This window comes from Celeribacter halophilus, assembly GCF_018860305.1.
Classification (GTDB): domain Bacteria; phylum Pseudomonadota; class Alphaproteobacteria; order Rhodobacterales; family Rhodobacteraceae; genus Celeribacter; species Celeribacter halophilus_A.
Genome location: NZ_JAHKPE010000019.1, coordinates 52721 through 168063, shown reverse-complemented (window position 1 = coordinate 168063; position 115343 = coordinate 52721). Strand labels below are relative to the sequence as shown.

Sequence of the window (115343 nt, the reverse complement as noted above, 5' to 3'; positions counted from 1 at the left end):
GTAAGTCCGCTCAAGAACGCCAGCGCCAGTTCCAGTTTGTGTAGTCCCTGATCCAACCGGCTCAGCCGGCTGTCATCTGTCAGGACCGTGGCCGTTCCCGCCATCCTTTATCCCCTTATGTCCGAAAATCCGAAAAGACCCGCCCCGCAACACGCAGGACGGGCCATCACTCAAGCGCGTCTCTTATTTCGAGGCGGCGACTGTTTCGATGACAAGATCATAGAGCTCCTGCGCGGGCAGGCCGCGCTTGGTGTTCTCCGTGATCCAGGCTGTCGCAGCAGGTGCCGCTGCGGCCGCTTTGAAAGCTTCAAGGTCTTCATCCGAGAAGGTCACCTGTTCGATGCCCTTTTCCTCGATCAGCGGACCCCATTTGGCCATGGTCTGCTCGTTATAGTAGTCGATGTAATAGTCGAGCGCCTCGTCCACGGAGCTGTCCAGAGCTTCACGCTCTTCATCGGTCAGCATCTCGTAAGCGTCGATATTGACCACGACCGGACAGTTCACCGCGCCGGGGTTGAGGTTGGTGGTCCACCATGTCGCGATATCCGCCGTGCCGAAGGACATATGCGCATGAGGGGCAAAAGCTGCCGCGCGGATCACGCCGCTGTCCATCGCCTGACGCACTTCCGTGGCGGACATGGAGGTTGGCACAGCGCCGGAAGCCGACATGGCCGCACCGATCCCGCCGGTGGCGCGCACGGTCAGACCTTTGAAGTCTTCGATTGAATGCGGCGCATCGCCCACACCCGCAAGATTATACTGCGGCAGCGGGGTCGGCATCAGCAGTCTGGCGTTCCAGCGTGCCAGATCCTTGACCGTGGCGGGATGGTTGTACACCGCCATCGCCACGTCGCGTTCCAGTTCGAGATTGTCTACGCCCAGAAACGGAAGCTCCAGCACGGTGATCGAGGGGTTCTTGTCGGGGTGATAGCCCGCACAGAACTGCGCCATCTCGAATGCGCCGATGGAAATACCGTCAAGGTTCTCGGTGTTTTTCGACAGACCGCCATAGGAAATGTTCATGGTGAATTCACCATTGGTCTTTTCCGCGACCAACTCGGCGAGCTTTTCGACATTCTCGGTGAAAGCGCGGCGTTTGCCCCACAGCGACACATTCCATTCCGTCGCAATCGCCTCACCTGCAAACCCGACACAAAGCGCGGCCACAGCCGCACGTCCCAAAAACTTGTTCATGATGTCCTCCCAAGACATAAATTACCGTCTGTCAGGGAGTATGCGGCGATCTTCACAATTCCGCTATGAGGGAATCTGCGCGCACTGACTGCCATGCCCTGCGGATTTCCGCAGCCTACAACAGGGCATCCTTGTCGAGCCCCAGCTTCACGATCTTCTCATTGAGCGTGCGTCGCCCGATCCCCAGAGCCTCGGCCACCGCATCCATGCGCCCGCTTTGCGCACGCAAGGCCCGCGCGATGAGTTCCCGCTCGAACGCCGCAACCGCTTCGCGCAGCGTATCGGGCACCTGCGTGGCATGATCCGCCTTCAACGCCGCCGCGACAGAGGCCTGACCGCGCCGCGCCATGAGGACAAACCGCTCCGCCACGTTGCGCAACTCGCGCACATTGCCGGGCCAGTCATGGCCCATCAGCGCGGCCATATCTTCCGCCCCCATATCCGGCAGGCTCACCTCGTAGACGCGGGCAAACTCCCCGGTGAAACGGGTGAACAGCATCAGGATATCATCCCGCCGCGCGCGCAAGGTCGGCAGGTCCAGTCGTATGGTGTTCAGCCGGTGCAGCACATCGCGCCGGAGTTGTCCCGCCTCCACGGCGGCCTCGGGATCCTCGTTGGTGGCAGAGATCACCCGAAATGTCAGCTTGCGCGGCTGGCTGGCCCCGACAGGCGTGATCTCGCGCTGTTCCAACACCCGCAAGAGCATGGCCTGCACAGGCAAGGGACAGGCGCAAACCTCGTCGAGAAACAAAGTGCCCCCATCCGCCGCCGCAAGCCGCCCCTGCGCCGCACCTTCCGCGCCGAACATCTCGCGCTCGAAGCCTTCAGCACTCAGGGTCGCACAATTGAGCGCAACAAAGGGGCCATCCGCGTCAGGGCCGAGATCATGCAACGCGCGGGCGATCACATCCTTTCCTGTGCCGGTCTCCCCGACCAACAGCACAGAGGCCGGACTCTCAGAAACCGTCAGCACCTCTTCACGCACGGCGCGCGTTGCCGCCGACTGCCCCAGAAATTGCTTGTCCAGCCCCGAGAGATCGCGAAGCCGTGCCTTGAGCCGCTCGGTGCGCTGGTGCAGCCGGTGCTGCCCGCCCGCATGGGACAGAATCGTCAGAAGGCGGCGCGGTTCATAGGGCTTTTCGACAAAAGAATAGGCCCCGTCCTGCATCGCCTGCACCGCCGTCGCAATATCGCCATGGGCCGAAATCAACACCAGCGGCGGCGAGCCCGGCGGCAATGCGGCCAGAAGGTCCAGCCCCGACATGCTCGGCATCCGCACATCAGACAGGATCACATCGGGCAACATCTCCGGCAGTTTCGCCACCACCTGATCGGCGCGAGGCAAGGCTTCGACCTCGTGCCCTGCAGCTTTGAGAAGGTCCATCAGGGAACTGCGCATGGCCTTGTCGTCATCGACCACCAAGACCCGCAATGCGGCCTCTTTCATATCTCGTCCTCCCCGTCATCCCCGACCAGCGGCAATTCGACCCGAAACACAGCGCCGCCCGCCCCGTCCTTTGTCTCATCTGCATTCTGCGCCACGAGCCGTCCGCCGTGTTCGCGCACAATACTGGCCGAAATCGCAAGGCCAAGCCCCATGCCCTCGCCAGAGGCGCGGCGGGTGACAAAAGGCTCCTGAAGCTCGTCCAGCGTGGCCGCTCCCAGCCCGTGGCCGGTGTCGCGCACCTCGAACCACCCGATCGCGGCGCCCTCGTCCCCCTGCCCCGTGCCCACCGACACGTCAAGCTGCGCAGCGCTCTCCTCCTCCATCGCATCAATCGCGTTGCGTAGGAGGTTGGTCATGACCTGCTCGATCCTCAGCTTGGACCCTTGCACCACAACCGGCGGATCGGCGCGACGTCGCGACAAGGTCACATGGGCGCGCTCCAGATTGGGCGCAACCAGCGCCAGCGCCTCGTCCATCGCCACATCCAGATCGACAGGCTCCAGCCCGCGCTGTCCGGGGCGGGCAAAAAAGCGCAATTGCCGTGTCAGCCCTTCCATCCGCTCGGTCAGACCCGACAGATGCGCGAGCAATGTCGGGTCAGACCGACCACTGATCTCCGCCGCCGCGATGTGGTTTTTCAGCGCCGCAATGGGCTGGCCCAGTTCATGTGTCACCGAGGCCGACAGCTCCCCAAGAGCGGCCAGCCGGGACGCCCGTTCCAGTTCCTTTTGCGTGCGTTGCAGCCTCCGCTCCGCCGCGCGGCGCTCTTCGATCTCGACGGCAAGGCGCTCGTTGGCCAGACGCAATTCCGCCTCTTCGGCTTCTGAGCGCCTGAGTGCGGCACCGATCCGCTCCGTGCGTTTGAGTTGGTAGAGGATCACCGCCACAGCCGCCACGCCAAGCGCAAGCGCCGTGACCAGCCAACTCAAGGTCACGATCCGTTCACGGCTGGCGAAATAATGCAGGCTCCAGCCATGCGGCAGATCGGAGCTTTCCATATGCACCACGTCCACGCCTCCGATCCGCGCGGAACGCTCGCCGCGCAGCTCCCAGTCCAGAGGCCGCAAATCCGCCCCGCTGAACTGACGGTCGCGTTCGATCCGTGCGCGTTCGGCATCTGTCAACACCCGCAAGAGCCGGTAGCGCCAGGCCTCATCCGAGGCCAACAGCACCACACCCTCATCATTGGCCAGCAGCACCTGTTCACCGCCGTCACGCCACGCGGCCTCCAGATCGGTCAGGTCAAGCTTGATCGCAATCACCCCGATCACACGCCCCGCCGCATCGCGCACGGGTTCGGAGATGAAATAACCCGGCAAGCCCGTCGTCGTGCCGATCCCGTAGAAGCGCCCCTGCCGCCCTTCAAGCGCATCGCGCACATAGGGACGAAAAGCATAGTTATGCCCGACGAAACTCAAGGACGTGCCCGCATTCGAGGCGGAGATGGTCTCCCCCTGTGTGGTCATAAGATAGATTGCATCCACCCCGGATTGGGCGGCAAAGCCCCGCAAACGGATGTTCAACGCACCGCGATCTCCGCCCTCGGCGGTTGCCTGCACGAAAGGGTCGCGGGCCAGCACATAGGGAAGATGCGAAAACCGCTCCAACTCGGCAATCACCGTGGAGCGATAGAGCGACAGACGCCCCGCCGCTTTGGTTTGTTCCTGTGTGGAGAAATAAACGCTCGCTCCCTGAAACAGCAAGATCAGCGCAACCAAAGCAATACAGGCCGCAACAAGCCCTTTTCTTCGCACCATGCCCCTTCGCCGCCTCCTCTGTCACAGCTTGCCTGCCTCCCTTATCCAACTGACAGGCCCCCGCAGTTCACAGAGATCATAAAGCCTTTCTCTCAAAACGATAGGCAAACCCGTCAGTGGCACGATTGGCAAAAACATTCGCACGCACACATCGCAAGACTGGCCAGACAAGAGAACCTTGGAGGCCGAGACACAAAAAAACGCCCCCGCAAAAGCAGGGGCGCTCGTGATCCAGCGGAGCAATGCCGGATCAGGACAGATCGAAGCGGTCGGCGTTCATCACCTTGACCCAAGCTGCGACAAAGTCATTCACGAATTTCTCCGCGTTGTCGTCTTGCGCATAGACCTCGGAATAGGCCCGCAGGATCGAGTTCGAGCCGAAGACCAGATCAACACGGGTCGCTGTGTAGCTTGTCTCGCCGGTTTTGCGGTCAACGATGTCGTAAAGACCGTTTTCCTTCGGCAGCCACTTGTAACCCATATCGGTCAGGGTCGTGAAGAAATCGGTGGTCAAAGCGCCTTCGCGCCGGGTGAAGACCCCGTGTTTCGCCCCGCCATAGTTGGTGCCCAGAACACGCATCCCGCCAACCAGAACAGTCATCTCGGGCGCGGTCAGCCCCATGAGCTGTGTCCGGTCGAGCATCAACTCTTCGGTCGAGACCACATAGTCCTTTTTGACCCAGTTGCGGTAGCCGTCATGGATCGGTTCCAAGACCTCGAAACCTTCCACATCGGTCATTTCCTGCGTCGCATCACCACGGCCCGGCGCGAAGGGCACTTCGACGTCAAAGCCAGCGGCTTTTGCGGCCAGTTCCACGCCGACATTGCCGGCCAGAACAATAGTGTCCGCCACGCTGGCACCGGCTTCTGCTGCCAGAGGTTCCAGCACGGAAAGCACTTTCGCCAGACGTTCCGGCTCGTTGCCGACCCAGTCCTTTTGCGGAGCCAGACGAATGCGAGCCCCATTGGCACCGCCGCGACGGTCGGAACCGCGGAAGGTCCGCGCACTGTCCCATGCGGTCGACACCATCTCGGAGATCGAAAGGCCGGAGGCCGCGATCTTGCGTTTGAGCGCACCAATGTCATAGTTGGTGGTGCCTTCGGGGATCGGATCCTGCCAGATCAGATCTTCTTCCGGCACATCCGGCCCGAGATAGACCGATTTCGGGCCCATGTCGCGGTGGGTCAGTTTGAACCATGCACGGGCAAAGGCATCGGTGAAGGCGTCAAAGTCCTCTTTGAACCGCAGCGAGATTTCGCGATAGGTCGGGTCCATTTTCAGCGCCATATCGGCATCCGTCATCATCGGGTTGTGACGGATCGACGGATCTTCGACATCAGCGGGTTTGTCCGCCTCTGCGATCTCGACCGGTTCCCATTGCCATGCACCGGCAGGGGATTTACGCAATTCCCACTCATGGTTGAACAGCATCTCGAAGAAACCATTGTCCCATTTCGTCGGGTTGGTTGTCCATGCGCCTTCCAGACCACTGACCATTGTGTCACGCCCGATGCCGCGGCCCTTGGTGTTCATCCAGCCGAGGCCCTGAAATTCGGGGCCAGCGGTTTCGGGATCCGGGCTGAGGTCTTCGACATCGCCGTTCCCGTGACATTTGCCGACCGTGTGGCCGCCTGCCGTCAGAGCAACGGTTTCTTCGTCATTCATCCCCATACGGGCAAAGGTTTCCCGCATATGCTGCGCGGTTGCGAGCGGATCGGGCTTGCCGTTCACACCTTCAGGGTTCACATAGATCAGCCCCATCTGAACAGCCGCCAGCGGGTTTTCCAGCGTATGCGCGTCTTTCACATCGCCATAGCGGGTGTCGGACGGCGCGAGCCATTCTTTTTCCTCGCCCCAGTAGATGTCTTTTTCGGGGTGCCAGATATCTTCGCGGCCAAAGGCGAAACCATAGACCGGCAAGCCGGCTTGCTCATAGGCAATCGTTCCGGCCAGCATCAGAAGATCGGCCCAGCTGATCTTGTTGCCGTATTTCTTTTTGATCGGCCAGAGCAAGCGACGGCCCTTGTCGGTGTTGACGTTATCCGGCCAGGAGTTCAGCGGCGCAAAGCGCTGGTTGCCCGTGTTGCCGCCGCCGCGACCATCTGTGTTCCGGTAGGAACCTGCGGTGTGCCACGAGACCCGCCCCATCATGCCGATGTAGCTCCCCCAGTCAGCGGGCCACCAGTCCTGACTGTCATTGATCAAAGCGCGCAGGTCGTTTTTCAAAGCTTCGAAGTCGAGCTTTTTGACTTCTTCGCGATAGTTGAAATCCTTGCCGAGCGGATTCGTCTTGGTGTCGTGCTGGTGCAGGATGTCGAGGTTGAGCGCATTCGGCCACCACTCCATGACATCCTTGCCCATCTCGGTGTTGCTGCCATGCATGACTGGGCATTTGCCCGACATTTTCAGATCATTACCGTCCATCTGTTCCTCCGGTATGCTACGTGTTTCGTGGCGGGGGCGCGGCGGCGATCTATATGGCTTATGGCCTGTATCGCGCTGCTCCCGTTCCGTCTCGTAAAGAGGTAACAGGTTTGGTCGATAAACAATAATTGTATTACTTATGGATTGCTATAATATTTTCTAATCAGAAATCTTCCAGAAACATCCGTCCGTTCATGGCGCACAGGGCGCACTATACGCACCGTTTCCCGTCTCGGAAGGCAGACACTCCGGCACAGGCACATCCAGCCCCGCCCGTTCAAGATACCCAGCGACGGCCGTGAGGGCGATATCGCCCTGCACAAACATCCGGATTTCAGCCAAGGGATCGTCCAGCCTGCCCACCAACGCGCGCAAACGCTCCACTTCGTCGCGATCTCCGATCATGGATGCAGCGGCCAGCAAAAGGATATTGCGCGAGGGGCCGACCTGATCGGCATAGCCCTTGCGGGCCATATCCACCATGCGCGCGTTCTTGTGCACGATACCGGACACGAGAACCGGCAGATACATATAGGCCGAGGCATTGGCGCTCAGATCAATGGCCCTCAACGCCGCATCGCGGGCATCATACAGCCGGTCTGCGGACAAATACGCATAGGAGAGCACCCCATAGGCGGTCGGATTGGCCGGATTCAACTCCACCGCCTGACGCAAGGCACGAATGGCGAGATCGGTTTTGCCCTCAACATTGTAAACCGCGCCCAGAAGGATGAACACAACATCTGAACCGGGGAAACGATCCGCCAAACCTTCCGCATATTCTGTAAGTTTCTCGGGTGAGGACTGCATCGCTTCGGGCAAACCTGACGTATCCATGAACTGAAAGTCAGGGACCAAATGCAACATCAAAGTCCCGAAGGAGGTAGAGCCGACCGCGTCGGTCTCCAGTATATCCGAAAAAGGCGCGAAACACCGATAAGCCGTTTGGAACTTTTCGGGGCTATAATCGTTCAGAAACGCATCGGTCTGTAGAACACAGGAAAAGACGTTGTCCGGTGCCGAAGCCGCTCCCGCATCCGGACGGCCAAGCGCGCTGATCACACCGCCCTGCGCCGCGAGATAGCTGCTGATCCGATGGGACACAGCGCGCAGGCTTGCATAAACCCCCTGCGCGTCTACAGGATCGGACATTCGGGTTTGAAACAACTCCTCGCCGGTCTCGACATCAACCAGCGCAACGGACAAATCAAGATGCCCCGCGAGGCTCAGGATCGAACCGCGCAAGACATAATCGGCCCCTTCAAGCTCGCTGTTGAGGTCGGCGTTCAAGACCCGCACATTCACGCGACCAAAGCGTTCGAGGTCTCCGGCCAGTTGCCGCTGCACGTCTTTTTCATAGGCGTCGTTCTCGGCCTGATCCGTCAGATTGTCGAAAGGCGCGACGGCAACGACCGGATAGCCCGGCTCGGCGCCCGCCGTTTCAATTACCTTTGACGGAACGACCTCATGCCAAATGCCATGCCCGAGAACGCCCGTCGCAAAGGCAACAATCAGGAACAGGACAAAGCGCAGGCCAAACACCTTGCGCATCTTCGGCCTATCGGGGGTATGCGTAACGGAAGGCGGTTGTGCAGGACCGTCTGCGCCCGCCCCATCAGCCCGCGCGACCTTGTCAACCGCCGCATCTTCCGCCTGTTGCGCAGGGGGCGATGGTTGCGCAGGGGCCGATGGCTGCTCGACACGAAGCACAGACAGGGCGTAGCTGCCCCGTGGAATGTTCAGGCGATCAACGCGGTCGTCATGTTGCGCATAATAGCCATTGATGGCCTCCCGAAGCCGCCGCATCCGGACCCGCACAATCGGGTCAGTCGAGGGATCGAACTCATCCCCCCTTCCGAGCAGCCCGTGTGCAATGCCGTATTCGGTGATCTCGTCACCCCGTCCGGCCAAACACTCTTTCGCCAGATATTCGAGCAATGCACGGTTCGCCTTTGAACGTGCGAAAGCCTCACTTTCGAGAATGAGCGTAACTTCCCGCTGTAAAACTTCCTGTTTTTGCCCGTTCGGCAACATGCAGTCCCCCCAGACCAATCTGTTGTCATGACAGAACGGTAACATGTTTCAGATAGGTGAAAAGAAAAAATTCCCTTTAAAACTTCACAAAACCCGAAAATTCGGCGTCTCAGATGCTGTCTGCCTGCCGTGTGTTACATCTTGTTACGCAAGCGCTTTGAATCAAATGCGCCCTCATGCAACCTTCTGAAACCATTTGTTTCTGAAATTGCTGTCACGCTTCCGCAATAAGGGGCTCTCCAGTTATGAATTACCGAGAGTTGTGTTCCATGCGACCTGCCCCTTTGCACCATATGTCCCGCGTTCTGAGCGCCTTTCGCATACCTTTTGTCAGGACCTCAGGCAAAGAAGCGTGTGCAAACCGGAGCCTCCGTGCCGCAAACGACACCAAGCCATATACACGGTTTTCCTCCGAGGTCGGCCAGAACGAACAGCGCAGCAATCTGCCATGCCACAACCTGATCCTCCTCAGCCGCGTGGCGAAAGCGGACAGTCTCATGGCCGACACGAAGACATCACTCAATCCGCGCATTGCCCGCTCTCTGGAAGAAGTCAGCGCACATTTTGATGCGGAACGGTTCAAGCTGGTCGTCGTCGAATGTAACCCCGAACATTGCGATCTGGTTAAAAGTGCCATCGAGATTCAACGCCTTATCCCGCAAGGCGACACAACGGCGCTTATCATCTTCAAACGCGCGTCTCAGGAATGTCTCGACATGCTGCGCTACACGCCCAGCGCCGCCGCCTTTTCCTTTCTGTCCGTGCACCCCGATGAGATTCGCACACATATTCAGGACCTGCTGACCCTTTAAGATCACGTCCGCGCCTGATATCCTTTACCCCGTGCCGCCCCTATCGCGGCCCTTCAAGAGTTTGAGCCCATGGCCACCCGAATCGCACGTCACATATCTATTGTCCTGCCGGCAAACATCGGTCGGATGTCGCTATCCCCGGATATGTACAAAAAGCCTATCAGCAACTCCCTGCACGCCCCTTGCGCGTCGCCGCAGACCGTATCTGCGGCTCTAACCACGGGGGAGACCGAACTGATTGATAAGCTGCTGGATGTCTGCACCCAATACCAGCAAGCGGGGGACCCACAGCTTTCCGATCTGGTTGACCGGATTGGCATGAAGCTGATGCAGTCCTTCATCTACCGCAAAAAAGATGAACCCCGCGGCGCGTAAACCTGTCGCGCCATCGCAATGGCAAAAGCCCCCGAACACGCCGCACAAGAGAAGTAGGGACAAACTTCCGCTTCCACAGCCCATACGAGGGCTTTCAAAGAACTGTGCCCCCGAACAAGGGGCACAGAAGAACCAAAGTCAGTGTTGCATGATTTCCGCAACCGGACGCGGAGTGGTCATCGTTTCCGTCGGAAGCACAGGCAGGGTGACTTCCGGAATTTCACCGGTCAGAGAACCGAGGAAAGCCACAATCTTATTGGCTTCATCATCGGACAGGTCTTCACCAAGCTGGCTTTCTGCCATGATCTGCACAGCCACTTTGAGATCCCAAACCTTGCCGGAGTGGAAGTAAGGCGCGGTCAATGCGATGTTACGCAGCGGACCGGCGCGGAAGACATATTCGTCATCCACAGTGTCTGTCACAGCAAAGCGGCCACGGTCGCCCTCAGGCAGAATATCGGAGCCGGGCTTTTCGATCAGGCCGAAGGGATAGTAGTCCTCGCCACCGATGTTGATACCGGAGTGACAGGCGATACAGCCCTTGTCCATGAACAGTTCAAGACCGGCAAGCTCTTCGGTGGAAAGCGCATCGTCATCCCCGTTGAGCCAGGAATCAAACGGCGAAGGGGTCAACAGCGTGGCTTCGAAGGCCTCGATGGCTTTGGCCATATTGTCAAACGTGACGGGTTCGTCCTCATCGGGGAAAGACTCTTCAAACCATTCCACATATTGCCCCATCGACGACAGGGTCGCGACCACATTGTCCGGCGTATTGGCCATTTCGACACCGGCCTGAATCGGACCTTTCGCCTGCGCTTTCAGGTCTCCGGCACGGCCGTCCCAGAACTGGGCGGCGTTGAACACAGCGTTCAAAACGGTCGGCGAGTTCCGCGGGCCTTTTTGCCAGCCATGACCAACGGAAGTTTCCATGTTGTCATCCCCGCCCGTGGTCAGGTTGTGACAGGAATAGCAGGAGAAAACGCCCGATGCCGACAGACGCGGATCAAAGAATAGCGCCTTGCCCAACTCGATTTTCTCTTCGGTGATTTTATTGTCCTGCACAGCAGGCACCGTTGAAGGAAGCGGTTTGAAGAACTCTAGGGCATATTCCCTGAGCTCATTTGCAGAAGCCGCAGAGGCCCCCAATACAATAGCACTGGTCATCAATGCTAAACGCGGTGCAAGTTTCATATTTTTCTCCCTAGCATCCCGTGATGCATTCAGTCGATCGCGCGCATGACCGAAATTAGAATCCCTCTAAGAAACAGCTATGACCTAGATCAATTCCAATTCTAGAACCCCGCTTGATCCACCCCCTCTTGCCAACAGACCGGCTGAGCGCGTAAGCCGATGCGCAAGTCTGAACCTGCGAGGCGCATGTCTTGTTTTTCTATCGTTTCCTTTTGACCATCCTGAGCCCGTTGTTTGCGCTTGCGCTGCTGCGACAGGTTTTACGCGGGCGCGAGAGCTTGTCCGATCTGGCCGAACGCTTCGGTGCCGGACTGACATCTGCGCGCACATCCACATCTCCGCGACTCTGGATCCATGGCGCCTCGAACGGAGAAATGACCGCCGCGCGTGTGCTTGTCGAAGAGGCTCTGTCCCGTGCAGACGATCTGGACATCCTCGTCACAGTCAACACGGTCAGCGCCCGCACAATGGTCGCGGATTGGGGCCTTCCCCGTGTCGAGGTCCGGCTTGCTCCGATGGATTTGCGCCCTGTGCTCAAACGCTTTCTTGCGCACATCCGGCCTGTCGCGCTGGTGTCCTTGGAAAATGAAATCTGGCCCAACCGCTTCACCCTTCTGGCCCAACGCGGCATCCCTGTTGTCGTGGCCGGTGCGCGCATGTCTGAACGCACGGCCAGCCGATGGGAGAAAATGCAATTCCTGCTGCGCGGCATCATCCGCCCGACCATCGCGGCGATCTCCAAACTGGCGGCCCAAGACACGGCCTCGGAACAACGCATGCTCCAACTCGGCCTGCCCGCCTCCGCCCTGCTGCCGCGCATGAACCTCAAAAGCACAGTCGCCCTCGCGCCTGCGCCCGCCGCGGAACTCGCCGCCCTTGAGCAGGTTTTTCCCCGCGACAAAACACTCCTCGCCGCCTCCACCCATGCGGGCGAGGAACGTCTGGTTCTGGAAGCCTTCCATGACCTGCAAAAGGTCCACCCTGACGCCCGCCTGATCCTTGCCCCGCGTCACCCGTCGCGGGCAGAGGCCCTTGCGGCGGAACTGACCCGTTCAGGGCTGTATTTCGCGCAGCGTTCCAAGGGTGACGATCCCGCGCAATCACAGATTTATCTGGCCGATACGTTGGGCGAAATGGCGCTGTGGTATCACCTTGCGGGTCTGTCTTTCATCGGCGGCTCCCTGACGCATCACGGCGGGCACACGCCCTATGAACCCGTCCAGTTCAACACAGCGATCCTGCATGGCCCCCATGTGTCGAATCACATTGCCGCCTATGAGGCGCTCGATCAATCCGGCGGCGCACGCATTGTCTCCGATGCGCAAGCTCTCTGCAAAGCGGCCAGCGCCCTCATGTCCAACCCGCAACACGCCAAAGACATGACAGCAAAGGCGCACACCGCCCTGAGCCCTCTGCGCGAAGCCCATCTCCGGCAAGAGGCCTTCTGGTCCGCTCTGGCCGACCTGACCAAACTGCCCGCGTTAAAATAGATCACACTGACCCGCGACCCCGCGTCAGGTTGAGAAGGTGTAAAATTCTCTTTCCAGCCGTCATGTAGATTTGATAGTCCTCTGTCAGCCTGATGCGACAAAACAGGCGGACGCGCTCTGCACTATGCCGCCCCTTTTCCGCATTCAGCCAAAGGACAAACAGGTGTCAGTAATGAGACCCAGACAACATCCGGTCAAACTCGGTCGCAACGCCAAGGACAGCGTGCGCACACAGTTTGGCGCACTGGTCTGGCGCTGGCGCAAGGACAAGCTGCAAATCCTGCTGATCAAGACACGCCGCCGCAAACGCTGGATCATCCCGAAAGGCTGGCCGATGGACGGGCAAACCCCTGTGCAGGCCGCCGCCACCGAAGCTTGGGAAGAAGCCGGGATCAAGGGCCGTCCCGCGCCCATCTGCATCGGGCTCTACTCCTACCAGAAATATCCGCGCAACGGCGAAATGCCGATGCCCTGCGTGGTGGCCGTGTTCCCGCTCAAGGCGCGCTGGGAGTTTGACAAATATCCGGAAGCCTCCGAGCGCAAACGCAAATGGGTTTCCCAGAAAAAAGCCGCCGCTATGGTTGAAGATGCAGAACTCGCCCAGATCATCCGCCACTTCAATCCGCGTCTCTACCGCCTTTGAATAATCCGATGCAGGCCGGACTGCGCATTTGAACACAGCCCCCGAGATTGCAAAATGCAGGGGCAATGCCTATTGTAGAGAGCCTGTTCCCTGGAAATGCGCGCATCATGATCCGCTACACGCTCAAATGCTCCGAAGACCATCAGTTCGAAAGCTGGTTTCGCTCCGCCGAAGCCTTTGAGACCCTGCGTGCCGGTGGTCAGTTGTCCTGTCCGGTCTGCGGCTCTGCCGATGTGCACAAAGCCATGATGGCCCCGCGCGTCAGCACGGCCCGCAAAGATGAGACAGGCCCCGTCAATGTCGCGCCCGAGGCTCCGCCCGCCGCATCGACCCCGCCGCAGGCCACACCAATGGAGCCGCCGCGCCCCTCCCCCGAAGAGGTCGAGCAAGCCATCGCGCGGCTGCGTGCCGAGGTCGAGGCCAAATCCGATTACGTCGGCGTCGAATTTGCCAAGGAAGCCCGCAAAATTCACGAGGGGGAGGCCCCCGCACGGCCCATCTATGGCGAGGCCAAACTCGATGACGCCAAGGCCCTTCTGGAAGATGGCGTGCCAGTTGTGCCCCTGCCCTTTGCGCCCAAACGCAAAATGAACTGACCTCATCAAAGGCACCGGACATGGACACAGCCCTCATCACAGGCGCATCGCGCGGCATCGGCGCAGCGCTTGCCTCCGAACTCACAGACCGCACCTATGACGTGATCGGCACATCGACCAAAGGCGGCAACGGGCTTCATGCCCTCGACGTCACGGACCCGCACTCCGTCACCGCACTGGCCGACTCTCTGAAAGATCGCCCCATCGGGCTGCTGGTGTGCAACGCCGGCCTCTATCTCGACAAGGGCCAGCCACTCGACACAGGCTACCCGCCCGAAATGTGGGCCAAGGAATTTGCGGTCAATGTCACCGGCGTCTTTCTTACGGTGCAGGCGTTCTTGCCCGCGCTGCGCGCCTCGCGGGGCAAGATCGCGATCATTTCGTCGCAGATGGCCTCCCACACCCGCGCACCGGGCGGCGCCTATATCTATCGCGCCTCGAAAGCCGCCGCGCTGAACCTTGGTCGCAACCTTGCCAGCGAACTGAAGAATGACGGGATTCCCGTCGGCATCTATCACCCCGGCTGGGTCCAGACCGATATGGGCGGCGCCGCAGCGGACATCACCGCGACAGAAGCCGCCACAGGACTGGCGGACCGCTTCGCCGAGCTTTCGCTGTCCTCAACCGGCTGTTTCGAGACATGGGACGGGCGTCCACACGCTTATTGAGCCTCCTTTGTGGCAAAAATACTCATTCGCCATGGCCGCACTCTTGCGCTCACGCCGGAAGCCACTTAGAGAACCGTGACCACTGACGAGGACGGGGGATAGGGCAAGAGATGCCAATTCTCGTAATGAAATTCGGCGGAACATCCGTCGCCACGCTCGACAAGATCAAACGCGCTGCAAAGCGCGTCGGTCGCGAAGTGGCCAATGGCTATGACGTGATCGTCGTGGTTTCGGCCATGTCCGGCGAGACCAACAAGCTCGTGGGCTATGTCAACGAGACCTCACCGATGTATGACGCGCGCGAATATGACGCTGTCGTGTCCTCGGGCGAGAACGTGACCGCAGGTCTCATGGCTTTGACGCTTCAGGAAATGGACGTGCCGGCGCGCAGCTGGCAGGGCTGGCAAGTGCCGCTCAAGACCAACTCCTCTCACGGCGCAGCGCGGATCGAAGAGATCCCGACCGACAACATCCTTGCCAAATTCGGCGAAGGCATGAAAGTCGCCGTGGTCGCAGGTTTTCAGGGCATTTCCCCCGAAGGCCGGATCACCACACTGGGGCGCGGCGGCTCGGACACCACCGCTGTGGCTTTTGCGGCCGCCTTCGACGCCGACCGCTGTGACATCTACACCGATGTGGACGGGGTCTATACCACCGACCCGCGGATCGAGAGCAAGGCCAGCAAGCTGGAAAAAATCGCGTTCGAAGAGATGCTGGAACTGGCCTCTTTGGGGGCAAAGGTGCTCCAGACCCGCTCTGTCGAACTGGCCATGCGCTACGGCGTGCGCTTGCGCGTGCTGTCGTCTTTCGAGGAATATGACCCCAATGCCGGCACGCTGATCTGTGCCGAGGAGGATATCGTGGAAAACAAACCTGTCTCGGGCATTGCCGCCTCCCGCGAAGAAGCCAAAATGACGCTCCTGTCTGTGGCGGACCGCCCCGGCATCGCCGCCTCTATCTTCGGACCTCTGGCCGAAGCGGGCGTCAATGTCGATATGATCATCCAGAACATTTCCGAAGAAGGTCGCACCGACATGACCTTCTCCTGCCCTGTCGATCAGGTGAACCGCGCCAAAGCCGCACTGGATGCGGCCAGAGACCGTGGCGAGTTCAACTTTGGCGAGTTGATCTCCGACACGGAGGTGGCAAAGATTTCGCTCGTCGGCATCGGTATGCGCTCGCAATCGGGGGTCGCAGCCAAAATGTTCAAGGTGCTCTCCGACGAAGGCATCAACATCAAGGTCATCGCCACCTCGGAAATCAAGATCTCCGTGCTGGTGGATCGCAAATACACCGAGCTTGCGGTTCAGGCCCTCCACGACGCCTTTGAACTCGACAAAAGCTGATCCCGTAGCGAAAACACTTGACCGTCTTATGAAAGCCTCCGCCCTCGCGGGGGCTTTTTCTTATTCCCGTTTCTCCGATTTTCGGGACCATACTTCGGGACCATACAGCGTTTACTGGGCACCTGTGGCACACTCGCCCGCGAAACACCCTTGCAACCGGCACCGCACCCGCGCCACATTCTTTCTGCACCTGCATCATCAAGCCTCGGAATTTTCTGCACTTTTTCCAAGCAAATTATAGCTGATCGCTCTGATGCCGCTTGTTTTTCTCTGGGCAAGACCCACATCTGTGCTCTAAAGAAGACGACGCCAGAGGTAAGGCGCGCAAGAGGACCGGCGGGGACATGCCAAACAATATGGAGAGCGAAAGCCGGAAGCTGTTGGGCCGGCTCAGGGACACGCTGGCCGAGGACAGCGCAGGTCAGGAACGTCTTGACCGCATCACCAGCCTGATCGCCGACAGTATGCAGACAGAAGTCTGCTCGATCTATCTCTTCCGCGATTCCGACACGCTCGAACTTTGCGCCACCGAAGGGCTAAAAGCCGAAGCGGTCCACCAGACGCGGCTGCGGATTGGCGAGGGGCTTGTGGGTCGGGTTGCCCGCACGCGCTCGATGGTCAATGCCGCCGATGCCCCCTCCGAACGCGGTTTCCGCTATATGCCCGAAACCGGCGAAGAACTTTTCTCCAGCTTTCTGGGCCTGCCGATTCAACGGCTGGGAGAGATTCTGGGGGTTCTGGTCGTCCAGTCCAAAGATGCCCGTGCCTTCACCGACGATGAGGTTTATGCGCTCGAAGTGGTGGCGATGGTGCTGGCCGAAATGACCGAGCTGGGCGCCTTTGTCAGCGACGAAGGCGGCATGACAGCGCTGCATCAGCATCCGGTGATGTTTCGCGGCGCGACAGGTCAGGAGGGCGTGGCCGAGGGCAATGTCTTCCTGCACGAGCCCCGTGTGGTCGTCACCAACCCCGTCGCAGACGATCCCGAGGCGGAAACCGAACGCCTGCGCAAAGCGGTCGATCAACTGCGCCTCTCCGTGGACAGTATGCTGGCCAATGTCGAACCTTCGGAGAAAGACCAGCGCGAGGTGCTCGAAGCCTACCGGATGTTTGCCAATTCCCGTGGCTGGATGCGCCGGATGGAAGAGGACATCGGGCGCGGGCTTTCGGCCGAAGCCGCCGTGGAGAAAGAACAGGGCGCGGCGCGCACCCGTCTGGCGCAGGTGCCCGACCCTTACATGCGAGAACGGCTCCATGATCTTGACGATCTGTCCAACCGGCTGCTGCGTATTCTCACCGGCCAAGGCCATGAGACCGGCGCGGAAATGCCGGAAAACCCCATCCTTGTCGCCCGCAACATCGGCCCCGGTGAATTGCTGGATTACGGCAAAACGCTCAAAGGCATCGTGCTGGAACAAGGCTCAGTCGGTTCCCATGCCGCCGTGGTGGCCCGCGCTTGGGCGATTCCCTTGGTGATCCATGCCGAGGGCATCACGACCGAGGCCCTCAACGGCAATGCGATTCTGGTTGATGGCGATCAGGGCATTGTGCATCTCAGACCCGAAGACACCGTCGCCACCGCGTTTCGGGACAAGATCGCGATGCAGGCCGAGGCGCAACAACGCTATGCAGGGCTTGTGGGGCTGCCTGCAGAGACGCTCTGTGGCAAGCATATCGCCATGCATATGAACGCGGGCCTGATGGCCGACCTGCCCTCTCTGGCCTCTTCTGGCGCGGAAGGCGTGGGCCTGTTTCGCACCGAATTGCAATTTCTGATCCGCAACAAAGTGCCGCGGCGCGGCGAGCTTGCCACGCTCTACGCCCGCGTCATGGATGCGGCGCGTGGCAAACGTGTGGTGTTTCGCACACTCGACATCGGGTCGGACAAAGTCCTGCCCTACATGAAACCGCAAGACGAGCCGAACCCCGCAATGGGCTGGCGGGCGATTCGTGTAGGGCTGGACAAGCCCGGCGTTATGCGGATGCAGTTGCAAGCCCTCACCCGCGCCGCAGCCGGTCGTCCTCTGACGATCATGTTCCCCTTCGTGGCACAGTTCGACGAATTTCGCGAAGCGCGGGCCCTTCTGGACGATGTGCTGATTTCCGAACGCAAACTCGGATATGTTCCGCCCTCCTCCATTGAAGTCGGCGCGATGCTTGAAACCCCGTCTTTGGCCTTCGCGCCTGATCTGTTCTTTGAACAGACCGATTTCATTTCCATCGGCGGCAACGATTTGAAACAGTTCTTCTTTGCCGCGGATCGGGAGAACGAACGGGTCCGGCGCCGGTATGACACGCTGAACTATTCCTTCCTGAATTTCATCCGCCAGATCGTGCAACGCTGCGATCAGTTCGACACGCCTGTGTCCTTTTGTGGCGAGGATGCAGGGCGTCCGATCGAAGCTGTGGCGCTGGCCGCTATGGGTGTGCGCACGCTTTCGATGCGTCCGGCTTCCATCGGGCCGGTGAAAGCCATGCTGCGGCGGCTTGACCTTGATGAGGTGGCGCAGGTGATTGATCAGGCGGCCGCGGACGGTGCGCAATCGGTGCGCGAAGACCTTGTCGCCTATCTGGTCAAACAGGGCTTCATGCTCTGAAACGACTTCTCTTCTGCCACCGCCGCGTGTTTATGCCGGAGGCGTATTTCGGTTCCCCGCAGCCGCTCACGCATTCAGGTTAATCTGATTAAGGTTAACGCATCGAAAAACGCCCGCAAACGTCGCGCGCTACTGGCATCTGGTTGTGTCTGGCAGGGACCGACCTTTCAAAGCATTACGCGAGAGCGCGTTAACGGCCCATTTCCTCACTCAACATCTCCTTGAGCGTCTCGAACGGCAGGTCGCTATCCTCGGCCATGCGCAACATGGCGAAACTCACATGCGCCATGTCCTGATAATAGGCCGTGTAGGCATAATTCGTCGCGGCCCCCGCCACCGCCCCCAACACAGGCACGGTTTGCGTTGCCAGCTTTTGCCCCAGAACCACGGACAGACGCGGCGCGACCTTAGCGATGATTCCGTTCAGCGTCGCCCCTGTCAGCGTCGTCCGTGCGGCCAGAAATCCGAGATCGGCCCCGTCATCATCGGCCAAAGGACCGGCGGCTGCAAAGACCTGAATGCAGGCCTTGCGCACATCGTCACGCGCAGGATCAAACCCGTGATCTTCGGCTACGCCTTGAATGGCATGGAGCAGCACGGTCGTGGTCACCGGAAGTTCGGCCAAGGCGGTCGGAAGCCCTCCGGCACCGCCAGCCGCCCCCAGCCCCGACGTCACAGCCCGCGACAGCCATGTGTTGGCCTTCACGGTCCGCCGTCCCCGCGCAGCCCCGTCAAACGCCAGTTCAAGCGCCGACAGCGTCGCGGCCTCCAACTGTCCACGCACAGGGGCAGGCAGTTTATCGAACAATCCGTCCGCCTTGCCGCCCACCATGTTCAAAATCTGCATGCCCGGATGGTTGGCGCGTTTCAACCGACGCGCAAGCGCACGGATCGCCTCCGGCGTCGGGGCTTGCAAAACGGCATGGGGGCCAGCATTCAAAGGCGGCAATTTCTTGGTCATTGCCTCTATTTGGGGTCAGTCGTCCTTGTGAACAAGACCCGCAACCCCATCCCACGCGCCGGGATGCAAGGCCACGCCCAGCACACGGTCCGGATTCGTGGGCGGCGGCATTTCCACATGGTGGAGTTTTTCAAAGCCGAAACGGGAATAATAGGGTTCATCCCCCACCAGCATCACCCGCTCCCAACCGAGTTTGACGGCTTCGGCCATGGCCTCCGTCATCAACATCCCGCCCAGCCCCTCGCCCTGACGGGTCGGGTGGACCGCAATAGGTCCAAGCAAAAGTGCGCGATGCCTGTCCTCCCCGATGCGAATGGGCCAGAAGCGGATCGCAGCGGCCAAAACGCCGCCCTCATCACGCGCAATCAGACAAAGATCGGACACCTTCTCGACCCCCTCGCGCAACCGGTAGGAGGACAAAAGCTCACGCCCCGGCGCAAAGCAGGTGTCATAGAGGGCTTCGACCTCCCATAGATCATCCGGTGACTCGGTCTCGAGCTGATACACGCCTGCCCCTTTCGCTCCGCCCGCTTGCTGCGGTTTTGGCTCGAAATTCTGCTAACACAGCGTTAAATGGGGGGCAACGCGTCGAAACGCGAAAGGACCGTTCCGAAAATGTATTATCGCCCCAGCGACGGGCATGACCTGCCGCACAATCCGTTCAGCGCTATTGTCTCGCCCCGCCCCATCGGCTGGATTTCGACGCGGTCCGCTTTAGGGCACGAGAATCTCGCGCCCTATTCCTTTTTCAACGCTGTCGCCTATGCGCCGCCGCAAGTGATGTTCGGCTCTGTCGGTGCGAAAGATACGATGCAAAACCTGCGCGAGACCGGCGAGTTCTGCGTCAATCTTGTCGGCGCAGAGCAAATTGCGATGATGAATGCCTCATCAGAAGCGCTGGCCTTTGAGGAAGACGAATTCACCCACTCGGGCACTTTGCGCGCGCCCTGTCGCGAGATTGCCTGCTCCCGCGTCGAAAATGCCCCCGCCTCTCTGGAATGTAGGGTCACGCAGATCGTAGAGCTTGAGGGGGCGGAGAACACCGCCGTATTCGGCGAAGTTGTCGGGGTCCACATTCGTCCCGATCTGATCGTCGAGGGCCGCTTCGATGTGGTCAAGGCGCGTCTGTTGTCGCGTCTCGGCTATCGGGATTATGCCGAAATCACCAAAGTGTTCGAGCTTACACGCCCGCAGGCCTGATCCGGACCGAGTATTTTTTGCACAAAGGATACGTAAAAAGGGGCCGCGCGGCCCCCTTTTCTTGTCTCATTCGAACATTTTCGCCTAGTGCCCGCTGCCGAGAACACCGGTGCGCACAACATAATCCGTGGCGACCTGATAATCGGGATCGTCATCGCTATCGACCATCAGGTGACCCGCTTTAGACAGGAGGCGGTGACAATCACGGCTCAGATGGCGCAGTTGGATTTCCTTGCCCCGCGCCTCGTATTTCGCCGCCAGACTTTCGATCGCATTCAGCGCCGATTGGTCGGCCACACGGCTATCGGCGAAATCGACGATCACCATAGACGGGTCATTGGCGGGATCGAACATTTCAAGGAAGCCTTCAGCGGAGCCGAAAAACAGCGGACCCTGAATTTGATAGACCTTAGCGCCTTCGGGTGTCTCATAGGTTTTGGCATGGATGCGCGAGGCGTTCTGCCACGCATAGGCCAGCGCCGAGACGATCACACCCACGACAACGGCGATTGCGAGGTCTTCAAGGACGGTCACAACAGTCACCAGCACGATGACAAACGCATCCACGCGCGGCACCTTACGCATCACGTTGAAGGAGTTCCATGCGAATGTGCCGATCACCACCATGAACATCACGCCGACAAGTGCTGCGAGCGGGATTTGTTCGATCAACGGGCTGGCGACCATGATGAAGGCCAGAAGGAACAGCGCTGCGGCAATCCCTGCCAGCCGCGTGCGCCCGCCGGATTTCACGTTGATCATAGATTGCCCGATCATCGCACAGCCACCCATGGAGCCGAAGAAGCCGGAGATCACATTGCCTGCGCCTTGGGCCAGACATTCCTGCGACACGCCCCCGCGCTCGCCCTTGATCTCGCCCACGAGGTTGAGCGTCAACAGGCTCTCGATCAAGCCCACAGCCGCCGCGATCAGCGCATAGGGGAAGATGATGTGCATCGTGGAGAGGAAGCTATCCATGCTCTCGAACATCGGCACGGCGGGGATATGGAAGGTCGGAAGCCCGCCTTTGATCTGCGCCATATCACCCACGCGCGGCACGTTGATGCCAAAGGCAATCACAACCACGGCGGTGATCAGGATGCCAGCCAGAGGCGCTGGGATGATATTGGTCACTTTCGGCAGGAAATACACCACCGCCATCGTCAAGGCGACAAGCGCTAGCATGATCACGAGCGGCATACCGGTCATGAAATTGTCCGTGCCGGGCACTTTGAACTGCGTCAACTGGGCAAGGAAAATCACAATGGCCAGACCGTTTACAAAGCCCAGCATCACCGGATGCGGCACAAGCCGGATGAATTTGCCCAACCGGAAAATGCCCGCGAGGATTTGCAATATCCCCATGAGGACCACGGTGGCAAAGAGATATTCGACGCCATGTTCGATGACGAGAGAGACGAACACGACCGCAATCGCCCCCGTCGCGCCGGAGATCATCCCCGGACGCCCGCCGAACACGGCGGTGACAAGCCCCATAATGAAGGCCGCATAAAGCCCGACCAGCGGGTGGACCTGCGCCACGAAAGAAAAGGCAACAGCTTCGGGCACAAGCGCCAAAGCCACGGTAAGGCCGGAGAGGACATCGGTCTTGGCCTGTGTCGGTGTGAGCTTGGTCGATGTCGTTCCGGAAATGGAGAGGTTTTTCGCAAAACTTGCGAGTGCGGATTGTATCACGGGGTCATCCCTTGGTGTTTTGAGGTTTCTTTGCCCGTTCACGGGGCCTTGACGCCCCCATAGCGCGTTTTGTCGCATTGCGAAAGCCCATCGCCATACACTGTGCAAGAAGAGCTTTCACCTGTTGCGCTTTGCCCCTTGCACCCTGTTCTGCATCGCCGCAAACTCGGCCCGACCAGCAAGGAGACAGGCATGGCAGACAGGCAACGTGTAATCGGCGTGATGGGCGGCTCGGGCGTCTATGAGATTGACGGGCTGGAAGATGCCGCTTGGCAGGGGGTTACAACGCCTTGGGGGCCACCCTCGGATGCCTTGCTCACCGGTAGGCTGGACGGCATCAAAATGGTTTTCCTCCCGCGTCACGGGCGCGGCCATGTCCATTCCCCCTCCACGGTAAACTACCGCGCCAATATTGACGCGATGAAACAGATGGGGGTCACCGACCTTGTCTCCGTCTCCGCCGTGGGATCATTTCGCGAAGAAATGGCTCCGGGGGATTTCGTCATCATCGACCAGTTCATCGACCGGACCTTTGCGCGGGAAAAGTCCTTTTTCGGCACGGGCTGCGTGGCGCATGTCTCCGTGGCCCATCCGGTCTGCGAACGGCTCTCCGGCCTTGCCTATGAGGCCGCGCGCGCAACGGGCGTCACGGTGCATAAGGGCGGCACCTATCTGGCGATGGAAGGCCCGCAGTTCTCCTCTGTCGCGGAGAGCCGGATGTATCGCGAAAGCTGGGGCTGCGATGTCATCGGCATGACCAATATGCCGGAGGCGAAACTCGCCCGCGAGGCGGAGATCTGTTACGCCTCCGTCGCGATGGTCACCGATTATGACAGCTGGCATCCGGATCACGGCGCAGTGCAGATCACCGACATCCTCGCGACGCTCAAAGCCAATACCGCCCATGCAAAATCACTTGTCGCCGCGCTGCCCGGGCTACTGGGGCCGCATTTCACGCCCTGCCCCTATGGCTGCGACCGCGCACTGGAACATGCGATCATGACCGCGCCGGACAAACGCGCACCGGAGATGATCGAAAAACTCGCGACCGTCGCGGGCCGCGTTCTGAAAGGATAAGGCATGAAAACCGTCAAGGATTACATCCGCACCATCGTCGACTTCCCGCATGAGGGGATCATGTTCCGCGATGTCACAACACTCTTTGCCGACCCGCGCGGAATGCGGCTGGCCATCGACCAGTTGCTCGCCCCCTATGTCGGTCAACATATCGACAAGGTCGTGGGGCTTGAGGCACGCGGTTTCATCATCGGCGGTGCCATCGCGCACCAGCTGTCCATCGGCTTTGTGCCCATCCGCAAAAAAGGCAAACTGCCCGGCGCGGTGATCTCGGAAGAGTACAAGCTCGAATATGGCGAGGCCGTTGTCGAAGTGCATGACGACGCCATCAGCGCAGGCGAGAAAATCCTTGTCGTGGATGACCTGCTGGCCACGGGAGGCACTGCGGAAGCGGGAATCAAACTTGTGGAACGTCTGGGCGGCGAGATTGTCGGCTGCGCCTTCATCATCGACCTGCCGGAGCTTGGTGGCCGCAAACGTCTGGAAGACCTCGGCTATGACATTCACGCCCTATGCCAGTTCGATGGTGCCTGACGCCACACCGGCATCACAAGCAAGCACAAACACCTCACGCCCTGATCGCCACCGGTCAGGGCGCTTTCGGTCAACCGCCCTGCTTTCTGATGGCCCAAATACTCAGTCTGCGCGCAGGCGCAAAACGGCACCCGGATTCATGATGCCATTCGGATCAAGTGCCGCCTTGATCGCCCGCATCGCCGACAGTTTCGCCGGATCGCCATAGCGCTCCAGATCTTCGGACTTGAGACGCCCGACCCCGTGTTCGGCTGAAAACGACCCGTCATATTCCGCCACCAGATCATGCACCACGCGCTTCACCTCAAGCCGGATATTCTCGTACTCCGACCGGTCCCGCCCGCGCGCCGGAAACACGTTGTAATGCAGGTTGCCATCGCCCAGATGCCCGAAACAATTCACCCGCACATCGCCCAAGGCCTCAAGCCGCTTGATCCCTTCGGGGATAAAGGCCGCGATCTTCGAGAGCGGGATGGAAATGTCATGAGAGGAAATCGACCCGACACGTTTGTTCCCCTCAGGAATCGTCTCGCGCAGGGTCCAGAAGTCCTGCCGCTGCGCTTCGCTTTGGGCGATGACCCCGTCGGAGACCAGCCCCGCCTCGAACCCCTGCTCGAACAGCGTGGCGAGCATCTCCTCCGGATCGGACGCACCTGACACGCCGAGATCAATCAGTACGCTCCACTCGGGATGGTTCTCGAATGGCTGGCGCAGATCGGGCATGGTATCCGACAGGAAATCCAGCCCCATGCCGGAGATCAGTTCAAAAGCCGAAATCCCCTCCCCCGCGATGCCCTGTGCCATGTTCAACAGCTCCAGCGCCGCCGCAGGCGAAGGCACGATCAGAATCGCCGCCGCTGTGCGCTCCGGTCGCGGGAAAAGCCGCAGCGCCGCAGCCGTGATCACGCCCAGCGTGCCCTCGGCCCCGATCAGAAGGTTGCGGAGGTCATAGCCCGTGTTGTCCTTGCGCAGCCGTTTCAACCCGTGGAAAATCTGCCCGTCCGGCAGCACAGCCTCAATCCCGAGACACAATTCCCGCGCATTGCCGTAGCGCAGCACATTCAAGCCGCCGGCATTGGTCGAAAGGTTGCCCCCGATCCGGCAAGACCCTTCAGCCCCCAAGGAAAGCGGGAACAGGCGGTCTTGCTCCTCTGCGGCGGTCTGCACATCGGCAAGGATCGCACCGGCTTCGGCCACGATGACATTCTCCTGCGGATAGACCCCACGGATTTTTGTCATTTTCTCAAGCGAGAGCACCACAGGCTCAGGGCCGTCATGGGCGATCTGCCCGAGCACCAACCCCGTTCCGCCGCCCAAGGGGACAATGCTGACACAGGCTGCATTGCACAATTGCATGATGGTCGAAACCTCCTCCACCGTCGACGGACAGGCAATGGTGGCCGCTTGGCCCTGATAACGCCCGCGCGGGTCTTCCAATTCACCAGGACGCCGCTCTCGCAACGTGCCGGCAGGCAAAGCCGCTTCAAGGCGGGTCAGAAACTCGGGGGTGGCTGAGTGTATCATGGGCGGCTCCTTCGTCACAGATGTAGCCTCCGGCGCCCGTCGCCTCAATCCAAAATCTCAGGCCGAAACCTTAGGCCTGACCGATTGTCGTCGGTCCGCGCCGGTCGGGATGCAACGCGGAATAAAGCACATGGTTGCGCCAGCGCCCGTTGATCTGGAGATAGGCCTGCGCCACGCCTTCATATTTGAAACCGGCCTTTTCCAGCGCCCCGCGCGAGGCGACATTTTCCGGCAAGCACGCCGCTTCAAGCCTGCTCAGACGCATGCGGGTAAAAGCGTGGTGGGTGACGGCGGCGATGGCCTCTTTCATATAGCCGTGGCGGGCATAACGCGCACCGATCCAGTAGCCGATGGTGCCCGCCTGCGCCGGACCACGGCGGATATTGTCGAGCGTCAACGCGCCCAAAAGCGCATTGTCCTCGCGCCGGAACAGAAAGACCGGAAGCCCTGTATCGCTTTTGAAACTGCGCTCGGCCCAGATCACACGATTGGTGAATGATTTGCGGGTCAGATGGTCCTCAGACCAAGTGGGCTCCCACGGTTGCAGAAACTCCATGCTTTCAGAGCGCAAGGCCGCCCAGGCGCGATAGTCCGAATGCTGGGGAAGGCGCAGCGTCATACGCTCCGTCTCGATCCTTACCTTCGGCCGTCGCATCAGCATCAGGCAGCAAACCTCTCACGCAGATCTTCAAGTTCCGGCGCGGCTTTCACCGGACCATAGAGCGCCATGGAGGCCTTGCCCAATCCGGTCTGCGCCAGAAACTCCCGCACACTTTCAAGGCCGACCGCGTCGATCCGCTCGACCGTTTCCTCAAGTGCCGGAATACGTCCCCAGATGCCCAGCATCCGTGCGTTGCGCTCGGAGCGCGAGGACGGGCTTTCCAACCCCATCAACAGCCCTGCCTTGATCTGCGCCCGTGCACGATCCACTTCGACCATCGTCATCTCGGAGGCGGCGCGTTTCATCTCGTCCACCGTCACCTCGGCCAGTTCCGCGATCTGCTCGCCGGAGGTGCCCGCGTAGATCGTGGTCAGACCGGTGTCGGAATAGGCCCCCGACTGCGCATAGATCGTGTAACACAGCCCGCGTTTTTCGCGCAGTTCCTGAAACAGACGCGAAGACATACCACCGCCCAAAGCCGTGGTCGCGGTCTGGGCAATATAAATATTCTCGTCCCGATAGGCCGGCCCTTCAAAAGCCAGCGTGAAATGCGCCTGTTCCAGGGATTTGACCTTGCGAAACTCGCCGCCCTCGAACCGTGCCGGATCGGCATAATCGCGACCGTGCGGTTTGAGGTCGCCAAAGATCGCCTCGGCCTCGGCCACGATCCGGTCGTGATCGATATTCCCCGCCGCTGACAGGACCATGCGTTCGGGGCTGTAATGCTCTTCCACAAAGCCTGCGAGGTCGTCACGGGTAAAATTCCGCACCCGTTCAGCAGGGCCAAGGATTGTGCGGCCCAGCGCCTGTTTCGGGAAGGTCGCCTCTTGCAGCCAGTCGAAAATCACATCATCGGGCGTATCAAGCGCCTGACCGATCTCGGAGAGGATCACACCGCGTTCGACTTCCAGTTCATGGGGATCGAAAATCGGGTTCAGAACAATGTCCCCGATCACATCCAGCGCCAGAGACACATCGTCTTTGAGCACCCGCGCATAATAAGCCGTGGTTTCCCGCGTGGTATAGGCGTTGAGATAACCGCCGACATTTTCCAGCACTTCCGCGATTTGCAAAGGCGTGCGGCGCTTGGTGCCCTTGAACGCCATATGTTCGAGAAAATGCGCAATGCCGTTCTGTTCGATGCGCTCGTGCCGCCCACCCGCCAGCACCCAGACCCCGATCGACGCGCTTTGCATCGATGGCTGAAGTTCGGTGACAATCCGAAAACCGTTAGGAAGGGTGTGGATACGTGGACTCAAGCGAGACGCTCCTTAATGAGGGATTTAAGACGATCGAGGTCATTGGGCACCACTGTGAACCGCTCGTCGCGCTCAAACAGATCGGCCATATGTTCCGGCAGGTCCGGATGAATGCCACAGGCCGCTTCGACCGCTGCGGGGAATTTCGCCGGATGCGCGGTCGAAAGCGAGATCATCGGCACATCGCCCAAATGCTCTTCGGCCACTTTCACAGCCACAGCCGTATGCGGGCAGAGAACCTCGCCCGTGCGTCTGTGCATATCGGCAATGGTGGCCGTGGTTTCTTCTTCGGAGGCGCGACCCGATTGGAACGTGTCCCGCAGGCGGTCCATCGCCCCTTGGGAAATCTTGAACGCGCCCGATTTGAACTCGTCCATAAGCTGCGCAATCGCCGCACCTTCGCGGTCATAGACATCAAAAAGCGCACGTTCGAAATTCGACGACACCTGAATATCCATCGACGGGCTGATCGAGGGGACCACGCCTTCTTTCGTGCAGGCCCCTGTTTCCATCGTCCGGTGCAGAATGTCGTTCTGGTTTGTGGCAATCACCAGCGTCTCGATCGGAAGGCCCATGCGCTTGGCAATATAGCCCGCAAAGATGTCCCCGAAATTGCCAGTCGGCACGGTGAAGGAAACCTTGCGATGCGGCGCGCCCAGAGAGACGGCGGAGGTGAAGTAATACACCACCTGCGCCAGCACCCGCGCCCAGTTGATCGAATTGACCGCCGCAAGTTTTACGTGATCGCGGAAGTCGATATCGGCAAACATATCCTTGAGTGCTGCCTGGCAATCGTCAAAGTCGCCCTCAACCGCAAGCGCGTGGACATTGGACTCGGACGGGGTCGTCATCTGGCGACGCTGCACATCGGAGACGCGACCATGCGGGAAGAGGATGAACACATCCACATTCGACAGGCCCTTGAAGGCCTCGATAGCAGCAGATCCGGTATCCCCCGAAGTCGCACCGACAATGGTCACATGCTCCCCGCGCCGCGTCAGTGCGGCCTGAAACAGTTGCCCGATCAGCTGCATGGCGAAATCCTTGAACGCCAGCGTCGGTCCGTGAAACAGCTCAAGCAGGAAGTGGTTCGGCCCCAACTGCACCAAAGGCGCGCGGGCGTCATGTTTGAAGCCGGCATAGGCCTTTGCGATGATCTCCTGAAACTCGGCATCGGTGAAAGTGTCGCCAATGAAAGGCTTCATCACCTTGAAGGCGGCCTCCTCATACGACAGCCCCGCCAGCGCGGCAATCTCGCCTTCGCTCAGGGTCGGAATGGTCTCGGGCACATAGAGCCCGCCATCAGAAGCAAGGCCCGTCAACATGGCCTCTTCAAAGTTCAAAACCGGCGCATCGCCGCGGGTCGAGATATAACGCATGTGCTCCGCTCGTCAGATTGTTCGCGTCCTGATACGCCAGAGAAGGAAAAGAGTCATCCCTAACCAGACAAGACAGAGCGAAAACCACGTGATCGCATATTCGAGATGGTCATTCGGGATGCCCTCGACGCCCACGGGCATCGGTTCGATCCCCTCCCCTGTGCTTTCTCGTGCCACGATCAGGACCGGCTCTGTGTCCAAAGCCGCCGCCATCGCCGGAATGTCCCGCCCGAACCAGATGTTGCGCGCCATGTCCGGCTCAGGGGTCGAGGCGTTCATATCATCCGGCCAATGCAGATTGCCGATAACAGTGACGGCCCCCTTGGGACGCACCGTCTCTTTCGCCTCGTCGGGCACAAATCCGCGATCCAGCAACACTCGCCGCCCGTCGTCCAAGGTCAGCGGCGCGACGATCAGATAGCCCGCGCCGATCTGCTTGCGCGAGACCAGAACATGCAGCTCCGCATCCCCGATCTCCCCTTCCACCACCACCGGCAGGTATTTCATGGACGGATCGACCACAGCCGGCAGCGGCACGGGATCGGCGCGGATCTCCGCTCTGATCTCGGCCAGAACCCCCTCTTTCCACGCCAGACGCGACAGCTGCCATGTGCCCAGCCAGATCAGAATGCCACAGCCGAGGACACCGATCACGATAGGGAAAATCATCCGTTTGTGCATCTTTTCTCCACAAAGGCTCTCCAATGGAAAAGGGCGCGAGACCCGCGCCCTTCTAACCGGTTTTCTGATGGCGGGAAATACTCAGGGCGCTTACTGGCCCCAGATGTAAACCGCCACAAACAGGAACAGCCAGACGACATCCACAAAGTGCCAATACCATGCGGCGGCCTCGAACCCGATGTGATCCTCCGGCGTAAAGTCACCACGCATCGCACGAACCAGACAGATGGTCAGGAAAATCGTGCCGATGATCACATGGAAGCCGTGGAACCCCGTGGCCATAAAGAAGGAGCCAAAGAAGAAATCCCCCCCGAAGGTCCAACCTTCATGCACAAGCAGCTCGTAGTATTCATAGGCCTGAAACAGTGTGAACACCGCGCCGAAACCCACACCAATCGCCAGACCGGCGACGAGATCCTTGCGGATATTACCATGCACCAGCGCATGGTGAGCCCATGTCACGGCACAGCCGGACAGCAACAGGATCAGCGTATTCATCAGCGGCAGGTGGAAGGCATCCACCGGAATGAACTCGGGCTTCACATATTCCGTGCCCGGATAGCTCCACATCGGATAGAGCGCATTCTTGAAAAACGCCCAGAACCATGCGGCAAAGAACATCGCCTCGGACATGATGAACATGATGAAACCGTAGCGCAGGCCGATCCGCACCACAGGCGTGTGATCTCCCGCCTTGTTTTCCTTGATCGTCTCACCCCACCAGCTCCACATCACATAGAGCACACCGATGAAACCGATGAGGAAGATATAGGGGTTGTCCTTGGCCATCCACATCACCGCGCCAAAGAGCATGACAAAGGCAGCCATTGCGCCCATCAGCGGCCAGGGCGACGGTGGAAGGATGTGGTAGTCGTGGTTCTTTTCGTGCGCCATTGCGTGCGTCCCTCTCCCTTAGAGTGCCCGTTCGGGCTTAGTTCACAGTGGTCTGCTCAGGGCTGCCGCTGTCCAGCGCGGCATAATCCTCGGGCAGATCTGTTTCGTGAAATGTATAAGACAGTGTGATCCGATGCACATATTTCGCATCCCTGTCGGTGGTAATGTCCGGATCGACATAGAAGGTCACGGGCATCAGCACCCGCTCACCGGGCTTGAGTATCTGTTCGGTAAAGCAGAAACAGTCGATCTTGGTAAAGAAATTGCCCGCCTCGAAGGGCGCGACATTGTAAGAGGCCGTGCCCGCGATCACGCGATCGGTCGGGTTGTAAGCCTCGTAAAACGCCAGCCCCGTCTCCCCGATCCGCAATTCCATCACGTTTTCAACCGGCTTGAACTCCCACGGCATCGACGGATCCGTGTTGGCGTCAAAGCGGATTTTAATGGTCTCGTCCAGAATGACATCCGAGGCGGTCTCTGCCACATCCGTGGTACCACCAAAGCCCGTCACCCGACAGAACCAGCTGTAAAACGGCACCGAGGCCCACGCCAGCGCGCCCATGAGGGTCACCACCCCCACGAGTTGCAGCACTGTCTTTTGCGGACCTTGGAGTGCCATCAGTATTGTGTCTCCTGCGTTGCGATGGAGGGATCCAGCACGGTCACCTTGACCACGGTCAACCCGATCAGCAGCACGACAAAGGCGGCCAAAGCCAGCCCCAGCCCCACATTGCGGGAGCGACGGCGGGCGTGAATGTCATGCAGCTTGGTGATTGCCATCTCAGAACGGCCCTCCGATGCCAAAGGAAAAGAGCACCTTGTCCGCCATAAGCGCCATGAAATGCAGGAAGGTATAGGCCAGCGACAGTTTGAAAAACGCGCGTTCGGCCTTGTAGCCGTCCGCCTCCGCCTCGACCTCATCGCGCCGCCAGAGCACCACAGCCCCGCGCAGGAACAAAGCGTTCATCACCACGGCAACGACCAGATAGCTCCACCCCGCCAAGGGCGTGGCAAACATTGCCGCGGCGAATCCTGCCAGAAGCACGGTGTAGACAAGGATATGGTTGCGCGTCGCACGCTTGCCGTGGGTGACGGTCAGCATCGGCACTTTCGCCTTGTCGTAATCCGCGTTCATGAACAGCGCCAGAGACCAGAAATGCGGCGGCGTCCACATAAAGACCAGCATGAACATCAGAACCGAAGACAGCGTGATGTCCCCCGTCACCGCCGCCCAGCCGATCATCGGAGGAAATGCGCCCGAAGCCCCGCCGATCACGATGTTCTGCGGCGTCGCGCGTTTGAGCCACATGGTGTAGACCACCGCATAGAAAAAGATGGTGAAGGCCAAAAGCGCCGCTGCGACCCAGTTTGTCGCAAGATACAGCATGACGACCGAAAAGGCCGAAAGCGTCAGGCCAAGGCCCAGCGCCTCTTCGCGCGTAACTTTTCCCGCCGGAATCGGGCGCGACTTGGTGCGTTTCATCACCATATCGATGTCGCTGTCATACCACATGTTCAGCGCACCGGAGGCTCCGCCGCCGATCGCAATGCACAGAATTGCGAAAAAGCCCAGAAACGGGTGAATCCCGCCCGGAGCCACGATGAGACCGGCAAAAGCCGTGAACACGACCAGAGACATCACACGCGGCTTGAGCAGCGCGAAATAGTCGCCGAATTCCGCCTCGTGTTTGTCGTCCAAAATGATCGTCGCGTCAGTCATCGCATATTGTCCAGTGCGTTTTGCCAGTTGTGAAGATGCCCCCCGACGGGCTTTGACCTCTTTTGGGGGGCGCTTTCGTGCGTGGGTCTTGTTCTTGTATATGGCGGGGCGGTTGATCCGCCCTCACCGGAAATCTCAGTTGGCAGATGCCAGTTTGATTGTGCTCGGAGCGGCGTCATTGGCGGCGTAAAGCTCTTTGGCCTCAGCCAGCCAAGCGTCATATTCGTCCTGCTCCACCACCTGCACCGTAATCGGCATATAGGCGTGGTCCTTGCCGCAAAGTTCGGAACACTGGCCAAAGAAGGTGCCGGTTTTCTCGGCCTTGAACCAAAGCTCGGCCACACGGCCCGGAACGGCATCCTGTTTCACGCCAAAGGCAGGGATTGTCCAGCTGTGGATCACATCCGCACCAGTCACGCCCATCACGATTGTCTTACCCACAGGCACAACAACCTTGGTATCGGTGGCCAACAGGAACTGGTCCTCGGAATAACCCGCCCGCACCAGCTTGTCGCGCATCGCATCGTTCAGCACATAGTTGCGCGCACCGGCGTCGTAATCCTCATCCGTCATATTGGCAGGGTGACCCAGAAGATAGCTGTCGAAGGCAATGTCTTCGTCCACATATTCATAGCCCCAATACCATTGGTAGCCCGTCACCTTGATATAGATGTCGCCCTCCGGAATTTCCTGCTGTTTGAACAGCACCGGAAGGGAAAACGCGCCAATGACTACGAGAATCAGGATCGGCACGATGGTCCAGGCCACCTCGATCGGCGTGTGGTGGGTAAAGCTCGCCGGCGTTTTGTTGACCTTGCGGTTGTAGCGCACGATCACCCAGAGGATCAGCGCACAGACGAACCCGACGATCAGGGCAATGACCACCAGAAGCATATGATCAAGCGATTGCAGATCACGGGCCAGTTCCGTCGCGGCAGGCTGGAACCCTGTCTTGCCCGACACGGGCGCGCCCAGAAGTTCACCATCCTGGGCCCATGCCCCGGTCGCCATACCGGTCGTGGTCAGCGTTGCAAAAAGAGCGGCCGCCGCAGCGGACCCAAAAGATTTTGTGCGCATTGTCTCTTCCCTAGGTTGCAATCAGGGTTGTTTCCCCGACGGCTGCCCCGGTATTCCGGGTGCGTTTTCGTTTGAGTCTGCCCTATCAAAGACCATATTAGGCGTGACGGGACAAGAATTCCTATCCGCATTCAGCTGTTTTTTTGATCTAGATCAAGTCTAAAGGGAGAAAATCCATGACTTCGAGCCGTTTTGACCCATTTACAAATGCGATCGAACTTGAAAACTCCCTTGCGATTCTCCGTGAGGCCGTCGCGGGGGCCGATGATGGCGAGCTTTTTCTCGAACGGCGCACCTCCGAAGGTCTGGTCCTTGATGATGGCCGCATTCGCACCGCATCATATGATGCGTCCGAAGGGTTCGGGCTACGTGCCGTGCGGGGCGAAACCACCGGATATGCCCATTCCACAGAGATCACCGAACAGGCCATCCGGCGCGCCGCCGAAACCGCACGTCTCGCCGTGGGCGAAGGCGGCGGCACATTGGCCGACGCCCCGCGCCTGACCAACGTGCATCTCTACACCGACGAAAACCCGCTCGACGGCGCCGCCTTTGATGTGAAAATCGAGACGCTCAAAGAGATCGACGACTACCTGCGCGACCTTGATGCCCGTGTTGTGCAGGTCACCGCCTCGCTCGCCGCCTCCCATCAGGAGGTCTACATCCTGCGCCCCGAAGGCGGGCTGACCTCCGACATCCGTCCGATGGCGCGACTCTCCATTTCCGTCATTGTCGAACAGAATGGCCGTCGTGAAAGCGGCTCTGCGGGCGGTGGCGGACGGTTTGGCCTGACCGGTCTCATCGCACCGGATCACTGGCAGGGTGTGGCCCGCGAGGCCCTGCGCATTGCCGTAGTCAACCTCGAAGCCGTCCCCGCCCCCGCCGGTGTCATGGATGTGGTGCTCGGACCGGGCTGGCCCGGCGTATTGCTGCACGAAGCAGTCGGGCACGGGCTCGAAGGCGATTTCAACCGCAAGAAAACCTCTGCCTTCGCAGGGCTGATGGGCCAACAGGTCGCCGCCAAGGGTGTCACCGTGCTGGACGATGGCACCATCCCCGACCGGCGCGGGTCGATCTCTGTCGATGACGAAGGCACCCCCTCGGAGAAAACCACGCTCATCGAGGACGGTGTTCTTGTTGGCTACATGCAGGACCGCCAGAACGCACGCCTCATGGGCGTCACCCCCACCGGCAACGGTCGGCGCGAAAGCTACGCCCACGCCCCGATGCCGCGGATGACCAACACCTATATGCTGGGCGGAGATGCCGCTCCAGACGAGATCATCTCCGACATGAAAGACGGTATCTATGCCGTGGGCTTCTCCGGCGGTCAGGTCGACATCACCAACGGCAAATTCGTCTTCAACTGCACCGAAGCCTATCGAGTCGAGAACGGCCGGATCGGCGCACCGGTCAAAGGGGCCACGTTGATCGGAGACGGAGCCACCGCCATGAAACATGTGCGCGCCATTGGCAATGACATGGCGCTTGATCCCGGCGTTGGGAACTGTGGCAAACAGGGGCAATGGGTGCCCGTGGGTGTCGGCCAGCCGACACTGCTGATCGGCGGGCTGACGGTCGGCGGTTCTGCCGCATAAGCGCTCCCTTCGGATTTCTCCCGAACCAAGGCGGGCCTCGCGCCCGCCTTTGGCATATCCCGTTTCTGGCCTGCCCTGTCTCTGGCCTGCCCTGTCTCTGGCCTGTCCTGTCTCTGGCCTGTCCTGTCTCTGGCCTGTCCTGTCTCTGGCCTGTCCTGTCTCTGGCATGACCGGCCCGAAGCGAAAAAACTTCATTTGTTTGCGAAAAAGGCCAAATTTTTCTGTTTTTGGTAACTGCTCATTAACCATTTTGAGCGAATGTGAAGGGGCAAGAGACGGAGAGAGTTGGTTCCTTGGATTTCATCCCTTCCCACCACCCCCTCACCCCACCCCACACCGAGGAAGATCGGGCCATCTGGCTTCGCCTCTTGCGCTCTCGCCGCGTTGGCGTGAGTACCTTTTACCGGCTGATGAAAGAACACGGCGATGCGGCCGCAGCCCTTGAGGCCCTGCCCGAAATCGCCCGACAGGCCGGTGTTTCCGATTATCACATCTGCCCTCAAGGCGTGATCGACGCCGAACTGCGGGCGGGGCGCAAACAGGGGGCGCGGCTCCTGCTGCGCGGTGATCCCGACTATCCCGCGCTTCTGGCGCAGATCGACGACGCGCCGCCCGCGCTCTGGGTCAAGGGCGACCTTTCCCTGCTCGAACGTCCCGCACTGGCCATCGTAGGGGCGCGCAATGCCTCCTCACTGGGCCATCGCTTCACGCGCACACTCTGCCGCGATCTTGGTGCAGAAGGGTTTGCCATCGCCTCCGGCCTCGCCCGCGGGATCGACGCAAGCGCGCATGAAGCGGCCTTGGACACCGGCACGCTTGCCGTTCTGGCCGGTGGTCTGGACCAGATCTACCCCGCAGAAAACACCGCGCTTTATCACAACATTGCCGAGTCGGGCTTGCTGTTGTCCGAGCAGCCGTTCGGCATGAAACCCTTTGCCCGCCACTTTCCGATGCGCAACCGGATCGTCTCCGGTCTGGCCCGCGCCACCATCGTCGTGGAGGCCGCCGCGCGCTCCGGCTCGCTTCTCACCGCAGGCAATGCGCTAGATCAGGGGCGGGAGGTCATGGCCGTGCCGGGGCATCCGTTTGATGCACGCTCGGCGGGGTGCAACATCCTGTTGCGCGATGGGGCCACCCTCATTCGCAGCGCCCGCGACGTGATCGACACGCTGGCCGCAGCCTCGCCCCTGGCCCAAACCGCCATGACCACCCCGCAAGAGGCCATCACCGTGCCCTCGCCTCCCGCAGAGACCCGCACTCTGGCCGATCACGCCGCCCTCCATACGGAGATTCTCTCCCGCCTGTCCGGCGCTCCCCTGCCCGAGGACGACCTGATCCGCGACCTTGGCGTGGCCCCCGAACGTGCCAGTGCGGAGATTCTCAACCTCGAACTCGATGGCCGGATCGCACGCAAACCCGGCGGTATGCTTGCGCTGGGATAAGTGCCGGAACCACGTCACAGCCGCCTCCGGCCTTGCCCGTAACAGCCCCGCCTCGCGTCTCTTTGCGCCGATCCCTGAGGTCACAGTTTCGTCGGGACACACAAGAAAAGCGGAAGGCTGCGACACAATAATCAACGCTTTGCATTGACATTCCCCACAGGCTCAGACCATTTTCCGCCGCCATAAGCCCCATTCACACGAGAATCTTAAGGACCGTCCATGCCAGTTGTTGTTGTCGAATCCCCGGCCAAGGCCAAAACGATCAACAAGTATCTGGGCAAGGATTACACGGTGCTGGCCTCCTACGGCCACGTTCGCGACCTGCCGCCGAAAGATGGCTCGGTCGATCCGGACCATGAATTCGAGATGAAATGGGAGATCGGCGCGGACAGTCGCAAACACGTCAAAGCCATCGCCGATGCGCTCAAAGACGACGACGAACTGATCCTCGCGACTGACCCCGATCGCGAAGGGGAAGCGATTTCGTGGCACTTGCAGGAGGCTCTGACCAAACGCCGCGCGATCAAGAAATCCACCGCTGTGTCACGCGTGACCTTCAACGCCATCACCAAACCCGCCATTCTGGAGGCCATGAAGCATCCGCGTCAGGTCGATGTGCCTCTGGTCGACGCCTATCTGGCGCGCCGTGCGCTTGATTATCTTGTGGGCTTCAACCTCTCCCCCGTTTTGTGGCGCAAATTGCCGGGCGCGCGCTCCGCAGGGCGGGTGCAATCGGTCTGCCTGCGCCTGATCGTCGAGCGCGAACAAGAGATCGAAGCCTTCAACCCGCAGGAATACTGGACCGTCAAGGCGCTTCTGGAAACGCCGCGCGGGCAGAGTTTTGAAGCGCGCCTGACCCAGCTCTCCGGCAAGAAGCTCGACAAATTCGATCTGAAAGACCGGATGAGCGCCGAAATGGCCGTTCAGGCGGTCAGTTCGCGGGCGCTCAAAGTCGCCTCTGTCGAAGCCAAACCCGGCTCGCGCAACCCTTCAGCGCCGTTCATGACCTCGACCCTGCAACAGGAAGCCAGCCGCAAGTTCGGCATGGGCGCGCGCCAGACGATGAACGCGGCGCAGCGGCTCTATGAGGCAGGTCTCATCACCTATATGCGGACCGACGGGATCGACATGGCCCCCGAGGCGGTCGCGCAAGCCCGTGAGGCAATCAAGGCGCGCTATGGCGAGCAATATGTGCCCAAAAGCCCGCGGATTTATAAGAACAAGGCCAAAAACGCCCAAGAGGCTCACGAATGTATCCGCCCGACGGATATGTTCGCCGCCCCCGACAAGGTCAATCTGGGCGACGCCGACCAGCGCAAGCTCTACGACCTGATCTGGAAACGCACCATTGCCGCCCAGATGGAAGGCGCGAAACTCGAACGCACCACCGTGGACATCGCCTCTGACGACCATGAGGTTGTGCTGCGTGCCACCGGTCAGGTCGTTGTCTTTGACGGGTTCATGGCGGTCTATACCGAAGGCCGCGATGATGTGGAGGAGGACGACGAGGGCCGCCTGCCGCAGATCACGCAGGGCGAGGCTCTGAAAAAAGTGGCGGGCGGGCTCAAGGCCCAAGCCGCCGAAAAAGAGGCGATTCTGGGCGCGGAAGACGCCGTTATGGGGCTTCAGCACCACACCAACCCGCCGCCACGCTACACCGAGGCCACCTTGGTCAAGCGCATGGAAGAACTGGGCATCGGGCGCCCGTCCACCTATGCCTCCGTGCTGACGACGATTGTCGACCGCGAATATGTGCGCAAGGAACAGAACCGCCTGATTCCAGAGGACAAGGGCCGGATCGTTACAATCTTCCTGATGAATTTCTTCCGCAAATATGTGGGCTATGAATTCACCGCGAATCTCGAAGAGGAGCTTGACGAAATCTCAGCGGGCGAACTCGATTACAAAGAGGTTCTGGCGAAATTCTGGCGTGACTTCCATGCGGCCATTGCGGAAACCTCCGACCTGCGCATCTCCGAAGTGCTCGACAAGCTCGACGACGCGCTCGCCCCGCAGCTTTACCCGCCGCGCGAAGATGGCTCCGATCCGCGCGTCTGTCCGAAATGCGGACAAGGCTCGCTCCATCTGAAAACCTCGCGCACGGGCGGGTTTGTCGGTTGTTCCAACTATCCCGAATGCACCTACACACGTCCGATTGCGGGCGAAGGTGCCGAAGGGGACGAACGTCTTCTGGGCGAGGACAACGGCGACGAAATCTGGCTCAAATCCGGACGGTTCGGCCCCTATGTGCAACGTGGGGAGCCGACACCCGAAAACAAGAAACCGCCACGCGCCTCCCTGCCCAAGGGCTGGTCGAAAGACGACATGGACCTTGAGAAAGCGCTCACGCTTTTGTCCCTGCCCCGCGAGATCGGCGAACATCCCGAAGGCGGCATGATCAAGGCCAATTTCGGACGGTTCGGCCCCTATCTGATGCACCAGCTGCCCGATGAGGCCAAGCCCGTCTATGCCAACCTCAAAGACCCGAATGACGTGTTCGAATGCGGTATGAACCGCGCGGTGGAACTGATCACCGAGAAGCGCAACAATCCGGGACGCGGGCGCTCGGCGGCGGCGAAGCCGTTGAAAGAACTGGGCGAGCATCCTGATGGCGGCGGGCCGGTGAATGTGATGGAGGGGCGCTATGGCCCCTATGTGAAATGGGAAAAGGTCAATGCGACCTTGCCCAAAGACATCAAACCGGAAGACCTGACCATGGAGCAGGCCGTGGAACTGATCGCGGAGAAGGCGGCCAAGGGCGGCAAAAAGAAAGCCCCCGCCAAGAAAAAAGCCGCGCCGAAGAAAAAGCCGGCGGCCAAGAAAGCTCCGGCGAAAAAGAAAGCTGCGGCTAAGAAGGCAACAGCCTCTTCAAGTGATGATGGTGATGTCGTCGAATAATCTCCACAGAATGATTAAAGGGCGCCCTCAAAGGCGCCCTGATTCATTCAGAATTTCGGCTTGAACCGGTTGACGGGAATCGAGAACACCGCCCTGCCCTTGTCATCCGGCTCCGGCAAACGCCCGCCCCGAATATTGACCTGAAGCGCATAGAGCATCCGCGCCGGCAAAGGCAGGGTCGCGTCACGCGCATCGCGGGTCCGAATAAATTCCTCTTTCGAAATCCCGTCTTTCACATGGATATTCGAGGCTTTGTGCTCCGCCACAGTGGCCATACAGGCTTCCTCGCGCCCGCCTTTACGGTAGTCATGCCCCACAAAGATGCGCGTGTTGTCAGGCATCGCCAAAATGGTTTGCAAGCTGTTCCAGAGTTCTTCAGACGAGCCGCCGGGAAAGTCCGCGCGAGAGGTCCCGCTGTCGGGCACCATGAACGTGTCATGGGCGAAGACCGCGTCACCTATGACATAGGTGATGGAGGCCAGCGTGTGTCCGGTGGACAGGATCACCTCGCCTTTCAGATTACCGATCTCGAACGTGTCACCCGCTTCGAACAACCGGTCCCAGTAGTCGGGGCGGTTCTTGAGGCTGTCATTGGCATAAAGGTCAGCCCAGATGTTCTGCACATCGAGAACCTTCTTGCCAATCGCCTGCGGCGCACCGAGTTTTTCCGCGAGATAAGGCGCGGAGGAAAAATGGTCCGCATGGGGATGCGTGTCCAGCACCCAGACGACCTTCAGCCCTTCTTGCTTCACATAGTCGAGCAACTCATCGGCGCTGGCGGTCCATGTCGCGCCGGAGGCCGGATCAAAATCGAGCACCGGATCGATAATGGCGGCGGATTTGGTTGCGGGGTCCGAGACGATATATTGCCAGGAACCGCTGGCCTCCTCGTAGAAAGCGGCCACATCGGGGCTTCCGGCGGCACCGGAGCTTGGGAAAACCTGCATGTCTAATATCCTTTGCGCGTCATTTCATATTCTCACTTTTGCATATGATGTGACCTGTTTCGGAATCAAGTCCGACAAAAATAATAAATTATGATAGCAGGACACAGCTTTTCTTATTTCGCACCGCCACAGGCGCAGAGCTAGTGTTGCGGCGCAGCAAAGAATTGACTTGGACCCCAATAATCCCATTAATCGGGCAAACGGATTTCGTGGAGGAGAGACATGAATAAAGTATACGGATCGGCCAAAGAGGCCCTCGACGGGGTATTGCAGGACGGGATGCTGATTGCTGCGGGCGGTTTTGGCCTGTGCGGCATCCCCGAGCTTCTGACCGAAGCCATTGTCGAAAGCGGGGTCAAAGACCTCACCGTGGCCTCGAACAATGCGGGCGTGGACGGGTTTGGCCTCGGCAAGCTTCTGGAAACCCGCCAGATCAAAAAGATGATGTCCTCCTATGTGGGCGAAAATGCCGAATTCATGCGCCAGTATCTTTCAGGCGAGCTGGAGCTTGAGTTCAACCCGCAGGGCACCTTGGCCGAGCGTATGCGTGCAGGTGGCGCGGGCATCCCCGGTTTCTACACCAAGACCGGCGTTGGCACCGTGATTGCCGAGGGCAAGGACCACCGCGAGTTTAACGGAGAGACCTATATCATGGAGGAAGGCATTTTTGCCGATCTCTCCATCGTGAAAGCATGGAAGGCCGACGAGACCGGCAACGCGATTTTCCGCAAGACCGCGCGCAACTTCAATCCGCCCGCCGCCATGTGTGGCAAAATCTGCGTGATGGAAGTCGAGGAGATCGTGCCCACAGGCTCGCTCGACCCCGATCACATCCATATGCCCGGCGTCTATGTCCATCGCCTCATTCAGGGCGAACACGAAAAGCGCATCGAGCAACGCACTACGCGCCCGCGTCCGGCAGCGTAAGGAAAACACGGTTTGGGCAGTCCCTATGATACCCTGTCTGCCTCCGCCCTCTGGCGGAGCGGTGTCGCCGAAGTTGACCCTTTGGCGATTGACGGGGTTTATCTGCCCAAATTTCCGGTTACCCCCGACACCAAAATCATGACGGCGGGAAGCTGTTTCGCCCAGCATGTCCACCGTGCGCTTGCGGCGCGCAACTGGGCGGTGATTGATGTGGAAACCCCGCAAGGTCCGGTCCCGCGTGCGGTGCTCAACCGTTACGGCTACGGGCTCTATTCGGCTCGCTACGGCAACATCTACACCGCACGGCAGATGCTCCAGCTTTTGCGCGAGGCATTGGGAGAGATCCGCCCCGCAGAACCGGTCTGGACCCGCGACGGGCGGTATTTCGACGCCCAGCGCCCGAATGTCGAACCGCGCGGGCTGGAAAGCGCAGAGCATGTCATGGAGGCCCGTTCCGTCCATCTGCGCCGCGTCCTGCGCGCCGTCAAACGGGCGGAGGTGTTCGTCTTCACCCTCGGACTGACCGAGGTCTGGCGTCACAAGGAAAGCGGCACGGTCTACCCGACCGCCCCCGGCACGCTCGCCGGTCATTTCGATCCGGAAGTCTACGGCTTTCACAACTTCACCCTGCCGGAGGTGCGCAAAGACCTTGAAGCCCTGCGCAGGAGGCTCAAATCCCTGCGCCCCGACCTCAAGATGTTGCTCACCGTGTCTCCCGTGCCGCTCACAGCCACGGCGACAGACAAGCATGTGCTGGTCTCCACCAGCTATTCCAAAGCCGTGCTGCGCGGGGCGGCGGGGGAAATGGCCGCGAAATATAAAGACGTCGATTATTTCCCCTCATACGAGCTGATCACCAACCCCGCAGCAGGAGCCCGGTTCTACAAGGACAACCTGCGCAGCGTGACCGAAGAAGGTGTCGCAGCCGCCATGCGGATGTTCTTTCAGGCCCATGCGCCCGATGCCGCCGCAACGGACGAGCAAGCGCAAGACCGGTTGGGGGACGAAACGGACGAGGCCGATCTGATCTGCGAAGAGGCCCTGATCGAGGCGGCACGCTCATGAGAGAGAAAATCCTCATCATCGGCACCTCGCACACAGGGGCCTTCTATACCGCCCGCGACGCCATCGCGGCGGGCTTCCCCGATCTGGATGTAAGCTATTTCGGCCTGCCGGGCCGCGTCTATAGCAGCGCGGTCTACGAAGGCGGTGTGTTTCGTGCCCCCGAAGACATGCCGCGACAACTGGCGTGGATGGACCGCCGCGAAATCGATTTCGCGCCCTTCTCCCATATCCTGCATGTCGGGGAACGCTATGCGCTCAACCATGTCATGCGGCTTATGGTGTTCCATGATGTGCTTGAAGAGCCGGAACGCACAGGGCGTGCTTATATCTCCAGCGCAGCACTCACGGATATGATACGCGGCACCGTTGCCGGACGCGCCGAACGCCTGCTGGAACGGTTCGGGAAGGACAGCCGCGCCTGTTTTCTGCCTGCCCCCTACCCGCTTGCGCGCTCCACCCGTCCCGGTGCCGGACATGAATATGCCCTCGCCGCACTCGGCAAACGCGCACACGGGGCGAAGTGGATGGCGCTCTACGAGCAGATCATCGAAGAGGAAATGCACAAGGCCGATCTGGACGTGCTTTTGCAACCCCCACAAACCCGTGCGGGCCAGTTTATGACCGCCGACCGCTTTGCCCGCGCCGGCACGGACCAGTCCGCACCCCCTGATAAGGTCGACCACCGGCACATGAATGCAGATTATGGATGGCAGGTGTTTTGCGCCTTCGCGCAACGCTGCCTCGGACAGACACCGGAAAGCGGTTCCGCCGTTCCGGAGCAACAGCAAAAGACAGGTTAGCCGGACGCAACACCGGCAAATGGAGGAGAGAAAACATGGCTTGGGATCGTAACCAGATGGCGGCACGCGCCGCACAAGAGCTTGAAGACGGCACCTATGTGAACCTCGGGATCGGCATTCCCACACTGGTGCCGAATTTCATCCCCGAGGGCGTCACCGTGACGCTGCAATCGGAAAACGGCATGTTGGGCATGGGCCCTTTCCCCTATGAGGGCGAAGAAGACCCCGACCTGATCAACGCAGGCAAGCAAACCATCACGGAACTGCCCAACACCGCCTATTTCGACAGCGCCTTTTCCTTTGGCATGATCCGTGGCGGCAAAATCGCCATGGCGATCCTCGGCGCAATGGAAGTGGACGAAAAGGGCGATCTGGCGAACTGGATGATCCCCGGCAAGCTCGTCAAAGGCATGGGCGGCGCGATGGATCTCGTCGCCGGAGTGGGCCGCGTGGTGGTGGTGATGGATCACACCAACAAACACGGCGACTCGAAACTCTTGCATAAATGCACCTTGCCGCTGACGGGTCAGGGCGTGGTGGATCGCGTCATCACCAATCTCGGCGTTCTGGATGTGGTCGAGGGCGGACTGAAGATCGTCGAGCTGGCCGATGGCGTCAGCGAAGACGAGCTGCGCGCGGCGACTGAGGCGACCATCGTCGATTGAGTATTTTTAGCACAAAGGAAACCGGACGCGGGCGATTTGGTCCGCGTCACTTCTGCGCGCGAATGGCGTTGGTCGCAAACACACAACCGTCGGAATACAGGTCCGGCGGCGTCACACAGAGCCGTTTCGCCACCTGCCACGCCGCCAGCACTTTCGGCACATAGGCGCGCGTTTCCGCATAGGGCGGCGGGCCTCCGGCGGCCTTCACCGCATTCTCGCCCGCATTATACCCCGCAAGCGCCAGCGCCAGATCACCGTTGAACTCGGACAAGAGCCAATCGAGATAGGCAATCCCGCCCTTGATGTTCTGTTCCGGATCCGTCGCATCAACACCGAAACGCTCCGCCGTCGCCGGAATAAGCTGCATCAAACCTTCCGCCCCTGCCCCGCTCACAGCCGCCTCATCGCCGGACGATTCGACCGCAATCACCGCCAGCGCCAGAGCCGGGCTGACCTTGGTCCCGATGGAATGAAGCAAAAGCGCCGTTCCGTAGCGATTGGCCAGATCGGTGACGTGCTGGAAGGACGGACGTGGAACCGCACCTCCGGGATCATGATCAAGCGCTGACAGAGCCGCCCCGAACCGCGACGCCGCCGCGCCCGCCAGATCATGTGGCACAGCGTCCCAATACCAATCCAGAAGATCCGCCGGAGCGGTATCAGCCTCGGGCTTGGCTGCGGGCGGGGCCTTGACCGTTTTGGCACCGGGGCGGATTTGCACAGAGATCAGATTCCCCGCCCCGCCTTGCGGCACAGCGACTCGCTTGGAGCGGACTTCGGGCCAAGGCGGTGGCGACTCGGCCTCTTGAACCTCCTGCTGCGTGCTGTCTTGGGCCTGAATCGGGCTCACAGCCGTCAGACCCAGACAAATTACAGCGCAACATCGGGCGACTCGCACCCGCGACAGGATCGGGAAAGGAAAAAACATGCTCGAACGACTCTCTTTTCCAGCCTCACGGGGCCGGACTTCTTTATGATTGGCTCCATTTTCGCAAAAATCACCGATTTAAGCGAGGGATTTGGACCGATTCCGAATAAATAGAATGCAAGGTTTCACGGATTTTTTGCAGAAAAAGACTTTTGTCGAAAAATGGTTAAACTTATTATTATTTAAAAGCAGTGTGTTAAGAGAAAATTTACGCGAAAAATTCATGACGCCAAAATTGTACCAATGCTGCCCAACTCTCGCCCCAGTTCGAAGGCCATATAGCCTCATCGAAAGCGCAACGAGACACACCGGCAAGGGAAACGCCGAAGCTCGAAGCGCCGAGACGTGGAAACAAATGTTACGAGATCCTTGGAGGGATACATTATGAAACTTTTCAAATTCGCAAAAAACTTCGCCCGTGACGAAGATGGTGCTGTGACCGTTGACTGGGTTGTGCTGACCGCTGCCATCGTGGGTCTTGGTGTTGCTGTTCTGACCACCGTTTCTGGCGGCGTTCAAAGCCTCGGCGGCAAAATCTCCAGCAGCCTGACTTCCACTGATGTGGCCGTGTATGGTGAGACCGATTAAGAATAATATAAACGGAGAGTAATTATGAAACTTTTCAAATTCGCAAATAGCTTCATCCGCGACGAAGATGGTGCTGTGACTGTTGACTGGGTTGTGCTGACTGCTGCTATTGTGGGTCTCGGCGTTGCAGTTCTGACGACTGTTTCCGGCGGCTTGCAAGACCTCGCTGGCGACATCTCTAGTGAACTGACAAAAACAGACGTGACTGTATATACCACTGAATAACAATTATCTCGTGGTAGCTTAATATCAGGTCTAACTTAGCCCAATGGGCTGATGAGATTTCATGTAAAACCGCACCCTTATACAAGGGTGCGGTTTTTCGTTATTTAGACCTCATCTAAAATACCAACGACAACCCCGCGGCTTCCTGCTCTTTGTTCGCAAAACCGCAAAAATTCACGAGAGCGCCACGGCAAAATCACCGAATTGCCTCATTTCATTGACAGGTTAACCGCACATAGCGAGAGGGGACATGTTCCCCACATGCAAAGGGACGAAGAGTTATGCGTATTATTTTTGGATTGGTCCTTGTCATCGGGGTCGCTCTGGCCGGGTTTGCCGTCCACATGACCCGCGGCTATTTGTCGACCTATCAGGCGGAGTTGAACCGTGAGAAAGCCTTGCGCTCCCAGACGGTTCAGACCGAAGATATTTATGTGGCCCTGGAACAGATTTCCTATGGGGAAGAGGTCACACCGGACAAGGTGAAGATCGTGAAATGGCCGGTGAACGCCTTCCCGAAAGAGCCGTTCCAGACCGAAGAACAGCTCTACCCCGCAGGCACCGGTGTCATGCGCTCCGCATTGCGGACGATTGAGCCGATGGAGCCGCTTATGGCCGCCAAACTCACCCGTCCGGGCGAGAAAGCAGGTGTTGCGGCACGTCTGTCCAAAGGTATGCGCGCCTTTGCGATCCGCGTGGACGTAACCAGCGGCGTGGCCGGTCTGTTGCGCCCCGGAGATCGGGTCGACATCTACTGGACGGGGAAATTGTCCGGCTCGCAGACCGAAACAACAAAACTCATCCAGTCCTCGATGCCTCTCGTGGCCGTCGACCAGTCCGCTGATGAGGAACGCCAGTCCAGCGTGATCGCCCGCACCGTGACGGTTGAAGCCAACCCGACGGAAGTCGCCGCGCTGGCCACGGCCCAAAGCACAGGTCGCTTGTCACTGGCGCTTGTGGGGCTCAATGACGACACGGTGGTCGGCGGGGTCGAAATCGACAAAAACACGCTTTTGGGCATCGAAGAACAAGCCGTCGTCGAAGCCCCGCGTGAAGAGATCTGCACCATCCGCACACGCAAAGGCGGGAATATGGTCACAACGCAGATCCCCTGCTCCAACTGAGACGCAGGATCATGACAGCAAGGGGCGGCTCGAAAGGGCCGCTCTTTTTCGTGGAAATTCAAGGATATGTCTTCGCCTGAGACTTCACGTCAGAGCATCTGAAAATTGCACCTTTGTGGCTTATCCACATCACCAAACGCGGCCAAGAGATTGATTCTTGCAAAAAAAACCGAATTAACGCATTCTCGGCGCAATTGGGCCAGTAGAGTCCTTTTTTTTGAGGCGTGGTCGAATAGAGGCAGGATCACATGAAAGCATGTAATATATTTAAGGCGGCTCTCATCGGGTTTGCCGTTATGAGCGCAGCACCCCAAGGGGCTTTTGCAGAGAAACTTCGCGTTATGACCGGTTCGCCATCAGGCGTGCTGAACGTGCCGATGAACCGCGCAGTGGTGGTCGAAAGCGACGAACCCTTCACGGAAGTCTCGGTCGCAAACGCCGAAATTGCGGATATTTCCACATTGTCGGAACGCTCGATCTATGTGCTCGGGCGGACCCCCGGCATGACGACCATGACGCTTCTGGCGCCTGACGGATCGCTGATCACCAATGTGCAGGTGCAGGTCACACCGGATCTGACCGAATTCAAAGAGCGCCTGCGTCAGATCATGCCCAACGAGAGCATCGAAGTGCGCACGGCCAATGACGGCATTGTCCTGTCAGGCATGATTTCTTCCGTCACCATGATGGATCGCGCGGTGGAACTGGCCGAACGCTATGCGCCGGGCCGTGTGTCCAACCTGTTGAACATCGGCGGCACCCAGCAGGTGATGCTGAAGGTGCGCTTTGCCGAAATGTCGCGCTCTGTATCGAAAAACCTCACCGCCTCGCTTGGCGTCGAATATGGCGGCAACGATGCCACCAGCAGCGCATTGCTTGGCGGCACCGCAAGCGGCGACGGTCAGGGACAATTCTCGATCGGCGGTACAATCGGCGACACCGAGCTTTCCATCCTGCTCGAAGCGATGGAAGAAAAAGGCGTGTCGCGCACATTGGCCGAACCCAATCTGACCGCACTCTCCGGCCAGCAGGCGAAATTCCTCGCCGGTGGTGAATATCCGATTCCGGTGTCCGACGACGACGGCATCTCCATCGAATACAAACCGTTCGGTGTCGAGCTTGAATTTATTCCGCGCGTCATCAATGGCGACCAGATCAACCTTGAAATGCGCGCTGCGGTCTCTGGTGTTGATTCCTCGGTGAGCTACACCGCGAACGGCTTTACCGTAAGTTCGTTCAAACGCCGCGAAACCTCCACCACGGTGGAGCTGCGCGACGGGCAAAGCTTTGCCATTGCCGGACTTCTGGAAGATGATTTCGAAGATCTCATCGGTCAGGTTCCGTGGCTGGGCGATATTCCGGTTCTCGGCGCCCTGTTCCGCTCCACCGATTATACACGCAGCCAATCCGAGCTCGTGATCATCGTCACCCCGCACCTTGTCACCCCGACAAATGGTCTGGCGCTTTCCTTGCCGACCGACCGTGTGAAAATCCCGAGCGAAAAAGAGATGTTCCTCTTCGGGAAAACACTGGGCGGCACATCCGCACCGAAATCCGGTGGTGCGGCAGAAGTGGCGAAACAGGACTTCTCCGGGTCCTATGGCTATGTGATGGAGTAAGGACATGCGCGGGACTTTGAAACTGACATTCGCGGCCACGGCCCTCCTGGCTCTTGGCGCCTGCTCCGAACAACCTGCGGGCTCCACGCTCGACAACGGGACATTCGGCAATGCGACGATGAACAATACGCTCGTCCAGACCGGTCAGCTGAATTATGTGATCGATCTGAACGAACGATTCGCGGCCCAGGTGCCGACCACCGTGAATTTCGAGTTCAACTCGGCCATTCTCGACGGTGTCGCCCGTGATGCCATCCGCAAACAAGCGCATTTCATGGCGCAATTCCCCGAAGTGCGCTTCCGCGTTTACGGGCACACGGACCTCGTCGGCTCCAACGCCTATAACAAGGCGCTTGGCCTGCGTCGTGCAAAAGCCGTGGTCTCAGAGCTTGCCCGCAACGGCATCTCGCGCTCGCGTCTCGAAGCGATGGTCTCTTATGGCGAAACCCAGCCGCTCATCGTGACCCAGCATCCGGAACGCAAGAACCGCCGCACGGTCACCGAAGTCTCCGGTTTCGTGGAAAACGAAAAGCTGGTGATGGACAGCCGCTATGCGGAGATCATTCACCGCGATTATGTCGAAAGCGCCGTCTCAACGACGAGTATAGAAACGACAGGCTCTATCGACGAGATGTAACATCGTTCCGGAATAGCGAATTATTACGCGATTTTGGCCCTATTGTTGCCCTAGTTGACCGGCACCTTATCCCCATTGGGAGCAGTATATCCGTCCTCCGAGTCGGATGAACGCGCCAGGGGAATAAGGGCCGGTCTTTTGTTTAAAAGACCGCGTTCCTCATAAGCCTGGCGTTCGAGTAAAAAGGACGCTTTGAGCAATGTCGAGTGAAGCTCTATTGGAAGACGACCCGACCCCGCTGATCGCTTGCACGATCAGTCGGGATGTGCAGAATTTTGATCTTCTGATCGAAGATATGGAGACCGAACTGGGCGAAGCCTGGGGAGATCTCTCTTTTGAAGACGCACGGCAATTTTTCCGCCAGCCGGAGAGCGGTGCCCTCAAGTTTGTCGCCATCGCCCTTGATCACGAAGACGAGAGCCATCTGGCCCTGATCGCCGATCTGGTCAAATCAGCCAAGGCGCAAGACGTCAAAGTCATCCTGATTGCCGACGAGGTCTCGCCGATGGCCTTGCACCAGTTGCTGCAACTCGGTGCCGAGGACTTCATCCCCTACCCGCTTCCAGAAGATGCACTTCATGACGCCATCGAACGGCTGGATGCCCCGCAAAAAGTGGCCGCCGTCGATTTTGTTGAAGCCACCGCCGCCCCTCAGGCCCAGCTTCAGTCCGGTGCAAACGGGATCATCCTGCCGGTGCAGTCCATGGCCGGCGGCGCGGGGGCAACAACCATTGCCGTGAACCTCGCATGGGAACTGGCCACGATCGAAAAGAAAGGCCCGCAACCGCGTGTGCTTCTGATCGATTTCAACCTGCAATTCGGGTCCGTGTCGACCTATCTCGACCTGCCGCGGCGCGAAGCCGTCTATGAATTGCTGTCCCCGAGCGACGAGATCGACGACGACCTGTTCAAAGGTGCGCTGTTGAATTTCAACGACAAAATGTCGGTCCTGACCTCGCCTGCGGAAATCCTGCCGCTCGATTTCATCGAGGCGCAGGACGTGGAACGACTGCTGGAGAAAGCGCGCAGCCATTTCGATTATGTGATCGTCGACATGCCCGCCACTCTGGTGTCGTGGACAGAAACGGTTTTGAACGCGTCGGAATTCTATTTCGCGCCCATCACACTGGACCTGCGCTCCGCACAGAACATCCTGCGCCTGCGCAACACGCTCAAGGCCGAGGAACTGCCGTTCGAAAAACTGCGCTTCCTGCTGAATTTCGCGCCCAAAGGCATCGACATGTCCGCCAAGGCACGGATCAAACGCATGGCCGAAAATCTCGAAATTGCCATTGATGTGCAGTTTCCGGACGGCGGGCGTCCGGTGCGCGAGGCCTGCGATCAGGGCGTACCTCTGGGAATCGAAGCAACCAAGAACCCGTTGCGCAAGGAAATCCACAAACTTGCCGCCTCGATTCATGCGCGTCAGACGGAACAGCTTGAAGCCGCACAATAAGGGGCACATCCCCGTATGAGGTAGAACAGAAATGTTTTCGAGATATAAGAAAAACGAGACCCAGAAGGCCGCTCCGGTAAAAGCGCAACCCACCAGCGCCGCGCCCGAAGAACCCAAGCGCGCGGCACCGCCCAAGCCGAAAGCGCCCGCGCCCAAACCGGCCCGCCGCTCGGCCCAGGCCGCGCCTGTGGACAAAGAGCGCCGTCGCAAGGAACGCCTGAGTGAAATCAAGGTCGAGATGCACAAGCGTCTCCTTGAGGACTTGAACCTTTCCGCTCTCGAAACCGCCTCCGAAAAAGATCTCAAGGCTGAAATTTCCGATATCACCGCCGAGTTTCTCGCCGATCAGGGCCTTGTCCTGAACCGCGAAGAGCGGATCATGCTGAACCAGAACCTCTATGACGAGGTGCGCGGTCTCGGTCCGCTGGAGCCGCTTTTGCAAGATGAAAGCGTCAACGATATTCTGGTGAACGGCCCGCAACAGATTTTCGTCGAACGCGCGGGGAAACTCGAACTGTCCGACATCACCTTCAAAGACGAAAAGCACCTGCTGCGCATCATCGACAAGATCGTGTCCGCCGTGGGTCGTCGCGTGGACGAATCAAACCCCTATGTTGACGCCCGTCTTGCCGACGGCTCGCGTTTCAACGCAATGGTGCCGCCGGTCGCCGTGGACGGCTCGCTCGTCTCCATCCGGAAATTCAAAAAGGAAAAGCTCGGGGTCGACGATCTGGTGCGTTTCGGCGCGTTTACCGAAGAAATGGCCGCCTATCTTCAGGCCGCCGTCTCCACCCGCCTCAATGTTATCGTGTCAGGCGGGACAGGTTCCGGTAAAACCACCACGCTCAACGCCCTGTCGAGTTTCATCGACAACTCCGAACGCATCCTGACCATCGAGGATACGGCGGAACTTCAACTCCAGCAGACCCATGTGGGCCGCATGGAAAGCCGCCCAGCCAACGTCGAGGGCAAGGGCGCCGTGACGCAGCGCGACTGTCTGCGCAACGCACTGCGGATGCGTCCGGACCGGATCATCGTCGGCGAGACGCGTGGCGAAGAAGTGATCGACATGTTGCAGGCCATGAACACCGGCCACGACGGGTCCATGACCACGATCCACGCCAACTCCGCCCGCGATGGTGTGTCGCGTCTGGAAAACATGATCGCGATGGCCGGGATCGAGATGCCGCTCAAGGCCGTGCGCTCGCAAATTTCCTCGGCTGTGAACCTCATCGTGCAGGCCTCGCGCCTGCAAGACGGGTCGCGCCGCATGGTGTCCATCACCGAAATCACCGGGATGGAGGGCGATGTGATCTCCATGCAGGAAGTGTTCCGTTTCCAGCGCACGGGCCTTACCCCCGACAACAAGATCATCGGTCACTTCACCGCAACCGGTGTGCGCAGCCATTTCTCCGAACGGTTCCGCATGTGGGGCTATGACCTGCCGCCATCCCTGTTTGAACCGACCAATCCGCGCTAAGGAGCCCGAAGACCATGATCATTTCAATGGAACCGATCATTTACGGCGTGATTTTTGTCGCCGTTCTGCTCCTCGTCGAGGGCATTTACCTAACGGTATTCGGCAAGTCGATCTCGCTGAATTCGCGGGTCAACCGGCGCTACGAGCTTTTGGAAAAAGGTTCGGGCAACCGCGAAGAGGTGCTCAACCAGCTCCGCAAGGAGATGAGCCAGCACCTCCAGTCGCGGAAAATCCCGCTCTATTCCGTGCTGGCCGAAAAGGCGCAAAAGGCCAATATCGCCTTCTCGCCCAAACAGCTTCTGATGATCATGGTGCTTTTGGGCATGGTGGCTTTTGTGGGCCTCTCCATCGGCACGTCGGCCTCGATGCCGATCCGTGTAGCCGTTTCCGTCCTCATGGGGATCGGTGCGGTCTATGTCTGGATCCAGTCCAAAGCCAAGAAACGCCTCGCGCTGATCGAAGAGCAACTGCCCGACGCCGTGGAACTCATGGTGCGCAGCCTGCGTGTCGGCCACCCGTTTTCCAACGCGCTCAACATCGTCGCCAAGGAAGTCCCCGATCCGCTGGGCACCGAAATGGGCGTGATCGCGGATGAAAGCGCCTACGGGCGCGAAGTGGGTGAGGCCCTCAAAGACATGGCCGAACGGCTCGACATGCAGGATTTGCGCTTCCTCGCCGTCGCCGTCTCCATCCAGCAGCAATCGGGCGGGAACCTCGCCGAAGTGCTCGAAGGCCTCTCGAAGGTAATCCGTTCGCGTTTCAAACTCTTCCGTCGGGTGAAAGCCATCACCGCCGAGGCGCAATGGTCCGGCAAGTTTCTCTCCGGCTTCCCGCTTCTGGCACTTCTGATGATCACGTTGATCAAACCCGATTACTACGATTCAGTCAAAGACACCCCCGCCTTCATCCCCGCCTGTCTGGTGGTCGCCGCCTTCCTGACTGCAAACATCTTCGTGATGAAGAACCTTGTGAACATCAAGGTCTGAGACGGAAAGGATATTCCCGATGCAAGAGATATTTTCTGCCATTCTGGGCGATCAACTTGGGCCTTTCGGACCGCTGATCCTCATGGGCACATTGGGCGCGGTGCTGATTCTCTTCACCCTGCCTGTGTTATTGAAAAAGAAACAGGACCCGCTGGACCGCCTGCGTGACCAGATCAAGTCAGGCAAGGATGCGGCCAATGGGAAAGCTCCCGCCAGACTGCGCTATGACAACAAGAAAGGTGCGAGTCTCGAAAAATACTCCTCGTTTCTTGAGCCGCAGGACGAGGAAGAATATTCCGCCGCCCAACTCAAGATGATTCAGGCAGGGTATCGCTCCAAAAACGCGGTGCGTATGTTCCACTTTGCCCAGTTTGCGATGGGGATCGGCGCTTTGGCGCTTGGGGTGATTTTCGCGATGCTGAAGTCAATGGAACAGGATATGAGCACGCGCTCTCTGATCCTGACCGTGCTCCTGCCCGGCGTAATCGGCTATATGGCGCCCAAATACTGGGTGACCCGCAGGATCGAGGCCCGTAAGGAGGAGATCGTCAACGGCTTCCCCGATTCGCTCGATTTGATGCTTGTATGTGTCGAGGCCGGTCAATCGCTCGATCAGGCCATCATTCGTGTGGCAGTCGAAATTCGGGCTGGCTTTCCGGCTCTGGCTGACGAATTCGAAATCGTCGCCCACGAGATCAAGGCCGGTAAAGACAAGAGCGTGGTGCTCAAAGACATGGCCGAGCGGTGCGGCGTACCGGATGTGGCCTCTTTCGTCACCGTGTTGATCCAGTCGCAACAGTTCGGGACGTCAATTGCCGATGCTTTGCGGATTTACGCGGCAGAGATGCGCGACAAGCGCGTGATGCGCGCCGAAGAAGCCGCCAACAAGCTGCCGACCAAGATGACTCTTGCCACAATGATGCTGACCGTGCCGCCACTTTTGATCATTCTGATTGGCCCGTCGGTCTATGACATCTATACATTGCTTAACGAAACCAATTTCTGACCCCTTTTACGGGCAACTGGTTCAGGGCAAAACAGGGGACATCATGCCTCACCGACATTTGCGCGCGCCTTTCGGGGCCGCGCTTTTCCTCTCTCTTCTGGCCGCCTGCCAGTCCGGCGGGCTCAAGCCGCTTGACGATGCGGGTGACTACGCGCCTGTGGGCGTGGATACGACGGAACAAGCCGTGGACGGCCTCACCGTCGGTCACCGCCTTATGGCCGCGGGTGAATATGAACTCGCCCTCAAAGCCTATTACCGCGCCGCCCTTCACCAAGGCATGACGGTCGACACCCTGTCCGCCATCGGCTCGGCCAAGCTGCGGCTCGGACGGATGGGACAGGCGGAACGGGATCTGCGGCAGGCCATCGAACTGGACGAAACCTTTGTGCCCGCGTGGAACAACCTTGGCGTCGCGCTGATGGAACAGGGTAAATATGGCGAGGCTGAACGGGTGTTCCGTACCGCCTTTGCCTTGGACAGTGGCGAATCTGCCGAAATCCGTGACAATTTGCGCTTGGCCCTCGCTAAAATGGAAAATCCTGAGTATAGTGACGCCTACGAGAGCAATTTTACCTTGGTGCGCCGCGGGACGGGAGAATATCTTATCCTTGCACGCTGAGACCGCCTGAGACCCGAAAACGGGCCGGAGGTCGACAACAGGGCAAACAAAACGAGATTGAGGCAACAGGGTCCAAAAGGCACGAAAGCCACGGGGAACACAACCCCACGGACCGGAGCAGACAAGAGGTGGCAGGCACCATGAGCAGTATTTTCGTGCGCAAATTTCCTATTTTCACCCTCGCAATCGCGGGGACGGTGGCGCTTTCGGCCTGCCAGAAACCCTTTGGCGGGGATGTGCGCCGCGCCGACACATCGGTGAATGCCATCGACGGCACAGGCATTTCGGATGTCATGCTCAATGCCGCCGATCCGGCAGAGGCCGTGTCCTATTTCTCACGATCCGTGGGCGAAAACCCCGACCGGATCGACCTGCGCCGCGGGCTGGCCAAATCCCTGATCCGCGCGGGCGAGAACGACGCCGCTGTCGAAGCATGGAAATCCGTGATCGAACACGAAGACTCCACCAATGACGACAAGGTTGACTACGCCGATGCGCTCATCCGCACCGGCGAATGGAAAGAGGCCGAAGCCCAGCTCGACAGCGTGCCGCCCACCCATGAGACCTACAAACGCTACCGCCTTGAGGCGATGATTGCCGACAGCAATCAGGAATGGAAAAACGCCGACAGTTTCTACCAGACCGCCGTGGGCCTGACGACACGCCCCTCCGGTGTGCTCAACAACTGGGGCTACTCGAAAATGACACGCGGCGAATACAAAGAGGCCGAAAAACTCTTTGCCAAAGCCATCACCTATGACCCGACGCTGTTCACCGCCAAGAACAACCTCGTTCTGGCCCGTGGTGCCCAAGGCAATTACGATCTGCCCGTCATGGAAATGACCCAGACCGAACGCGCCCAGCTGCTCTATACGCTGGGGCTGACGGCGGTGAAATCCGGCGATGTCGCCATCGGCAAGGGCCTGATCAAGGAAGCCATCGACACCCATCCGCAACATTTCGAAGCCGCTGTGCGCTCGCTACGCGCGCTTGAAGCGAATGTCTCGAACGGCTGAGCTGTCATGATCTCCCTTCCAGCGCACGCCGCCCTCTGGTTTCTCCTGCCGGTCACGGTGGTCTCCTTCATCGCCGCTTTCAATGATTTGAAACGGATGAAACTGCCCAATATGGTCGTCCTCACTCTGGCGGCGATCTATGTCGTCATGGGGCCGTTCCTGCTGCCCTTTGAACAATATCTCTGGGGCTTTGCCCATGCCGCAGTGATGTATGTCGTGGCCCTCTTCGCCTATGCCTATCTCGGCGTCGGCGCGGGCGACGGCAAATTCGCGGCGGCCATGTCCATGTTCATCCCGTTTGCCGACCTCGGAACGGTGCTGACCCTGTTTGCCGCCTTCCTGCTCGGCGCTTTCATCGCCCACCGCGGCGCGCGCGCCGTGCCCGCCATCCGGCGCGCCACCCCCGACTGGATTTCGTGGGAGCACAAGAAATTCCCTATGGGACTGGCACTTTCGGGCACAATGGTCTGCTATCTGGCGCTGGCCGCATTCCTCTGATCCGCGCCATGCGCAACGCAGGCCCCCTGCCCGCGCCACACGCCCTTCATAATGCTCCGGAAATGTCGAAATATTGCCGGATTTCTTCGCTTTAACCGAGGAGATTCGTAAACACGGCACAAAGCCGTCGGGACATACGGCACACCAGACACCGGTCCGGAAAAGCCGATACGGGAAAGAAAGAGCAGAACAGATGGACACTACCCCGAACGTGATCGCGCCTGTTGCACCAAAACATGCAGAAGACACGGGGCTCTCCCCCGTCATGATGCGCGATATCGTGTTGAAAACGATGTTCAGAACCAATCTCGAACAGGTCTCCAGCCTGTCCGTCGCCCTCGCACTTCCGGTCTCCGTCACGCAGGACCTGATCGACAAGGCCCGCGAACAGGGACTCGTCGAAGCCACAGGCACGCTGCACGCAGGGGCCGGTTCGGAAATGGGCTTTCGCCTCTCCGACACGGGCAAATCCCGCGCGCTCGATGCCTTGAGCCAGTCCGAATATTACGGCGCCATGCCCGTCCCGCTGGAAGACTATGCAGAACAGGTCAAACGCCAGTCGGTGCGCAATATGAAAGTGACCCGCGACGCACTTCTGGGAGCGATGGGGCACCTGATCCTGCCGCCCGACCTGCTCGACCAGCTTGGACCTGCGGTGGGCGCCGGACGCTCGATCCTGATGTATGGCCCGCCGGGGAACGGGAAATCCTCTATCTCCAACGGCATCCGTGACGCGCTTGGCGATCTGATCTATGTGCCGCGGGCGATCGAATACAACGGCTCGGTGATCACCGTCTATGACCCGCTGATGCACGTCAAACGCGAAGACCCCGAAGACGATGTCAACGCGCTGCGAAAAACCGCGAACCGCTTTGACCGCCGCTATGTGCGCTGCGAACGGCCCTCGGTGGTGACGGGGGGTGAACTGTCGCTCGACATGCTCGACCTTGTCTACAACCCGACCGCACGGACCTATCAGGCTCCGTTGCAGCTCAAATCCACCGGCGGCATCTTCATCGTGGACGACCTTGGCCGCCAGGAGGAACCGCCGCAGAAACTCGTCAACCGCTGGATCGTGCCGCTTGAGGAAAGCAAGGATATTCTCGCGCTCCAGTCGGGCGAGAAATTCGAGGTGCCCTTTGACACGCTGGTGATTTTCTCCACCAACTTCCACCCGAACAAGATCTTCGATACCGCCGCCCTGCGCCGGATTTTCTACAAGATCAAGATCGACGGGCCGGATCAGGCAGGCTTCCTGAAAATCTTCGCCATGGTCGCGCGCAAAAAGAAAATGCCGCTGGACGAGGACTCCTTGGTGTATCTTCTCAAAGAGAAATACCCGACCATCGACAATGTCTACGCCAACTACCAGCCGGTGTTCCTCATCGACCAGATCATCTCCATCTGCGAGTTTGAAGGCATCCCCTACCAGATGACGCCGGAACTGGTGGAGCGCGCTTGGGCGAACATGTTCGTCAAGGAAAGCGAATTCGCACACTAAAGCGTTTCTCAAAAACCTTGAGACACTCAATTTTTGAGAAGCGCAGCAACATCAATGCAGTGTGGACACGCTTTTCGCTCAATCTGATTCAGATTAACCGAAAAACGCTTTAACCTGTCGCGACCGGGCGGGAGCAAGTGCGGGGGTCTGTTGCCTTGCATGGGAACCCTGCGCGAAACCTGCGAAGGGCAGCCCCACTGGCGGGCGTGGAGGATGTGAGTATTTTGGCCATCAGAAAGCCTGAGGGGGTTGTTAGGGCCGCGCGGCGTGGGGCGTTGGGCCACAGAGTGCCACAGACGGAGGGCTGGACCTCGCGGCACCGGCGCTCATAGACTGGCTTCGATATTTTAGCATCGGAGCATTTCCCATGACCGCCCAGCGCCTGACCATATCAGAACCTGCCATACATGCAGGGCTAGGCGCAACGAATACAGAAATCGCAAATGCCTCCGAAATCTTTTAGAAATGGTCATTGTCATCATGCTCCTGATCATTGGAGGCATGGGCCAAATTACTCATTCATAAAAAATCGGACACTCTCTCGCCTTGCGTCAGCAGCTTACATTGATGGCGCACACTCAGCCTGTTGTCCTTGTTCACCATTTTTGCCTCGCTGCCCGGAAAATAGCTCGATATCCTCCAACATTCTCTCCGTTGCGGCTTCAGGCCATACCATCCTTGCGCACCATCCATCCAGCGAGCTTCCAGCCAAGCACCGAAATCAGCGCACCGAGATATCCGTCGATCGCGTAATGCCATGCAAGCATAACGGACCCGATCATAATGACACCAACAAACACGGCCATAATCCGCCCAGCCCAGCGGCCATAGGTATAGGCATAGAGCATCATTAGCACGCTCGATGCGACATGCATACTTGGCATTGCCGAAATACCCCGCGCCCGACCCTCTGCCACATAGCCATCCCAAAGCATCTCATGCACATCGAGTGCCCAGATCCGGCCAACCGCGTCATAATCCTTAAGCGTGTCAGTTAGCGCCACGAAATCCGTCCCAAAACCAAGGCGCTCATAGTAAACCGGCCCCGCCGAGGACAGCAGCATCGCAACCACGTTGCCCCCCCCGAACCAGACCAGTACGAAGGCAGTCAGGTAGCGGTAATGCGTGGCACGGTTCTCCCTAGAAAAACATGCCAGGATCACTGAGAAATACAACAGGAAGAGCCAGCCATGATAAGCCGCATTGACCCCGGTTGCGACCATCGGCGTCCCGATCAAATCCAGTACAATCTTGTAAGGATCGGTGCCGAAATGCAGCATACGATCCCATTCGGCAAAGGTTACATCCCAGGAAAACGGGTTAACGAAGGGAATCGCATATTTGAGATATGAAAACGTCCTTATGAAAACTATGAAGACCACAAGCGCCACCATCCCGATGCTCATCCGCTCGAAATCAAAGAAGATCCGGCGCACATCCGCGACCATTTGGTGAATCGGGCGCTCAGGGCGCAGCACTAAGGCGAGATACATAAACCGCCCCACCAACAACAAGATAAGGAAGAGCGGCAACATCACCGTAAACAGCGCCATCAGCGAGTTGAACGTGCCTATCTCGAACGGCACGCCAATTAGCCCGCTGACATAGGTAGCCGCCACCACAGTCACCAGTACGCAGGAGATCAACAGGCGGTTCCTGAGAAGACACTGCGGCCAAGCCCAGAAAAAGCTGCGCGAATGTTCTGTTTGCATAGACATGATTTCTGCCTCCAGTTCTATCGTTGGGCACGAAAAAACAGGAAAAATAGGCAAGGATAAGGCAGAATTGAGCCGACATTTCCAAAATATTGCCTTCGGCTGGAAAAGGGCGTCATCAAGACTGTCGTCTGGTAATATTTTCAACCTGTCCGATATGACTGTCGATGTTTCTGCGGAAAGGACACGGACTAAATAGCAGACCGGCATTTCAGGCAAGAGCGCACTTTGTCGGCAGAGAACCGTGAAGCTGGTATCGACATCTTGCAGGAATCAGTTCAGATGAATGACCTCCACCGATACGGTAGCTTGGATGGGGTGGGTGGTTAGGGCATTGGGCCACTCAGTGCCGCAGACGGAGGGCTGGACCTCGCGGCACCGGCGCTCATAGACTGGCTTCGATATTTTAGCATCGGAGCATTTCCCATGACCGCCCAGCGCCTGACCATCCCGGAACCTGAGATTGAACTCTACGAAGACGGCTTTGACGCCACAGATCGCGGCGTTGCCGATCTTGGCCGAAAGGAAGATGGCAAGAAGCTCTCCGACCTTGTCGAAAAGATCGCAGAGCCAATGGTCATCGCCGTCGATGCCCCTTGGGGTGCTGGGAAATCGGTGTTTCTGAAATGTTGGGTGGGGGCGCATACAAAGGAAAATAAGGGCACCGCGACCACGGTATATTTTGATGCGTTCCAACACGATTTTCTGGACGATCCGCTTGTATCGATTTTCAAAGAAGTCACAGACCGAATTGAAAAACTGAAACCCGAGACAACCGAAGACGCGGAGCAACAACGTATTGCCAAACTGAAAGACCTCTCAGGCAAGGCTAAGAAGTATGTCCCCATTCTGGGCCGCGCGGCTTTACGGCTTGCTGTTGGAACAGTGGCAACCGAAGCCATTATGGACATTGAAAACCCAGACGAAAGCTCTCTGGACGAATTGCTCCAAAATGCAAATTCCGAAGTAGCGAAAGCCATTGGGTCATTCTGGAATGCGGAGGAAACGCGCTCTCAGGCAATGAATGGCTTTCGCGAATACCTGTCGGACCTCGCCAAAGATCAAAAGCTCGTCATCGTCGTGGACGAACTGGACCGCTGCCGCCCCGACTATGCGCTGCACCTTCTGGAAGTGATCAAGCATTTCTTCAACGTCGAGAATGTTCACTTTGTTTTGGGCGTGAACCTGACGGAGTTGGAAAATTCAGTGCGTGCGCGATATGGGGCGGGTGTGAATGCAGGGCTGTATTTGCAGAAGTTTGTGACAGTGAGAATGAGGCTCGGAAAGCCGGCCCAAAACGGCTCATTTAAAACCAATTATTTTGATCAACTGTGTGACCAGCTAACAATAACCGAGGAAGAAGGAAAACAAATTGCAGTTCAATACATCAAGCAAACTGCCAATGACGAAAACGTCACCCTTAGAGGCATGCAACAATTCGGGCGTCATTTGAACATTTCCCCTACCGCATGGCACCGACCTTACTATCACCCAATAGGAGAAATGCGTGAAGAAATTCGTGTCGGGCTGATATTTTTGGCTGCCTTTTATCCCAAATACATCTCTAAGGTTCTTAATGGTGAATTCGACTACGCGACGGCTGTGCATCTCTTTCAGCTTCCCAAGCCACTCGACCCCCAAACTACCGATATGGTTCCAACATTCGCGTGGATGGCCTGCTTGGGAGGTTCAGCTGAAACAGCACTTCTAGAAAAACATTTCTCCGACAATACAACGCATATTCGTCAAGAAATTAGCAAAGCAACCATCCCGCAAATCTGGCATGAATACGTAAACGTCTTCCAACTCCCGACCTAACCCCCTTCCCATCCCCCCCTCTCACACGTTAAACCTCCCGCCAAACCTGTGATCCCAAGGAGCCGACAATGGCAGCCAATCAATTCGTCTATTTCATGGACGGCGTGTCCAAGACCTACCCCGGCGGCAAGAAAGTGTTCGAGAACATCCGCCTCAACTTCCTGCCCGGCGTGAAGATCGGTGTGGTCGGTGTCAACGGCACCGGTAAATCCACGCTCATGCGGATCATGGCCGGTCAGGACAAGGACTTCCAGGGCGAGGCATGGGCCGCCGAAGGGGCGCGGGTCGGGTATCTTCCGCAGGAGCCCGAGCTTGACCCCTCGCTTGACGTGCGCGGCAATGTCATGCTTGGCGTGGCGGAGAAAAAGGCCATCCTTGACCGCTACAACGAACTGGCGATGAACTACTCGGACGAGACCGCCGAGGAAATGGCCCAGCTTCAGGACAAGATCGACGCCGAGAACCTCTGGGATCTCGACAGCCAGATCGACGTGTCGATGGAGGCCCTGCGCTGCCCGCCGGATGATGCCGATGTCACCACGCTTTCGGGCGGTGAGAAACGCCGTGTCGCGCTGTGCAAACTGCTGCTCGAAGCCCCCGACATGCTGCTCCTCGACGAACCGACCAACCACCTCGACGCCGAGACCATCGCATGGCTCCAGCAGCACCTCATCGACTACAAGGGCACGATCCTGATCGTCACCCACGACCGCTATTTCCTCGATGACATCACCGGCTGGATTCTCGAACTCGACCGTGGCGCGGGCATCCCCTACGAGGGCAACTATTCCTCATGGCTCGAACAAAAGGCCAAACGCCTTGAGCGCGAAGCCCGCGAGGACAAGGGTCGCCAGAAAACTCTCGAACGCGAACTCGAATGGATGCGTCAGGGGCAAAAGGCGCGTCAAGCGAAACAGAAAGCGCGGATCAACGCCTATAACGAACTGGCCTCGCAATCCGAGCGCGAGAAAATCTCCCGCGCCCAGATCGTCATCCCCAACGGCCCGCGTCTCGGCTCCAAGGTGATCGAGGTCGAAGGCCTCAAGAAAGCGATGGGCGACAAACTTCTGATCGAAGACCTGTCCTTCTCCCTGCCGCCGGGCGGGATCGTCGGCGTGATCGGCCCCAACGGTGCCGGTAAATCGACCCTGTTCAAAATGCTCACCGGTCAGGAAACCCCCGATGCGGGCACGGTGGAATATGGCGACACGGTCAAACTGAGCTACGTCGACCAGAGCCGCGACGACCTCGACCCCAACGCGACCGTGTTCGAAGCCATCTCCGACGGGCAACAGATCATCCAGCTTGGCGATGCGGAAGTGAACGGGCGGGCCTATTGCTCGACCTTCAACTTCAAAGGCGGCGACCAGCAGAAGAAGGTCGGCGTGCTGTCAGGCGGTGAACGCAACCGTGTCCACATGGCGCGACTGCTGAAATCCGGCGGCAACGTGTTGCTGCTCGATGAGCCGACCAACGACCTCGACGTGGAGACGCTACGCGCACTCGAAGATGCGCTGACAGATTTTGCAGGCTGTGCGGTGGTGATCTCCCACGACCGTTTCTTCCTCGACCGGATCTGTACGCATATTCTGGCCTTTGAGGGTGACGCGCATGTGGAATGGTTCGAAGGTGACTTTACGTCCTATGAAGAGGATAAAAAGCGGCGTCTGGGACCGGATGCGCTTGAGCCTAAAAGATTGAAGTATAAGAAATTTTCCAGATAAAATCTGGGAAATTTCCTTCAATCTTTTAGGTGAAACCACATGCAAAAGCGCCCTTCGGGGCGCTTTTGCATGCGCGCGAGGCAGCGTATTTTCAAAGAAAATGCGCGTTCGCGCCCCGTGGAGAAGGCGCGGTAGATTTCAACTAGTATGATTGACAAACGCGCCTAAGGTGCCTTTGTTTTTATATGAACGCCATTTAATGAGAGAATATTTTGGACTGGTACGAAATACATAATTTTGTCGACAATGACTTGCCTTCAATTAGGTCATTTTTATTTGAAGTGCTTAGCCTAGAGACCAAGGTGGGACTTTACGGACTGTCAGTATTATTCCGCCACAACGATCACCTTGCCCCCATTCAAAGTCTGAAAAAAATTGAAACAAATTTGTATGCCTTGGCGCGTGCCGCAAGATTTATCTCACATGAACACGAGCATGTGCTCAATAATATTCTAACGTCGAGTCCGCTGATTAACCGATGCACTGAGATAAGTTTGGCTTTTGAGCTAGCCAAAAATCAGAGACCACTGCATTCACCCCTCTCAGTGATTACGAAGAGCGCTGCCTTTTTTGGTCAAACAATCGGGATAAATTTCAATAAATTTGCATTTGACGAAAATGGATCACTGCCAATAAGGCAGATGCTAGTTGATCTCGATCGGATAATTCCCATAGCTCAAAGTATTGCAAAAACTTATTGGCGAAGAATTTCCGAGGATGATGAAATCTTCAAGCCATCGGGCATAGACATTGAAGAGGTGAAGCGCTTCATAGATTCTGCAATTCAAGCAATCTCCGAAAGCTCCGATCTAGACCTCGTTCAGAGGGAAAAACTTATGGAGTATTTGACGGAAGCCAATTCAGAATTAGCCGAGGGCACGCCTGTTTGGAGAAAAATTGTCGGGGCCCTAGTAATAGTTTCTACAGTTTTGGCGGGATTAGCCGCAGCTCCCGAAGCTTTAGAAAATGTGGAAAGGGCCTACCGCCATATTCTCGGAACTTCGATGAAAATCAACAACTCATCGCCAGCTGCACAAATTTTCCTACCCCCTGCAGTTGATGTGTAAAAGTCAACACCGCACCCCCGCGCCTGACCCGAGGGGTAAGCGTGAAACGCGCAGCCCCGTGGGGGCGGGGCAGGCGCGTCAAAGATGCGTTGCATCTTTGAATGACCAGCAACCGGCGCATTTCAAAAAGCCCTGCGTATTTCTCTAACAGAGAGCGGGGCAAACGGCTGCACCACAGCATCTTTAAAAGCCCCCCTCACTCCGTATCCCGCCACGCCGCCATCTGCGCTTCCTCGCTCAGGCCCGCTTTGCGTGCGGCCAGCAACGCATCGACTTTGCGTTCGGTGATCGCCAGTTCCGCGATCTTCATTTGGGCATAGGTGCCAAGCACATGATTGATCCGCGCCTGATAACCCTGCCCCTGCGCCCGAAAGAATTTCGCCACGCTCTCGTCAAGGCGCAGCGTCACCTTTACCTTCTTCTCCCGCACGTCGATGTCCTGCTCCAGCGTCGCCCATGCTTCCGGCACGATCTGTGACACGTCCCAGTCATAGGTGTCGAGCCGCCCCAGTTCTGTCGCGTGGCGTTGCAACCGCTCGCGGGCAAGCCGCTGGGTCTTGGTCAGTCGCGGCGGGCGGGAGCTCTGGTGCGCGGGCTGTCTAGGCGGGATACGGGTCATGGCCTCTCCGTCATGGCAATCTCGGGTATGAGGCCACCCTGCCATCGGGCAGTTAACATCACCTGAGAGCGCCGCACGCGGGGGTCCGACAGAAGTCCGACGTAAAACCGACGATTTTCCGACCCTCTGAAAATACTTCTATCTTTCTGCACGGAATCATGCGATAAGCCTTCTTGCGACGTTACCTCTATCGACCCTTCTGTTCTCCTTCATCGGCTACAGTCTTCGATCGACCACTGACTAGCCGGGTCCCTGCAATAGTGTGAGGGGCATAAAATTAGGAGATACACGATGGCTAATGGCACCGTGAAATGGTTCAACTCAACTAAAGGCTTCGGCTTCATTCAGCCTGAAGGCGGCAGCAAAGACGTGTTCGTTCACATCTCCGCTGTTGAGCGTTCCGGCCTCACCGGCCTTGCTGATGGCGCGAAAGTTACTTTCGACATCGAAGCTGGTCGCGACGGTCGTGAGTCCGCAGTGAACCTCGAGCTGGTCTAAACCGCTCTTCGGCCTCAAGGTCGAGCCATGATAGAGAAAACGCCCACGATTTCGTGGGCGTTTTTGTTTGTTCTCAAAGCATTAAATGCAGTTTTTAGAAATCAGCGCTTCTTCACAAATTCGGTCAAAATCACGATCCGCTGGCCTTCAACACGACCTTCGATGTGATTTTCATTGTCCTGCACGAGCGAAATACCCCGCACAGCCGTGCCGCGTTTTGCAGTAAAGCCTCCGCCTTTGACCGGCAGATCCTTGATCAGCACCACCGTATCGCCAGAACTCAGAACCGCCCCGAGACTGTCGCGATGGATCACGTCGGGACCGGCCGCCTTGGCCCATTCTTCGACTTCCGGCTCCAGATACAACATATCAAGCGCATCTGCCGCCCAGCCTTCTTCGCGGAAACGGTTGAGCAACCGCCACGAGACGACCTTGACCGCATCATTTTCCGACCACATGGAGGTGGTCAGCGCCTCCCAATGACCTTCGGGCACGGCTTCGCCCTTGAGACCGCTCGCACAGGTCCCGCACAGGCTGACCACATCGGTGCGCGGCTGCACCGCCACCTCGGTCAAATCCCCTTCGGCCCCACATATTTCACATTGCGCCATATCGTCCTCCTGACTGTTATCCGAAAGGCTTTAAGGCCCAGTCCCCGCAGGGACAAGCGACAAACCGCCGCTGCGATTTCGCGTCAGAAAACTGTCGTAGAAAATCCTCTTTAATCTCACGGTGGAACACCGCATAGTTGGACCGTGTTCAAGACGGGGGGGAACCGTCTGAGGGAAAGGCCGACTGTGCGGAATGTTATGAAATTGGCCACTGCGCTCGCGATCTGTAGTTCCGCGGCGCATGCCTTTGAAGCCCGGCTCGAAACCACAGCCGACGACGATCTGGCCAAGCGGTTGCGGGCGGCGTCAGCCGTGATTGAAGCGGCGGATACGGAGGTCACGGCCCCCGAAGGGATCATCGCGGCGGTGCAATCCGATTACCGCACGCTGATCGGGACACTCTACCGCGAAGGCTATTACGGGCCGCGCATTTCCATTCGGGTGGATGGCCGTGAAGGCGCATCCATGTCCCTGATTTCCCTCCCCTCCCAAGTCCAGTCCGTGGTGATCGAAGTCACCCCCGGCCCGCGCTTTGTCTTTGGCGAGACCACAGTTGCGCCGCTGGTCAGTGGCACCGAACTGCCAGAGGATTTCAAACGCGGCGAGGTTGCGCATTCCTATCTCGTCGGCGATGCGACAGAGGCGGCCATCGAAAGCTGGCGCGAGGCATCTCACGCAAAAGCTGTGCGCAAGGACCAGAGCATCATCGCGGATCACCCTGAGAAAACTCTGGATGTCGACGTCGAGATTGATCCCGGTCCGGCGGTGAAATTCGGCAAGCTGCAATTCGCCGGAAAGACCACCGTGCGCGAAGGCCGCCTGTCACGGATCGCCAACCTGCCCACCGGTTCCTCCTATCATCCGGACAAGCTTGATCTTGTGACCAATCGCTTACAGAAAACCGGCACCTTCCGCTCAATCACTCTGCGTGAGGCCGAAGAGTTGAACGCCGATGGCACCCTCGACATCACCGCCACGCTGATTGATGACAAGCCGCGCCGGCTTGGTTTCGGTGCGGAACTGTCCTCGCTCGAAGGCGGCACGCTGAGCGCCTACTGGATGCACCGCAACATCACCGACAATGCCGACAGGCTGCGGTTTGACGCCGAGATTTCCGGCATCGGCGGCACCAACGAGATCGACGCCACCTTGTCCGCAAGCTACCGCCGCCCCGCCACGGTGACGCGCAAGACTACGCTGGTGCTGGCCGCAGAACTCGAACATCTGAACGAGCCGGATTACACCTCCGACATCGGGGAATTCACCTTCGGGTTCGATGTGGAAACCTCTCCCAATTCGACCTTTTACGCCGGTCTCGGCTATCGCTATTCGCAGGTCGAGGATGATCTCGGCTCACGCGATTTCTCCTATATCATCCTGCCCATCGAAGGGTCGCGGGACACGCGGGACAATTCACTGAACCCGACCAGAGGCACCTATTTCGAAGCCGACATCACCCCGTTTCTCAGCCTGAACGAAGCCGCCAGTGGCGTCCGCATTTTCGCCGACGGGCGGAGCTATATTTCCTTTGGCGGTGATGACCGGTTTACCCTTGCCGGACGGGTGCAACTGGGCTCGATTTCGGGCGCGGATTACACCGATGTCTCCACCGATATGCTGTTTTTCTCCGGCGGCGGCGGCACTGTGCGCGGGCAGCCCTATCAGTCCCTGGGCGTTGATCTGGGCAGCGGTGACGAGATCGGCGGGTCCAGTTTTCTGGGCCTCTCCGGCGAATTGCGCGCCAAAGTGAAGGGCAACATTTCCGCCGTCGGGTTCTACGATCTCGGCGGGATCGGCACCACCGCCCTGCCCGGCGAAGATGCGGAATGGCACGCAGGCGCCGGTCTTGGCCTGCGCTACAACACAGGCTTCGGCCCGATCCGTCTCGACCTCGCCGGCCCCGTCTCCGGCGACACGGGCGACGGGCTGCAAATCTATATCGGAATCGGGCAGGCCTTTTGATGAAACGCGTTCTTCCACTCACCGCCGGTCTTTTGCTGCCTGTCGCGTTGATCGCTCAGGACACGGAAAACACCGACCGCGACCGCTCCATGATCGTCGGGTTTCTCGAAGACAACCTCTCCGGCGCAGGCCGCGACATCCGCATTGAAGGCTTCAAGGGCCTGCTCTCCTCCACCGCCACGATGGAGGAACTGACCATCGCCGACGAGACCGGCGTCTGGTTCACCCTGCGCAATGCCGAACTGGACTGGAGCCGCACCGCGCTTCTGGCCGGTCGGGTCGAGGTCACACGGATTGCCGCCGAAGAAATCCTATTCGAGCGTCTGCCGGAGACCACCGACGAGGGCATCGACGTGCCCGATCCGGAGGCCACGCCCTTTGCCCTGCCAGACCTGCCTGTTTCCATCGACATCGGCGCGATCGAGGCCGAACGCGTCCGTCTGGGCGCACCGGTTTTGAAACTTGGCGAGGCGGTTGAACTCTCCCTCACCGGCTCCGCCAAACTGGCCGACGGCTCCGGTGAAACCAATCTTCAGATCGAACGGATCGACTCCAAAGAGGGGCAATTCTCCGTTGTGGTCTCTTATGACAACGACTCCGACGTACTGGATCTCGACATCTCGCTGAACGAGGGCGCAGGCGGGCTGATCTCGACGCTGGGCAACCTGCCCGGCTCTCCGCCACTGTCCCTGACCGCCCAAGGCGCAGGGCCGCTTGACGATTTCACCGCCGACATTGCGCTGGCAACCCATGGCGAAGACCGCCTGACGGGCCAGATCGCGCTCAGAGCCGATCCTGACTCGCCCGCCGACACAGCCGCCCCGCGCCGGTTCTCTGCCGATCTCTCCGGTGATCTCACACCGCTCTTCAGCGCAGACTATGCGCAATTCTTCGGCCCCTCCTCCACGCTCACCGCAGCAGGCGTGTCCTATCCCGAGGGCGGCTTTGAACTCGACCGCTTCGCCCTGTCCACCCGCACCCTGTCGCTGGTCGGCTCCACCACTATCGGCGCGGATGGCTGGCCCAGTGCCTTTTCCGTCTCCGGCACGCTGGAAAGCCCCGACGACCGCCCTGTTCTTTTGCCCTTCGGCGAGAGCCGCTCCATGGTGCAACAGGCCGATATTGTCGCCAAATACGATGTAACACGCGGGCAAAGCTGGTCCGCGAATATCGATGTCAGCGACTACACACAGGACGGGCTGGCCATTGCCTCAGCCCGCATCGGTGCACAAGGGACGATCACCCAGCAAAGCACAGCCACAAGCACCGCACTGGGCGCGATCAAGGCCCGTTTCGGCCTGACGGTTCAGGGGCTTGCCTCTGATGATCCGGCCCTGCAGGCGGCCATTGGCGATGCTCCTGCGCTCACCGGTGAAGTCTACTGGCGCGAGGGCGAACCCTTTCTCATCCAGAGCCTTGAGGCCCGCACCGACGCGACCCGCGCCAGCGCTTCCGGCCAGATCAACGGCTTTGACACGGGATTTGAGTTCATCGGCACGCTCGGCCTCGACACGCCCGACCTGAGCCGTTTTGCCGCCTTGTCCGGTCTTGATCTGGCAGGGGCCACAAGCGCCACGGCCAAGGGTAGCATTTCGCCCCTGAACGGCACGTTCGACATTGAGGCCGAGGCCACAGGCACCGATCTGCGCACCGGCATTGAACAGCTCGACGCGCTCACCGGCGGCAGCAGCGACATCCGTCTCTCCGCCAAGCGCGACGAAACCGGCATGACCCTGCGCCCGAGCACGCTCAAGACCGCGGCTCTGGACGTCAGCGCCAACGGTGCGCTCAAGACAGACACGGGGGCGCTCAACCTGACCGCCCGCCTTGATGATGTCTCCCGCCTCGGCGTCGCCCTAAGCGGGCCTTTGACACTGGAGGCCGAGACGGCGCACAGCGGGGCAGACAGCCCTTGGAACACCCGCGCTGTGATGAACGGTCCGGGCGGCTCGACCGCCACGCTGTCCGGCACGCTGGCGCAAGACATGGCGCAGGCCCATCTCGACCTGACTGGCTCCGCGCCTCTGGGCCTGTCCAACCGGCTGACCAGCGCCGCTCTCACGCAGGGCACCTCCACATTCAACCTCGGGATCAACGGCCCTCTGGCGCTCTCCTCAGTTAGCGGGCAAGTGCAGGTCAGTCCCGGCGGGCGCATCGTGATCTCCTCGGCAGGGCTGGCGCTCACGGTCAATCGCGCTGTGGCCACGCTCAACGGCGAGCAGGCGCAACTGGACTTTGATGCCTCTGCCGACACGGGCGGTTCGATTACGGCCTCCGGTCAGGTCGGTCTGAGCGGCGCCCTGCCCGTTGATCTCACCGTGGGTCTCAACACGCTCGGCCTCAGCGATCCGCAGCTTTATGAAACCTCGATTGACGGGGACCTGAGCATCGCAGGTTCGCTCACCGGTGCGGCCAATATCTCCGGCGCTTTGACCCTTGGAGAGACCAATATCACCATCGCCTCTGCAGGGCTTGGCAGCGGCGGCGACATTCCCGACATCCTCCATCGCGGGGCCGCCTCCGGCGTGACCCAGACCCGTGATCGCGCCGGTCTCATTCAAACTGACAGCGGCGGCGGGTCTTCTGCGGTCTACGGGCTGGATGTGACGGTGGCCGCGCCGAACCAGATCTATGTGCGCGGGCGGGGCTTGGATGCCGAACTCGGCGGTCGCATCCGCGTGCGCGGCACCACGGCGGATGTGATCCCTGTCGGGCAATTCTCCTTGATCCGCGGGCGGTTGTCGCTTTTGGGCAAGCGTATTACGATGGAAGAAGGCTCCATCACCTTGCAAGGGGAACTCGACCCGATCCTCTATCTTGTGGCCGAAACAGAGACCGATACGCTCACTGTGCAACTGATCACCGAAGGTCCGCTCAGCGCGCCGGAACTGACCCTGTCCTCCTCGCCGGAGCTCCCCGATGACGAGATCCTCGCGCAGCTTCTCTTCGGCAAGGACCTCAGCGAGATGTCCGCGCTTCAAGCCGCGCAAATGGCAGATGCCGTGGCCACGCTCGCCGGTGGCGGCAGCGGGCTTGTCGGCTCGATCCGTGACAGTTTCGGGCTGGATGATCTGGACCTGCAAACCACCGAAGAAGGAGCAAGCTCCCTCAAAGTCGGCAAGTATATCTCGGATTCGCTCTACACCGATGTCTCCATCGACAATGAAGGCAAATCCGAGATCAATCTGAATTTCGACGCCACGGACAACATCACCCTCAAAGGCTCCGCCTCCTCGGACGGGGATACGGGCGTCGGGGTGTTCTTCGAACGGGACTACTAACGCAGGTTACAGGCATTCAGCATGGCGGCACAAACGCTGCCCGCGCCGCTTCGGCTTTGGCGTGATGTGCGCAATCGGGGTGGTGGTCATTGACCAGCCCCATCGCCTGCATAAAGGCATAACAGGTGGTCGGGCCGACGAATTTCCAGCCCCGCTTTTTCAAATCCTTCGACAGGCGTTTCGAGGTTTCGGTCATCGCGGGCACGCCTTCGATATGCCGCGCCTCCTCGCGCCCTTCATAGGTCCAGAAAAACTGCGCAAGACTGCCGAATTCCTGTTCCATCTCCCGCGCACGGGCCGCGTTGTTGATGGTTGCGGCGATCTTGCCACGATGGCGCACGATGCCCTTGTCTTGCAACAGGCGCTCTATGTCCGCCTGACCGAACAGGGCCACCGCGTGAAAATCGAAGCCCTTGAACGCCGCACGGAAATTTTCGCGCTTTTGCAGGATGGTCCACCACGACAGGCCGGACTGGAAGCCTTCGAGACAGATTTTCTCGAACAAACGGCGGTCATCCGCGACCGGATAGCCCCATTCCTCGTCATGGTATCGGATATATTCCGGATCGCGCGCGCACCACGCACAGCGGTTTAGCCCGTCCTCTGCAGTGAAAAGATGATCCATCGAGACCTCCAGAGACAGGCGCCCACAAAGATTGCGGGTCGCGCCGTGTAACGTGTGAACGCAAAAATCCGTCACACGCGCCGCAAGTTTCGGGCGCGGGCAATCGGGTGTTAGTCGCGGGTGGCTTTGGCCTTCGGACGTAAGCGGATCACCACATCGACAGAGGCAATCTCCGTCCCCTCAGGGGCGGCAGGCAGGCGCTCGATCTTCAGCTCGCTGGAGGGCGCATCGGTCAGCTCCCCTGCGCCTTCCCAGAAGAAATGCGGGTGCTCGTCCATATTGGTGTCGAAATAGCTGCGCGAGCCATCGACCGTCACCTCTTGCATCAAACCGGCGTCGCAGAAGGCTTTCAACGTGTTGTAAACCGTGGCCAGCGACACCTTTTCTCCGGCCTCGCGCGCGGCCTCGAACAGGCTCTCGGCGGTCACATGCCGGTCTTGTCCGTCCCCGACCAGAAGCTTGGCAAGCGCAACCCGCTGACGTGTCGGGCGCACGCCGCCCTCGGCCAGCCAAGCCTCTCCACGGCGAATTTCGATGTCTGCAATCTGGGTCATGTGCGTTCATTTTCCTGGCTACAGAGCATAATATAGGGGGGGAAGCAGGGGAAATTCAATCGTAAATCCCTGACAAGCCGGTTCAAACCCCTTATATTGCGGGAAGAACTGCATGATTTCTTCTCCTGCCTTGCGCCTTGCACGCGCTGTGTGCCGGGTGATAGAGGGAGTGCGACCTAAAAGTTAGATGGGAAGCAGGGCGTTACCACATGACCGAATATCCGACGAGCTTCACGAAAGAAGACCTTTTGAAATGTGCCGCAGGCGAGTTGTTCGGTGAGGGCAATGCACAGCTTCCGGCACCACCGATGCTGATGATGGACCGCATCACCGAGATTTCCGGCGACGGCGGGGCACATGGCAAAGGCCATGTGATCGCTGAATTCGACATCACACCCGACCTGTGGTTCTTTGAATGCCACTTCCCCGGCAACCCGATCATGCCCGGCTGTCTGGGTCTTGACGGCTTGTGGCAGCTCACCGGCTTCAACCTCGGCTGGCGCGGCTGGAAAGGCCGCGGCTATGCACTTGGCGTTGGCGAAGTGAAACTGACCGGCATGGTCCGCCCCGATCGCAAAATGCTCACCTACAAGATCGATTTCACCAAAGCGATCCAGACCCGCCGCCTGACCATGGGCGTCGCGGACGGGATCGTCGAAGCCGACGGTGAAGTCATCTATCAGGTCAAAGATATGAAAGTTGCGTTGTCGGAGAATTAAGAAACGACGACATTACCAGATGAAGAGCGGCGGGGTGAAAACCTCGCCGTTTTTGTTTGAAATGATGCTGAAAGTTAGTTTTAATCAATTTACATTTGTGAGGCCACAGAGATGAACTTTATAATACTTATCTTAAAAATTATAATCGGCATAGTATTCGGCATCAGCGCAGCTGTAGCGTTGTCTCCTGCTTTTGCCGCATTTACATCGGATCAAGACAATATCGCTCAAGCAATTATGCTCGCCTTGATCCCGATAGTCGCATTACTTTGCCTTTTCGCGCCAACCGTTCGAAGGGCATTTGGACGCGGCTTCCTTGTCCTAGGCGCTTCTGTCTTCGCGCTTCCAATTTCTACATTCTTACTCTCAGGACGAGCCGCGAATGAAGTGATAGGAACTGCGGATCAAGGATCTGAAGCACTCGCTGCAGTCGGAGCCGGGATGGCAGGAGTTGCGATTACGGGAGTTGCAACATTCATCGGATTGATTATTGGCTCTATTCTAATAATTATTGGCCTCGTGCTTAGCCTTGGCGGGCGACGTGAAGTTATTGTCGTGTCTGGCAACGAATAGATCAGCACAAAGCCGAAAAAGGATTAGGTCCAATATGATACTTGGCAACCTTATATCAAAATCCATTATACTCGCGGCATTTAGCTTTTACGCGTATTCAGCACAGGCCGACCCTATTCCACTTTCTGATTACCTCGAAACAATGGACCTAACAGAAGTCAGCTTTTCAGGTCGAATTAAATATGACAGCAGTGAAGACAGTTTCACATTTTATGACGAGAATCGTGAACCATTTGGCGTAACCATTGATGCAGGACGCGCCGCACGTGAGCAGATCGAGACTAAATGCGACTACCCTAGCTTCTTTGTTTCATATGATGACCTCTGCTCTATCTCGGGAAGCGGCACAGTCGAGATTAGGGGATCACGAATTTACCTAAGCATAGAAGCCGTCAAAACACTCACTAAGTAAACCGCTTCGGGGCACGCATAAAATGGCCCCCTTGCACGCCCCTCCCCCCCTGCCTTACAACAAACCCAAGCAATAGAAGGAGCACGCAATGCGTCGCGTCGTCGTCACAGGTTTGGGGATCGTCTCCTCCATCGGCAATAATGCCGAAGAAGTTCTTGCCTCTCTGAAGGCAGGTAAATCCGGCATCACCGCCAATGAAGACATGAAAGAATACGGTTTCCGCTCGCAGGTTGCAGGGGCCGTGGACATTGACATCAAGTCCCATGTCGACAAACGCGCGCTGCGGTTCATGGGACCGGGGGCTGCCTATGCCTATATTGCCATGGGTCAGGCGATTGCCGATTCCGGTCTCGAAGAGAGTGACGTGGTGAACCCGCGCACCGGTCTGATTGCCGGTTCGGGCGGTCCGTCCACCTCCGCCATGCTGACCGCGCATCAATCCGTGCTCAAGACCATGTCCACCAAGCGCGTCGGGCCGTTTGCCGTGCCGAAATGTATGGCCTCCACGATTTCCGCCAATCTGGCCACCGCGTATCAGATCAAGGGGATCAACTACTCGATCACCTCGGCCTGTTCGACCTCGCTGCATTGTATCGGGTCTGCCTCCGAGCAGATCATGATGGGCAAACAGGACGTGATGTTCGCAGGTGGTGGCGAGGAACTGGACTGGACCCTGTCCTGTCTGTTCGACGCAATGGGTGCGATGTCGTCGAAATTCAACGACACACCGGACAAGGCGTCGCGTGCCTTTGACGCAAACCGCGATGGTTTCGTGATCTCCGGCGGCGGGGCAATTCTGGTGCTCGAAGAACTCGAACATGCCAAGGCGCGTGGCGCCAAGATTTATGCCGAAGTGACCGGCTTTGCCGCCACCTCCGACGGGGCCGACATGGTTGCGCCCTCCGGTGAAGGCGGGGAGCGGGCGATGCGTCTGGCGCTTCAGTCGCTCGAAGAAGGCCGCAAGGTCGGCTATATCAACGCCCACGGCACCTCCACACCTGTGGGTGATGTCGGCGAGGTCGAAGCCGTGCGCCGCGTCTTCGGTGAAGGCAACACGCCGGTGATTTCCTCCACCAAATCCATGACCGGCCACTCCCAAGGGGCCACCGGTGCGCAAGAGGCGGTCTACTGCCTTCTCGCGCTCGAAAACGACTTCATCATCCCGTCGATCAACGTCGAAACCCTCGACCCCGCGATCCACGAAGGCGAAGTCGCAACCAAACTGGTGGAAAATGCGGGCCTCGATACGGTCATGACCAATTCCTTCGGCTTTGGCGGCACCAACGGTTCGATGCTTTTGTCGAAATATCACGGATAAAAAACATGGCAGATCTTCTCAAAGGCAAACGCGGCCTCGTTATGGGCGTCGCCAATGAACGCTCGATCGCTTGGGGCATCGCGAAAGCCTGTGCCGCCGAGGGTGCGGAACTGGCATTCACCTATCAGGGCGAGGCCTTCGGCAAGCGGCTGCAACCGCTGGCGGAAAGCGTCGGATCGGACACGATGGTGGATGTGGACGTGACCAACCCTGCCCAGATGGACGAGGCTTTTGCCGCGCTCAAAGCCAAGTGGGGCAAGCTCGATTTCGTCGTGCACGCCATCGCCTATTCCGACAAGGCCGAGTTAACGGGGCGTTTCCGCGACACCTCGGTGGAGAACTTCAAGAACTCGCTGCACATCTCGTGTTACAGCTTCATCGACGTGGCCAATCGCGCCTCCGAACTGATGACCGAGGGCGGCACCTTGCTGACGCTGACCTTTGAAGGTTCGAACAAGGTTGTGCCGAATTACAATGTCATGGGCGTGGCGAAAGCGGCGCTGGAATCTTCCGTGCGCTATCTGGCAAATGATCTGGGCCCCGAAGGCATCCGCGTGAACGCGATCTCTCCCGGCCCGATGAAAACGCTTGCGGGATCAGCCATTGGCGGCGCGCGCCGGACCTACAAACATGCCGAACAAAACGCCCCGCTGCAATCCAACGCCACGCTGGAGGCGGTCGGAGCCACGGCGGTCTATCTGGCGTCGGATGGCGGCAAATTCACCACGGGCGAGATCATCCGCGTCGATGGCGGCTATCACATCATGGGGATGCCGCGGATCGAGAACATCTGATTCATCCGAAGTGAGGTCGCTCACGCGGCTCCGAGATCAAAGCCCTGCCCTCACCGGCGGGGCTTTCGCGTATTTAGAACTGACACTTTGGCGCCAGTCTTCAGGCCATCGCCTCGCACGTCCAGCCGCTACGACGCGCCACCCGGTCCGCAGCCGTCACAGTCCTCGCAAGCCCGTGCGCGTTTCTTCATCGTATGGAAATGTTTGTCCCAGCTTTCAGCATCCCCGAATTCGAGGAAATGCTGATATTTTTCGTGGCGGTCCGGCATGACCCGCGCGTGTTTGATCGGGCACCAGTAATATTCCGTGCGCCCCGCCACCTCGCGCACATAGGACAGCAACCCGTTACAATAACCGCAATAGAGACAGTTCAGTTTCTGCATGAAGTTGAGATAGGTGAGCTTGTGCCGGTCCACCGCGATGTAGCCTTTGCGGTCGACCTTCGGGATGCCATAGACCGGAAAGCATATCCGCTGATAGATCGTCACGAAGATGTCCAGCAAGACGAAGGGGATGATCAGGCTATAAATCACCGGCGCGGTGACAATTTCCCAAGGGCGCGCCCGACGCAGAAACACCGACCAGCGCACCCGCAGCCTGCGTCCGCGTTTGCGCGCCTCTTCCTCGAAAACCACTCGTCCGTTGGAAAACCGGTATTGGAAGCGTTTGCGCGCCTCCAGTCCCTCTTTTTCGAGCTGCCCCTGCAATTCCCGCAAGCTTTCGCGAAGCTTTTCCACCGTGCTGTTCATTGAGAGGCCTCCAGCCATTTTTCCTTAACAGTAGAGCCCACAATGGTGCGGGCAAGACAGATCAGGAGCGGCGCGTCTTTTTTGTTCCATTTGTTGCCCGTTTTGTTGTCCATTTTGTTGCTCACCCGGAAACATTTTGTTGCTCCCCGCCAAGATGCGCCGCAGGCGCCGCCCGCGCCACATTCATGCCATATTTAAGTCCCATCAAAGTCCAGAATGCAACTTCAAGGCTGTGAACCAACGCTCTTATGACCTTACTTTTGCTCGCCATTGCTCTGGGTGTCATGGCCCTGCCCCTTGTGACAAGCCCTGCCCCCTCGCAAGGCCGTATTCACGCAAGCGGGTTCAACGGGACGAGCGTGGTCATCGGCTTCATGGTGACAATCGCGGTCGTCGCGGTCACATCGCCGCTGTTCGGTTTCGGCTTTGTTCTGGCGGTGCTCTTGCACGAGTTGGGCGCAGCCCTCGCCATTCGCCTCATCGGGCATGATGTCGCCCGCGTGCGGCTTGTGCCCCTGCCCTTCATGGCGCCGCCCCGCTCGGATCGTCCCTTTGATCATGCGCTCGAAGAAAGTTTCGTGGCACTTTACGGCCCCGCACTCGCAATCCCGCCCGTAGTCATCGCCTTTGGTCTGGCGCATGTTCTGGCCCCTGTCGCACCGCGGCTGGCCAATTTTCTACACATCACGGCGGTCATGCTGGGCACCTTCAACTTTGTCATGCTGCTCCCGTTTCTGCCCTTCGGCGGCGGACGTGTCATCCGCGGGATCTCAGACGCATTCTGGCCGCAACTCGGCACGTTTCTGACCCTGTTCATGACGGCGGCCTTTGCCTCGGCGGCGCTGCGTGACCAGTCTCTTGCTATGGCCATCCTTGCCGCTGCGGGGCTTCAAAGCCTCCTGCACCGCCGCCGTCCGGATCAGGACCGGCTTACGCACAATCAGGCGCTTCTGGTCATGGCGTGTTATGCCTTTGTACTGACCGTGCATTTCACCGCAGGCTTCCGGCTTTTGGCCGAACTGGTCTGAGCCAGCCCCTTTTCTCTCCGGCGCGGACATGACAATCTGCGCGTGAGAGGAAACACCATGGTTCAGCATTTCACCACGACCGACGGGATCAGGCTCGCCTATGACGTTCAAGGCGAAGGCCCGCCTCTGCTCTGTCTGGCCGGCCTCACGCGGAACATGGATGATTTCGAACCCGTGCTCGAATTTGCAGACCGAGCGCAGATCATCCGCCTCGACAGTCGCGGGCGTGGTGCATCGGACTATGACCCCGATTTCATGAATTACACGATCCCGCAGGAGGGTGCCGATGCGTTGGCGTTGCTCGACCATCTCGGTATCAACAAGGCGGCCATTCTGGGCACCTCGCGCGGCGGGTTGATTGCGATGGCGCTGGCCCTGATCGCGAAAGAGCGGCTCTCGGGTGTGCTGTTGAATGACATCGGGCCGGAGATGGACCCCGAAGGCCTGTCGCATATCATGGATTACCTTGGCCGCCCCTCCGCCTACCGCAGCTTTGATGATGCCGTCGACAAACTGCCCAAGGCTCTGGGCACCCAGTTCCCCAATGTCAGCCCCGCGCAATGGCGCGTCTATGCGCGCCGGATCTGGACCGAGGGTGAACGCCGCCTGCAACTGCGCTACGACCCGAAACTGCGCGACGCCATTGAAGCACAGAGTGTCACTGGAGATTTGCCCGACCTCTGGCCCCTGTTCGACGCGCTCGACGGCCTGCCTCTGGCGCTTTTGCGGGGCGAGAATTCCAACCTTCTGACCCGCGCCTGCATGGAAGAGATGCAAAGACGCCGTCCCGACATGATCTCGGCCGAGGTCATGGATCGCGGTCATGTGCCCTTTCTCGACGAGCCGGAAAGCCACGCCGTCATCGCCAAATTCATCGAGGCCATCTCATGAGACTAGACCTGCCCAACATCACCCTCAACGTCGAGGACAGCGGCCCGAAAGAGGCGCCTGCGGTGGTCTTCGCCCATGCTTTGGGGACCAACCTGCATCTCTGGGACGCGGTCCTGCCGCATCTGCCGGAGGGGCTTCGGCTCATCCGGTATGACCTGCGCGGACATGGCGGTTCGGACGCCCCCGAAGGCCCCTATGCCATGGGCACTCTGGTGCGCGACGCCGAACAGCTTCTCGACGCGCTGGACGTCACAGACGCGGTCTTTGTCGGCATCTCCATCGGCGGGTTGATCGCGCAGGGGCTGGCGGTCAAACGCCTTGACCAGATACGCGCGCTGGTGCTGTCCAACACAGCGGCCAAGATCGGCGTGCGCAGCGTCTGGGACAAACGCATCGCGGACATCCGTGAAAAGGGTCTGGAGTCCATCGTTGCCCCCACGCTGGAACGCTGGTTCGCACCGGCCTTTCGCAAGACCGAAGAGGCGCAACGCTGGGGCCGCGCCATAACCGAGACGCCGCTCGAAGGCTATCTGGGTTGCGCGGCAGCGGTTGCGGGCACGGATTTCTACACACCGACCTCCGGCCTGCGCCTGTCCTGTCTGGGCATTGCGGGCGGGTATGACGGTTCCACCCCGCCCGATCTGGTGCGCGAAACTCTGGGCGTCATTCCCGGTTCAAGGTTTGAACTGATGCGCCGCTCCGGTCACCTCCCGCCGGTTGATGCGCCAGAAGACTATGCCGCGCTGTTGAGTGATTTCCTGATCGAAATTGCCCATGACAAACGCGATCCCGATCCGCGTGATCCGGCACCGAATTTAACCGGTCACACACATTCCCATTCCCACAACCATGACCATGACCATGACCATGATGGAGGCTGCTGTGGCTGATCCTGCCTTTCTTCTGGTCCACGGCTCTGCCCACGGGGCATGGTGCTGGCGTGATCTTCTGACCGCCCTGCATGCACGTGGCCTCAAGGCCCGCGCGCTTGACCTCCCCTCTCACGGAGAGAGCCTGACGGATTACACCGAAGTCACGCTGGACCGCTACCGCAACGCCATTCTGGCCGATATTGCCAAACACGGCGGCCCTGTCGTGTTGGTGGGCCATTCCGCAGGCGGCTTTGCCATCGCAGCCGCGGCAGAGAAAGCCCCCGAGAAGATCGCCGCGCTCGTCTATCTCTGCGCCTATGTGCCTCAAGACGGCATGAGCCTTGCCGATATGCGCAGAACGGCAGAGGAGCAACCGATCCTCAAGCTGATCGAACGCACCGACGATGGCCGCGCCTTCCGGTTCAATGCCGCAGGTATGGAGGCACTGTTCCACGACTGTCCGGCGGAGGCTGCAGACTATGCAAAGACCCGTCTCGGCGCGCAGGCCATCAAACCGCAAGACACGCCGCTGCACATCACCGATGCCTCCCGCAGCCTGCCACGGCACTATGTGATCTGTGAAAACGACCGTGTGATCCCGCCCGAAGAGCAACGCAAGATGGTCGCGGACTGGCCCGAGGACTGCGTCCACAGTCTGCCATCCGGCCATTCCCCCTATTTCTCGATGCCGGAGCGCCTTGCCGATGTGTTGCAACCACTTGTGCGCCCGAAACAGCAGGATGGATGATGGACAGACCCGTGACATGAGGTCACAAAGGCGAGGCTCTTCATTCCGGATCACGCCATGTCCCGACGCCTGCCCATCCTCTTTATCACCATCACGGTTCTGATCGACGGAATCGGGATCGGGCTTATCTTTCCGGTCATGCCCTCGCTCATCCGCGAATTGACGGGCCGAGCATTGGCCGATGCCGCCCTCTGGGGCGGGGTTCTGGCGACCGGATTTGCCGTGATGCAATTCCTCTTCGGCCCGCTCGTCGGCAACCTCTCCGACCGTTTCGGGCGCAAGCCGGTCCTGCTGACCGCGCTTGGCGTGATGATGCTCGACTATCTGGTGATGGCACTGGCCCCGACCATCTGGCTCCTGCTCCTCGGGCGGCTCGTCGCGGGGATCACCGCCGCAACACCCGGAACTGCAGCGGCCTTCATGGCCGACATCTCCGCCCCCGAAGACCGCGCGCGCAATTTCGGCTATGTCCATGCCGCTTTCGGCGTGGGCTTTGCCCTCGGGCCGATGGTCGGCGGATTTCTGGCAGGGGTCGACACCCGCGCCCCGTTTTTCGCCGCAGCCGCCATGGCCGGTGCCAATATGCTCTTTGGCCTCATTGTCATGCCCGAAAGCCTTGCGCCGGAAAACCGCCGCAGCTTCCAATGGCGGCGGGCCAATCCCTTCGGCGCTTTCCGTGCCATTGGCGAGCTCAAGGGCCTTGCCGGCCTGCTCACCGTCTTTGGCCTCTATGAGCTGGCCTATTTCGTCTACCCCGCGATCTGGGCCTTTTTCACCGAGGAACGTTTCGGCTTTGACACGGCCACCATCGGGATGACTCTGTTCACCTTCGGCGTCAGCATGGGGCTGGCGCAGGCGCTTCTGGTCGGACCTCTGGTCAACCGCTTCGGCCCCTACCGTGTGGCGATGGCGGGAATCTTTCTGGACAGCGTGGTGTTTCTCACCCTCGGGCTGACCTCCTTGGTGCCACTGGTCTGGATCATGAGCATCCTGTCGGGCATTTCCGCCATTTCCATTCCGGCGCTGCAAGGCATGATGAGCCGCGCCACGCCGGACAACCAGCAGGGTGAACTACAGGGCGTGACCAGTTCCATCGCCGCGCTGGCCACCATCTTCAGCCCGCTCCTGATGACCGAAACCTTCGCCATATTCTCACGCCCCGGCACGGCACATTACCTGCCCGGCGCACCGTTTCTTCTGTCTCTGGCGATTGTCATGATCGGCGGCGTGATCCTGTGGCGCTGGCGTCAATTGCACCGAATTTGATCTGGGCCCATAAAAATTCGGGAGAATCTGTTATACTGCAAAGCCTGAAGTCTTTCGCCACGGGTGCGCGGCAGTGGCCTTGGCCGCTGTTCGCACAACCGTGACTCATGTGAAAAGGAGGAAAGCTTATGACACGTCATATCGCTGACACATCCCACCGCAACGCCGGTTCCAGCCGTTTGGTCCATTACATCGCCCAAGAACGCGCCGCTGGCCGCTCTCGGGTCTGGACCCAGATGGACCGCGCCCGCAAAGGCCCCAAAGACGCCTCGCGCGTCAAGCAGTTCCTGCGGATTGACCGCGGCCTGACCGCCTGAATATCTGCCTGAAATCCGGCATCCAACTGGCCCGCTGCCCTCGCGGGCCAGTTTGCAAGCGAAACAGCTTTGCAAAGTTTTCCACAAAATTCGCAATTGCAAAGATTGATTCAAAAATCTGTGCGCAAAATGTATATCGGGGTTGCCTTTGTCGCCTAGGGTGGAATTAGGGCTGGAAGCCCCCGCCGGATCGGGCATAGATGCAAGCAACGGGCGTTTGGGAGGAAACGGTCGGACATACATGTGACATCTCTTCCCGAATTGCGCCTCACGCATATTTTCTAGCCGGAGAGTTCCCTCGTGACCATTGCACGCCGTCCTGTTCCCGCCTTCCTGCAATCCAAAATCATGTCCGCCGAGGATGCCGCCGCCCTTGTCCATAACGGGGCGACTGTCGGCATGAGCGGCTTTACCGGTTCGGGCTATCCGAAAGCCGTGCCGCTGGCACTGGCCGCCCTAATCGAAGACCGCCACGCCAAAGGCGAAGATTTCCGCATCAAGATCTGGTCCGGCGCATCGACCGGCCCCGAGCTTGACGGCGCTTTGGCAAAGGCCAACGGCATCGACTTCCGCCTGCCCTACAACTCCGATCCCATTGCCCGCGAAAAGATCAACGCAGGCGAGATGAACTATTTCGACATGCACCTGAGTCAGGTCGCGCCGATGGCGTGGCAAGGGTTTCTGGGCAAGCTCGACACCGCCGTGATCGAAATCTCCGGCATCACGCCGGACGGCGATCTGATCCCTTCCTCCTCTGTTGGCAACAACAAGACATGGCTGGAATGTGCGGACAAGGTCATCCTCGAACTGAACTCCTGGCAAAGCGAACATCTCAACGGGATGCACGACATCTATTATGGCACGGCCCTACCGCCGAACCGAGTGGCGATCCCGCTCGACAAGGCGGACGACCGCATCGGCCAGCCGCATTTCAAAGTGGACCCGTCCAAGATTGTCGCCATTGTCGAGACCGAGACACCGGACCGCAACGCGCCTTTCGCCAAACCGGACAAGACCGCGCTCGACATTGCGGGACACCTGCTCGAATTCCTGTCCCATGAATTGAAAATGGGCCGGATGCCGAAAGAGCTTCTGCCGCTGCAATCCGGTGTGGGCAACGTGACCAACGCCGTGCTGGCAGGGCTGCTGGACAGCCCATTTGAAAACATGACCGCTTTCACAGAAGTCATTCAGGACGGCATGCTCGACATGCTGGATGCGGGCAAGCTGCGCATGGCGTCGGCCACGGCCTTCTCGCTCTCGCCGGAAGCAGCCGAGAAATTCAACGCCGAGGCGCATCGCTACCGTGACAAGCTGATCCTGCGCCCGCAAGAAATCTCCAACCATCCGGAACTGGTGCGCCGTCTGGGCTGTGTGGCGATGAACGGGCTGATCGAAGCGGACATCTACGGCAATGTGAACTCCACTCACGTCATGGGCTCGCGCATCATGAACGGCATCGGCGGCTCCGGCGACTTTGCCCGCAACGCCTCTGTGTCGATCTTCATGACCCCGTCGACCGCCAAAGGTGGCGCGATCTCCGCGATTGTTCCGATGGCAAGCCATGTGGACCACATCAATCAGGACGTTCAGGTCATTGTCACCGAACAGGGCCTTGCCGACCTGCGCGGACTGGATCCGAAAAAAAAGGCCGAACAGATCATCGAAAAATGCGCCCATCCGGCGTATCGCGACATGCTGCGCGATTACTACGAACGCGCCAAGAAAAGCTCCTTCGGCGGCCACGCCCCGCACGATCTGCGCGAGGCCTTGAGTTGGCACCAGCGGTTTATCGATACCGGCTCGATGAAATAACGTCATCAAAGGCCCTCCCCGCGAGGGCCTTTTTCTTGCCTTCGACGCGGTTTGTGACAGGCTATCCGCTGACACCCGCCAGAGTTTCGATCAGAGTTCCCACCATGACGCCAGACCAGATGACAGAACTTGCCCGCAGCCTCGCCACCGGACTGGACGCGGCCGACGACCTGCACCACGCCATTCTGGCGGGTGTGACGGAGGGCACGCTCTCGGATCGAGAGGCGGATGCGCTGTTCCCCAAGGTCCGCGCCGAGGCAAGCACAGCCCTCGCCGCGCGGCTTGACCAGTTGGACGCAGGCTTCCTTACCGCCGTGATCCGCCATGCCGCAGGCCATGCCCCCGTCCCGACAGCGGCCACAATCCAGTCGCACCTGCGCCGGACCGCTGTGGCCCCCGTCATGACGCCAGACCCACAAGACACGCCCGCCACCGCCCTGCCCTCCGACCGTGCGGGCATGCCCGCTTTTTCAGACCCCGCATTTGATCCGTGGTTTGCAGCACTGCGCACAGGCGATGACATGCTCTATGGCTACGGGCTTTATGGCGAAAAGCGGCGCGTGTATCAGGCCGACCAGTATCGCGATGCTTCTGGGCCGGAGCCACGCGCACGCCATCTCGGCATCGACATTTTCGCCCCCGCAGGCACGCCCGTCACCGCGCCCCTATCAGGCCGCGTGCATCGGGTGGCATACAATGCCGATCCGCTGGACTACGGTCATACGGTGATTTTGAAACATCAAACCGAGGACGGCACGCCGTTCTGGACGCTCTATGGACATCTCGGACAACCTCTTGTCGTTGAAGGCGCATCCGTTGACGCGGGTCAGAGCATTGCGCCTCTGGGCGACTGGCATGAAAACGGCGGCTGGGCTCCGCATCTGCATTTCCAGATCATCACCAGCCTGCTGGCGCAAACCGGCGGCAATTTCTTCGGCGTCGGGCATGACAGTCTCTGGCCGGTCTGGGCCGAGATTTCTCCCGACCCGAACCTGATCCTGCGCCTGCCCGAAACCGTCTTTACGCTTTAAGCCGAGGCCATCTCTGGCGTCAGTTCCACAGGGATGTCTCCCGTGCCGAAAGCCTGCATCTGGTCTTCGGCCCAATAGCGGATGTCTTGCAGCTTGACCATCTTGCGATTGGAGATCATCCGCCCGCGGCGCTCCTCTTTCGGCAGATCAAGCGCGAACTGGATCGCCCCGTCCATCGACTTGTGCGAGAAGGGATTGGTCGGCACGGCGGCGGCTACTTCCACCGCAGCCCCTGCAAATTCGGACAGGACCAGAACCCCGTCCTCATCGGTGCGCGCGGCGCAGTATTCCTTGCACACAAGGTTCATCCCGTCGGCCAGAGGCGTGATCCACGCCACATCCGCCGCACGGTAATAGGCCACGAGATCCTCGAACGGCACAGGGCGGGAAATCAGTGCAATGGGTTGCCATTCAAACGAACCATAGCGCCCGTTGATCTTGCCCGCGAGATGTTCAAGGTCGCGCTGGATTTCCTCATAGGCAGTCATGCCCGAGTTGGCCGCCACAGAGACATGCATCAACCGCACCTTGCCGCGCAGGTCCGGACGGGTTTCCAGCAGGCGTTCATAGCTCTCAAGCTGTTCGATCCCGCCTTTCGTGTAATCCGTGCGCCCGACAGAGAGGATCAACTGGGCGCCGCCAATCTCCTCCTTGATTTCATTGACCTTCGCGGCGGTTCTATCGCTTTCTGCCACGGTCTCGATATACTCCACATCCACGCCGACGGGGCTGGCCTGAAGCCGGACCACGCGATCCTCGAACCCGATCTCGGTGACCACGGACTGCTCCGACAGGGCCGAAGACTCCGAAGCCAGTTCAGGTTTGACCTTCTCGCGTTTGAGCGTTTCGACCTCCAGCAGCGAGCGTGCCGCAGAGACGAAATTGTTCACATAGCGCGGGATGTGGAGCCCCACGACATCGCAGGCCAGAAGGCTTTCCAGAATCTCCTTACGCCAAGGCAGCACGTTGAAAATATCCGCACTCGGAAATGGCGTGTGGTGGAAAAAGCTGATCTTCACATCTGGCCGCAAGGTGCGCAGGTAGCCCGGCACCAGCCACAGGTTGTAGTCATGTATCCAGACCACAGCCCCCTCGGCGGCTTCTGCGGCGGCGGCCTCGGCAAAGGCCCAGTTCACCTCACGGAAGGTCGGCCAGTCGACAGGGTCGTAATTGTAGCGCTCCTTGAACCCGTGCAGGATCGGCCAGAACGCCTCTTTCGACGAAACATGGTAAAAACTTGTCACCTGTTCCGGCGTCAAAGGCAGACGCGAGACGGTATATTTGCCGTAATGGTCATCAATCTCGATGACCTGCTCGAAGTCGGGGTTGGCCGGATCATCGGCATGTTTCCATGCGATCCACGCGCCTTTGTCGACACGGCCAAAGAAGCTCTTGAGCGTGGGCACGATCCCGTTCGGGCTTTTGTTTTCGCGATATTCGATTTTGCCATCCACCTCGACCTCTTCGTAAGGCTGGCGGTGGTAGACGATCACAAGATTGGACGACATATCAGACTCCTTTCGGGGCGTCATGAAGGTCAAGCGCATGGATGGCCTCAAGGATGCCGGAGGCACCGGCACTGCAGGCGTGGTAAACGCTCTCGTGGCCATGCAAACGCTGTGTAAGGGCGGTTTCCGAATTGCCGACGGCGACCGCGTTGAGGCCGGAGACCAGCATCGACAGATCGTTCATCGTGTCACCCGCGCACAACACGCGGGCCTCGGGAATGCCCAGATGGGAAATGAGCCGCTTGATCGACGGGCCTTTGGAGATCCCCTTGGGCAGCACGTCGAAATAGCGGTTGTCGGAAATGAGCCAGTCCAGCCCGAGTTCTTCGACCAGACGCTCGGCGGCGGCGTCATAGGTCTCAGGCTTCAGGTCGTAGCTCACGCGGTAGCGAAAGGCGGTGGGCTGGAGCGTCAGGCCGGAAACACCTTCCAGCGTGGCGCGGACGAGATCGCCGCGATCACTCCAGCAGGCGGCAATATCCGCCTCAAGCTCGGGGATCGGCTCCACATGGCCATCGTCGCGGACATGGGCAATCGTGGTGCCCACATCGCCGACGACATATTCGGGCCAAGGCAGCCCCTCTTCGCGGCACATCTCCATGATGAATTCCGGATCGCGTCCGGTCACAAAGATAAGCCCGACAGTGTCGCGATTGGCTTCGATCCAGTCGTAAAGCACCCTGCGCGCCTCTTGCGAGCCGCCAAGAAACGTCCCGTCCAGATCGGTCGCAAGGGTAAAGCGGCGCGCGGCAATGGCCGGACGCGGTGTAACATAAACAGTCATAGGTCAGTCAGCTCCGAATTGCAGAGGCATGTCAGGGATGGGATGGGTGAGCGCCAGATCAAGCGCATTGGGTTCCGCCTCGATCGGGCGGGCCCAGAGCGCGGAAAAGGCCTCTTGCAGATCGGCCCCCTTGTGCAGCACCGCATTCACGGTTTCACAAATCGGCATGGGCACATGGATGCGATGCGCCAGATCGGTGACAGAGACCGCATTGACCTCGCCCTCGACGACCACAGGACGTCCCTCGAAACAGGAGGGGCGCGGGATGCCTTGGCCGAGTTGATAGCCCAGAAACATATTGCGCGAGGTGATCGAGCTACAGGTCAGCGTCAAATCACCCGCCCCCGAAAGACCCGTCACGGTTTCGCGCGAACCGCCCAAGGCTTGCGCAAGCTGCTTCATCTCGTCGGTGCCGCGCGTGATCAGCGCCGCGCGGGTGTTCTCGGCAAAGCCCGCGCCCGACATCATGCCGCATGCGATAGCGATGACATTCTTGACCGCGCCGCCCACTTCGACGCCCACCAGATCGTCCGAGACATAGGGCCGGAACCCGCCGCCCGAAAGCGACATGGCCAGCCGCGCCGCCGGACTTTTCGCCGGATTCAGACGGTCAACATAGGAAAAAGGAAAGGCCACGGTCGCTGCGGTCGGGTGATCCAGCGCGGTTTCGCGCGCAAATGTCGGACCGGAGACCGCCCCGACCGGATGACCGGGAAGCTCTTCGCCAACAACTTCGGACAAAAGATAGCCCGTGCGTCGCTCGACCCCTTTGCAGGCCAGCGCGATCGGGATGCCTTTCGGGATATGCGGTGCGATTGCCTGACACATCGGGCGTAGCGTCGATGACGGGGTCACCATCAAAACGGCCTCTGCGCCGTCAAGCGCCTCCGACAGATCAGCCGTGGCTGTCAGACCGTTTGGAAGATCGACCTCTGACAGATAGTCCGCATTCTGTCGGGTTTCATTGATCCGTTTCGCCAGATCAGGACGACGCGCCCAGAGGCGCACCTCCCGACCATTGCGCGCAAGAACGGAAGCGAGTGCAGTCCCCCAGCTTCCGGCGCCAAGAACGGCGACGCGGGCATAGGGCTGCGACGGGGTGTGGGATATAGAATCCTTGATGGGGAGCTCCTTTTGGGTGCTCTTTCTCAGATATGTTCTCTTCAGGTTCCGCGCGCCCCACCCGCCTCGTATTTCGAGGCCGCGCGACAAGGGGCTAAAGACATACAACTCGTGTCAGCGCCATGCGGGTCGGTCATGCATATGTAGCTCAACGCGGAGCCAGACCGAACGGGTCCGTCGCGTGGACCCTGCCAGAAAGGTAGCAGGTCGGGCCAAAACTTCAACCCGACTTCGCTGCAATGCGGCGAAAGCCCTTGATATAACGGCAAAGTTTTATCGCATCTGCCTAAATACTACGCACATATCCGGATGTTGGATCTGGCCATAGACGGCCCAACCGCTAACTGGCGCGCCCTCAGCACAAAAAACGCGCACCGTTTTACCGGCGCGCGTTTCAGATTCCACAGGATCAAATCAAAGGATCAAAGATTACCCTTCGACATTTCAGAAGCGAGGAAATCCGCCTGACGGATCGCCAAAGCCACGATGGTCAGCGTCGGGTTTTCCGCCGCGCCCGAGGTGAATTGCGACCCATCCGAGATGAACAGGTTGGCAATATCGTGGGTCTGCCCGTGCTTGTTGACCACACCATCACGCGGGTTCTCGGACATCCGGTTGGTGCCAAGGTTATGCGTCGACGGATAGGGCGGCGTCGGCAAAACCCGCGTTGCGCCAACCGCATCATAGATCGCCATCCCTTGTTTGTAGGCATGATCACGCATGGCGATGTCATTGGGGTGATTATCGTAATGCACATTGGCCACCGGCAGGCCGAACTGGTCGGTCACGTCGTGATTCAATGTGATACGGTTGGTCTCCTGCGGCATGTCCTCGCCCACGATCCACATGCCGGCCATGTTCTCGTAGCTGTCCAGCGCCGTGGTAAACTCGCGCCCCCAGCCGCCCGGATCAAGGAAGGCCGCCATGAACGGCAAGCCAAGGCTCAGGGTTTCCAGCTCATAGCCGCCGACAAAACCGCGCTCGGGGTCATGGCGCGCCTCGTCCTGAACGATCCCCGCCATCGTTGTGCCACGCCACATCCGCACAGGCTTGTCGAACACACCATAGACCGAGCCTGTCAAATGGCGCATATAGTTGCGCCCGACCTGACCCGAGGAGTTCGCAAGCCCGTCAGGGAACATGCTTGAGGCCGAATTCAGCAGAAGACGCGGGCTTTCAATCGAGTTGCCCGCCACGCAGACCACGCGGGCCTTCTGAAGCTGCAAAGCGCCATCTGCATCATAATATTCGACGCCGGTGACCTTGCCCTCGTCATCGTGCAGGATACGCGCCACATGGGCATGAACGCGCACTTCGAGATTGCCGGTCGCTTCGCCTTCCGGAATGTCGGTATAGGCCGACGACCACTTCGCACCCCATTTACAGCCCTGAAAGCAAAAGCCGGTCTGTTGGCACATGACCCGGTCACCATCCTCATGCGACATGATCGCCATGCGTCCGGTGTGAACCTCTTCATAACCAAGCGCCTTGGCACCGGCTTCCAGAACCTTGTAGTTGTTGTTGCCCGGCAGACCCGGCCAGCCGTTGGTCCGTGTCACGCCCAGTTTCTTTTCGGCCTTGTCATACCAGGGCGCCATCTCCGCCCCGTCAATCGGCCAATCCAGAAGGTTCGCCCCCTGAACCTCTCCGTAATTCGTCGCGGGCTTCCACTCATGCTCCTGAAACCGCAGCGAAGCTCCCGCCCAGTGTGTTGTCGTGCCCCCGACGGCCTTGACGATCCATGCGGGCAAACCGCTGAAATCATCCGCCACGCGCCAGTCGCCCGATGTGGTGCGCGGGTCGGTCCATGCCAACTGTCCGAAGCTCTCCCATTCATCATTGATGAAGTCTTCCGGCATATAGCGCCCGCCAGCTTCCAGTGCGACGACGCTGATACCCTTCTGGGCCAGTTCATTCGCCAGCACACCACCACCGGCGCCCGTTCCGATAATGACGACCACGCTGTCGTCGTTCATGTCAAAAGGTGCAGCCATAGTCTCTCTCCTCCCCTATGGCCTTACAGCCAGTTGATATCGTTGAAACCGCGGTCGATGTAGCCGCCTTTGGAAAAGCTTTCGCCTTCGTAGCCAAAGATCGGCCAAACCGTTTTCTGGTTGTAAAGACCGGTCACAAGACCTCCACGGATACGCTGGAAGAAAACGCTCTCTTCCATACCGCGCAGGATTTCGACCCGATCCTTTTCCCAGCCCGTGTCGAGATAGGAGGCAAAGCCCTTGCCCTGTGCCGCCGCATTCAGTGCATTGATGCCAGCGGTAATTGCGTCAGCATTTTCGGCACTGTCATAGCCTTTCACGGCGATGACATAGTTCTCGTCAGGGATCCGATCGTGGGGATAGATATCGCGTGCCATCTGGACGAGCGTCGCAAAGACCTTTGGGTCCAGATGTGTGGTTTCCGCCGCCCATGCGGCGTCTGGTGCGGCAATGAATCCTGAGCCGATCAGGAATGACGCCCCCGTGGCGCTTGCGCGCGACAGAAGCTCGCGGCGGGTTAATCCCCGCATTGCTGGCTTGGTCATTGGTCTCCTCCCTATACCAAGTGAAACAGCGCCCGCTCGCGCGGGCACCGTCTATGTCATTTAAAACGTCCGGAACGCTCCAGAACTTCGATCTGGTAACCGTCCGGATCGGCAACAAAGAAAAAACGGCCGACGAGTTCGCCATCGGGGGCGAATTCAACCAGCTTGCGCGGCGCAAAGCCTTCAGCCTCCAGACGCGCGTGTTCTTCTGCGAGATTCTCGACCGACACGGCCAGATGGCCGTAGCCGTCACCGAGATCATAGGGCTCGGTCTGCCCTTTGTTGACGGTCAGCTCCAATTCGAACTCGCTTTCCGAATTGCTCAGATACACGAGCGTGAAATCGGAAAAATCGAGCCTTGCTGCGACCTCAAGGCCGAAGGCGCGGCGATAGAAATCAACCGAACGCGCCTCATCGAGGACGCGGATCATGCTATGGATGGTTTTGGCCAATTGGGCCTCCTGAAGCGGTTCTATTTTCTTACCAATTCAGGATGGTCCGTTCCGCCTCCCCATGGGTAGTAGGGGCTTACTACACGGTAAATTTTCACGATGGCGGCCTATTCCGCCGCCAGCCCCACACTCTGGTCTCTATGATCCGCCCCCTCCGACTGCGCGACAAAGATGAGACATGCCGTGCGCAACAGGGACGTAAAGTTCACCGGTTCACCGCGCGTTTCCAGCACTTCGGAGTGCAGTTTCGAGATGAAAGCCGGTGTCGAGACGTTATCCGCCTCGGCGATCTGATCAAGAATATCCCAAAACGCGTTCTCCAGACGGATGCTGGTGCTCTGCCCGTTCAGGCGCAGACGGCGGGTGCGCGACGCATATCGCGCCGGGTCCTGCCCGGCAAATACCTGACACATGATGTTTTCCTCCCTTTCGGTGAAACACATCTTAGACCAAGATATCCCAAATCGCCCAGAGACTTTCTGCGCACAGCCAACAATCTGCATCCGGCCCATGCCAAGAGACGACGCCTCAGCGCCGGACAAAACCCCAAAACGGTTTGCAAAAGCTGTTAGCGCGCGGCTTCGGCGGCGGCGCGAATGGTGCGGATGTTGTCGCCATAGGGAGTCGGATTTGTCACCGAACCGCCTTTGAACACGGCGGAACCGGCCACCAGCGCATCGGCACCGGCGGCTGCGACCAAAGGTGCGGTTGTCGGGTCCACACCACCGTCGATCTCGATATGGATCGGACGGTCGCCGATCATCTCGCGCAGCTGTTTGACCTTCTCGATCTGGGAGTGGATGAACTTCTGCCCGCCAAAGCCGGGGTTCACGGTCATCACACAGATCAGATCAACCATATCGAGCAGATAATCCACGCTCTCGGCAGGTGTGCCGGGATTGAGCGCAACACCGGCCTTGGCCCCGTTGGCGCGGATTGCCTGAACCGTGCGGTGAATATGCGGGCCAGCCTCGACATGGGCGGTGATGATGTCGGCACCGGCCTCAGCGAAAGCCTCGATATAGGGGTCAACCGGAGAGATCATCAGATGCACATCCATGACCGTCTTGATATGCGGGCGGATTGCCTTGCACATGGCCGGTCCGAAGGTCAGGTTCGGCACGAAATGCCCGTCCATGACATCGACGTGAATCCAGTCGGCCCCTTGCGCCTCTACCGCTTCGATTTCCTGACCGAAATTCGCAAAATCGGCGGCAAGGATGGACGGGGCGATCTTGATATCGCGATCAAAGCTCTGGCTGGACATGGACGATTCCTCAAACTGGCAGTCTTCGCGCTGCATCTATCCGGTTTGCCCGAGCCTGTCACCCGTGACTTGCCGCTTCAAATGCGCGCAAATGTGGCAATTCCCGATATTTCCGGCGATTTCTTTCGAGACGCCCGCAGAAAATGTCACGATTCCGGCGTGGATATATGTTAAATCCCAGACATGGGTATCACCGAGTTGCGGCAATCCGATATTTTGGCCAAGGGAGAACAGTTCCATTTCTCTCGCACGGTTCTGACACGCAAGCGTCCCAAAACGCTGCACGATCAGGATTATTACGAACTGTTCTGGCTGCACAACGGGCGTGCGCGGCTCATCACCGAAGCCGGCCACATGACCCTGTCCGAAGGCGATCTGGTCTTTCTGTCCCCCGGATTTCCGCATGCGCTTCAAGGCGTCGGAGACGAAAGCCATATCATAAACATCATCCTGCGGCGCAAGCGCATCAAGGACCTTGTCGAGCGTTTTCCCGAAGCGGCGCACTATTTTTCCGGCCCCAAAACGCCCCCAGTGCGCCTGCATCGCGACATCCGCCATCTGTCCCGCCTCTCCACCAGCGCCAAAGCCCTTGAAGCCGCGCCGAGGACTGCGCTCTATCTGGAGGCTTTCCTGCTGCCGCTGGTCGCGGAACTGGCGCTTGAAACCCGCGAGAAGGCCGAAGCCCTGCCGGACTGGCTCAGCGCGGCGCTTTTGCGTGCCGAAGATCCCGACGTGTTTCGCGAAGGCGCTGCGGGCTTGGTCGCGCTGTGCGGCAAGGCCCATGCCCATGTCGCGCGCATCATGCAGGCCCGCCTTGACCAGACCCCTTCGGAATATATCAATGCGCTGCGGATGGACTATGCCGCACGTCAACTCAAGGGCACACCGGACACGCTGGCCGAAATCGCAGACGAGATCGGTATCCACAATATGAGCCATTTTCACCGCCTGTTTCGCGCCCGCTTTGGCATGACGCCGCGACAATATCGTGTGAAACATCAAAAAGGCGTGGTTCAACCCGTTTGACCATCTGGTCAATGATTGCCAAATCATTCCGTCCGTGCCAGCTTGCAGGGAAGTGAAAACGGAGCTTTCGATGAGCACGACCGATATATCTGCCGCTGCCACAGATGCACGCAGCACAACACCCCATCTGCCGCAAGTCCACGAGCCGCGCAATCCGGGGATGGCGCTTGATCTCGACATCATTCAGGGCCAGCGGGTGAACACCTCGGCAGTCGAACGCCGCTGTGCCACCCTGCCCGGACGGCGGTCTGTGAAAAAGGACCATCAGGCGGCGTGGCTGTTGAAGGCCATCACCATGATCGACCTCACCACGCTGGCAGGCGATGACACGGCGGGCCGCGTGCGCAGGCTATGCGCCAAAGCCGCCCATCCGGTGCGCGCCGATCTTCTGGAGGCCTTGGACATGGGGCCGATCACCACCGGCGCGGTCTGCGTCTATCACGATATGGTGGAGACCGCCGTTGAGGCGCTCGACGGCACAAGCATTCCCGTGGCCGCCGTTTCGACAGGCTTTCCGGCAGGGCTTTCGCCCTATCACCTGCGCGTCAAAGAGATCGAGGAGAGCGTCAGGGCAGGCGCGAAAGAAATCGACATCGTGATCTCGCGGCGGCATGTCCTCGCCGGCAACTGGCAGGCGCTCTATGACGAGATGCGCGAATTTCGCGCCACCTGTGGCGAGGCCCATGTGAAGGCCATTCTGGCCACGGGCGAACTCGGATCGCTGCGCAATGTCGCCAAAGCCAGTCAGGTCTGCATGATGGCGGGCGCGGATTTCATCAAGACCTCCACCGGCAAGGAAAGCGTGAACGCCACCCTGCCCGTCTCTGTGGTCATGATCCGCGCGATCCGCGACTACTACGCCCGCACCGGCTACCGTGTGGGCTACAAACCCGCAGGCGGGATCTCCAAGGCCAAGGATGCTCTGGTCTATCTGTCCCTCATCAAGGAAGAACTGGGCAACCACTGGCTCTCGCCCCATCTGTTCCGCTTTGGCGCGTCGTCGCTCTTGGGCGACATTGAACGGCAGTTGGAGCATCACGTCACCGGACAGTATTCGGCCTCATGGCGCCATGCGATCGGGTGACACATGAGTATTTTTGCCATCAGAAAACCCGCAACAGCCGATACGGGAGCAGCGCAATGAGCGTGAAAGAGATTTTCGAGACCATGGATTACGGAGATGCCCCCGAAAGCGCGACAGAGGCGCTGCGTTGGCTGATGGATAATGGCGACCGGTTCGGCCATTTCATTGGCGGGAAGATGACAGAACCGGGCGAGGTGTTCGAGGCGAGGAATCCGGCCACGAGCGAGGTTCTGGCGCATCTGACACAGGCGAATGAGGCGGATGTGGAGGCGGCTGTGGCCGCTGCGCGCAAGGCGCAGGGCAAATGGACCAAGGACAGCAAGGCCCGCGCCCGCGTGCTCTATGCGCTTGCGCGTCTGGTGCAAAAACACGCGCGCCTCTTTGCCGTTCTGGAAACACTCGACAATGGCAAGCCGATCCGCGAGAGCCGTGACATCGACGTGGCGCTTGTGGCGCGGCATTTCTATTACCACGCAGGCATGGCGCAGCTTATGGATGCGGAATTGCCCGACCGCGAGGCTCTTGGCGTCTGCGGACAGATCATCCCGTGGAATTTCCCGCTTTTGATGCTGGCATGGAAGGTGGCCCCAGCCATTGCTATGGGCAACACCGTGGTGCTGAAACCTGCAGAATACACCTCTCTCACCGCGCTTTTGTTTGCACAGATTTGTCAGGAGGCCGGCGTGCCGAAAGGTGTCGTCAACATCGTGACGGGCGACGGGGCGGTGGGCGAGATGATCGTGACCCATCCCGACGTGGACAAGATCGCCTTTACCGGCTCCACCGCTGTGGGGCGGCGCATTCGCGAGGCGACCGCTGGATCGGGCAAGTCGCTTACCTTGGAACTGGGCGGCAAATCGCCTTACATCGTGTTCGAGGATGCCGACATTGACAGCGCCATCGAGGGGCTGGTGGATGCGATTTTCTTCAACCAAGGTCAGGTTTGTTGCGCCGGATCACGGCTTTTGGTGCAGGAAGGCATTGCGGAGGATTTCCACAAACGCCTCGTAGCGCGCATGTCCAAGCTGCGCATCGGCAACCCTCTGGACAAATGCATTGATGTGGGCGCAATTGTCGATCCTGTGCAACTGGACCGCATCCAAAGCCTTGTGATCAAGGGAGGCCCCGAAGGCACGGTGCACCAGCCGGTGAAAGCGCCGGAGGGCTGTTATTACCCGCCCACGCTGATCTCCGGTCTGGCGCCGTCCTCCCTGCTGATGCAGGAAGAAATCTTCGGGCCCGTGCTGGTCTCCACCACCTTCCGCACCCCTGCGGAAGCGGTTCAGGTGGCGAACAATACGCGCTACGGGCTGGCGGCTTCGGTCTGGACCGAGAATGTCAATCTGGCGCTCGGCATTGCGCCGAAACTGGTGGCCGGTGTTGTCTGGGTCAACGGCGCGAACATGTTCGACGCGGCGGCGGGTTTTGGCGGAGTGCGCGAAAGCGGCTTCGGGCGTGAAGGTGGCTGGGAAGGTCTCATGGCCTACACAAAGCCCAAGGGCAAAGCCACGGCTGTGAAGCCCGCAAAGGCGCATGTGAAGCCCGACGACATCGAGGTCTTGGGGCTGGACCGCACGGCGAAACTCTACATCGGCGGCAAGCAGGCACGACCTGACAGCGGTTATTCACAGGCGGTTTACTCCCCCAAAGGCAAGTTGCTGGGCCACAGTTCGATTGCCTCGCGCAAAGACATCCGCAACGCTGTCGAAGCCGCGCAGAAGGCAGGCGGCTGGACAAAAGCCACCGCGCACAACCGCGCGCAAGTTCTGTATTTCGTCGGGGAGAACCTCTCCGCCCGCGCCGATGAATTTGCCACGCGCATTCGGGACATGACAGGCACCACAGAGGCCAAGGCACAAGCCGAAGTGACAGGGGCGATTGATACACTCTTCACCTATGCCGCATGGTGCGACAAGCTCGACGGGGCGGCGAAACCCGTGCCGATGCGCGGCGTTGCTCTGGCCATGAACGAAGCCGTGGGCGTGATCGGGGCGTTTTGTGACGACCGGCCTCTGGGTGGGCTGATCGACGTGATCGCGCCCGCCATCGCTATGGGCAACCGTGTGGTCGCGGTGGCTTCCGAAGCCTACCCTCTGGCCGCGACAGATTTCTATCAGGTACTCGACACATCCGATGTGCCCGCAGGCGTGGTCAATATCCTGACCGGCCCGCACGGGGACTTGGCCAAGACCATGGCCGGACATCTTGATGTGGATGCAGTGTGGAGCTTTTCCTCTGCCGGCATCTCTGGCGTGATCGAACGCGAAAGCGCCGGAAACCTGAAGCGCACATGGGTGAACAACGGGAAAGCCCGTGAATATCCTGCGCGGGACTGGCTGGCACAGGCGACCGAGGTCAAGACGATCTGGGTGCCTTACGGAGAATAAGACAAAGGCCGCGGAGCAACACTCTGCGGCCTTCCTGTCTCATACCTGTCCGGCCTATGCGCGGCCTGTGCGGCCCTACCGTTTGAACCAGCGTTTGACCTTGTCCACGGCGCTGTCTTTTTTCTCGTCGGCAAGTTCCAAGACGTCTTCGACATCCTCGACCAGCGGCTCGATGGTGCGTTCGCGGAATTGCTGCCACATGCGATAAAGCGTCAGGATCAGAACCGCGAGCAGGGTCAGGATGATGATGTTGACCCAAGGGATAATCCGCGCATCCGGTCCCGACACCGGCTTGATCGCGATAGCATTGGGGAAAATCGACAGGATTTCCGACCGCCAGCCATAGTGGGTCACAGACACCCATTCGGGATTGTCCTTGGTCGAGATCGCGTCATTGGCCTCGGTATAGAGATTGGCCGTGTCGAATTTGAAATACGGCGGCCAGCCCCAGCCCGTGTCCTCGTTGCGGTAGACAATGCTTTTGCCATTCGGACGCACGGCCTGAATGAATTGCACATCGCGGCTTTGCTGATTGACGGTGCCATTGCCCGCCTCTTGCCAGAACAGCGTGGTCCAACCGTCAATATCCTGACGTTCTTCATAGGTGTTCACGATCCGCACGATGTCATGCTGTGGCAAGGTGTAGTGAAAGAACCCTCCGATAAAGAGCACGATCAGGGCAATCAGGGTCCATTTAACGTAGCGCATCGGGTGGCCTCACATGAAATTCGTAACGTAAAAGATTGCACAGAACGCAATCAGCGGCAGGATATAGACCAGAAGCAGGAGTTTCGGACGGAAGGAACGCTCGTAGTCTTTGATCCCTTCCTCCACATAGGCATCACGCTCGCCAATGGAACCCTCTTTTTCCCACTCTTCCTCGAGACGCTCTCGGGTCAGCGACCGGATATAGACGGTCAAAAGCCCGTACAGCACCGTCATGAGAACGAAACCTATGATAAGAAATCGTAAAAAGCCCAACATGGCACTCCATCTGCCGCGCCGGATCGTTCCGGCTCGTCGCATCTTAACCGCCCGCCCGCAAAAGCGCGAGGTGATTTGACGCAGGGTCAAGGCCAGTGAGGGTGGCCCATCCGGTCGACCCTGTTGATTGCGCTTATACCAACTTCTCTGCTCACAATACGCGGCAAAATGCCGATCTGGCGGTCAAACCTTTTTTCTCCCCCTGACGGCACAGAATTCAGGGTATTTTATAAGCTTATCATCATCGGAGGGGATCCATATGAAACTGATACAAACCTTGCTCGGCGGCAGCCTCACGGTTTTGCTCGCTTCAACTGCAGTGGCAGACGAAATCACTGACACGCTACAAAGTGCAATGACGGCCTACGAAGACGGCGATGTCACCTATGCGATTGAAGAACTGGATTACGCCAAACAGTTGCTGCAAGAGATGCAAACCGGCGCATTGGCAGGCTTCTTGCCGGAAGCACCTGAGGGCTGGACCGCAGAGGAGGACACAGATGCCTCCTCCGGCTATGCCATGATGGGTGGCGGCACGGTTACGGCGAAACGGTATTCCAATGACGCAGGCGAAGAGATCACCCTCACCATTCTCGTTGACAGCCCAATGATCGCCATGATGGGCGGCATGATCCAGAATGCGGGCAATATGGGCATGAAGACCGTGCGTGTCGGGCGCGAGAAATTCCTCGACAACGAGGGGGATCTTTCCGCTCTGATCGAAGGCCGGATTCTGGTGCAGGCAACCGGCGGACCGCGCGAAGTGCTTCTGCCGCTGCTTGAGGCCATCGACTACCGCGCACTTGGCCGGTTCGGCTACTGACCCGACTGAGACCTGCACAGAACCACATATAGAAAGAGGGGCATGAAGCCCCTCTTTTTGGTTCGAACGGTTTGCGCACCACCACATCGCGACCCTCTCCAGCGCTCACCACAATCACATGAACCTGAACGCGATTGCAGGGGCGCGCTGCCGTGGCCCGTTATCCCGCAAGGATCACATCTGGTTCCGAATGACCTGACCCAGCCGCGCGATACCCTCTTCGATTTTCGACGCAGCCGACATGGAGAAATTGAGCCGCAGCGTGTTGGTATTCGACCCGTCAGCATAGAAAGCCCCGCCCGGCACAAAGGCGACATTGGCCTTGAGCGCCTCTTTGAGCAGTTCCGCCCCGTCCATGTCACGCGGCAAGGTCACCCAGACAAACATCCCGCCATCGGGTTTCGTCCATGCGATCCCCTCCGGCATATGGCGTTCCAGAGCGGCCAGCATCGCCTGCAACCGTGCGCCATAGACTTCGCGCAGCTTCGCAACATGTGCGTCAAAGACCCCATGCGCCACTTCGCTCACCGCGATCTGGTTGATGGTGGCGGTCTGAAGATCGGCGGCCTGTTTGGTCAGAACCAACTGGCTGATGACAGGTTTCGCCGCCACGGCCCAGCCGACGCGCAACCCCGGTGCCAGCGTTTTCGAGAAAGAGCCGAGATAGATCGTGCGACAGGCGTCAATGTCGCCCTTCTCCTCGATCTCCAGCGCAAGGATCGGTTTGATCTCCTCGCCACGATAGCGCAATTCCTGATAGGCCGCGTCTTCAATCACAGCACAGCCCAAAGCGTCCGCCCGCGCCAGAACCGTGCGCCGCTGTTCCTCGGTCAGGGTGACCCCTGTCGGATTGGCAAAATCTGTCGAGAGATAGGCAAATTTGACCGCGCCACCTGCGGCTTTGGCATCCGCCAACACATCCTCGACCGGACGGTTGGTTTGCGGGTCGATCCGGTCATAACGCGGCTCATACGCATTGAACGCGCCCAGAGCGCCCATGTAGGTCGGCCAGGTCACAAGTGCAGTATCGCCTTGGTCCAGAAAGATTTTCCCGAGATAATCCAGCGCCTGCTGTGACCCTGCGGTGATCAGGATGTTGTCACGGGTGCAGGTCACACCATGGCGCGCCATATAGCACACGATCCAGTCGCGCAGTGGCGTGTAACCTTCCGAGGTGGAATATTGCAGCGCCACAGAGGCCGCCTGTTCACTCAACGCTTTGTTCATCGCCTCGGCAAAGGCTTCACGCGGGAAATATGCCGGATCGGGAATGCCGCCAGCAAAGGAAATAATGTCCGGCTGATCCAGAAGTTTGAGAAGCTCGCGGATTTCAGACGCCTTCATGCGCTGTGTCCTGTCGGCAAAAAGTGCGGTCAGGCGTGCGGTTGTTTTCTCAAGCGGTTTCTCGGACAGACTCATAATATTCTCCATTCAGCGCCCCGATCTCGCGCTTTTGAGCATTTATGTCAATGCGACTGACATATGATGTAAAGCACACCCCCCTTTACGAAAATGACGCAGACCCCATATTCTCGCGATATTTCCTTTCACAAAACCGCATTTTTACACAACGGAAACGACAACGCCCGCCAAACGGCGGGCGTTTGAATGCGTATTTTTCCCACGAAGGAAACGGGACCGGATCAGGCCTCGGCGTCTTTTTCGATCACCTTTGTTTCGACCGTTTTCGGTCCGGCAATCGCGATCTGGCGCGGTTTGAGTGCTTCGGGCACTTCGCGTTTCAGATCAATGTGCAACATGCCATTTTCATGGCTTGCGCCCGTGACCTTCACATGTTCGGCCAATGTGAACCGGCGCTCGAAGGCGCGGGTGGCGATGCCGCGATGGAGATAGGTTTTGCCCTTATCTTCCTCGCTTTCGGCACGACGCGCGGAAATCACCAGAGCATTTTCACGTTGCTCGATGGCAATGTCCTCGGTCGAGAACCCCGCCACGGCAAGCGAAATGCGCCAAGCGTCCTCAGCGGTCTTTTCGATATTGTAGGGCGGGTAGCTGGGCTGGCTGACGTCTTGGGTCAGCACACGGTCCATCAGGTCGGCGATTTGGTCGAAGCCGACGGTGGCACGGTAAAGCGGTGTCATATCAAAATTACGCATGGGTATCCTCCATTGAGCGATTCCAGTTTGGTGCCTTCCGATCATCGGACAGGCGAGTTGCCGAACCCTATTGAGGCATCCGACATCAAGAATCTGGGGATCAAGCCATGCGATTTCAAGAGGGTGAGGGCCGCTTACTGACCGGAAATTCCCACCACATATTCTGTATGGGTCAACTCGGGAAGCGGCTCTGTGCTGGCCTTTTTGAACGTGCTGCGCCCAGCCGATGCCATTTGCAAAAGGTCGGACAGGGCACCATCCAAAGAGGTGCCGACAGACACACGATCGCCACGGAATTTCGCTTTGGCCGAGACAACAGAGACGATCCGAGGCGTTGCGCCAGTCATGTCAAAGATCGGCGCGCCGGATGATCCGAAATCCACCTCGCAAGAGGTCACCAGCACCCCGCCTTGACGGGCCACCACATGACAGAGCTCCTGCAAGGACGGGCTTTCCGCGCGATCATGGGCATAAGAGACGACCCCCACGGCCTGCCCCTTTTCAGGGCGCGCGGAGACCGAGAACGGCCGCACGGAGCTATTGCGCACAGGGCGATCCAGTTCGACAAGCGCCACGTCATTCACCAGACGGTCATGCAAGTCACCGGAATTGAGCGCAAACCCCGGATGCACATAGATTGCTTTGGCGGCACGGTAAGCCTGCGCCTGACCATTGCGCCATCCGGCCTTGAAGGTGATGTCTTTCGGCCTGTGCGGCGTATGATCGTCAATATCATACATGCAATGCGCCGCCGTGAGGACCAGCGTTTCGGTGATCAGGGCACCGGTGCAAAAGCTGCGCCCGTCAAAATCGAGACGTCCGACGGCTTCCCACCCCTTGCTGTCATCACCCGTGCGAAAGGTCTTGAGCTTGCTATCCGCATGCGCCTGACCTGCCATCAGGAAGATGAAAAAGATGGTCAGAATTTTCTTCATAACAGCCCTCTAGTCCGGTTCCCCCTAATCGCTAGAGGGCGTTCAAGGCACCATTATGACCGATTCGAGAACAATTTGGGCGGTTTTGGGCCACCTGTTGCCCAATCGAGAAGCTCGACCGTATGCACAACCGGCACGTCCATGCCCGATCCGATCTGCATCATGCAGCCGATATTGCCCGCAGCCACCACATCTGGGGTCTTCGCCGAGAGCGATTTTATTTTCCGCTCTTTCAATTTTTTTGACAATTCAGGCTGTAACAGGTTGTAAGTGCCCGCAGAACCGCAGCACAGATGGCTGTCACGCGGCTCGACCACCTCGAATCCGACTCGCTTCAACAATGTCTTCGGGTGGCTCTTGATCTGTTGACCGTGTTGCAGCGAACAGGCGGCGTGATAGGCCACTTTGAGGTCCTGTTGCCCCTCCGGCAGGTCGAGCTGCATGAGCACTTCGGAGATGTCCTTCGCCAGCGCAGCCACCTGCGCCGCCTCTCCCGCCAGTTCCGTATTGCGGAACATATGGCCGTAATCCTTCACGGTCGTGCCGCAGCCCGACGTGTTGATCACAATCGCATCCAGCCCCTCACCCGAGATTTCCCGCATCCATGCGTGAATGTTCTTTTCCGCAGTCCCGTGCGCCTCGGCCTCCTTGCCCATGTGATGTGTCAGCGCACCGCAACACCCCGCGCCCTGAGCAACCACGACCTCGCATCCCATCCGCCTGAGCAACCGGATGGTTGCGTCGTTTATGTCCGTATCAAGCGCCTTTTGCGCGCAGCCCGTCATCAAAGCCACACGCATCCGGCGCGCGCCCTGTGCCGGAAACACCTGTGCATCATCATTGCGCGAAACGGGCGGGAGATGTTTGGGGGCCATATCCAGCATGGCCTTGAGCCGCGGATCAGGCATCAAATGGCGGAAGGGCCGCGCAAGTTTGGCACCGCGCAAAGCCATCCGGAAGCGCGAGGGATAAGGCAGGATTTTCGCCAGAACCCAGCGCAGCAGCCGATCCGTCAGGGGCCGTTTGTAGGTCTTTTCCACATGCACCCGCGCATGGTCGATCAGATGCATATAATGAACGCCCGACGGACATGTGGTCATACAAGCGAGACAGGACAGGCAACGGTCCAGATGTTTGACGGTTTTCTCGTCAGCAGGCCGGTCGTTTTCCAGCATATCCTTGATGAGATAGATCCGTCCGCGCGGGCTGTCCAATTCATCGCCCAGCACCGCATAGGTCGGACAGGTCGCTGTGCAGAACCCGCAATGGACACAGGCCCGCAGGATTTCATTGGCGCGCTGGATACCGGGATCGGTGAGCTGTTCGGCTGTGAAATTTGTTTGCATCGTCCGTCCCTTACATCTGCGCGGCAATTACAAGAATGGGGGACAGGCACAGTAGGAGAGCCGCAAGATAATAGGTTTCCTTCCCCTTGCGGATACGATGCCACCGCCACCATTGAGCGATCCCAACGAGCACGACGCTGATCCCGGCCGAAAAAATAGGCACCAATTCAATCCCGTGGAACCAGTCGTCAGGACCGTTCGACGCACTCAAAGGCAGGAAAGTCATCGCCGCCAATGCCGCGACCGATGCCACTGCGATGTGCCCGACAAGCGCAGGCCGCCCCGCAGGCAAGATCGCCAATCCGACCAGCGTGACCACGGGGATAACGAACAAAACCACAATAACCTCCATCAGCCCATCATCCCACGGTTGAATTTGCCTTCAGGGTCGAATTTGTGCCGAAGCCCCGCACTGACCCGCTCAATCGCCGCGCTTTGTGGGTGGAACACGCCGAGCCGCGCTTTGGTCCCATCACTGGCGCGGACCAGCGTGGCATGCCCTCTGTGCATCTTGGCCCGCACATCCGTGCCCTCTGCGGTCAACAGCCAAAGCCGGTTGCCACCCCAATCATAGATCACATCTTCGGGACAGATTGCCTCCACCAGCGCCACCGCATCAGACGGCCTCACGGACAGTTGCCACACATCCCCCGCACGATCATGAAACCGCTCCACATCGCGAAGCGCCTGCCAGATCGGGTCACTGAGCGCCGCGCCCCACAGCTCTTCCACGTCCCGACCCAAACGCGCCCTGATCCGGCCGATCCGGTATTTGAGCGCGGTTTCGATACCTTCCAGACGCAAGAACACAGTTGAACCCGACCACGCAGTCCCCGTCAGATCAAAGGGCTGACCCAGAATGTCGGACATGATCCCGACCGCGTCCAAAGCCTCACATTGCGGCACTTTCAACGTCACCACCGTCTCCGGCAAGGGCTGCACCTTGAGGCTCACTTCGGTGATCACACCCAGCGTCCCGTGGCTCCCCGCCATCAGCTTCACCAGATCCAGCCCGGTGACGTTCTTCATCACCCGCCCGCCGTTCTTCACCACCTGCCCGCGCCCGTCGACATAGCGCACACCGAGGCAAAAATCGCGACAGGCCCCGAGCGCCACCCGTCGCGGCCCCGAGGCATTCGCAGCCACGACACCGCCGATGGTGCTTTCACCATCACGCCCGAGCAAGTCGCGCATATCCGGCACTTCAAACGCAAGCCGCTGGTTTTCAGACGCCAGCAGCGCCGCGATCTCCGACAGGCGCGTGCCCGCTTTGACCACAAGCGTCAGCGCGCCCGGCTCATAAAGGCTCACCCCTGTCAGCGCCCGTGTCGAGAGCGCCTCTCCCTGCGCCAGTCCGATACGCCGCGTGCCGCCGCCTTCGATCACAAATGGCCCGCCCCCACGGATCACATCGCACAGCTCCGCCTCGCTTTGCGGTGCGCCTGTTTCCTTTGCTGCCGAAACACTCATTCTGCCGCCCTCCGCGATGCGCTGACCGCGAGCGGAAAGACCTTTGCGGGGTTCATAAGCCATGCCGGATCGAACACATCTTTGACATCCATCTGCGCTTCCAGATCAACAGGGGCGAACTGATGCGTCATCAACTCGCGTTTCTCGACTCCGACACCATGCTCTCCTGTCAGACAGCCGCCAGCATCGACGCAAAGTTTCAAAATCTCCGCACCAAGATGTTCCGCGCTTTCCAGCTGTCCCGGCTCATTGGCATTATACAGGATCAAAGGGTGCATATTCCCGTCGCCTGCGTGGAACACATTGCCAACCATATGGCCGTATTGCGCACCCATTTCCGCGATACGCGTCAGCACGGAGGGCAATTCGCCCACCGGAATCGTGCCGTCGAGGCAGATATAGTCACCGCGTTGCCCCATCGCACCAAAGGCCGATTTGCGACCAAGCCAGATGCGGGCGCTTTCTTCCGCGCTTTCGCTTTCGCGGATCGTGACCGGATCATGCCGTTTCGCAATCTCGACAATGCGGGCAAGCTGGTCATCGATTTCATGTGCGGAGCCTTCTACTTCGACAATCAAAAGCGCCTCGCAATCGGGATAGCCCGCGCCCGAAAACTCTTCGGTTGCGCGGATGATGGGGCGGTCCATGAATTCGATTGCCACGGGGATCAGACCGGAACGGATGATGTCGGCCACACAGGCCCCTGCCACTTCGTTGCTGTCAAAACCCAAGAGCACAGGCCGCGCCCCTTCGGGTTTTGGCAGAATACGCAGGGTCGCCTCTGTCACGATCCCCAACTGCCCTTCGGACCCGCAGATCAACCCCAGAATATCAAGTCCGGCGGCCTCCATCTCCGCGCCACCGATTTCGACAATGTCCCCATCGGCCATGACCATCGTCACGCCCAGAAGGTTATTCGTCGTCACCCCGTATTTGAGACAATGCGCGCCGCCGGAATTCATCGCGATATTGCCCGCAATCGCGCAGGCCAGCTGGCTGGACGGATCGGGAGCGTAGAAAAAGCCCTCATCCTCGACAGCCGCACTCACGGCAAGGTTGGTCATGCCTGTTTGCACGCGGATATAGCGGTCGTCCGTGTTGATCTCCAGAACATCACGCAGCCGCGCCACGCCGAGAATCACCGCATCCTCCGTGGGCAAGGCCCCGCCCGCCAGAGAAGTCCCCGCGCCACGCGGCACCACAGGCACACCGATGTCATGACAGATGGCCATAATCTGCGCGACCTGCTCTGTCGTCTCCGGCAAAACGGCCAGAAGCGGCGGACAGCGGTAGGCCGTCAGCGCGTCGCATTCATAGGCTCTTAATTCTTCCTGTGCTTCAATCACCGCATCCGGCGGGAGCACAGCACGGAGACGGCGTGCAATCTCCGGCTTTCGGGCTTGTATGCCCGAATTCGGGGCTGGCATATCCATGGGGGCTCCTCTCCTATTGGTCAGGTTTTATAACCAATTTTTAGATGTGACAAGAGCGATGCTCTTGCGTAATGCTGCACACATGGAACTCTTTGATCAGCTTCGATATTTCACCGTGCTCGACGGCCTCGCCGTAATCTACCTGCTCTCGGCGTGGGGCATTCTGGGCTATGTGATCGAGAATCCGCCGAAAAAGCGGATTTCAACCTCCGTGCTTGTCGCTGACTACCGACGCGAGTGGATGGTCCATATGATCACCCGCAAACCCCGCATCTTTGATGCCACCGTGCTTGCAACACTGCGGGAGGGCACATCCTTTCTCGCTTCGGCCTGCCTGATCGCGATTGGTGGTGGGCTGGCGGCGATTTCCAATGCGGAGCGGTTGAGCGGCGTGGCGCGGGATCTGGCGCTGGATGCGCCTGCAATCATATGGGAGGTGAAAATCCTTCTGGCGCTGTTCTTTATCACAAACGCCTTCCTGAAATTCATCTGGTCAAACCGTCTCTTCGGATATTGCGGCGTGGTGATGGCCTCTGTCAGCAATGATGAATCCGACCCCCAAGCGCTTCCCCGTGCACGCAAGGCCGGCGAACTCAACATCACCGCGGCCCGCGCCTTTAATGCCGGAATTCGCGGGATTTATTTCGCTTTGGGCGCGCTGTCGTGGCTGTTGGGACCGGAGGGGCTTTTGCTTGGCGGCACCTTGGTGATCTTCATCATGCTGCGGCGGGAATTTGCCTCGACCTCGCGTGAAATCCTGCTCAGCGACGAAGTCTAACCCCCCCCCAGCAAACCACACCCAGCGCACAGCCGGACCGGCTCACGAACCGGACCGGAGCGCCCCGACTTCCCCTGTCGGCAAAACGTCGGATTCTTGTCGGATACCTGTCAGGCAAAGCGCCTGTAGCCCTATCTGCGACCAACCACCTCACACATGCGCAACACCTTCCCTGCCCCCTCGCTCACGACGCAACGGAAAACGACATCATCCCCTGCTCCACCCCGTTTCTACGTTGACAAACCCGGCGCCAGAGATGACAGTAGCTGATGTTTGATCAAATCGAAGCTGCAAGTCAGCGCAGCGAAGCCCATTCCGCTAAAAAATGGGCCAGAGTTCTCGCGAAATACCGTGATCCCGATCCGATCCGCAGCTCCTTCGAGCTTGCGGTCACCGTGGGGCCATTCCTCATCCTCTGGGCCCTCGCATGGTGGTCCATGTCGATCAGCTACTGGCTGACCTTCACACTTTCCCTGCTCAACGCGGGCTTCCTGCTGCGCCTGTTTGCCATCCAGCATGACTGCGGTCACGGTTCACTCTTTCGCAACCGGACCCTGAGTGACTGGATCGGGCGCACGATCGGGGTTCTCACCCTGACGCCCTATGACGTGTGGCGGCGCTCACATTCCATCCACCACAGTTCGGCGGGCAACCTCGGACGCCGTGGCGTGGGTGACATCCAGACCCTGACGCTGGCCGAATACCGCGCCCTCAAGCCGCACAAGAAATTGCTCTACCGCCTGTATCGCAACCCTGTTGTGCTGTTCTGTCTGGGACCGGGCTATCTGTTCATCCTGCAAAACAGACTGCCTCTGGGCCTGATGGGCAGCGTCAAATACTGGATCAGCGCAATGGGCACGAATATCGCCCTTGTCCTGTGGGTGGCGCTGGTTTGGTATTTTGGCGGGCTGGCCCCTGTGCTGCTGATCTTCCTGCCCACCACATTGCTGGCGGCCACGGCGGGGGTCTGGCTGTTCTATGTCCAGCACCAGTTCGAGACGACACATTGGGACAGCGAAGAAGACTGGCAGTTGCATGACTCCGCGCTCAAGGGCAGTTCCTACTATGTGCTGCCGCCGGTGCTGCAATGGGTGAGCGCCAATATCGGGGTGCATCATGTGCACCACCTGTATAGCCGCATCCCGTTCTATCGCCTGCCCGAAGTGTTGCGCGATCACAAGGAACTGGCCGAAAGCAACCGCATGACGATCCGCCAGAGCTTTCACAGCGTCCGGCTGCATCTGTGGGACGAAAACTCCCGACGCCTTGTGTCTTTCGCCCAAGCGAAAGCCCTCTGACGCAAATGCCTTTCGCAATCGGCTTGAGAGATCGGTTGATTGCGGAAGGCCCGCGACAGGCCCGCACCCGCAGGACACTGTCCGAAGGGGCCTTCCAGACATTCACACGTCCAACATCCGCGCCGACACCAACACCGGCCCCCGCATGTCCGGCGCTTTTCGCGTGCTGTGAAACCGGTGGCGCAAGAGTGGCGCGAGCGTCATTTGAAAGTGTTCGGAGCGAGTTCGGCAACAAGCGTCAGGTGACGGGCGACACCCCCTCACCGCCGCCCTTCGCGCAGCCACGCCGCCACGGAGAGCCCCGCCAGCAGCACCAGCCAGAGCCAGCCGGGCAAGAGGGCTGTGAGGCGGGTGGATTGGGTCACATAGGCCTCGCGCGGGGTGATACCGAACCAGCCGCGCCCTGCCGCAACGCGTCCCTCCTCGACCAGACGCAGACGCGGCACACCGTCAGAGAGCGTAAAGATACCGCCGGACCGCGCCTTGATCACCGGCGACAGTTTGTCCCCCGTGGCAATGGTTTCCTCGAATTCGCGCGGCGCGGAGGGGCCAAGCACCATGACCGCAGTCTGATCCCCTTCGGACAGGCGATACAGCCCCATCTCCCCGCCCGTGACCTCGGCCATATGGCGACCGGGGGCGACCTCTTCCATCGGCACTTCGGTGACGGTGCCATCGGGCGCCTCGACCGTCACGGAACGCGCGCCCTCGGTGAGGCTGCGCCGTGTGATGGTGAGCGTGTTGCCCTCGGCGGTGGCGGTGAGCGCCTCTTCTTCCAGTTCCGGCTCTTTCATCATCCAGTGCGCTAAACGGCGCAGCAGCTCAAGCTGCGGCCCGCCGCCCTCGACACCGCGTGTCCAGAGCCACGCATGATCGGAGCCAAGCACGGCGACACGCCCCTCGCCCACGCGGTCCAGCACCAGCAAGGGCCGCCCGTCGATCCCCGACATCACGGTTTCCGCCTGTTCTTCCGGTTCAAGCTCCACCTGCCGGAACCAACGCCCCCATGCGGGTTCGTCATCGGCAAATTGCAGGCCGCCCAGCCCCTCTGTCACCGGATGGCGCGCGCCCAGATCGGTGAGACGCGGGCGGTAAGGGGCTTCGATCACCCGTCCTGTGGGCGTGGCCGGAATGATCCGCGCCAGAGGCGAGCGATAGAGACTGTCTGCGGAGGCGAAATCCGGCCCTGCGGCGAACAGCACCGCGCCGCCTTGTTCGACATAACGTGCGATATTGTCGAGATAGGAGGCAGGCAGGATGCCGCGCAGCTTGTAGCGGTCGAAAATGATCAGGTCGAAATCATCGACCTTTTCCATGAACAATTCACGGGTCGGGAAGGCAATAAGCGAAAGTTCCGTGACCGGCACGCCGTCCTGTTTCGAGGGCGGGCGCAAAATGGTGAAATGCACGAGATCGACGCTTGGATCGGATTTCAGCAGGTTGCGCCATGTGCGCTCGCCATTATGCGGCTCGCCGGAGACCAGAAGCACACGCAGGCGGTCGCGCACGCCGTTGATCTGCACCATCGCGGAGTTGTTGCGCGTGGTCAGTTCGCCTTCGGCTTCGGGCAGAGTGAACTGGATCACGTTCATCCCCCCGTGCGGCAGGATTAACGGCAGGTCAATAGAGCGCCCGACCGGAATGGTGAACCGCATCGGCGCGTCGCCGTCGATTGAAATCAGGATCGGGCTGGTGGTCGCGTCTTCGGGGGCCGCGCCCTGATCCTCGACGCGGAGTTTGAGCGTCACCTCCTCGCCCATGATGGCAAAGCTTGGTGCGCTCTCGATCACAAGGCGGCGGTCCCAGTCCTCCGGCGTGCCGGTCAGCATGAGATGCACGGGCGCGGGGAAGTCGGGGGCCAGATCAACATCGTGAAGCTGTCCGTCGGAGAGCAGGACCGCCCCCGCCAGACGCCCGCGCGGCTCGTCGGCCATGGCTTCGCTCAGGGCGGTCATCAACAGCGTGCCTTGATTGTCCGGCGCATCCGCCAAGGTGATCTCGCGCAGTTCCACATTGGGCAGGGCGGAGATCCGTGCCTCCAGCGCAGCGCGGGCCTGCATGATCTGTGCGGGGCGGTCCGCGAGGTCTTGGGAGGCGCTTTCGTCGATGACGAGGAAGACAATGTCCGAGAGCGGCTCGCGGGTTTCTTCTTTGAGCGACGGTCCGGACAGCGCAGCCACAATGCCCAGCGCCGCCATAGCCCGCAGCGCCCAGCCCGACAGGCCGCGCCATGCCGCGAAGATCACCAGAGCGGTGACGAGACCGGCCAGACTGATAAGAACCGGCAGCGGAACGAGCGGGGAAAAGACGATATCGCGGATCATTGGCCCAACCTGTCGAGAAGTGCGGGAACATGGACCTGATCGGATTTGTAATTGCCGGTCAGCACATAGATCACCAGATTGACGCCGAAGCGATAGGACAGTTCACGCTGATGCTCGCCGGAAAATCCGCGCCCCACGGGCACCATCGGCGCGCCGCTGTCATCCATCGCCCAAGCTGCGGCCCAGTCGCCACCGCCGACGATCACGGGGGTGACATTGTCGTTGAGGTTGCGAAACGGCATGCCGTCGGCCAATTCGCCCTCCGGAGCGGCCTCGACCCAGATCGTGCCCTCGGCATGACGGCCCGGAAACTCCCGCAGGAGATAGAAGGCACGGTTGAGAACGTGATCTTCGGGGATCGGCTCAAGCGCGGGAATATCGAGCGGGCTGGCAAGGGACTGCAGCTTGGTGCCATTGGGCGTGGCCGCGCCAAAGCCCGCAATATCGGCATCCCGCGTGTCAAAGAGGATCACGCCGCCGGTGCGCAGATAGGCGTTGAGCTTGGTATAGGCGGCGGCGGAAGGCATGGGTTGCTCCGGAGTCACCGGCCAGTAGAGCATGGGGAAAAAGCCCAGCGGGTCGGTCTCCAGATCCACACCTATGGGCGCGGCAGGCTCCACCGAGGTGCGCATGGTCAACACATTGGAAATGCCCGCAAGCCCCGCTTCGGACATCCGGTCCAACTCGGCATTGCCGGTGCGGACATAGGCCAGCACCAGTTCCGACGCGGCCCGCAACGCGAAATCGTCCGGCACCTCCTGCGCACGGGCCTGAGGCGTGGCCAGAGTGGTTGCAAACACAGCCGCCAGCACAGAGGACAGAACCCGCGCGCCAAACAGACGCCCCGACAACCAGAGCGAGGCAATCAGATCGGCCGCCAGAATCGCCAGCGCCGCCAGCAAGAGCAACGGTGTCAAAACACGCTCGCCACGGCGCTCGACACCGGAGACCACCACATCGGCGGGCCAGCGCATGGGCGAAAGCGCCTCTCCCTCGGCCAACACATTGAGCGCGCGCAGACTGTCGCGCCCCTGATACAGGCCCGGCGGGGTGGCGTTTGAGGCCCGCGCCGACACAAACTCTTCGCCCGCCACAGGCAAAAGGTTTCCAGCGTCTTCAAACCGTCCGAACCCGTCCATCACCCGCAACGGCTGCAAACTCTGCCCGACAAGATCCTCCGCATCGAGAATCGCCGCACGCGATGTCACCGCCAGACGGTCGAGCATGGAGACAAACAGCCCCGACAATGGCAGGGTGGACCATTCGGCATTGGCCGTGACATGGAACAGGACCACCTGTCCCTGCCCCACCGCCTTGCGCGTGACCAAGGGCGTGCCGTCTTCCAGCGTGGCGATCACGCGGCTGGCGAGGTCGGGGTCGGGCTGTGCCATGACCTGCGCGGAGATTTCGACATCTTCGGGCACGGGCAGACCGTAAAAAGGCGAGGTCTCGGCAAAGGGGCGCAGGCGCTTCGGCTCGCCCCAACTCATCGCACCGCCCAATGTGCGCCCGCCGGCGCGCAATCGCACGGGCATCAGGGGATCATCCCCCTCCCGCGCCACATCGGAGGCGGCGAGATTGGGCCCTGCAAACCGCAGCAGCATCCCGCCCTCATTCACCCAATCGAGAAGATCGGCCACTTCGCCACCGGAAAGCCGCGCCACATCGGCGAGGATGATCACATCGGGATTGGCCAGAACCAGATCGGGCAGCGCCCCTTCGAGCACATCCGCCTTGCCCGCCAGCGCCGCCCGCAGGTAATGGAGTTGCGACAGAAGCTGAAGCCCCTCGCCGCCTTCGCGCACCACGACGAGACCGACTTCGCGGCGTTTGAGACTGTCATCGGTGAGCCGTTTCGCCCCTGCCGAGCGCAGGCCTTCGATCTCGAACCGTGTCACACGGGCCCGCAGTTCCGGCGGCAGGTCAAAAACGACGGGCACCGAGGCGGCACCGGCAGGCAACACAACATCCTGACGGTCCAGCACACGCGGCACTCCGGCCGGATCGGGACCATGCGCCAGAAGCGTCACCAAAGCCTCATCCGAGGCATCAGCACGCAGAACCGGCACGGACACCCCCTCTTCGGTCAGGCTCAACGGGCCCAGCGCCATCACGGGCCGCGCGGTTTCAAAGACGGAGACCGGCCCCAAACCCTGCAAATCCGCAAGAACCTCCGCACGGCCCTCGCGGGCCAGACCATCGGAGATCCAGAGCGTTTCCACGTCCTGCGGCAAGGCGGAGACCACACCGCTCAAAGCGTCCATGTCAGGGGCAAACCCCGCAGGCGAAAGCCCCGCCAGACGCGAGCGCCAGTCCGCAGGGGCAAGAAAGGCGCAGCCCTCCGCCGGAAGCGCCGTGGCAGGCAGGAGACAGACCACGCGCCCGTCCGCTTCGGCCTCGTCAAGCGCCTGCGACACCCGCCCCATACGCACGGACCAATCCGGTGCGGAGGCCCAGCTTGCGTCCATCAGCACCAGCAGCGGGTCGGTCGATCCGCCGCGCTCCACACGCGGGTTGAGCACAGGGCCCGCAAAGGCCACGACCAGCGCGGCCACGGCCAGCATCCGCAACAGCAAAAGCCACCACGGGGTGCGATCCGCCTCGACCTCTTCATCCTTGAGACCCAGCAACAGCGCGACACCGGGGAAGCGGCGCTTGACCGGTGCGGGCGGCACGGCACGCAGCAAGAGCCAGAGCAGCGGCAGGACCAGAAAGCCCAGCAACACCCAAGGCGCGGTAAACCCGATCGGACCCAGAACCCACATCAGCGCGGCCCCTCCAAGGCTTCGTATAGCCACAACAGCGCGGACAGTTCGCTGTGATCCGTGTGATGCGTGGCAAAACGCCAGCCCGCGTGACGGGCGATCTCGCGCAACCGGTCCTTGCGTTCGGCCAGCCGCTCCAGATAGCGGGCTTTCAGATCGGTGGCACGCAGGGTCTCATGCCGGAGCGCGCCGGTCATGGAGGTGAACACCGTGCGCCCGCGATAGGGAAATGCCTCTTCGGCGGGATCGAGAATCTGGTAGAGCAGACCGGAGATGCCGCGATCAGAGGCGGCGGCAACGGCCTGTTCAACTGCGTCAACGGGACCGAGAAAATCGGAGAGGAAGACCGCGCGGGCATGTGGCAGGAACAGCGCGGCATCCGGTGCGCCATAATCCTCGCTCGCCGTTTGCGACAGGCCTTCGGCAATGCGCCGGAGTTGCAAGGCCCCGATACGCGGCGGCGTGCCCAAAGAGGCCAGCGCCACGCGCTCCCCGCCTTTCATCAACAGAATCGACAGCGCCATAGCGAGCAAGGCCGCGCGGCCTGATTTCTGCGGCAGGGCCGTGTCCGAGGCAAAGCCCATCGAGGCCGACAGATCGACCCAGAGATGCACGGATTGCGCCGCCTGCCATTCCTTTTCGCGCACGAAATGCCCGTCGGACCGTCCCGACCGGCGCCAGTCGATAGCACGGCCCGGATCACCCGCCTGCGCGGGGCGGTATTGCCAGAATTCATCGCCCATGCCCGATTGCCGCCGCCCGTGCCCGCCCATCAAAAGCGTACGCGCCAACTGCTCCGCCCGTGCCTGCAACGGCGGCAAGGGGGAACTGAGCGTTTCGGCGCGGGCGCGCAGGCCGGTGTTCGGACGAGTATTCGGGCCAGTATTCAGGCCGGAGGTGGAGCGGGGTTGGGTCACGCGGCAGACCGGACTTTCAGGGAGGTTTCGGCCACATCGGCAATGATCGCGCCAAGATCGTCCCCACGCGCCCGTGCCGCAAATGTCAGCGCCATGCGGTGAATAAGAACGGGACGCGCCATCGCCAGCACATCTTCGGGACCGGGCGCAAGACGCCCGTCAAGAAGCGCACGGGCGCGGGTTGTGAGCATCAAAGCCTGAGCCGCACGCGGACCCGGCCCCCATGCGACAGCGGCATTCACCGCCTCGCCAGCTTCGGGTTCATGCGGACGACAGGCCCGCACGAGGTCGAGAATCATCTCCACCACCTGCTCGCCTACGGGCATCTTGCGCAACAATTTCTGGGCATGGATCAGTTCTTCGGCGGTGAACACCTGATGCGCCTCGTCCTCCTGCGCCCCTGTGGTGGCCAGAAGAATGTCGCGCTCCGTGTCGCGGTCGGGATAGTCCACATCGACCTGCATCAGAAAGCGGTCAAGCTGGGCCTCGGGCAACGGATAGGTGCCCTCCTGCTCCAACGGGTTCTGCGTCGCCAGAACATGAAACGGTGCGTCCAACTCATGCGGCTGGCCTGCGATGGTGACGGTTTTCTCCTGCATCGCCTGCAAGAGCGCGGACTGGGTGCGCGGGCTGGCGCGGTTGATTTCATCGGCCAGAAGCAACTGGCAAAACACCGGCCCCTTGATAAAGCGGAAGGCCCGCGATCCGTCCGTGGCGGTTTCCAGCACTTCGGAGCCCAGAATATCGGCGGGCATCAGATCGGGCGTGAACTGCACCCGCGCGCCATTGAGACCCATCACGGTGGACAGCGTGTCGACCAGCCGCGTCTTGCCCAGCCCCGGAAGGCCCAGCAAAAGCGCATGTCCTCCGCAGAGCATGGAGGACAGAACCAGATCGACCACAGCCTCCTGACCGACAAAGCGGCGGGTGATGGAGGCTTTCGCTTCGCCAAGTTTGGCGCCCAGCATTTCGATCTCGGTTGCGAGGTCGGTGTCGGTCATGTCTTACTCCTCGGGTCGAACCATGGCACTATTAGACCCGTGTCGCATGCAAAGCACAAATGACAAAAGGGTCAGAAGGAGATTTTTCCATGGCAGTTTCTGCAGAAAGCATCGCCAGCGCCGTGAAAGCCGCAAAAGGGCGCGGATTACCGCCGGTGGACAAGTGGAATCCACCGTTTTGCGGCGATCTCGACATGCGCATTGCGCGGGACGGGACGTGGTTCTATCTGGGCACGCCGATTGGCCGTGCGCCCTTGGTGCGGCTGTTCTCGACCGTGCTCAAACGCGAGGGCGACAAGTATTTCCTTGTGACCCCCGTGGAGAAAGTCGGCATCACCGTGGATGATGCGCCGTTTCTGGCGGTGGATTTCGACATTGAAGGCGAAGGCAAGGACCAGCGGCTGACCTTCCACACCTCCGTAGGCGATCAGGTGACCGCCGATGCAGAGCACCCGATTCGCGTCGAGACCCGCGACGGCGAACCTGCCCCCTATGTCGAGGTGCGGGCGGGGCTTGAGGCACTTATAGACCGCAAGAGCTTTTTCCGCCTCGTCGATCACGCGGTGACCGAAGAGATCGACGGAGAGGCGCTGTTCGGCGTCTGGTCTGCGGGGGTGTTCTTCGAAATTGCCAAGGCGGCGGACCTCGCCTAACATCCCGACAAGACCATCCGAGCCACGGATTTGCGAAAGGACATCATGCCCAGATTTGCCG

At 59.5% G+C, this 115343-nt stretch carries 107 protein-coding genes (2 of these 107 running past the window's edge); 58 read left to right on the top strand and 49 right to left on the bottom strand.

The window, feature by feature from the left end; genetic code table 11:
- The 6 genes from KO492_RS05150 to KO492_RS05125 all read right to left on the bottom strand — a co-directional run.
- On the bottom strand, positions 1–104 hold the beginning of the coding sequence (locus KO492_RS05150) for a TRAP transporter small permease subunit (RefSeq protein WP_216043965.1). 529 nt of this gene lie to the left of the window's left edge; 104 of the gene's 633 nt are visible here — the first part of the coding sequence; it begins with the start codon at positions 102–104; its stop codon lies off the left edge, out of view.
- Between the two features lie 79 nt (positions 105–183).
- Positions 184–1194, bottom strand: coding sequence for a C4-dicarboxylate TRAP transporter substrate-binding protein (locus tag KO492_RS05145; protein WP_216043964.1), 1011 nt, complete (start codon positions 1192–1194; stop codon positions 184–186).
- Positions 1195–1309: 115 nt separating this feature from the next.
- Entirely contained in the window at positions 1310–2641 is a 1332-nt protein-coding gene (locus KO492_RS05140) for a sigma-54-dependent transcriptional regulator (RefSeq protein WP_216043963.1), read from the bottom strand.
- Positions 2638–4398, bottom strand: coding sequence for a sensor histidine kinase (locus tag KO492_RS05135; RefSeq protein WP_216043962.1), 1761 nt, complete (start codon positions 4396–4398; stop codon positions 2638–2640). The genes KO492_RS05140 and KO492_RS05135 overlap by 4 nt, the downstream gene beginning before the upstream one ends.
- Before the next feature lie 250 nt (positions 4399–4648).
- Positions 4649–6823, bottom strand: a complete 2175-nt coding sequence (gene katG / locus KO492_RS05130) for a catalase/peroxidase HPI (RefSeq protein WP_216043961.1) — start codon at positions 6821–6823, stop codon at positions 4649–4651.
- Positions 6824–7015: 192 nt separating this feature from the next.
- Positions 7016–8857 (bottom strand): hypothetical protein, encoded by a 1842-nt coding sequence (locus KO492_RS05125; RefSeq protein WP_216043960.1) that lies wholly within the window; start codon positions 8855–8857, stop codon positions 7016–7018.
- Between the two features lie 497 nt (positions 8858–9354).
- Between KO492_RS05125 and KO492_RS05120 the strand changes: the two genes are divergently transcribed.
- Both KO492_RS05120 and KO492_RS05115 read left to right on the top strand, forming a co-directional pair.
- Complete coding sequence (locus tag KO492_RS05120; RefSeq protein ID WP_216043959.1) at positions 9355–9669, top strand: hypothetical protein; 315 nt, start codon at positions 9355–9357, stop codon at positions 9667–9669.
- A 69-nt stretch (positions 9670–9738) separates the two neighbouring features.
- Positions 9739–10044, top strand: a complete 306-nt coding sequence (locus KO492_RS05115; RefSeq protein WP_216043958.1) for a hypothetical protein — start codon at positions 9739–9741, stop codon at positions 10042–10044.
- Positions 10045–10182: 138 nt separating this feature from the next.
- Here the strand turns inward: KO492_RS05115 and KO492_RS05110 are convergent, their stop codons facing one another.
- Complete coding sequence (locus tag KO492_RS05110; RefSeq protein WP_416351246.1) at positions 10183–11208, bottom strand: cytochrome-c peroxidase; 1026 nt, start codon at positions 11206–11208, stop codon at positions 10183–10185.
- Between the two features lie 218 nt (positions 11209–11426).
- On the opposite strand from KO492_RS05110, the gene KO492_RS05105 reads away from it, so the two are divergent.
- The 6 genes from KO492_RS05105 to ptsP all read left to right on the top strand — a co-directional run bounded on the left by KO492_RS05105 (position 11427) and on the right by ptsP (position 18575).
- Positions 11427–12725, top strand: coding sequence for a 3-deoxy-D-manno-octulosonic acid transferase (locus tag KO492_RS05105; protein ID WP_216043956.1), 1299 nt, complete (start codon positions 11427–11429; stop codon positions 12723–12725).
- A 172-nt stretch (positions 12726–12897) separates the two neighbouring features.
- Positions 12898–13368 (top strand): NUDIX hydrolase, encoded by a 471-nt coding sequence (locus KO492_RS05100; RefSeq protein WP_216043955.1) that lies wholly within the window; start codon positions 12898–12900, stop codon positions 13366–13368.
- 107 nt (positions 13369–13475) lie between these two features.
- Positions 13476–13964, top strand: a complete 489-nt coding sequence (locus KO492_RS05095) for a DUF1178 family protein (protein WP_216043954.1) — start codon at positions 13476–13478, stop codon at positions 13962–13964.
- A 20-nt stretch (positions 13965–13984) separates the two neighbouring features.
- Positions 13985–14632, top strand: coding sequence for an SDR family NAD(P)-dependent oxidoreductase (locus KO492_RS05090; protein ID WP_216043953.1), 648 nt, complete (start codon positions 13985–13987; stop codon positions 14630–14632).
- Positions 14633–14742: 110 nt separating this feature from the next.
- Complete coding sequence (locus tag KO492_RS05085; RefSeq protein WP_216043952.1) at positions 14743–15978, top strand: aspartate kinase; 1236 nt, start codon at positions 14743–14745, stop codon at positions 15976–15978.
- 344 nt (positions 15979–16322) lie between these two features.
- Positions 16323–18575, top strand: a complete 2253-nt coding sequence (ptsP, locus tag KO492_RS05080; RefSeq protein ID WP_216043951.1) for a phosphoenolpyruvate--protein phosphotransferase — start codon at positions 16323–16325, stop codon at positions 18573–18575.
- A gap of 190 nt (positions 18576–18765) precedes the next feature.
- On the opposite strand, the gene KO492_RS05075 is transcribed toward ptsP, so the two are convergent.
- Together KO492_RS05075 and KO492_RS05070 are read right to left on the bottom strand one after the other, a co-directional pair.
- Positions 18766–19536 (bottom strand): EcsC family protein, encoded by a 771-nt coding sequence (locus KO492_RS05075; protein WP_216043950.1) that lies wholly within the window; start codon positions 19534–19536, stop codon positions 18766–18768.
- A gap of 15 nt (positions 19537–19551) precedes the next feature.
- Positions 19552–20043 carry a GNAT family N-acetyltransferase gene (locus KO492_RS05070; RefSeq protein ID WP_066602880.1) on the bottom strand — a complete coding sequence of 164 codons (492 nt, stop codon included), beginning with the start codon at positions 20041–20043 and terminating at the stop codon, positions 19552–19554.
- A 108-nt stretch (positions 20044–20151) separates the two neighbouring features.
- Here KO492_RS05070 and KO492_RS05065 point away from each other — a divergent pair, with 108 nt between their 5' ends.
- The gene (locus tag KO492_RS05065) at positions 20152–20736 is read left to right on the top strand and encodes a flavin reductase family protein (protein WP_216043949.1); all 585 of its coding nucleotides are present in this window, start codon (positions 20152–20154) and stop codon (positions 20734–20736) included.
- A gap of 84 nt (positions 20737–20820) precedes the next feature.
- Here the strand turns inward: KO492_RS05065 and KO492_RS05060 are convergent, their stop codons facing one another.
- Positions 20821–22431 carry a SulP family inorganic anion transporter gene (locus KO492_RS05060; protein WP_303578299.1) on the bottom strand — a complete coding sequence of 537 codons (1611 nt, stop codon included), beginning with the start codon at positions 22429–22431 and terminating at the stop codon, positions 20821–20823.
- Positions 22432–22623: 192 nt separating this feature from the next.
- On the opposite strand from KO492_RS05060, the gene KO492_RS05055 reads away from it, so the two are divergent.
- Both KO492_RS05055 and KO492_RS05050 read left to right on the top strand, forming a co-directional pair.
- Positions 22624–23508, top strand: a complete 885-nt coding sequence (locus KO492_RS05055) for an S-methyl-5'-thioadenosine phosphorylase (RefSeq protein WP_216043947.1) — start codon at positions 22624–22626, stop codon at positions 23506–23508.
- Between the two features lie 3 nt (positions 23509–23511).
- Positions 23512–24042: an adenine phosphoribosyltransferase gene (locus KO492_RS05050; RefSeq protein ID WP_216043946.1), complete on the top strand. Its 531-nt coding sequence runs from the start codon at positions 23512–23514 to the stop codon at positions 24040–24042.
- Positions 24043–24144: 102 nt separating this feature from the next.
- Here the strand turns inward: KO492_RS05050 and KO492_RS05045 are convergent, their stop codons facing one another.
- The 10 genes from KO492_RS05045 to coxB all read right to left on the bottom strand — a co-directional run bounded on the left by KO492_RS05045 (position 24145) and on the right by coxB (position 33237).
- A complete protein-coding gene (locus KO492_RS05045) occupies positions 24145–25566 on the bottom strand; it encodes an FAD-binding oxidoreductase (RefSeq protein WP_216043945.1) in 1422 nt (473 codons plus the stop codon).
- 70 nt (positions 25567–25636) lie between these two features.
- A complete protein-coding gene (locus tag KO492_RS05040; protein ID WP_216043944.1) occupies positions 25637–26227 on the bottom strand; it encodes a GNAT family N-acetyltransferase in 591 nt (196 codons plus the stop codon).
- The gene (locus KO492_RS05035) at positions 26227–27486 is read right to left on the bottom strand and encodes a M16 family metallopeptidase (protein WP_216043943.1); all 1260 of its coding nucleotides are present in this window, start codon (positions 27484–27486) and stop codon (positions 26227–26229) included. Before KO492_RS05035 ends, KO492_RS05040 begins: the two co-directional genes overlap by 1 nt.
- On the bottom strand, positions 27483–28865 hold the full coding sequence (thrC, locus tag KO492_RS05030) for a threonine synthase (protein ID WP_216043942.1): 1383 nt from the start codon (positions 28863–28865) through the stop codon (positions 27483–27485). Before thrC ends, KO492_RS05035 begins: the two co-directional genes overlap by 4 nt.
- Before the next feature lie 12 nt (positions 28866–28877).
- Positions 28878–29546: an SURF1 family protein gene (locus tag KO492_RS05025; protein ID WP_216043941.1), complete on the bottom strand. Its 669-nt coding sequence runs from the start codon at positions 29544–29546 to the stop codon at positions 28878–28880.
- A gap of 90 nt (positions 29547–29636) precedes the next feature.
- Positions 29637–30440 (bottom strand): cytochrome c oxidase subunit 3, encoded by an 804-nt coding sequence (locus tag KO492_RS05020; protein ID WP_066602847.1) that lies wholly within the window; start codon positions 30438–30440, stop codon positions 29637–29639.
- Between the two features lie 37 nt (positions 30441–30477).
- A complete protein-coding gene (locus KO492_RS05015; protein ID WP_216043940.1) occupies positions 30478–31059 on the bottom strand; it encodes a cytochrome c oxidase assembly protein in 582 nt (193 codons plus the stop codon).
- On the bottom strand, positions 31059–31220 hold the full coding sequence (locus KO492_RS05010; RefSeq protein ID WP_216043939.1) for a hypothetical protein: 162 nt from the start codon (positions 31218–31220) through the stop codon (positions 31059–31061). The genes KO492_RS05015 and KO492_RS05010 overlap by 1 nt, the downstream gene beginning before the upstream one ends.
- Before the next feature lies 1 nt (position 31221).
- Positions 31222–32160 carry a heme o synthase gene (cyoE, locus tag KO492_RS05005; RefSeq protein WP_216043938.1) on the bottom strand — a complete coding sequence of 313 codons (939 nt, stop codon included), beginning with the start codon at positions 32158–32160 and terminating at the stop codon, positions 31222–31224.
- Positions 32161–32295: 135 nt separating this feature from the next.
- Complete coding sequence (gene coxB / locus KO492_RS05000) at positions 32296–33237, bottom strand: cytochrome c oxidase subunit II (RefSeq protein WP_216043937.1); 942 nt, start codon at positions 33235–33237, stop codon at positions 32296–32298.
- A gap of 176 nt (positions 33238–33413) precedes the next feature.
- Between coxB and tldD the strand changes: the two genes are divergently transcribed.
- From tldD to topA, 3 genes are all read left to right on the top strand, one after another.
- Complete coding sequence (gene tldD / locus KO492_RS04995) at positions 33414–34835, top strand: metalloprotease TldD (protein ID WP_216043936.1); 1422 nt, start codon at positions 33414–33416, stop codon at positions 34833–34835.
- A 302-nt stretch (positions 34836–35137) separates the two neighbouring features.
- Complete coding sequence (gene dprA / locus KO492_RS04990; protein WP_354668235.1) at positions 35138–36277, top strand: DNA-processing protein DprA; 1140 nt, start codon at positions 35138–35140, stop codon at positions 36275–36277.
- 219 nt (positions 36278–36496) lie between these two features.
- Complete coding sequence (topA, locus tag KO492_RS04985; RefSeq protein ID WP_216043935.1) at positions 36497–39175, top strand: type I DNA topoisomerase; 2679 nt, start codon at positions 36497–36499, stop codon at positions 39173–39175.
- A 47-nt stretch (positions 39176–39222) separates the two neighbouring features.
- Here the strand turns inward: topA and KO492_RS04980 are convergent, their stop codons facing one another.
- Entirely contained in the window at positions 39223–40122 is a 900-nt protein-coding gene (locus KO492_RS04980; RefSeq protein WP_216043934.1) for an MBL fold metallo-hydrolase, read from the bottom strand.
- Positions 40123–40344: 222 nt separating this feature from the next.
- Between KO492_RS04980 and KO492_RS04975 the strand changes: the two genes are divergently transcribed.
- The 4 genes from KO492_RS04975 to KO492_RS04960 are packed head-to-tail and all read left to right on the top strand — an operon-like array spanning position 40345 to position 43579.
- On the top strand, positions 40345–41049 hold the full coding sequence (locus tag KO492_RS04975) for a CoA transferase subunit A (protein ID WP_216043933.1): 705 nt from the start codon (positions 40345–40347) through the stop codon (positions 41047–41049).
- Positions 41050–41061: 12 nt separating this feature from the next.
- Positions 41062–42114, top strand: a complete 1053-nt coding sequence (locus tag KO492_RS04970; protein WP_216043932.1) for a GSCFA domain-containing protein — start codon at positions 41062–41064, stop codon at positions 42112–42114.
- Positions 42111–42914, top strand: coding sequence for a hypothetical protein (locus KO492_RS04965; RefSeq protein ID WP_216043931.1), 804 nt, complete (start codon positions 42111–42113; stop codon positions 42912–42914). Before KO492_RS04970 ends, KO492_RS04965 begins: the two co-directional genes overlap by 4 nt.
- Positions 42915–42949: 35 nt before the next feature.
- Positions 42950–43579, top strand: coding sequence for a 3-oxoacid CoA-transferase subunit B (locus KO492_RS04960; protein ID WP_066602817.1), 630 nt, complete (start codon positions 42950–42952; stop codon positions 43577–43579).
- Positions 43580–43625: 46 nt separating this feature from the next.
- Here KO492_RS04960 and KO492_RS04955 read toward each other — a convergent pair whose 3' ends face one another.
- Positions 43626–44507 (bottom strand): lytic transglycosylase domain-containing protein, encoded by an 882-nt coding sequence (locus KO492_RS04955; RefSeq protein ID WP_216043930.1) that lies wholly within the window; start codon positions 44505–44507, stop codon positions 43626–43628.
- 384 nt (positions 44508–44891) lie between these two features.
- Here KO492_RS04955 and KO492_RS04950 point away from each other — a divergent pair, with 384 nt between their 5' ends.
- From KO492_RS04950 to KO492_RS04890, 13 genes are all read left to right on the top strand, one after another.
- Complete coding sequence (locus KO492_RS04950) at positions 44892–45095, top strand: Flp family type IVb pilin (protein WP_216043929.1); 204 nt, start codon at positions 44892–44894, stop codon at positions 45093–45095.
- Positions 45096–45119: 24 nt separating this feature from the next.
- A complete protein-coding gene (locus tag KO492_RS04945) occupies positions 45120–45320 on the top strand; it encodes a Flp family type IVb pilin (protein WP_216043928.1) in 201 nt (66 codons plus the stop codon).
- Positions 45321–45601: 281 nt separating this feature from the next.
- Positions 45602–46444 (top strand): Flp pilus assembly protein CpaB, encoded by an 843-nt coding sequence (gene cpaB, locus KO492_RS04940; RefSeq protein ID WP_216043927.1) that lies wholly within the window; start codon positions 45602–45604, stop codon positions 46442–46444.
- A gap of 248 nt (positions 46445–46692) precedes the next feature.
- Positions 46693–48063, top strand: a complete 1371-nt coding sequence (locus tag KO492_RS04935) for a type II and III secretion system protein family protein (RefSeq protein WP_216043926.1) — start codon at positions 46693–46695, stop codon at positions 48061–48063.
- Between the two features lie 4 nt (positions 48064–48067).
- Positions 48068–48700 carry an OmpA family protein gene (locus KO492_RS04930; protein ID WP_216043925.1) on the top strand — a complete coding sequence of 211 codons (633 nt, stop codon included), beginning with the start codon at positions 48068–48070 and terminating at the stop codon, positions 48698–48700.
- 199 nt (positions 48701–48899) lie between these two features.
- Positions 48900–50156 carry an AAA family ATPase gene (locus KO492_RS04925; protein ID WP_216043924.1) on the top strand — a complete coding sequence of 419 codons (1257 nt, stop codon included), beginning with the start codon at positions 48900–48902 and terminating at the stop codon, positions 50154–50156.
- 31 nt (positions 50157–50187) lie between these two features.
- A complete protein-coding gene (locus tag KO492_RS04920; protein WP_066602793.1) occupies positions 50188–51636 on the top strand; it encodes a CpaF family protein in 1449 nt (482 codons plus the stop codon).
- A 14-nt stretch (positions 51637–51650) separates the two neighbouring features.
- Positions 51651–52622 (top strand): type II secretion system F family protein, encoded by a 972-nt coding sequence (locus KO492_RS04915; protein ID WP_216043923.1) that lies wholly within the window; start codon positions 51651–51653, stop codon positions 52620–52622.
- 19 nt (positions 52623–52641) lie between these two features.
- The gene (locus KO492_RS04910; RefSeq protein ID WP_216043922.1) at positions 52642–53628 is read left to right on the top strand and encodes a type II secretion system F family protein; all 987 of its coding nucleotides are present in this window, start codon (positions 52642–52644) and stop codon (positions 53626–53628) included.
- A gap of 43 nt (positions 53629–53671) precedes the next feature.
- Positions 53672–54247, top strand: a complete 576-nt coding sequence (locus KO492_RS04905; protein WP_216043921.1) for a tetratricopeptide repeat protein — start codon at positions 53672–53674, stop codon at positions 54245–54247.
- A gap of 140 nt (positions 54248–54387) precedes the next feature.
- Positions 54388–55263 (top strand): tetratricopeptide repeat protein, encoded by an 876-nt coding sequence (locus KO492_RS04900; RefSeq protein ID WP_216043920.1) that lies wholly within the window; start codon positions 54388–54390, stop codon positions 55261–55263.
- Positions 55264–55269: 6 nt separating this feature from the next.
- Positions 55270–55761 carry an A24 family peptidase gene (locus KO492_RS04895; RefSeq protein ID WP_216043919.1) on the top strand — a complete coding sequence of 164 codons (492 nt, stop codon included), beginning with the start codon at positions 55270–55272 and terminating at the stop codon, positions 55759–55761.
- A gap of 193 nt (positions 55762–55954) precedes the next feature.
- A complete protein-coding gene (locus KO492_RS04890; protein ID WP_216043918.1) occupies positions 55955–57262 on the top strand; it encodes an ATPase in 1308 nt (435 codons plus the stop codon).
- A 662-nt stretch (positions 57263–57924) separates the two neighbouring features.
- Here KO492_RS04890 and KO492_RS04885 read toward each other — a convergent pair.
- Entirely contained in the window at positions 57925–58980 is a 1056-nt protein-coding gene (locus KO492_RS04885) for a phosphatase PAP2 family protein (protein WP_216043917.1), read from the bottom strand.
- Between the two features lie 423 nt (positions 58981–59403).
- On the opposite strand from KO492_RS04885, the gene KO492_RS04880 reads away from it, so the two are divergent.
- From KO492_RS04880 to KO492_RS04870, 3 genes are all read left to right on the top strand, one after another.
- On the top strand, positions 59404–60795 hold the full coding sequence (locus tag KO492_RS04880) for a KAP family P-loop NTPase fold protein (protein WP_216043916.1): 1392 nt from the start codon (positions 59404–59406) through the stop codon (positions 60793–60795).
- Between the two features lie 68 nt (positions 60796–60863).
- Positions 60864–62519, top strand: a complete 1656-nt coding sequence (gene ettA, locus KO492_RS04875; RefSeq protein WP_216043915.1) for an energy-dependent translational throttle protein EttA — start codon at positions 60864–60866, stop codon at positions 62517–62519.
- A 212-nt stretch (positions 62520–62731) separates the two neighbouring features.
- A complete protein-coding gene (locus KO492_RS04870; protein ID WP_216043914.1) occupies positions 62732–63586 on the top strand; it encodes a hypothetical protein in 855 nt (284 codons plus the stop codon).
- Positions 63587–63782: 196 nt separating this feature from the next.
- On the opposite strand, the gene KO492_RS04865 is transcribed toward KO492_RS04870, so the two are convergent.
- The gene (locus tag KO492_RS04865) at positions 63783–64205 is read right to left on the bottom strand and encodes a BrnA antitoxin family protein (RefSeq protein ID WP_216043913.1); all 423 of its coding nucleotides are present in this window, start codon (positions 64203–64205) and stop codon (positions 63783–63785) included.
- A gap of 291 nt (positions 64206–64496) precedes the next feature.
- On the opposite strand from KO492_RS04865, the gene KO492_RS04860 reads away from it, so the two are divergent.
- Positions 64497–64703, top strand: coding sequence for a cold-shock protein (locus KO492_RS04860; RefSeq protein WP_066602754.1), 207 nt, complete (start codon positions 64497–64499; stop codon positions 64701–64703).
- Between the two features lie 101 nt (positions 64704–64804).
- On the opposite strand, the gene KO492_RS04855 is transcribed toward KO492_RS04860, so the two are convergent.
- Positions 64805–65314: a PhnA domain-containing protein gene (locus tag KO492_RS04855; protein WP_216043912.1), complete on the bottom strand. Its 510-nt coding sequence runs from the start codon at positions 65312–65314 to the stop codon at positions 64805–64807.
- Positions 65315–65512: 198 nt separating this feature from the next.
- Between KO492_RS04855 and KO492_RS04850 the strand changes: the two genes are divergently transcribed.
- Both KO492_RS04850 and KO492_RS04845 read left to right on the top strand, forming a co-directional pair.
- The gene (locus KO492_RS04850) at positions 65513–67276 is read left to right on the top strand and encodes an autotransporter assembly complex protein TamA (RefSeq protein ID WP_216043911.1); all 1764 of its coding nucleotides are present in this window, start codon (positions 65513–65515) and stop codon (positions 67274–67276) included.
- Entirely contained in the window at positions 67276–70557 is a 3282-nt protein-coding gene (locus KO492_RS04845; RefSeq protein WP_216043910.1) for a translocation/assembly module TamB domain-containing protein, read from the top strand. Before KO492_RS04850 ends, KO492_RS04845 begins: the two co-directional genes overlap by 1 nt.
- A gap of 16 nt (positions 70558–70573) precedes the next feature.
- On the opposite strand, the gene KO492_RS04840 is transcribed toward KO492_RS04845, so the two are convergent.
- Together KO492_RS04840 and irrA are read right to left on the bottom strand one after the other, a co-directional pair.
- Positions 70574–71182, bottom strand: coding sequence for a DNA-3-methyladenine glycosylase I (locus KO492_RS04840; protein WP_216043909.1), 609 nt, complete (start codon positions 71180–71182; stop codon positions 70574–70576).
- Between the two features lie 110 nt (positions 71183–71292).
- A complete protein-coding gene (gene irrA, locus KO492_RS04835) occupies positions 71293–71736 on the bottom strand; it encodes an iron response transcriptional regulator IrrA (protein WP_170845850.1) in 444 nt (147 codons plus the stop codon).
- 209 nt (positions 71737–71945) lie between these two features.
- Between irrA and fabA the strand changes: the two genes are divergently transcribed.
- From fabA to KO492_RS04810, 5 genes are all read left to right on the top strand, one after another.
- Positions 71946–72455 carry a bifunctional 3-hydroxydecanoyl-ACP dehydratase/trans-2-decenoyl-ACP isomerase gene (gene fabA, locus KO492_RS04830; RefSeq protein ID WP_216043908.1) on the top strand — a complete coding sequence of 170 codons (510 nt, stop codon included), beginning with the start codon at positions 71946–71948 and terminating at the stop codon, positions 72453–72455.
- Between the two features lie 111 nt (positions 72456–72566).
- A complete protein-coding gene (locus KO492_RS04825; protein WP_216043907.1) occupies positions 72567–73028 on the top strand; it encodes a hypothetical protein in 462 nt (153 codons plus the stop codon).
- A 34-nt stretch (positions 73029–73062) separates the two neighbouring features.
- On the top strand, positions 73063–73440 hold the full coding sequence (locus tag KO492_RS04820; RefSeq protein WP_216043906.1) for a hypothetical protein: 378 nt from the start codon (positions 73063–73065) through the stop codon (positions 73438–73440).
- 88 nt (positions 73441–73528) lie between these two features.
- The gene (fabB, locus tag KO492_RS04815) at positions 73529–74758 is read left to right on the top strand and encodes a beta-ketoacyl-ACP synthase I (RefSeq protein WP_216043905.1); all 1230 of its coding nucleotides are present in this window, start codon (positions 73529–73531) and stop codon (positions 74756–74758) included.
- A gap of 5 nt (positions 74759–74763) precedes the next feature.
- The gene (locus tag KO492_RS04810) at positions 74764–75552 is read left to right on the top strand and encodes an enoyl-ACP reductase FabI (protein WP_216043904.1); all 789 of its coding nucleotides are present in this window, start codon (positions 74764–74766) and stop codon (positions 75550–75552) included.
- A gap of 128 nt (positions 75553–75680) precedes the next feature.
- Here KO492_RS04810 and KO492_RS04805 read toward each other — a convergent pair whose 3' ends face one another.
- Positions 75681–76301 (bottom strand): hypothetical protein, encoded by a 621-nt coding sequence (locus KO492_RS04805; RefSeq protein ID WP_216043903.1) that lies wholly within the window; start codon positions 76299–76301, stop codon positions 75681–75683.
- A gap of 248 nt (positions 76302–76549) precedes the next feature.
- Between KO492_RS04805 and KO492_RS04800 the strand changes: the two genes are divergently transcribed.
- The 8 genes from KO492_RS04800 to KO492_RS04765 all read left to right on the top strand — a co-directional run bounded on the left by KO492_RS04800 (position 76550) and on the right by KO492_RS04765 (position 84269).
- A complete protein-coding gene (locus tag KO492_RS04800; RefSeq protein ID WP_216043902.1) occupies positions 76550–77329 on the top strand; it encodes a hypothetical protein in 780 nt (259 codons plus the stop codon).
- 57 nt (positions 77330–77386) lie between these two features.
- Entirely contained in the window at positions 77387–78220 is an 834-nt protein-coding gene (locus KO492_RS04795; protein WP_216043901.1) for an alpha/beta fold hydrolase, read from the top strand.
- Positions 78217–79110, top strand: coding sequence for a 3-oxoadipate enol-lactonase (pcaD, locus tag KO492_RS04790; RefSeq protein ID WP_216043900.1), 894 nt, complete (start codon positions 78217–78219; stop codon positions 79108–79110). The genes KO492_RS04795 and pcaD overlap by 4 nt, the downstream gene beginning before the upstream one ends.
- Entirely contained in the window at positions 79082–79840 is a 759-nt protein-coding gene (locus tag KO492_RS04785) for an alpha/beta fold hydrolase (RefSeq protein ID WP_252735299.1), read from the top strand. Before pcaD ends, KO492_RS04785 begins: the two co-directional genes overlap by 29 nt.
- Positions 79841–79897: 57 nt before the next feature.
- Complete coding sequence (locus KO492_RS04780) at positions 79898–81106, top strand: TCR/Tet family MFS transporter (RefSeq protein ID WP_216043899.1); 1209 nt, start codon at positions 79898–79900, stop codon at positions 81104–81106.
- 128 nt (positions 81107–81234) lie between these two features.
- Positions 81235–81423, top strand: coding sequence for a hypothetical protein (locus KO492_RS04775; protein WP_066608823.1), 189 nt, complete (start codon positions 81235–81237; stop codon positions 81421–81423).
- Between the two features lie 300 nt (positions 81424–81723).
- Positions 81724–83238, top strand: a complete 1515-nt coding sequence (locus KO492_RS04770) for an acetyl-CoA hydrolase/transferase family protein (protein WP_303578301.1) — start codon at positions 81724–81726, stop codon at positions 83236–83238.
- Positions 83239–83342: 104 nt separating this feature from the next.
- Positions 83343–84269, top strand: coding sequence for a peptidoglycan DD-metalloendopeptidase family protein (locus KO492_RS04765; RefSeq protein ID WP_216043898.1), 927 nt, complete (start codon positions 83343–83345; stop codon positions 84267–84269).
- Here KO492_RS04765 and ggpS read toward each other — a convergent pair.
- From ggpS to rpe, 8 genes are all read right to left on the bottom strand, one after another.
- On the bottom strand, positions 84266–85777 hold the full coding sequence (ggpS, locus tag KO492_RS04760; protein ID WP_216043897.1) for a glucosylglycerol-phosphate synthase: 1512 nt from the start codon (positions 85775–85777) through the stop codon (positions 84266–84268). The two genes, KO492_RS04765 and ggpS, sit on opposite strands and share 4 nt — an antisense overlap.
- Before the next feature lies 1 nt (position 85778).
- Positions 85779–86561 carry an HAD-IIB family hydrolase gene (locus KO492_RS04755; protein WP_216043896.1) on the bottom strand — a complete coding sequence of 261 codons (783 nt, stop codon included), beginning with the start codon at positions 86559–86561 and terminating at the stop codon, positions 85779–85781.
- Positions 86562–86564: 3 nt separating this feature from the next.
- Positions 86565–87671, bottom strand: a complete 1107-nt coding sequence (locus tag KO492_RS04750) for an NAD(P)H-dependent glycerol-3-phosphate dehydrogenase (protein WP_303578303.1) — start codon at positions 87669–87671, stop codon at positions 86565–86567.
- A 434-nt stretch (positions 87672–88105) separates the two neighbouring features.
- Entirely contained in the window at positions 88106–89677 is a 1572-nt protein-coding gene (locus KO492_RS04745; protein WP_216043895.1) for a GMC family oxidoreductase, read from the bottom strand.
- Positions 89678–89700: 23 nt separating this feature from the next.
- Positions 89701–90222 (bottom strand): gluconate 2-dehydrogenase subunit 3 family protein, encoded by a 522-nt coding sequence (locus tag KO492_RS04740; protein ID WP_216043894.1) that lies wholly within the window; start codon positions 90220–90222, stop codon positions 89701–89703.
- Between the two features lie 56 nt (positions 90223–90278).
- Entirely contained in the window at positions 90279–90674 is a 396-nt protein-coding gene (locus tag KO492_RS04735) for a VOC family protein (protein WP_216043893.1), read from the bottom strand.
- 107 nt (positions 90675–90781) lie between these two features.
- Complete coding sequence (locus KO492_RS04730) at positions 90782–91087, bottom strand: ribbon-helix-helix domain-containing protein (RefSeq protein WP_216043892.1); 306 nt, start codon at positions 91085–91087, stop codon at positions 90782–90784.
- Between the two features lie 155 nt (positions 91088–91242).
- Positions 91243–91941, bottom strand: coding sequence for a ribulose-phosphate 3-epimerase (rpe, locus tag KO492_RS04725; protein ID WP_216043891.1), 699 nt, complete (start codon positions 91939–91941; stop codon positions 91243–91245).
- A 183-nt stretch (positions 91942–92124) separates the two neighbouring features.
- Here rpe and KO492_RS04720 point away from each other — a divergent pair, with 183 nt between their 5' ends.
- From KO492_RS04720 to KO492_RS04710, 3 genes are all read left to right on the top strand, one after another.
- Positions 92125–92967 carry a helix-turn-helix transcriptional regulator gene (locus KO492_RS04720; protein ID WP_252735298.1) on the top strand — a complete coding sequence of 281 codons (843 nt, stop codon included), beginning with the start codon at positions 92125–92127 and terminating at the stop codon, positions 92965–92967.
- 70 nt (positions 92968–93037) lie between these two features.
- Entirely contained in the window at positions 93038–94051 is a 1014-nt protein-coding gene (deoC, locus tag KO492_RS04715; protein ID WP_216043890.1) for a deoxyribose-phosphate aldolase, read from the top strand.
- 56 nt (positions 94052–94107) lie between these two features.
- Complete coding sequence (locus KO492_RS04710) at positions 94108–96438, top strand: aldehyde dehydrogenase family protein (RefSeq protein ID WP_216043889.1); 2331 nt, start codon at positions 94108–94110, stop codon at positions 96436–96438.
- Positions 96439–96513: 75 nt separating this feature from the next.
- On the opposite strand, the gene KO492_RS04705 is transcribed toward KO492_RS04710, so the two are convergent.
- The gene (locus KO492_RS04705; RefSeq protein ID WP_066608789.1) at positions 96514–97146 is read right to left on the bottom strand and encodes a DUF1523 family protein; all 633 of its coding nucleotides are present in this window, start codon (positions 97144–97146) and stop codon (positions 96514–96516) included.
- A 9-nt stretch (positions 97147–97155) separates the two neighbouring features.
- Positions 97156–97380, bottom strand: a complete 225-nt coding sequence (locus KO492_RS04700) for a hypothetical protein (protein WP_252735297.1) — start codon at positions 97378–97380, stop codon at positions 97156–97158.
- A 301-nt stretch (positions 97381–97681) separates the two neighbouring features.
- On the opposite strand from KO492_RS04700, the gene KO492_RS04695 reads away from it, so the two are divergent.
- Positions 97682–98245 (top strand): hypothetical protein, encoded by a 564-nt coding sequence (locus KO492_RS04695; RefSeq protein WP_216043888.1) that lies wholly within the window; start codon positions 97682–97684, stop codon positions 98243–98245.
- A 174-nt stretch (positions 98246–98419) separates the two neighbouring features.
- Here the strand turns inward: KO492_RS04695 and KO492_RS04690 are convergent, their stop codons facing one another.
- From KO492_RS04690 to KO492_RS04660, 7 genes are all read right to left on the bottom strand, one after another.
- A complete protein-coding gene (locus KO492_RS04690; RefSeq protein WP_252735296.1) occupies positions 98420–99664 on the bottom strand; it encodes a PLP-dependent aminotransferase family protein in 1245 nt (414 codons plus the stop codon).
- Between the two features lie 224 nt (positions 99665–99888).
- Positions 99889–100362: an Hsp20 family protein gene (locus KO492_RS04685; RefSeq protein ID WP_216043887.1), complete on the bottom strand. Its 474-nt coding sequence runs from the start codon at positions 100360–100362 to the stop codon at positions 99889–99891.
- Between the two features lie 134 nt (positions 100363–100496).
- Entirely contained in the window at positions 100497–101297 is an 801-nt protein-coding gene (locus KO492_RS04680; protein ID WP_066608773.1) for a trypsin-like serine peptidase, read from the bottom strand.
- Between the two features lie 53 nt (positions 101298–101350).
- Positions 101351–102643, bottom strand: a complete 1293-nt coding sequence (gene glcF, locus KO492_RS04675) for a glycolate oxidase subunit GlcF (RefSeq protein ID WP_216043886.1) — start codon at positions 102641–102643, stop codon at positions 101351–101353.
- Between the two features lie 10 nt (positions 102644–102653).
- Positions 102654–102983, bottom strand: coding sequence for a hypothetical protein (locus KO492_RS04670; RefSeq protein ID WP_216043885.1), 330 nt, complete (start codon positions 102981–102983; stop codon positions 102654–102656).
- 11 nt (positions 102984–102994) lie between these two features.
- Positions 102995–104113: an FAD-binding protein gene (locus tag KO492_RS04665; protein WP_216043884.1), complete on the bottom strand. Its 1119-nt coding sequence runs from the start codon at positions 104111–104113 to the stop codon at positions 102995–102997.
- Positions 104110–105546 carry an FAD-linked oxidase C-terminal domain-containing protein gene (locus tag KO492_RS04660; RefSeq protein ID WP_216043883.1) on the bottom strand — a complete coding sequence of 479 codons (1437 nt, stop codon included), beginning with the start codon at positions 105544–105546 and terminating at the stop codon, positions 104110–104112. The genes KO492_RS04665 and KO492_RS04660 overlap by 4 nt, the downstream gene beginning before the upstream one ends.
- Before the next feature lie 82 nt (positions 105547–105628).
- Here KO492_RS04660 and KO492_RS04655 point away from each other — a divergent pair, with 82 nt between their 5' ends.
- Both KO492_RS04655 and KO492_RS04650 read left to right on the top strand, forming a co-directional pair.
- A complete protein-coding gene (locus KO492_RS04655) occupies positions 105629–106324 on the top strand; it encodes a DUF599 domain-containing protein (RefSeq protein ID WP_216043882.1) in 696 nt (231 codons plus the stop codon).
- A 269-nt stretch (positions 106325–106593) separates the two neighbouring features.
- On the top strand, positions 106594–107622 hold the full coding sequence (locus KO492_RS04650) for a fatty acid desaturase (protein ID WP_216043881.1): 1029 nt from the start codon (positions 106594–106596) through the stop codon (positions 107620–107622).
- A 260-nt stretch (positions 107623–107882) separates the two neighbouring features.
- On the opposite strand, the gene KO492_RS04645 is transcribed toward KO492_RS04650, so the two are convergent.
- Genes KO492_RS04645 through KO492_RS04630 form a run of 4 tightly spaced genes read right to left on the bottom strand, consistent with a single transcriptional unit; the run spans position 107883 to position 114629 of the window.
- Positions 107883–109946, bottom strand: coding sequence for a hypothetical protein (locus KO492_RS04645; RefSeq protein ID WP_216043880.1), 2064 nt, complete (start codon positions 109944–109946; stop codon positions 107883–107885).
- Entirely contained in the window at positions 109943–112711 is a 2769-nt protein-coding gene (locus KO492_RS04640; RefSeq protein WP_216043879.1) for a DUF4159 domain-containing protein, read from the bottom strand. The genes KO492_RS04645 and KO492_RS04640 overlap by 4 nt, the downstream gene beginning before the upstream one ends.
- On the bottom strand, positions 112711–113601 hold the full coding sequence (locus KO492_RS04635) for a DUF58 domain-containing protein (RefSeq protein WP_436835695.1): 891 nt from the start codon (positions 113599–113601) through the stop codon (positions 112711–112713). The genes KO492_RS04640 and KO492_RS04635 overlap by 1 nt, the downstream gene beginning before the upstream one ends.
- A gap of 23 nt (positions 113602–113624) precedes the next feature.
- A complete protein-coding gene (locus tag KO492_RS04630) occupies positions 113625–114629 on the bottom strand; it encodes an AAA family ATPase (RefSeq protein WP_216043878.1) in 1005 nt (334 codons plus the stop codon).
- An 89-nt stretch (positions 114630–114718) separates the two neighbouring features.
- Here KO492_RS04630 and KO492_RS04625 point away from each other — a divergent pair, with 89 nt between their 5' ends.
- On the top strand, positions 114719–115282 hold the full coding sequence (locus KO492_RS04625; protein WP_252735295.1) for a DUF1285 domain-containing protein: 564 nt from the start codon (positions 114719–114721) through the stop codon (positions 115280–115282).
- A 45-nt stretch (positions 115283–115327) separates the two neighbouring features.
- Positions 115328–115343, top strand: partial view of a hydroxypyruvate isomerase family protein gene (locus KO492_RS04620; RefSeq protein ID WP_216043876.1) — the 5' end (the start) only. 749 nt of this gene lie beyond the right edge of the window; the window shows 16 of its 765 coding nt (coding positions 1–16); the start codon lies at positions 115328–115330; the stop codon falls past the right edge of the window.

Excerpts from the sequence above, each read along its gene's own strand:
- KO492_RS05085 (WP_216043952.1), top strand. The coding sequence starts at position 14,743 with ATGCCAATTCTCGTAATGAAATTCGGCGGAACATCCGTCGCCACGCTC.
- KO492_RS04655 (WP_216043882.1), top strand. The coding sequence starts at position 105,629 with ATGGAACTCTTTGATCAGCTTCGATATTTCACCGTGCTCGACGGCCTC.
- KO492_RS04720 (WP_252735298.1), top strand. The coding sequence starts at position 92,125 with ATGGGTATCACCGAGTTGCGGCAATCCGATATTTTGGCCAAGGGAGAA.
- KO492_RS05065 (WP_216043949.1), top strand. The coding sequence starts at position 20,152 with ATGTATTATCGCCCCAGCGACGGGCATGACCTGCCGCACAATCCGTTC.
- KO492_RS04950 (WP_216043929.1), top strand. The coding sequence starts at position 44,892 with ATGAAACTTTTCAAATTCGCAAAAAACTTCGCCCGTGACGAAGATGGT.
- KO492_RS04745 (WP_216043895.1), bottom strand. The coding sequence starts at position 89,677 with ATGGCTGCACCTTTTGACATGAACGACGACAGCGTGGTCGTCATTATC.
- KO492_RS04860 (WP_066602754.1), top strand. The coding sequence starts at position 64,497 with ATGGCTAATGGCACCGTGAAATGGTTCAACTCAACTAAAGGCTTCGGC.
- KO492_RS04800 (WP_216043902.1), top strand. The coding sequence starts at position 76,550 with ATGACCTTACTTTTGCTCGCCATTGCTCTGGGTGTCATGGCCCTGCCC.
- KO492_RS04665 (WP_216043884.1), bottom strand. The coding sequence starts at position 104,113 with ATGAGTGTTTCGGCAGCAAAGGAAACAGGCGCACCGCAAAGCGAGGCG.
- KO492_RS04920 (WP_066602793.1), top strand. The coding sequence starts at position 50,188 with ATGTTTTCGAGATATAAGAAAAACGAGACCCAGAAGGCCGCTCCGGTA.
- KO492_RS04825 (WP_216043907.1), top strand. The coding sequence starts at position 72,567 with ATGAACTTTATAATACTTATCTTAAAAATTATAATCGGCATAGTATTC.
- KO492_RS04880 (WP_216043916.1), top strand. The coding sequence starts at position 59,404 with ATGACCGCCCAGCGCCTGACCATCCCGGAACCTGAGATTGAACTCTAC.
- KO492_RS04810 (WP_216043904.1), top strand. The coding sequence starts at position 74,764 with ATGGCAGATCTTCTCAAAGGCAAACGCGGCCTCGTTATGGGCGTCGCC.
- KO492_RS04695 (WP_216043888.1), top strand. The coding sequence starts at position 97,682 with ATGAAACTGATACAAACCTTGCTCGGCGGCAGCCTCACGGTTTTGCTC.
- KO492_RS05050 (WP_216043946.1), top strand. The coding sequence starts at position 23,512 with ATGAAAACCGTCAAGGATTACATCCGCACCATCGTCGACTTCCCGCAT.
- KO492_RS04820 (WP_216043906.1), top strand. The coding sequence starts at position 73,063 with ATGATACTTGGCAACCTTATATCAAAATCCATTATACTCGCGGCATTT.
- thrC (WP_216043942.1), bottom strand. The coding sequence starts at position 28,865 with ATGCGTTATATCTCGACCCGCGGCGATGCGCCGGTTTTGAACTTTGAA.
- KO492_RS04955 (WP_216043930.1), bottom strand. The coding sequence starts at position 44,507 with ATGTTTTTTCCTTTCCCGATCCTGTCGCGGGTGCGAGTCGCCCGATGT.
- KO492_RS05015 (WP_216043940.1), bottom strand. The coding sequence starts at position 31,059 with ATGGCACTCCAAGGTCCGCAAAAGACAGTGCTGCAACTCGTGGGGGTG.
- KO492_RS04885 (WP_216043917.1), bottom strand. The coding sequence starts at position 58,980 with ATGTCTATGCAAACAGAACATTCGCGCAGCTTTTTCTGGGCTTGGCCG.
- KO492_RS04730 (WP_216043892.1), bottom strand. The coding sequence starts at position 91,087 with ATGTGTCAGGTATTTGCCGGGCAGGACCCGGCGCGATATGCGTCGCGC.
- KO492_RS04740 (WP_216043894.1), bottom strand. The coding sequence starts at position 90,222 with ATGACCAAGCCAGCAATGCGGGGATTAACCCGCCGCGAGCTTCTGTCG.
- KO492_RS04850 (WP_216043911.1), top strand. The coding sequence starts at position 65,513 with ATGAAATTGGCCACTGCGCTCGCGATCTGTAGTTCCGCGGCGCATGCC.
- pcaD (WP_216043900.1), top strand. The coding sequence starts at position 78,217 with ATGAGACTAGACCTGCCCAACATCACCCTCAACGTCGAGGACAGCGGC.
- fabB (WP_216043905.1), top strand. The coding sequence starts at position 73,529 with ATGCGTCGCGTCGTCGTCACAGGTTTGGGGATCGTCTCCTCCATCGGC.
- KO492_RS04935 (WP_216043926.1), top strand. The coding sequence starts at position 46,693 with ATGAAAGCATGTAATATATTTAAGGCGGCTCTCATCGGGTTTGCCGTT.
- KO492_RS05045 (WP_216043945.1), bottom strand. The coding sequence starts at position 25,566 with ATGATACACTCAGCCACCCCCGAGTTTCTGACCCGCCTTGAAGCGGCT.
- KO492_RS05120 (WP_216043959.1), top strand. The coding sequence starts at position 9,355 with ATGGCCGACACGAAGACATCACTCAATCCGCGCATTGCCCGCTCTCTG.
- ettA (WP_216043915.1), top strand. The coding sequence starts at position 60,864 with ATGGCAGCCAATCAATTCGTCTATTTCATGGACGGCGTGTCCAAGACC.
- KO492_RS04865 (WP_216043913.1), bottom strand. The coding sequence starts at position 64,205 with ATGACCCGTATCCCGCCTAGACAGCCCGCGCACCAGAGCTCCCGCCCG.
- KO492_RS04840 (WP_216043909.1), bottom strand. The coding sequence starts at position 71,182 with ATGGATCATCTTTTCACTGCAGAGGACGGGCTAAACCGCTGTGCGTGG.
- KO492_RS05140 (WP_216043963.1), bottom strand. The coding sequence starts at position 2,641 with ATGAAAGAGGCCGCATTGCGGGTCTTGGTGGTCGATGACGACAAGGCC.
- KO492_RS04960 (WP_066602817.1), top strand. The coding sequence starts at position 42,950 with ATGGCTTGGGATCGTAACCAGATGGCGGCACGCGCCGCACAAGAGCTT.
- KO492_RS04945 (WP_216043928.1), top strand. The coding sequence starts at position 45,120 with ATGAAACTTTTCAAATTCGCAAATAGCTTCATCCGCGACGAAGATGGT.
- KO492_RS04700 (WP_252735297.1), bottom strand. The coding sequence starts at position 97,380 with ATGACGGTGCTGTACGGGCTTTTGACCGTCTATATCCGGTCGCTGACC.
- KO492_RS04705 (WP_066608789.1), bottom strand. The coding sequence starts at position 97,146 with ATGCGCTACGTTAAATGGACCCTGATTGCCCTGATCGTGCTCTTTATC.
- coxB (WP_216043937.1), bottom strand. The coding sequence starts at position 33,237 with ATGCGCACAAAATCTTTTGGGTCCGCTGCGGCGGCCGCTCTTTTTGCA.
- KO492_RS05145 (WP_216043964.1), bottom strand. The coding sequence starts at position 1,194 with ATGAACAAGTTTTTGGGACGTGCGGCTGTGGCCGCGCTTTGTGTCGGG.
- KO492_RS04685 (WP_216043887.1), bottom strand. The coding sequence starts at position 100,362 with ATGCGTAATTTTGATATGACACCGCTTTACCGTGCCACCGTCGGCTTC.
- irrA (WP_170845850.1), bottom strand. The coding sequence starts at position 71,736 with ATGACCCAGATTGCAGACATCGAAATTCGCCGTGGAGAGGCTTGGCTG.
- KO492_RS05135 (WP_216043962.1), bottom strand. The coding sequence starts at position 4,398 with ATGGTGCGAAGAAAAGGGCTTGTTGCGGCCTGTATTGCTTTGGTTGCG.
- fabA (WP_216043908.1), top strand. The coding sequence starts at position 71,946 with ATGACCGAATATCCGACGAGCTTCACGAAAGAAGACCTTTTGAAATGT.
- KO492_RS04845 (WP_216043910.1), top strand. The coding sequence starts at position 67,276 with ATGAAACGCGTTCTTCCACTCACCGCCGGTCTTTTGCTGCCTGTCGCG.
- KO492_RS04650 (WP_216043881.1), top strand. The coding sequence starts at position 106,594 with ATGTTTGATCAAATCGAAGCTGCAAGTCAGCGCAGCGAAGCCCATTCC.
- KO492_RS05010 (WP_216043939.1), bottom strand. The coding sequence starts at position 31,220 with ATGGCAATCACCAAGCTGCATGACATTCACGCCCGCCGTCGCTCCCGC.
- KO492_RS04630 (WP_216043878.1), bottom strand. The coding sequence starts at position 114,629 with ATGACCGACACCGACCTCGCAACCGAGATCGAAATGCTGGGCGCCAAA.
- KO492_RS04980 (WP_216043934.1), bottom strand. The coding sequence starts at position 40,122 with ATGCAGGTTTTCCCAAGCTCCGGTGCCGCCGGAAGCCCCGATGTGGCC.
- topA (WP_216043935.1), top strand. The coding sequence starts at position 36,497 with ATGCCAGTTGTTGTTGTCGAATCCCCGGCCAAGGCCAAAACGATCAAC.
- KO492_RS05020 (WP_066602847.1), bottom strand. The coding sequence starts at position 30,440 with ATGGCGCACGAAAAGAACCACGACTACCACATCCTTCCACCGTCGCCC.
- KO492_RS05115 (WP_216043958.1), top strand. The coding sequence starts at position 9,739 with ATGGCCACCCGAATCGCACGTCACATATCTATTGTCCTGCCGGCAAAC.
- KO492_RS05055 (WP_216043947.1), top strand. The coding sequence starts at position 22,624 with ATGGCAGACAGGCAACGTGTAATCGGCGTGATGGGCGGCTCGGGCGTC.
- ptsP (WP_216043951.1), top strand. The coding sequence starts at position 16,323 with ATGCCAAACAATATGGAGAGCGAAAGCCGGAAGCTGTTGGGCCGGCTC.
- KO492_RS04890 (WP_216043918.1), top strand. The coding sequence starts at position 55,955 with ATGGACACTACCCCGAACGTGATCGCGCCTGTTGCACCAAAACATGCA.
- KO492_RS04625 (WP_252735295.1), top strand. The coding sequence starts at position 114,719 with ATGGCAGTTTCTGCAGAAAGCATCGCCAGCGCCGTGAAAGCCGCAAAA.
- KO492_RS04895 (WP_216043919.1), top strand. The coding sequence starts at position 55,270 with ATGATCTCCCTTCCAGCGCACGCCGCCCTCTGGTTTCTCCTGCCGGTC.
- KO492_RS04710 (WP_216043889.1), top strand. The coding sequence starts at position 94,108 with ATGAGCGTGAAAGAGATTTTCGAGACCATGGATTACGGAGATGCCCCC.
- KO492_RS04975 (WP_216043933.1), top strand. The coding sequence starts at position 40,345 with ATGAATAAAGTATACGGATCGGCCAAAGAGGCCCTCGACGGGGTATTG.
- KO492_RS04930 (WP_216043925.1), top strand. The coding sequence starts at position 48,068 with ATGCGCGGGACTTTGAAACTGACATTCGCGGCCACGGCCCTCCTGGCT.
- glcF (WP_216043886.1), bottom strand. The coding sequence starts at position 102,643 with ATGCAAACAAATTTCACAGCCGAACAGCTCACCGATCCCGGTATCCAG.
- KO492_RS04780 (WP_216043899.1), top strand. The coding sequence starts at position 79,898 with ATGTCCCGACGCCTGCCCATCCTCTTTATCACCATCACGGTTCTGATC.
- KO492_RS04965 (WP_216043931.1), top strand. The coding sequence starts at position 42,111 with ATGAGAGAGAAAATCCTCATCATCGGCACCTCGCACACAGGGGCCTTC.
- rpe (WP_216043891.1), bottom strand. The coding sequence starts at position 91,941 with ATGTCCAGCCAGAGCTTTGATCGCGATATCAAGATCGCCCCGTCCATC.
- KO492_RS04775 (WP_066608823.1), top strand. The coding sequence starts at position 81,235 with ATGACACGTCATATCGCTGACACATCCCACCGCAACGCCGGTTCCAGC.
- KO492_RS05040 (WP_216043944.1), bottom strand. The coding sequence starts at position 26,227 with ATGCTGATGCGACGGCCGAAGGTAAGGATCGAGACGGAGCGTATGACG.
- KO492_RS04910 (WP_216043922.1), top strand. The coding sequence starts at position 52,642 with ATGCAAGAGATATTTTCTGCCATTCTGGGCGATCAACTTGGGCCTTTC.
- KO492_RS04905 (WP_216043921.1), top strand. The coding sequence starts at position 53,672 with ATGCCTCACCGACATTTGCGCGCGCCTTTCGGGGCCGCGCTTTTCCTC.
- KO492_RS04680 (WP_066608773.1), bottom strand. The coding sequence starts at position 101,297 with ATGAAGAAAATTCTGACCATCTTTTTCATCTTCCTGATGGCAGGTCAG.
- deoC (WP_216043890.1), top strand. The coding sequence starts at position 93,038 with ATGAGCACGACCGATATATCTGCCGCTGCCACAGATGCACGCAGCACA.
- KO492_RS04690 (WP_252735296.1), bottom strand. The coding sequence starts at position 99,664 with ATGAGTCTGTCCGAGAAACCGCTTGAGAAAACAACCGCACGCCTGACC.
- KO492_RS04795 (WP_216043901.1), top strand. The coding sequence starts at position 77,387 with ATGGTTCAGCATTTCACCACGACCGACGGGATCAGGCTCGCCTATGAC.
- cpaB (WP_216043927.1), top strand. The coding sequence starts at position 45,602 with ATGCGTATTATTTTTGGATTGGTCCTTGTCATCGGGGTCGCTCTGGCC.
- KO492_RS05095 (WP_216043954.1), top strand. The coding sequence starts at position 13,476 with ATGATCCGCTACACGCTCAAATGCTCCGAAGACCATCAGTTCGAAAGC.
- ggpS (WP_216043897.1), bottom strand. The coding sequence starts at position 85,777 with ATGTCGTCCAATCTTGTGATCGTCTACCACCGCCAGCCTTACGAAGAG.
- tldD (WP_216043936.1), top strand. The coding sequence starts at position 33,414 with ATGACTTCGAGCCGTTTTGACCCATTTACAAATGCGATCGAACTTGAA.
- KO492_RS05025 (WP_216043941.1), bottom strand. The coding sequence starts at position 29,546 with ATGCACAAACGGATGATTTTCCCTATCGTGATCGGTGTCCTCGGCTGT.
- KO492_RS04755 (WP_216043896.1), bottom strand. The coding sequence starts at position 86,561 with ATGACTGTTTATGTTACACCGCGTCCGGCCATTGCCGCGCGCCGCTTT.
- KO492_RS04925 (WP_216043924.1), top strand. The coding sequence starts at position 48,900 with ATGTCGAGTGAAGCTCTATTGGAAGACGACCCGACCCCGCTGATCGCT.
- KO492_RS04855 (WP_216043912.1), bottom strand. The coding sequence starts at position 65,314 with ATGGCGCAATGTGAAATATGTGGGGCCGAAGGGGATTTGACCGAGGTG.
- KO492_RS05100 (WP_216043955.1), top strand. The coding sequence starts at position 12,898 with ATGAGACCCAGACAACATCCGGTCAAACTCGGTCGCAACGCCAAGGAC.
- KO492_RS04915 (WP_216043923.1), top strand. The coding sequence starts at position 51,651 with ATGATCATTTCAATGGAACCGATCATTTACGGCGTGATTTTTGTCGCC.
- KO492_RS04805 (WP_216043903.1), bottom strand. The coding sequence starts at position 76,301 with ATGAACAGCACGGTGGAAAAGCTTCGCGAAAGCTTGCGGGAATTGCAG.
- KO492_RS05110 (WP_416351246.1), bottom strand. The coding sequence starts at position 11,208 with ATGACCAGTGCTATTGTATTGGGGGCCTCTGCGGCTTCTGCAAATGAG.
- KO492_RS05075 (WP_216043950.1), bottom strand. The coding sequence starts at position 19,536 with ATGACCAAGAAATTGCCGCCTTTGAATGCTGGCCCCCATGCCGTTTTG.
- KO492_RS05090 (WP_216043953.1), top strand. The coding sequence starts at position 13,985 with ATGGACACAGCCCTCATCACAGGCGCATCGCGCGGCATCGGCGCAGCG.
- KO492_RS04660 (WP_216043883.1), bottom strand. The coding sequence starts at position 105,546 with ATGGATATGCCAGCCCCGAATTCGGGCATACAAGCCCGAAAGCCGGAG.
- cyoE (WP_216043938.1), bottom strand. The coding sequence starts at position 32,160 with ATGACTGACGCGACGATCATTTTGGACGACAAACACGAGGCGGAATTC.
- KO492_RS04900 (WP_216043920.1), top strand. The coding sequence starts at position 54,388 with ATGAGCAGTATTTTCGTGCGCAAATTTCCTATTTTCACCCTCGCAATC.
- KO492_RS04785 (WP_252735299.1), top strand. The coding sequence starts at position 79,082 with ATGACCATGATGGAGGCTGCTGTGGCTGATCCTGCCTTTCTTCTGGTC.
- KO492_RS04765 (WP_216043898.1), top strand. The coding sequence starts at position 83,343 with ATGACGCCAGACCAGATGACAGAACTTGCCCGCAGCCTCGCCACCGGA.
- KO492_RS04645 (WP_216043880.1), bottom strand. The coding sequence starts at position 109,946 with ATGATCCGCGATATCGTCTTTTCCCCGCTCGTTCCGCTGCCGGTTCTT.
- katG (WP_216043961.1), bottom strand. The coding sequence starts at position 6,823 with ATGGACGGTAATGATCTGAAAATGTCGGGCAAATGCCCAGTCATGCAT.
- KO492_RS05125 (WP_216043960.1), bottom strand. The coding sequence starts at position 8,857 with ATGTTGCCGAACGGGCAAAAACAGGAAGTTTTACAGCGGGAAGTTACG.
- KO492_RS04640 (WP_216043879.1), bottom strand. The coding sequence starts at position 112,711 with ATGTGGGTTCTGGGTCCGATCGGGTTTACCGCGCCTTGGGTGTTGCTG.